Origin of the sequence: Arcobacter sp. CECT 8989 (assembly GCF_004116715.1) — a bacterium.
In the GTDB taxonomy this organism is placed as follows: Bacteria; Campylobacterota; Campylobacteria; order Campylobacterales; family Arcobacteraceae; genus Halarcobacter.
Genome location: NZ_PDKE01000001.1, coordinates 346029 through 450045, shown reverse-complemented (window position 1 = coordinate 450045; position 104017 = coordinate 346029). Strand labels below are relative to the sequence as shown.

The 104017-nt window shown below is 29.6% G+C and carries 120 protein-coding genes and 1 pseudogene (1 of these 121 running past the window's edge); 76 read left to right on the top strand and 45 right to left on the bottom strand.

Going from position 1 to position 104017, the window contains the following annotated elements; all coding sequences use genetic code 11:
- The 19 genes and pseudogenes from glyA to CRV02_RS02105 form a co-directional block, all read right to left on the bottom strand.
- Window positions 1-259, bottom strand: a pseudogene (glyA, locus tag CRV02_RS02195) (serine hydroxymethyltransferase); the annotation flags it as partial.
- A gap of 83 nt (window positions 260-342) precedes the next feature.
- The gene (locus tag CRV02_RS02190) at window positions 343-1104 is read right to left on the bottom strand and encodes a hypothetical protein (protein ID WP_129088964.1); all 762 of its coding nucleotides are present in this window, start codon (window positions 1102-1104) and stop codon (window positions 343-345) included.
- A gap of 20 nt (window positions 1105-1124) precedes the next feature.
- A complete protein-coding gene (locus tag CRV02_RS02185; RefSeq protein WP_129088963.1) occupies window positions 1125-3743 on the bottom strand; it encodes a valine--tRNA ligase in 2619 nt (872 codons plus the stop codon).
- 82 nt (window positions 3744-3825) lie between these two features.
- The gene (locus CRV02_RS02180; protein ID WP_129088962.1) at window positions 3826-4107 is read right to left on the bottom strand and encodes a hypothetical protein; all 282 of its coding nucleotides are present in this window, start codon (window positions 4105-4107) and stop codon (window positions 3826-3828) included.
- 79 nt (window positions 4108-4186) lie between these two features.
- Complete coding sequence (locus tag CRV02_RS02175; RefSeq protein WP_129088961.1) at window positions 4187-6235, bottom strand: ATP-dependent helicase; 2049 nt, start codon at window positions 6233-6235, stop codon at window positions 4187-4189.
- A gap of 260 nt (window positions 6236-6495) precedes the next feature.
- Window positions 6496-7236 carry an MBL fold metallo-hydrolase gene (locus tag CRV02_RS02170; protein ID WP_129088960.1) on the bottom strand — a complete coding sequence of 247 codons (741 nt, stop codon included), beginning with the start codon at window positions 7234-7236 and terminating at the stop codon, window positions 6496-6498.
- On the bottom strand, window positions 7233-7769 hold the full coding sequence (locus CRV02_RS02165) for a hypothetical protein (RefSeq protein WP_129088959.1): 537 nt from the start codon (window positions 7767-7769) through the stop codon (window positions 7233-7235). The genes CRV02_RS02170 and CRV02_RS02165 overlap by 4 nt, the downstream gene beginning before the upstream one ends.
- 177 nt (window positions 7770-7946) lie before the next feature.
- Window positions 7947-9086, bottom strand: a complete 1140-nt coding sequence (locus CRV02_RS02160) for an alpha-D-ribose 1-methylphosphonate 5-triphosphate diphosphatase (RefSeq protein ID WP_129088958.1) — start codon at window positions 9084-9086, stop codon at window positions 7947-7949.
- Between the two features lie 46 nt (window positions 9087-9132).
- Window positions 9133-9822 (bottom strand): phosphonate C-P lyase system protein PhnL, encoded by a 690-nt coding sequence (phnL, locus tag CRV02_RS02155; RefSeq protein ID WP_129088957.1) that lies wholly within the window; start codon window positions 9820-9822, stop codon window positions 9133-9135.
- A gap of 121 nt (window positions 9823-9943) precedes the next feature.
- The gene (locus tag CRV02_RS02150; RefSeq protein ID WP_129088956.1) at window positions 9944-10780 is read right to left on the bottom strand and encodes an ATP-binding cassette domain-containing protein; all 837 of its coding nucleotides are present in this window, start codon (window positions 10778-10780) and stop codon (window positions 9944-9946) included.
- Window positions 10780-11610 (bottom strand): alpha-D-ribose 1-methylphosphonate 5-phosphate C-P-lyase PhnJ, encoded by an 831-nt coding sequence (locus CRV02_RS02145; RefSeq protein WP_129088955.1) that lies wholly within the window; start codon window positions 11608-11610, stop codon window positions 10780-10782. The genes CRV02_RS02150 and CRV02_RS02145 overlap by 1 nt, the downstream gene beginning before the upstream one ends.
- On the bottom strand, window positions 11607-12683 hold the full coding sequence (locus tag CRV02_RS02140) for a carbon-phosphorus lyase complex subunit PhnI (RefSeq protein ID WP_129088954.1): 1077 nt from the start codon (window positions 12681-12683) through the stop codon (window positions 11607-11609). Before CRV02_RS02140 ends, CRV02_RS02145 begins: the two co-directional genes overlap by 4 nt.
- A complete protein-coding gene (phnH, locus tag CRV02_RS02135; RefSeq protein WP_129088953.1) occupies window positions 12683-13219 on the bottom strand; it encodes a phosphonate C-P lyase system protein PhnH in 537 nt (178 codons plus the stop codon). The genes CRV02_RS02140 and phnH overlap by 1 nt, the downstream gene beginning before the upstream one ends.
- Before the next feature lie 9 nt (window positions 13220-13228).
- Window positions 13229-13642, bottom strand: a complete 414-nt coding sequence (locus CRV02_RS02130) for a phosphonate C-P lyase system protein PhnG (RefSeq protein ID WP_129088952.1) — start codon at window positions 13640-13642, stop codon at window positions 13229-13231.
- Between the two features lie 86 nt (window positions 13643-13728).
- The gene (phnE, locus tag CRV02_RS02125; protein WP_129088951.1) at window positions 13729-14586 is read right to left on the bottom strand and encodes a phosphonate ABC transporter, permease protein PhnE; all 858 of its coding nucleotides are present in this window, start codon (window positions 14584-14586) and stop codon (window positions 13729-13731) included.
- Between the two features lie 61 nt (window positions 14587-14647).
- The gene (phnD, locus tag CRV02_RS02120; RefSeq protein WP_129088950.1) at window positions 14648-15520 is read right to left on the bottom strand and encodes a phosphonate ABC transporter substrate-binding protein; all 873 of its coding nucleotides are present in this window, start codon (window positions 15518-15520) and stop codon (window positions 14648-14650) included.
- Between the two features lie 141 nt (window positions 15521-15661).
- Window positions 15662-16420, bottom strand: a complete 759-nt coding sequence (gene phnC / locus CRV02_RS02115) for a phosphonate ABC transporter ATP-binding protein (protein WP_258239208.1) — start codon at window positions 16418-16420, stop codon at window positions 15662-15664.
- A 5-nt stretch (window positions 16421-16425) separates the two neighbouring features.
- Complete coding sequence (locus CRV02_RS02110) at window positions 16426-17157, bottom strand: GntR family transcriptional regulator (RefSeq protein WP_129088948.1); 732 nt, start codon at window positions 17155-17157, stop codon at window positions 16426-16428.
- Between the two features lie 275 nt (window positions 17158-17432).
- Window positions 17433-17819: a class II SORL domain-containing protein gene (locus tag CRV02_RS02105; protein WP_129088947.1), complete on the bottom strand. Its 387-nt coding sequence runs from the start codon at window positions 17817-17819 to the stop codon at window positions 17433-17435.
- An 85-nt stretch (window positions 17820-17904) separates the two neighbouring features.
- Between CRV02_RS02105 and CRV02_RS02100 the strand changes: the two genes are divergently transcribed.
- From CRV02_RS02100 to CRV02_RS02090, 3 genes are all read left to right on the top strand, one after another.
- Complete coding sequence (locus tag CRV02_RS02100) at window positions 17905-18735, top strand: thiamine-phosphate kinase (RefSeq protein ID WP_129088946.1); 831 nt, start codon at window positions 17905-17907, stop codon at window positions 18733-18735.
- Between the two features lie 18 nt (window positions 18736-18753).
- Window positions 18754-19818, top strand: coding sequence for a tRNA pseudouridine(13) synthase TruD (gene truD / locus CRV02_RS02095; protein ID WP_129083944.1), 1065 nt, complete (start codon window positions 18754-18756; stop codon window positions 19816-19818).
- Window positions 19819-19913: 95 nt separating this feature from the next.
- Window positions 19914-20279 (top strand): hypothetical protein, encoded by a 366-nt coding sequence (locus CRV02_RS02090; protein ID WP_129088945.1) that lies wholly within the window; start codon window positions 19914-19916, stop codon window positions 20277-20279.
- Window positions 20280-20302: 23 nt separating this feature from the next.
- Here the strand turns inward: CRV02_RS02090 and CRV02_RS02085 are convergent, their stop codons facing one another.
- Window positions 20303-22495: a methyl-accepting chemotaxis protein gene (locus CRV02_RS02085; RefSeq protein WP_129088944.1), complete on the bottom strand. Its 2193-nt coding sequence runs from the start codon at window positions 22493-22495 to the stop codon at window positions 20303-20305.
- Window positions 22496-22590: 95 nt separating this feature from the next.
- On the opposite strand from CRV02_RS02085, the gene ruvA reads away from it, so the two are divergent.
- The 8 genes from ruvA (at window position 22591) to def (ending at window position 28741) form a co-directional block, all read left to right on the top strand.
- Entirely contained in the window at window positions 22591-23154 is a 564-nt protein-coding gene (gene ruvA, locus CRV02_RS02080) for a Holliday junction branch migration protein RuvA (RefSeq protein WP_129088943.1), read from the top strand.
- A 132-nt stretch (window positions 23155-23286) separates the two neighbouring features.
- Entirely contained in the window at window positions 23287-24321 is a 1035-nt protein-coding gene (locus tag CRV02_RS02075) for a D-alanine--D-alanine ligase (protein WP_129088942.1), read from the top strand.
- 2 nt (window positions 24322-24323) lie between these two features.
- Window positions 24324-25043 carry an alpha/beta fold hydrolase gene (locus tag CRV02_RS02070; protein ID WP_129088941.1) on the top strand — a complete coding sequence of 240 codons (720 nt, stop codon included), beginning with the start codon at window positions 24324-24326 and terminating at the stop codon, window positions 25041-25043.
- Entirely contained in the window at window positions 25043-26491 is a 1449-nt protein-coding gene (locus tag CRV02_RS02065; RefSeq protein WP_129088940.1) for a UDP-N-acetylmuramoyl-tripeptide--D-alanyl-D-alanine ligase, read from the top strand. The genes CRV02_RS02070 and CRV02_RS02065 overlap by 1 nt, the downstream gene beginning before the upstream one ends.
- Window positions 26492-26527: 36 nt before the next feature.
- The gene (locus CRV02_RS02060) at window positions 26528-26881 is read left to right on the top strand and encodes a four helix bundle protein (RefSeq protein WP_129088939.1); all 354 of its coding nucleotides are present in this window, start codon (window positions 26528-26530) and stop codon (window positions 26879-26881) included.
- 60 nt (window positions 26882-26941) lie between these two features.
- Complete coding sequence (locus CRV02_RS02055) at window positions 26942-27430, top strand: HIT domain-containing protein (RefSeq protein WP_129088938.1); 489 nt, start codon at window positions 26942-26944, stop codon at window positions 27428-27430.
- Window positions 27427-28194, top strand: a complete 768-nt coding sequence (gene blaOXA / locus CRV02_RS02050) for a class D beta-lactamase (protein ID WP_129088937.1) — start codon at window positions 27427-27429, stop codon at window positions 28192-28194. Before CRV02_RS02055 ends, blaOXA begins: the two co-directional genes overlap by 4 nt.
- A 13-nt stretch (window positions 28195-28207) precedes the next feature.
- On the top strand, window positions 28208-28741 hold the full coding sequence (gene def, locus CRV02_RS02045) for a peptide deformylase (RefSeq protein WP_129088936.1): 534 nt from the start codon (window positions 28208-28210) through the stop codon (window positions 28739-28741).
- Window positions 28742-28763: 22 nt separating this feature from the next.
- Here def and CRV02_RS02040 read toward each other — a convergent pair whose 3' ends face one another.
- The gene (locus CRV02_RS02040) at window positions 28764-29030 is read right to left on the bottom strand and encodes a hypothetical protein (protein WP_129088935.1); all 267 of its coding nucleotides are present in this window, start codon (window positions 29028-29030) and stop codon (window positions 28764-28766) included.
- 106 nt (window positions 29031-29136) lie between these two features.
- On the opposite strand from CRV02_RS02040, the gene CRV02_RS02035 reads away from it, so the two are divergent.
- The 4 genes from CRV02_RS02035 to CRV02_RS02020 all read left to right on the top strand — a co-directional run bounded on the left by CRV02_RS02035 (window position 29137) and on the right by CRV02_RS02020 (window position 32462).
- On the top strand, window positions 29137-29484 hold the full coding sequence (locus tag CRV02_RS02035) for a RidA family protein (protein WP_129088934.1): 348 nt from the start codon (window positions 29137-29139) through the stop codon (window positions 29482-29484).
- Window positions 29485-29541: 57 nt separating this feature from the next.
- Complete coding sequence (locus CRV02_RS02030) at window positions 29542-29955, top strand: hypothetical protein (RefSeq protein ID WP_129088933.1); 414 nt, start codon at window positions 29542-29544, stop codon at window positions 29953-29955.
- Window positions 29956-30062: 107 nt separating this feature from the next.
- Window positions 30063-31313: an FAD-binding oxidoreductase gene (locus CRV02_RS02025; protein ID WP_129088932.1), complete on the top strand. Its 1251-nt coding sequence runs from the start codon at window positions 30063-30065 to the stop codon at window positions 31311-31313.
- Between the two features lie 63 nt (window positions 31314-31376).
- Complete coding sequence (locus tag CRV02_RS02020) at window positions 31377-32462, top strand: hybrid sensor histidine kinase/response regulator (protein WP_129088931.1); 1086 nt, start codon at window positions 31377-31379, stop codon at window positions 32460-32462.
- A 2-nt stretch (window positions 32463-32464) separates the two neighbouring features.
- Here the strand turns inward: CRV02_RS02020 and CRV02_RS02015 are convergent, their stop codons facing one another.
- Window positions 32465-32716 (bottom strand): hypothetical protein, encoded by a 252-nt coding sequence (locus tag CRV02_RS02015; protein WP_129083929.1) that lies wholly within the window; start codon window positions 32714-32716, stop codon window positions 32465-32467.
- A 262-nt stretch (window positions 32717-32978) separates the two neighbouring features.
- Here CRV02_RS02015 and rpsJ point away from each other — a divergent pair, with 262 nt between their 5' ends.
- From rpsJ to CRV02_RS01845, 34 genes are all read left to right on the top strand, one after another.
- On the top strand, window positions 32979-33293 hold the full coding sequence (rpsJ, locus tag CRV02_RS02010) for a 30S ribosomal protein S10 (RefSeq protein ID WP_114838549.1): 315 nt from the start codon (window positions 32979-32981) through the stop codon (window positions 33291-33293).
- Window positions 33294-33310: 17 nt separating this feature from the next.
- Window positions 33311-33886, top strand: a complete 576-nt coding sequence (gene rplC, locus CRV02_RS02005) for a 50S ribosomal protein L3 (RefSeq protein ID WP_129083928.1) — start codon at window positions 33311-33313, stop codon at window positions 33884-33886.
- On the top strand, window positions 33883-34473 hold the full coding sequence (rplD, locus tag CRV02_RS02000) for a 50S ribosomal protein L4 (RefSeq protein WP_129088930.1): 591 nt from the start codon (window positions 33883-33885) through the stop codon (window positions 34471-34473). The genes rplC and rplD overlap by 4 nt, the downstream gene beginning before the upstream one ends.
- A 1-nt stretch (window position 34474) precedes the next feature.
- Window positions 34475-34756, top strand: a complete 282-nt coding sequence (locus CRV02_RS01995) for a 50S ribosomal protein L23 (protein WP_114838552.1) — start codon at window positions 34475-34477, stop codon at window positions 34754-34756.
- Window positions 34757-34768: 12 nt separating this feature from the next.
- Entirely contained in the window at window positions 34769-35596 is an 828-nt protein-coding gene (gene rplB, locus CRV02_RS01990) for a 50S ribosomal protein L2 (RefSeq protein ID WP_129088929.1), read from the top strand.
- Between the two features lie 9 nt (window positions 35597-35605).
- A complete protein-coding gene (gene rpsS / locus CRV02_RS01985) occupies window positions 35606-35881 on the top strand; it encodes a 30S ribosomal protein S19 (RefSeq protein ID WP_129007024.1) in 276 nt (91 codons plus the stop codon).
- Between the two features lie 2 nt (window positions 35882-35883).
- Entirely contained in the window at window positions 35884-36216 is a 333-nt protein-coding gene (rplV, locus tag CRV02_RS01980; RefSeq protein WP_129083925.1) for a 50S ribosomal protein L22, read from the top strand.
- Window positions 36216-36914 (top strand): 30S ribosomal protein S3, encoded by a 699-nt coding sequence (gene rpsC / locus CRV02_RS01975; protein ID WP_129083924.1) that lies wholly within the window; start codon window positions 36216-36218, stop codon window positions 36912-36914. The genes rplV and rpsC overlap by 1 nt, the downstream gene beginning before the upstream one ends.
- A gap of 2 nt (window positions 36915-36916) precedes the next feature.
- Window positions 36917-37342 carry a 50S ribosomal protein L16 gene (gene rplP / locus CRV02_RS01970; protein WP_129083923.1) on the top strand — a complete coding sequence of 142 codons (426 nt, stop codon included), beginning with the start codon at window positions 36917-36919 and terminating at the stop codon, window positions 37340-37342.
- Window positions 37329-37520, top strand: a complete 192-nt coding sequence (rpmC, locus tag CRV02_RS01965) for a 50S ribosomal protein L29 (RefSeq protein ID WP_129083922.1) — start codon at window positions 37329-37331, stop codon at window positions 37518-37520. Before rplP ends, rpmC begins: the two co-directional genes overlap by 14 nt.
- An 11-nt stretch (window positions 37521-37531) precedes the next feature.
- Complete coding sequence (gene rpsQ / locus CRV02_RS01960) at window positions 37532-37783, top strand: 30S ribosomal protein S17 (protein WP_129083921.1); 252 nt, start codon at window positions 37532-37534, stop codon at window positions 37781-37783.
- Complete coding sequence (rplN, locus tag CRV02_RS01955; RefSeq protein WP_129007029.1) at window positions 37783-38151, top strand: 50S ribosomal protein L14; 369 nt, start codon at window positions 37783-37785, stop codon at window positions 38149-38151. Before rpsQ ends, rplN begins: the two co-directional genes overlap by 1 nt.
- 1 nt (window position 38152) lies before the next feature.
- On the top strand, window positions 38153-38392 hold the full coding sequence (rplX, locus tag CRV02_RS01950) for a 50S ribosomal protein L24 (protein ID WP_129083920.1): 240 nt from the start codon (window positions 38153-38155) through the stop codon (window positions 38390-38392).
- Window position 38393: 1 nt separating this feature from the next.
- Window positions 38394-38942, top strand: coding sequence for a 50S ribosomal protein L5 (gene rplE, locus CRV02_RS01945; RefSeq protein ID WP_129088928.1), 549 nt, complete (start codon window positions 38394-38396; stop codon window positions 38940-38942).
- On the top strand, window positions 38942-39127 hold the full coding sequence (locus tag CRV02_RS01940) for a type Z 30S ribosomal protein S14 (protein WP_114838563.1): 186 nt from the start codon (window positions 38942-38944) through the stop codon (window positions 39125-39127). Before rplE ends, CRV02_RS01940 begins: the two co-directional genes overlap by 1 nt.
- 13 nt (window positions 39128-39140) lie before the next feature.
- Window positions 39141-39539 (top strand): 30S ribosomal protein S8, encoded by a 399-nt coding sequence (gene rpsH / locus CRV02_RS01935; RefSeq protein ID WP_129083918.1) that lies wholly within the window; start codon window positions 39141-39143, stop codon window positions 39537-39539.
- Window positions 39540-39548: 9 nt separating this feature from the next.
- Window positions 39549-40082, top strand: coding sequence for a 50S ribosomal protein L6 (gene rplF, locus CRV02_RS01930; RefSeq protein ID WP_129088927.1), 534 nt, complete (start codon window positions 39549-39551; stop codon window positions 40080-40082).
- A 10-nt stretch (window positions 40083-40092) separates the two neighbouring features.
- A complete protein-coding gene (gene rplR, locus CRV02_RS01925) occupies window positions 40093-40455 on the top strand; it encodes a 50S ribosomal protein L18 (RefSeq protein WP_129083916.1) in 363 nt (120 codons plus the stop codon).
- A 9-nt stretch (window positions 40456-40464) separates the two neighbouring features.
- A complete protein-coding gene (rpsE, locus tag CRV02_RS01920) occupies window positions 40465-40908 on the top strand; it encodes a 30S ribosomal protein S5 (protein WP_114838567.1) in 444 nt (147 codons plus the stop codon).
- Between the two features lie 4 nt (window positions 40909-40912).
- Window positions 40913-41311 (top strand): 50S ribosomal protein L15, encoded by a 399-nt coding sequence (gene rplO / locus CRV02_RS01915; RefSeq protein ID WP_129088926.1) that lies wholly within the window; start codon window positions 40913-40915, stop codon window positions 41309-41311.
- Window positions 41312-41313: 2 nt separating this feature from the next.
- Window positions 41314-42576, top strand: coding sequence for a preprotein translocase subunit SecY (secY, locus tag CRV02_RS01910; protein ID WP_129088925.1), 1263 nt, complete (start codon window positions 41314-41316; stop codon window positions 42574-42576).
- Between the two features lie 4 nt (window positions 42577-42580).
- On the top strand, window positions 42581-43342 hold the full coding sequence (map, locus tag CRV02_RS01905) for a type I methionyl aminopeptidase (RefSeq protein ID WP_129083913.1): 762 nt from the start codon (window positions 42581-42583) through the stop codon (window positions 43340-43342).
- A gap of 18 nt (window positions 43343-43360) precedes the next feature.
- Window positions 43361-43579, top strand: a complete 219-nt coding sequence (gene infA, locus CRV02_RS01900) for a translation initiation factor IF-1 (protein ID WP_114838571.1) — start codon at window positions 43361-43363, stop codon at window positions 43577-43579.
- Window positions 43580-43673: 94 nt separating this feature from the next.
- Window positions 43674-44915, top strand: a complete 1242-nt coding sequence (locus tag CRV02_RS01895; protein WP_129088924.1) for a GGDEF domain-containing protein — start codon at window positions 43674-43676, stop codon at window positions 44913-44915.
- Window positions 44916-45075: 160 nt separating this feature from the next.
- On the top strand, window positions 45076-45741 hold the full coding sequence (locus CRV02_RS01890; RefSeq protein WP_129088923.1) for a uracil-DNA glycosylase: 666 nt from the start codon (window positions 45076-45078) through the stop codon (window positions 45739-45741).
- A complete protein-coding gene (locus CRV02_RS01885; RefSeq protein WP_129088922.1) occupies window positions 45738-46943 on the top strand; it encodes a hypothetical protein in 1206 nt (401 codons plus the stop codon). The genes CRV02_RS01890 and CRV02_RS01885 overlap by 4 nt, the downstream gene beginning before the upstream one ends.
- A gap of 47 nt (window positions 46944-46990) precedes the next feature.
- Entirely contained in the window at window positions 46991-48754 is a 1764-nt protein-coding gene (aspS, locus tag CRV02_RS01880; protein ID WP_129088921.1) for an aspartate--tRNA ligase, read from the top strand.
- A 17-nt stretch (window positions 48755-48771) separates the two neighbouring features.
- Window positions 48772-49578, top strand: a complete 807-nt coding sequence (locus CRV02_RS01875; RefSeq protein WP_129088920.1) for a metal ABC transporter solute-binding protein, Zn/Mn family — start codon at window positions 48772-48774, stop codon at window positions 49576-49578.
- Between the two features lie 84 nt (window positions 49579-49662).
- Window positions 49663-52236 (top strand): cache domain-containing protein, encoded by a 2574-nt coding sequence (locus CRV02_RS01870; RefSeq protein WP_129088919.1) that lies wholly within the window; start codon window positions 49663-49665, stop codon window positions 52234-52236.
- A gap of 78 nt (window positions 52237-52314) precedes the next feature.
- Window positions 52315-54075 carry a YgiQ family radical SAM protein gene (locus tag CRV02_RS01865; RefSeq protein WP_129088918.1) on the top strand — a complete coding sequence of 587 codons (1761 nt, stop codon included), beginning with the start codon at window positions 52315-52317 and terminating at the stop codon, window positions 54073-54075.
- 81 nt (window positions 54076-54156) lie between these two features.
- The gene (locus CRV02_RS01860) at window positions 54157-54741 is read left to right on the top strand and encodes an adenylate kinase (protein WP_129088917.1); all 585 of its coding nucleotides are present in this window, start codon (window positions 54157-54159) and stop codon (window positions 54739-54741) included.
- Between the two features lie 2 nt (window positions 54742-54743).
- Entirely contained in the window at window positions 54744-55508 is a 765-nt protein-coding gene (locus CRV02_RS01855) for a molybdopterin-binding protein (RefSeq protein ID WP_129088916.1), read from the top strand.
- A gap of 119 nt (window positions 55509-55627) precedes the next feature.
- Window positions 55628-56338, top strand: coding sequence for a 2OG-Fe(II) oxygenase (locus CRV02_RS01850; RefSeq protein WP_164968948.1), 711 nt, complete (start codon window positions 55628-55630; stop codon window positions 56336-56338).
- Between the two features lie 51 nt (window positions 56339-56389).
- Window positions 56390-57361, top strand: a complete 972-nt coding sequence (locus CRV02_RS01845) for a zinc transporter ZntB (RefSeq protein WP_129088914.1) — start codon at window positions 56390-56392, stop codon at window positions 57359-57361.
- A 4-nt stretch (window positions 57362-57365) separates the two neighbouring features.
- On the opposite strand, the gene CRV02_RS01840 is transcribed toward CRV02_RS01845, so the two are convergent.
- From CRV02_RS01840 to CRV02_RS01800, 9 genes are all read right to left on the bottom strand, one after another.
- Window positions 57366-58031, bottom strand: coding sequence for a tetratricopeptide repeat protein (locus CRV02_RS01840; RefSeq protein ID WP_129088913.1), 666 nt, complete (start codon window positions 58029-58031; stop codon window positions 57366-57368).
- 10 nt (window positions 58032-58041) lie between these two features.
- Window positions 58042-59064, bottom strand: a complete 1023-nt coding sequence (locus CRV02_RS01835; protein WP_129088912.1) for an alanine racemase — start codon at window positions 59062-59064, stop codon at window positions 58042-58044.
- Window positions 59065-59067: 3 nt separating this feature from the next.
- The gene (gene uvrC / locus CRV02_RS01830; RefSeq protein WP_129088911.1) at window positions 59068-60921 is read right to left on the bottom strand and encodes an excinuclease ABC subunit UvrC; all 1854 of its coding nucleotides are present in this window, start codon (window positions 60919-60921) and stop codon (window positions 59068-59070) included.
- Window positions 60922-60984: 63 nt separating this feature from the next.
- Window positions 60985-61917: a hypothetical protein gene (locus CRV02_RS01825; protein WP_129088910.1), complete on the bottom strand. Its 933-nt coding sequence runs from the start codon at window positions 61915-61917 to the stop codon at window positions 60985-60987.
- Window positions 61918-61979: 62 nt separating this feature from the next.
- On the bottom strand, window positions 61980-62669 hold the full coding sequence (locus CRV02_RS01820; RefSeq protein WP_129088909.1) for a phosphotransferase: 690 nt from the start codon (window positions 62667-62669) through the stop codon (window positions 61980-61982).
- Entirely contained in the window at window positions 62670-63146 is a 477-nt protein-coding gene (locus CRV02_RS01815; protein ID WP_129088980.1) for a glutathione peroxidase, read from the bottom strand.
- Window positions 63147-63276: 130 nt separating this feature from the next.
- Window positions 63277-63774: a SprT-like domain-containing protein gene (locus CRV02_RS01810; protein ID WP_129088908.1), complete on the bottom strand. Its 498-nt coding sequence runs from the start codon at window positions 63772-63774 to the stop codon at window positions 63277-63279.
- A gap of 14 nt (window positions 63775-63788) precedes the next feature.
- Window positions 63789-64268, bottom strand: a complete 480-nt coding sequence (locus tag CRV02_RS01805) for a J domain-containing protein (protein WP_258239003.1) — start codon at window positions 64266-64268, stop codon at window positions 63789-63791.
- Window positions 64269-64390: 122 nt separating this feature from the next.
- On the bottom strand, window positions 64391-66373 hold the full coding sequence (locus tag CRV02_RS01800) for a methyl-accepting chemotaxis protein (protein ID WP_129088907.1): 1983 nt from the start codon (window positions 66371-66373) through the stop codon (window positions 64391-64393).
- Window positions 66374-66722: 349 nt separating this feature from the next.
- Here CRV02_RS01800 and CRV02_RS01795 point away from each other — a divergent pair, with 349 nt between their 5' ends.
- Genes CRV02_RS01795 through CRV02_RS01780 form a run of 4 tightly spaced genes read left to right on the top strand, consistent with a single transcriptional unit; the run spans window position 66723 to window position 69195 of the window.
- Window positions 66723-66989 carry a DnaJ domain-containing protein gene (locus CRV02_RS01795; RefSeq protein ID WP_129088906.1) on the top strand — a complete coding sequence of 89 codons (267 nt, stop codon included), beginning with the start codon at window positions 66723-66725 and terminating at the stop codon, window positions 66987-66989.
- A gap of 12 nt (window positions 66990-67001) precedes the next feature.
- Window positions 67002-67868, top strand: coding sequence for an ADP-ribosylglycohydrolase family protein (locus CRV02_RS01790; RefSeq protein ID WP_129088905.1), 867 nt, complete (start codon window positions 67002-67004; stop codon window positions 67866-67868).
- Window positions 67869-67885: 17 nt separating this feature from the next.
- Window positions 67886-68311 carry a phosphate-starvation-inducible PsiE family protein gene (locus tag CRV02_RS01785; protein WP_129083891.1) on the top strand — a complete coding sequence of 142 codons (426 nt, stop codon included), beginning with the start codon at window positions 67886-67888 and terminating at the stop codon, window positions 68309-68311.
- A complete protein-coding gene (locus CRV02_RS01780) occupies window positions 68308-69195 on the top strand; it encodes a radical SAM protein (protein ID WP_258239205.1) in 888 nt (295 codons plus the stop codon). Before CRV02_RS01785 ends, CRV02_RS01780 begins: the two co-directional genes overlap by 4 nt.
- On the opposite strand, the gene CRV02_RS01775 is transcribed toward CRV02_RS01780, so the two are convergent.
- The 7 genes from CRV02_RS01775 to CRV02_RS01745 all read right to left on the bottom strand — a co-directional run bounded on the left by CRV02_RS01775 (window position 69192) and on the right by CRV02_RS01745 (window position 73723).
- Entirely contained in the window at window positions 69192-70223 is a 1032-nt protein-coding gene (locus CRV02_RS01775; RefSeq protein WP_129088904.1) for a cytochrome-c peroxidase, read from the bottom strand. The two genes, CRV02_RS01780 and CRV02_RS01775, sit on opposite strands and share 4 nt — an antisense overlap.
- Before the next feature lie 205 nt (window positions 70224-70428).
- Window positions 70429-71118: a bifunctional 2-polyprenyl-6-hydroxyphenol methylase/3-demethylubiquinol 3-O-methyltransferase UbiG gene (locus CRV02_RS01770; RefSeq protein WP_129088903.1), complete on the bottom strand. Its 690-nt coding sequence runs from the start codon at window positions 71116-71118 to the stop codon at window positions 70429-70431.
- A 9-nt stretch (window positions 71119-71127) separates the two neighbouring features.
- Window positions 71128-71919 carry an exodeoxyribonuclease III gene (locus CRV02_RS01765; RefSeq protein WP_129088902.1) on the bottom strand — a complete coding sequence of 264 codons (792 nt, stop codon included), beginning with the start codon at window positions 71917-71919 and terminating at the stop codon, window positions 71128-71130.
- A gap of 9 nt (window positions 71920-71928) precedes the next feature.
- Window positions 71929-72501: a TetR/AcrR family transcriptional regulator gene (locus tag CRV02_RS14795; RefSeq protein ID WP_164968947.1), complete on the bottom strand. Its 573-nt coding sequence runs from the start codon at window positions 72499-72501 to the stop codon at window positions 71929-71931.
- 8 nt (window positions 72502-72509) lie between these two features.
- Window positions 72510-73163 carry a peroxiredoxin-like family protein gene (locus CRV02_RS01755; protein WP_129088901.1) on the bottom strand — a complete coding sequence of 218 codons (654 nt, stop codon included), beginning with the start codon at window positions 73161-73163 and terminating at the stop codon, window positions 72510-72512.
- Window positions 73164-73251: 88 nt separating this feature from the next.
- Window positions 73252-73482: a hypothetical protein gene (locus CRV02_RS01750; RefSeq protein WP_128983897.1), complete on the bottom strand. Its 231-nt coding sequence runs from the start codon at window positions 73480-73482 to the stop codon at window positions 73252-73254.
- Window positions 73472-73723: a hypothetical protein gene (locus CRV02_RS01745; RefSeq protein ID WP_129088978.1), complete on the bottom strand. Its 252-nt coding sequence runs from the start codon at window positions 73721-73723 to the stop codon at window positions 73472-73474. Before CRV02_RS01745 ends, CRV02_RS01750 begins: the two co-directional genes overlap by 11 nt.
- Before the next feature lie 75 nt (window positions 73724-73798).
- On the opposite strand from CRV02_RS01745, the gene CRV02_RS01740 reads away from it, so the two are divergent.
- Genes CRV02_RS01740 through CRV02_RS01725 form a run of 4 tightly spaced genes read left to right on the top strand, consistent with a single transcriptional unit; the run spans window position 73799 to window position 76757 of the window.
- Window positions 73799-74515, top strand: a complete 717-nt coding sequence (locus tag CRV02_RS01740; protein ID WP_129088900.1) for a sulfite exporter TauE/SafE family protein — start codon at window positions 73799-73801, stop codon at window positions 74513-74515.
- Window positions 74516-74526: 11 nt separating this feature from the next.
- Entirely contained in the window at window positions 74527-74877 is a 351-nt protein-coding gene (locus tag CRV02_RS01735) for a CidA/LrgA family protein (RefSeq protein WP_129083884.1), read from the top strand.
- The gene (locus tag CRV02_RS01730) at window positions 74874-75587 is read left to right on the top strand and encodes an LrgB family protein (RefSeq protein ID WP_129088899.1); all 714 of its coding nucleotides are present in this window, start codon (window positions 74874-74876) and stop codon (window positions 75585-75587) included. Before CRV02_RS01735 ends, CRV02_RS01730 begins: the two co-directional genes overlap by 4 nt.
- 42 nt (window positions 75588-75629) lie before the next feature.
- Window positions 75630-76757: an MFS transporter gene (locus CRV02_RS01725; protein ID WP_258239204.1), complete on the top strand. Its 1128-nt coding sequence runs from the start codon at window positions 75630-75632 to the stop codon at window positions 76755-76757.
- A 7-nt stretch (window positions 76758-76764) separates the two neighbouring features.
- Here CRV02_RS01725 and CRV02_RS01720 read toward each other — a convergent pair whose 3' ends face one another.
- On the bottom strand, window positions 76765-77253 hold the full coding sequence (locus tag CRV02_RS01720; RefSeq protein WP_258239000.1) for a MarR family winged helix-turn-helix transcriptional regulator: 489 nt from the start codon (window positions 77251-77253) through the stop codon (window positions 76765-76767).
- 112 nt (window positions 77254-77365) lie between these two features.
- On the opposite strand from CRV02_RS01720, the gene CRV02_RS01715 reads away from it, so the two are divergent.
- Window positions 77366-78229 (top strand): MBL fold metallo-hydrolase, encoded by an 864-nt coding sequence (locus CRV02_RS01715; RefSeq protein WP_129088897.1) that lies wholly within the window; start codon window positions 77366-77368, stop codon window positions 78227-78229.
- Window positions 78230-78242: 13 nt separating this feature from the next.
- On the opposite strand, the gene CRV02_RS01710 is transcribed toward CRV02_RS01715, so the two are convergent.
- The gene (locus CRV02_RS01710; RefSeq protein WP_129088896.1) at window positions 78243-79070 is read right to left on the bottom strand and encodes a LysR family transcriptional regulator; all 828 of its coding nucleotides are present in this window, start codon (window positions 79068-79070) and stop codon (window positions 78243-78245) included.
- 98 nt (window positions 79071-79168) lie between these two features.
- Here CRV02_RS01710 and CRV02_RS01705 point away from each other — a divergent pair, with 98 nt between their 5' ends.
- The 3 genes from CRV02_RS01705 to CRV02_RS01695 are packed head-to-tail and all read left to right on the top strand — an operon-like array spanning window position 79169 to window position 80907.
- Window positions 79169-80359: a YbfB/YjiJ family MFS transporter gene (locus CRV02_RS01705; RefSeq protein ID WP_129088895.1), complete on the top strand. Its 1191-nt coding sequence runs from the start codon at window positions 79169-79171 to the stop codon at window positions 80357-80359.
- Between the two features lie 20 nt (window positions 80360-80379).
- A complete protein-coding gene (locus CRV02_RS01700) occupies window positions 80380-80583 on the top strand; it encodes a 4-oxalocrotonate tautomerase family protein (RefSeq protein ID WP_129088894.1) in 204 nt (67 codons plus the stop codon).
- A gap of 3 nt (window positions 80584-80586) precedes the next feature.
- Window positions 80587-80907, top strand: a complete 321-nt coding sequence (locus CRV02_RS01695; protein WP_129088893.1) for an antibiotic biosynthesis monooxygenase — start codon at window positions 80587-80589, stop codon at window positions 80905-80907.
- A 14-nt stretch (window positions 80908-80921) separates the two neighbouring features.
- On the opposite strand, the gene CRV02_RS15005 is transcribed toward CRV02_RS01695, so the two are convergent.
- On the bottom strand, window positions 80922-81044 hold the full coding sequence (locus CRV02_RS15005) for a hypothetical protein (RefSeq protein ID WP_258239203.1): 123 nt from the start codon (window positions 81042-81044) through the stop codon (window positions 80922-80924).
- 153 nt (window positions 81045-81197) lie between these two features.
- Between CRV02_RS15005 and CRV02_RS01690 the strand changes: the two genes are divergently transcribed.
- The 8 genes from CRV02_RS01690 (at window position 81198) to CRV02_RS01655 (ending at window position 89661) form a co-directional block, all read left to right on the top strand.
- Complete coding sequence (locus tag CRV02_RS01690; RefSeq protein ID WP_129088892.1) at window positions 81198-82640, top strand: sodium:alanine symporter family protein; 1443 nt, start codon at window positions 81198-81200, stop codon at window positions 82638-82640.
- Window positions 82641-82687: 47 nt separating this feature from the next.
- Window positions 82688-83812: a sensor histidine kinase gene (locus CRV02_RS01685; RefSeq protein ID WP_129083876.1), complete on the top strand. Its 1125-nt coding sequence runs from the start codon at window positions 82688-82690 to the stop codon at window positions 83810-83812.
- A gap of 3 nt (window positions 83813-83815) precedes the next feature.
- Window positions 83816-84499, top strand: coding sequence for a response regulator transcription factor (locus CRV02_RS01680; protein WP_129083875.1), 684 nt, complete (start codon window positions 83816-83818; stop codon window positions 84497-84499).
- A gap of 74 nt (window positions 84500-84573) precedes the next feature.
- Window positions 84574-85980, top strand: coding sequence for an aspartate ammonia-lyase (aspA, locus tag CRV02_RS01675; protein ID WP_129088891.1), 1407 nt, complete (start codon window positions 84574-84576; stop codon window positions 85978-85980).
- An 11-nt stretch (window positions 85981-85991) separates the two neighbouring features.
- The gene (locus CRV02_RS01670) at window positions 85992-86486 is read left to right on the top strand and encodes an asparaginase domain-containing protein (protein ID WP_129083873.1); all 495 of its coding nucleotides are present in this window, start codon (window positions 85992-85994) and stop codon (window positions 86484-86486) included.
- A gap of 60 nt (window positions 86487-86546) precedes the next feature.
- Window positions 86547-87467, top strand: coding sequence for a manganese-dependent inorganic pyrophosphatase (locus CRV02_RS01665; RefSeq protein ID WP_129088890.1), 921 nt, complete (start codon window positions 86547-86549; stop codon window positions 87465-87467).
- Window positions 87468-87504: 37 nt separating this feature from the next.
- A complete protein-coding gene (locus CRV02_RS01660) occupies window positions 87505-88281 on the top strand; it encodes a helix-turn-helix transcriptional regulator (RefSeq protein ID WP_129088889.1) in 777 nt (258 codons plus the stop codon).
- A gap of 72 nt (window positions 88282-88353) precedes the next feature.
- The gene (locus CRV02_RS01655; RefSeq protein WP_129088888.1) at window positions 88354-89661 is read left to right on the top strand and encodes a 2-isopropylmalate synthase; all 1308 of its coding nucleotides are present in this window, start codon (window positions 88354-88356) and stop codon (window positions 89659-89661) included.
- A gap of 17 nt (window positions 89662-89678) precedes the next feature.
- Here the strand turns inward: CRV02_RS01655 and CRV02_RS01650 are convergent, their stop codons facing one another.
- Entirely contained in the window at window positions 89679-90428 is a 750-nt protein-coding gene (locus CRV02_RS01650; RefSeq protein WP_129088887.1) for a TIGR00266 family protein, read from the bottom strand.
- A 92-nt stretch (window positions 90429-90520) separates the two neighbouring features.
- Between CRV02_RS01650 and CRV02_RS01645 the strand changes: the two genes are divergently transcribed.
- The 6 genes from CRV02_RS01645 (at window position 90521) to CRV02_RS01620 (ending at window position 98948) form a co-directional block, all read left to right on the top strand.
- Window positions 90521-91597, top strand: a complete 1077-nt coding sequence (locus CRV02_RS01645) for a DNA alkylation repair protein (RefSeq protein ID WP_129088886.1) — start codon at window positions 90521-90523, stop codon at window positions 91595-91597.
- A 103-nt stretch (window positions 91598-91700) separates the two neighbouring features.
- Window positions 91701-94046: a diguanylate cyclase gene (locus CRV02_RS01640; protein ID WP_129088885.1), complete on the top strand. Its 2346-nt coding sequence runs from the start codon at window positions 91701-91703 to the stop codon at window positions 94044-94046.
- Between the two features lie 19 nt (window positions 94047-94065).
- A complete protein-coding gene (ybaK, locus tag CRV02_RS01635) occupies window positions 94066-94536 on the top strand; it encodes a Cys-tRNA(Pro) deacylase (RefSeq protein WP_129088884.1) in 471 nt (156 codons plus the stop codon).
- 72 nt (window positions 94537-94608) lie between these two features.
- Window positions 94609-97809: an NAD-glutamate dehydrogenase domain-containing protein gene (locus CRV02_RS01630; protein WP_129088883.1), complete on the top strand. Its 3201-nt coding sequence runs from the start codon at window positions 94609-94611 to the stop codon at window positions 97807-97809.
- A gap of 85 nt (window positions 97810-97894) precedes the next feature.
- A complete protein-coding gene (locus tag CRV02_RS01625; protein ID WP_129088882.1) occupies window positions 97895-98104 on the top strand; it encodes a hypothetical protein in 210 nt (69 codons plus the stop codon).
- Between the two features lie 76 nt (window positions 98105-98180).
- The gene (locus tag CRV02_RS01620) at window positions 98181-98948 is read left to right on the top strand and encodes a GGDEF domain-containing protein (RefSeq protein ID WP_129088881.1); all 768 of its coding nucleotides are present in this window, start codon (window positions 98181-98183) and stop codon (window positions 98946-98948) included.
- Window positions 98949-98952: 4 nt separating this feature from the next.
- On the opposite strand, the gene CRV02_RS01615 is transcribed toward CRV02_RS01620, so the two are convergent.
- From CRV02_RS01615 to CRV02_RS01605, 3 genes are all read right to left on the bottom strand, one after another.
- The gene (locus CRV02_RS01615; protein WP_129088880.1) at window positions 98953-99390 is read right to left on the bottom strand and encodes a globin; all 438 of its coding nucleotides are present in this window, start codon (window positions 99388-99390) and stop codon (window positions 98953-98955) included.
- A gap of 91 nt (window positions 99391-99481) precedes the next feature.
- Window positions 99482-101359, bottom strand: coding sequence for an invasion protein CiaB (gene ciaB / locus CRV02_RS01610; RefSeq protein WP_129088879.1), 1878 nt, complete (start codon window positions 101357-101359; stop codon window positions 99482-99484).
- A 35-nt stretch (window positions 101360-101394) separates the two neighbouring features.
- The gene (locus CRV02_RS01605; RefSeq protein ID WP_129088878.1) at window positions 101395-101796 is read right to left on the bottom strand and encodes a DoxX family protein; all 402 of its coding nucleotides are present in this window, start codon (window positions 101794-101796) and stop codon (window positions 101395-101397) included.
- 169 nt (window positions 101797-101965) lie between these two features.
- On the opposite strand from CRV02_RS01605, the gene CRV02_RS01600 reads away from it, so the two are divergent.
- Window positions 101966-104017: the 5' portion of a filamentous hemagglutinin N-terminal domain-containing protein gene (locus tag CRV02_RS01600; protein WP_164968946.1), read on the top strand. Its footprint extends 1011 nt past the window's final position; only the first 2052 of its 3063 coding nucleotides appear in the window; it begins with the start codon at window positions 101966-101968; the stop codon falls past the right edge of the window.

The window sequence follows — 104017 nt, the reverse complement described above, 5'->3', positions numbered from 1 at the left end:
AGATTTCACAAGCTCTGTCAATAGCTAATTGCTCAGCTTTGTCAGCAAATTCACATCCACCATAATATCTTTTATATGGATAACCCTCTGCATACTTGTTAGTAAATACAGAACCCATTGCTTCCATTACAGCTGGAGATGTGAAGTTTTCACTTGCAATCATCTCTAAGTGTGTTGTTTGTCTTTCTAGTTCTGCTTCTACGATATCAAAAATCTCTTTATCTGCTTGTTCTAGTCTTGCTTCTGTTATGTAGCTCATAGTATTACCTTTTAAAAATTTTTAAAAAGTATATCAAAAAGGAAAATTTATAACAATCCAGATATTGCTAAAAATAGTTTTTGTTATATAAATAAGAAAAATACTGCATCAATTGCAAGTTTTTTAGGCTCTTCACCTAGTGCAAATAAAGTATTCTCAACATTATAAATCATTTGAGTTAATAATACTTCAAAAGTAAAGTTAGAACGGCTTAATAAAGACTCTTTTCCATCTTTTATATATGTAAGGTTCTTGATATCTTCATAAGTAATTTCTTCATTATTATTTAATCTTTTTTCTAACTCTATTTGCCAGTTATTTTGCCAAGTTAAAAATAGATAATCATTGTTTAGGTCTTTATCTACTTTAAGTTTCCATTTTAATATTTGAAGGTTTTTATGTAGTTTGTGAAGTTTCTCTTTTTCATATGCTAAGGCAATTATCTTATGCCCATCTTCAATATCATAAGCATCATATAATGAGTAGTATAAACCTAAAACTAAAAAGTCATTTCTATTTTTTATAGTGTCTTTACTAAATGCTAATTGTAGGTAGTCTTTGTAGTTTTCAAGTATTTTGTTGTTGTATTTTAATAGTAGTGTTTTTTCAGAAGACTCAATTAAGGCATAAATCTTTTTTTCTATAGATTTATCAAAGGCTTTTGGGTTTCTTAAATCAAGTTTCTTTTTAAATGAGATTAAAAGTTTTTGACTTTTTTTATAGTCTCTTTTAATTATATTTGCAGAGTCAGATTGGAATACATTTTTTACATCATCTTGTTTAGGCATACAACCCGTAAACAAAACTCCTAAAAATATAACTAATAAAAAACTTTTAAAACTCATTTATCCCCTTTAAAAGGCTATTATGAAATAGCCTTTAATTCATTTTCAATTTTTTCTAATTTTGCTTGTGCATCTGCTAAAGCTTGTTTGTTTTCAGCAACAACAGCTTCAGGAGCATTTGCAACAAATCTTTCATTTGAAAGCATTCCATTTAGTTTATTAACTTCTTTTTCTACTTTCTCTTTTTGTTTAGTTAATTTATCAATGATTGGACTCATATCAATTTCACTTGTTGGTAAGTAAACTTCTAAGTTATCAGATACATCTGTAATAGAGTTCTCTACTTTAGCTTCAACAAACTCAATATCTTCAACTTTTGCAAGTTTTTGAATAAATGGTTTTGCTAACTGCGTATCTATTTTAGTATCTAATTTGATATATGCTTTTGCAATTTTTGAGTTACCCATATCAATAATAACTTTTGCACGTCTAAGTGCTGTAATTGCTTCTTCAATGATTGCAAACATTGCTTCAGTCTCTTTATCTTGTGCAATCTCTTTAGGGAATGAAGAAACCATTAAAGATTCTGCTCCATCTTCTAAAGAAGTTCCTGATAATTTGTGATATAAATAATCAGAAATAAATGGCATAAATGGAGATACTAATTTAAGTGTCTCTTTGAAAATAGCTCCAAGCTCAGAAATAGAATCTTTACTAGCTTTAGAGTACTCAATACCCCAATCACAGAACTCTGTCCATACAAATTTATATAAAATAGATGCTGCTTCATTAAATTTAAATGTTTCAAGTGCTTCTCTTACATCTTCAACTGCATGAGAAAGTCTTGATTGCATATATTTTCCAAGTGCTGTTTTAATCTCAATATCTTTTAAATCTTCAAATGTATCTACATTTAAAGTTAAGAAATTGGCAGCATTGTAAAGTTTGTTTGTAAAGTTTCTAAATTGCTCTAAGTTTTTAGCACCAAGTTTAATATCTCTACCTTGAACTGCTAAGTATGCAAGTGTAAATCTAATAATATCAGCAGAATGTTCTTCTACCATATCAAGTGGGTCGATTACATTTCCTTTTGATTTAGACATTTTAGCACCGTGCTCATCTCTTACAAGAGCGTGCATATAAATATCTTTAAATGGTAACTCACCTTGGAAGTGATCACCCATCATCATCATTCTAGCAACCCAGAAGAACATAATATCAAAACCTGTGATTAATAAAGAGTTTGGATAGAAGTCTTTCATATCTTGCTCTAAATTATAAAGCTCAGGTAATTTCCCATTATTTCCCCAACCTAATGGTGACATAGCCCATAGTGCAGAAGAGAACCAAGTATCTAATACATCAGGGTCTTGAGTATAGTGTTTATTTCCACATTTTGGACAAGCTTCAGGTTCATCAGCTTTATCTGCCCATTGGTGATTACAAGAGTCACAAGTAAATACAGGAATTCTATGTCCCCACCATAATTGTCTTGAAATACACCAAGGTCTTAATTCATCCATCCATGCTGTATATGAGTTAATCCAGTGAGCAGGGTGGAAGTTATTATGTGCTTTTGTTTTATTAATTGAAGATTTTGCAACTTTTTCAGATAAAAACCATTGTTGAGAAATAAATGGCTCAACAATATTTTTACATCTATAACAGTGACCAACTTGGTGAGTATGCTCATCTATTTTTACAATATAACCTTCTGCTTGTAGTTTTTTAACGATAGGTTCTCTTGCTTCTAGTCTTTCAAGCCCTGCAAACTCTCCACAATAGTCATTTAAAATACCTGCTTCATCAAATACTTTGATGAATTCTAAATCGTGTCTTTTTCCAACTTCGTAGTCATTTTGGTCATGCGCTGGAGTAACTTTTACAACACCTGTTCCAAACTCCATATCAACATGAGAGTCAGTAATAACTTTGATTTTTCTATCAGTTAGAGGAAGTAATACTTCTTTTCCAACGATATCTTTATATCTTTCATCTTCAGGGTGAACCATAATAGCAGTATCCCCAAAATAAGTCTCAGGTCTAGTAGTTGCAACTTGTACTTCACCACTTCCATCAGCAAACTTATAAATCATATGATAAAACTTACCATTTACTTCTTCATGCTCAACTTCGATATCTGATAAAGCACCATCGTGAGTACACCAGTTTACCATGTAGTTGTTTTGAGTGATAAATCCATCATTATATAAAGATACAAAAGCTTCTTTAACAGCTTCTTTTAGACCTTCATCCATAGTGAATCTTTCCCTTGACCATGCAGGAGTAACACCAAGTTTTCTCATTTGGTGAACAATGCTTCCACCCGAAGTCTCTTTTTGAAGCCAAGCTCTTTCAAGAAACTTTTCTCTTCCAATCTCTTCTTTAGTAGTACCTTCTGCTAATAATTGCTTTTCAACAACATTCTGTGTTGCTATACCAGCGTGGTCAGTTCCAGGTTGCCATAAAGTTTTAAACCCATCCATTCTTTTATATCTAGTAATAATATCTTGCAGTGTAAATGTAAGAGCATGTCCAATATGTAAGCTACCAGTTACATTTGGAGGAGGCATCATAATTGAAAAGTTTTTTCCCTCTTCTTGAATATCTTTGTTTCCGTCAATTTCAAAATAACCTCTATCTTCACAGATTTTGTAATAGTTGTCTTCTACTTTTGATGGTTCGTATTTTCCGCTCATTTATGTTCCTATGTGATTATTATGATTTTGTTTAATAAAATATCCGCGATTATATCTAAAAAAGATTTTATTTAAGGTAATACTATAAATAGCTTTTTATTTTGCTATCTTGCTGTGCAAGTTTAGCAATACTCAAACTTGTGATATTTCTTTCCATGTTTAAGTTATCAAGTAAGTAGTTTAGTTTTAAGATATTTGTTTTGATTTGTTCTAGGTAGTTTTTTAAAGATTTGATATGATTTTTGTCATTTGTATTTGTGTTGCTTAGTTCATTGATAGTTAGTTGTTCTCTTACTTTTTCTTCTTTTAGAACTTTTTCTATTTTCTGAATATAGTTGTGTGAATCTTTAGGGCTTTTTAGCATAATATATACCTTCAACTTTCTTTGAAGGTATATGATAACTAAAAAATGTCACATATGTGTCACGTGTTTAAGAAAACTCTTAATCTTCAGGAGACTCTTTTTTTATTAAGCCAGCTTCTTTTAAAAATGGTGAGTGAATAAAATCTAGTTTTTTTACTTTGTCATATTTTGCAAAACTAAGGTAAAGTACATCTTTAGCTCTTGTTACAGCAACATAGAAAAGCCTTCTTTCTTCTTCTATACTTCCACCTTTGCTCATTAGTTTTCTATTTGGGAATCTTCCATCCATAAGGTCGATTACGAAAACTTCTTTAAACTCTAACCCTTTACTAGCATGAACAGAAAGAAGATTTACTCCATCTCCTTCACTCATCTCTCCACCACCAAGAATCATCGAGTTAACAAATTTTGATAGGTCATTAAAGTTTCTAGCAAGGTTTTTTAGAAGCATTACTTTTCTATTGATTTTAGCATGGGCTTTAGTTTTTTGCATCATGTTTACAGTACCATCTTTTTGTGTTGCTCTTTTTGTAGCTAAATTCTCTTTTAGCCTTGAGTACATCATAGATGAAGTAACCGATGAAACAAGTGATTCTGGAACTTTTGTTCTTCTAATCATTTTCATAAGTAAATAGAAGTCATAAAGATATTTTGCTCCATCAACAGATAGTTTAGGGTGTTTTAAAATAGCATTAGATAAAAAGGCTTCTTCAAAACCACAATCTTTGAATTTAGATACACTTCCTAATTCAATAAAATCATCAAATAAACCTAACTGTACATTTTTAACTCTATTTGATTGATAAGGGTTTTTTATACTTGAATCAGGTGTAAATAGACCTTTGAAAACATCTCCATTTCCTAGTTTTACTAAGGCATCAAAGATATCTTTAGCAATTGCTTTTCCAATACCTTTTCCGTGTTCAAGTACATGAATAAATGCCATCATATCATTGTGTGATAGTTGCATAACTAAAATATCAAGTACAAACTTTATCTCAACAGAATCAAAAAATGACATTCCACCTTTTCTTTTTGCAGGAATTCCATATTCTCTTAGATTTGCTTCAATTCCATCGGCACTTGAGTTGTTTCTAAAGATAATTGCTATATCACTATGGGGTGTTGAACTTTGTGAAATCTTTTCCGAGATATGATGATATTGTGCAAACAACTCAGTAAACTCTAAAAGCTTTGGCGGAATAGAAATATCTGTTCTCATAACTTGAAGTTGCTTTTCATAGATTCTTTCATTATGTTCAATAACTTTTGTAGCTAAGTCTAAAATAGGTCTACTTGAACGATAGTTTTTTCTTAGTGTATATACCTTTGAACCTTTATATCTTGTATCAAATGTTGAGATAATACCAATATCAGAGCCATTAAAAGCATAAATACTTTGGTCATAATCTCCTACACAAAAAAGTGATTTAGGTCTAAAAGCATCAAGAAGTCTTCCTTGTAAAGGGTTTGTGTCTTGGTACTCATCAACTAAAATCTCTTTAAAGTCAAACTCTTCTTCTTTTAGAGTATCAAGCATAATAGTTAGCAAATCATCAAAGTTAGCGTAACCATATTTTGTTTTTAGTTCATTAAACTCTAATACAACATCATCATAAATAGGTGTATAGATTTCATGGTCAGGGTTTTTATTTTTTATCCACTCTTCAAAACCTTCACCTTCGTTTGAGTTAAGGTATAGTGAATACATATCATAAAGATATCCACCATCGTATGGATTTACACCATCTTCTCTTTCATAAAAAACTCTTTTTTCATATAAAGACCTAAAAAGAGTTTTTAGCTCATTTGGTTGTTTTAATGTAATATTTTTATTTAGTTTTTTTAAAAGTTTATATGAAACTGAGTGAAATGTTCCAGCCATAATTTTTGCAGCCATATCTTTTCCAAAGAACTTAGCAACCCTTGCTACCATTTCAGCGGCAGCTTTATTTGTAAAAGTTAATAGTAAAATTTCATCAGGTTGTACACCATTGTTGATAAGATTAGCAATTCTTCCTACAATAGTTGAAGTTTTTCCTGTACCTGCACTAGCAATAATAAGGTTAAAACCTTTTTCACATGTTGCAGCTTCGAGTTGTTCTTTATTTAAATTAGATAGAGGCATTTATTTAATATTCTTTAGTAGTATTTTCATTTGGCGAATATTAGCATAATGATTCTTATTTTTCGGGCAAAAAAAAAGCTCCCAGGGAGAGGAGCTTTTTTACACACAAGGAAATAAGTTTTTGGAAAACTTTAAAAAATTCGCAATTTAAAGTTAAGAAGTTTCGCGTTTCTTCTTAATCCATATGAAAATTATAATAGATGAGCATTAACTAAAGTCAAATAAAAAGTTAACGAAGAGTTAACTAGTATATACTTTCACTAATCAAAAACAAAAATATGCTCATTTTTCAGGTATTTATATTTTAAAGAGACTTTATTTTTTTCAATATAATTTTGTGTTGTATGAGAAATATGCATTAAATATCCATTTTTAACATTTAAACTATTTAAAATTTTACTTGCTTGAAAATAATTTAAATGATTTCCTACTTCTTTTCTCTCATCATAACAAGCATCAATGAAGCAATAGTCTAGCTTCTTTGATTTTAAGAACTTTACTACTTTTTCTGAAACCTTAGAAGTATCTGTTAAATAAGCAATCGTATAATTTTTGTATTCTATTAAGTATCCATTACATTTTTTAGAGTGCACCAAAGGAATAGCTGTAAAGCTTATATTATCTATGCATACGCTTTCAAATTCATCTAATTTATTATATAAAATAGAATGTGTATGTTTAAATAGATCTGAAAAACCATCTTTATCATTAGGGTGAAAGCATTTAATAGTATCCTTAGAGTGTCTAAGTTTAAGTAGACCTAAGCAGTGATCTGCATGAAAATGAGTTAAGAAAATTGCTTTGATTTCCTTTCCATCAAATATTGTAGAAATATTTTCAACTCCTGCATCAAAGAGAATTATTTTATCTTCGATTTCTAGATAAGCACTGGTTGCTAAATTCTGTATATTGTTTTTTCTGTACTTATTGCAAACATTACAGGTACAATTATGAACAGGAATACCTGCACTATCTGCAGTTCCTAAAAATTTAAGTTTCAAGGTTTCTCATTTTTAATTTTTTCTAAAAGATTTATAAAGCTTTTTTTTGACTCTTCTAAAGATCTTGAGTTATCAAATTCTATAAGCTTTTTTGCTTCAATTTTTTCATAGCTTCTTATTAGTCTTTTTTCAATCTGCTCTAAAGTCTCTCTCCCTCTATTAAATAATCTTTGCCTAAGTAGTTCTTTTTTAATAGTTATATTTATTGTGTAAACATTATCATAGCTATTTTCAAAGTCTTTAATTCTTGCTCTTGAAATGGAAATAATGTTTACTCCATTTTTCAAAAAACTTTTTGGTATACCATAAGCATTTCCGTGAGCATTCCAGCTTGAAAGAAAATAACCATTGTTTTTTAATACTTCAAAAGCATAGTCATCTACAAAGTAGTTATTTTCATTTGTATCTGCTACTCTTGTGATATATCTTTTTACAAAATTAATATTTTCTTTATATATTTCTTTTGCATATTTTAAAAGAGTATCTTTCCCCACACCACTAGGACCTACAATTAAAACTATTTTTGTATCCATGTAACCTTCTCATTTTAAAAATTTATAATTTAATCTTTTTTACTAACTTCTGTAACTATGGTATTTAAGCCTATAATTATACCATTCCTTATTTAGCTATTTTTACTTTTTATCTTTATCATTGTATCTAACTTCTAAATGTAAAATACTTCTATAAATTGTAACCATTTTTAATCCTTATAGTTTAAAGCCTCTAATCCCATTGTAGATAGAATCACCATCTTTTAAAGTAAGAACTACTTTTGGAATATGTGTATCATCAACTACTATAATATCAGCTCTTTTACCCTCTTTTATTTCACCTCTATCCTCTAAGTTAGCATATCTTGCAGGAGTTGAAGTTACCATAGAGAAACCTTTTGCAATATCAAGGTTTGCATCTTCTTTCATTTTATATACTGCTTGAAGCATTGATGTTGGATGGTAATCTGAACAAAGGTATTTACAAACTCCTTCTTTTACTAAATCAATAGCAGCAATATTACCACTCTGAGAACCACCTCTTACAATATTTGGTGCTCCCATTCCTGTAGCTATACCTTTTGAAACTGCATATTTTGCTACTTCTAAATCAAGTGGAAACTCTGAAATTTGCACACCTAAATTAAGTAAACCATCAAGTTTTTCAATACAATCATCATCATGACTTAAGAGTGTTAAATTATGCTCTTTTGTATAAGCGATTAAATCATTGATTTTATCTTCATTTTTATTTGTTTTTTTATCAATTACTTTTTGTAATTCTTCTTCATTTAAATCATAATAACTTCCGTAATAACTTTTAAAAGATTCTAATGATTTAAATTGTCCTTGCCCTGGACTATGATCCATAAGAGAAACAAGTTTAACCATTCCTTTTGAAATCACTTCTTTGATTGGTTCAACAGCTTCATCACAACTTAACTCAAATCTTGCATGAACATAGTTATCAACACCTAGGTGTTTATCATTTGCTTTATTTATTTCTTCTATTTGTGAAATTGCTAAATCAATACTTCTTTTTTTCTTTGGGTTTTCTTCAAAACCAATAGCATGAAACATTGTAGTAACACCTGCCATTGATAGCTTTTTATCAAGTTCTGCAACTGCAAGTTTAACTGGAAAAGTAGCATTTGGTCTTGGTTCTATTTCTTTTTCAATAGCATCTGAGTGTAAATCTACAATCCCTGGAGCTATTTTTTTATCTCCTAAATCAACTGCTACTTCATTTTTCCCATATTCATCTATTCTTTCTATAAATTCCCCTTTGATTACAACATCAGCAGGAACGAACTCTTCGTTTATTAATACATTTTTACTTCTTAAAATTGTTTCCAAATTTTATCCTTTTAAAATGTCCCATTTTCAAAAGGGGACCAAATTTTTATTTAACTCTCTCTAATTTATAAATCTTATCACTAATCATTTCCATTGCTTCAAGGTCATGGAAAATACCAACCATAGCAACACCTTGAGTTTTTAGCTCTTTTAACTTCTCTACTACTTTCATAGTGTTTGTTTTATCTAGTGAAGCTGTTGGTTCATCCAGTAAAAGTAAACTCTTTGGAGCTATGATACCTTTTGCGATGTTTACTCTTTGTTGCTCACCACCTGAAAAAGTTAAAGGCGATAAATCAAAAAGTTCTTCTCTAATTGATAAGTAATCTAACATCTCTTTTGCTTTAATTCTCGCAACTTCTTCACTTTCACCTTTTAATATCAACTGTTCTGCTACAACATCAACAGCACTAATTCTAGGTAAGATTTGTAAAAACTGTGATACATAACCTATCTCTGCTTTTCTTAAGTTTAAAATCTCACTTTCAGTTGCAGTTGCTATATCTATTTTACTTCCATTGTCTCTGTGAAATATGATATTTCCACTTGTTGTAGTGTATGTTCTAAATAGTGTTTTTAAAATAGATGATTTACCTGCACCACTTGGTCCAAATAGTGATAAAAACTCACCTTTTTTTACATCAAAACCAATATTTTCAAAACCTTTAACTTCAATACTTCCTTGTGTATGTACTTTAAAAGTTTTATTTAAATCTTTTACTTCTAATCTAATCATTACATTCCTTATAAAATGTCCCATTTTCTAAGGGACCAGTTTTTTAATAACTTCTTTTTAGTGTAGGAAATGAATTCCTACGAAAAGAAGCAAAATTCTAAAGGGGCTAACGAGTTAGCCTCTACAGAATTGATGACACAAGTAATTGTGTATATGGGTGTTGAGGATCTTCAAGTATTTGATCAGTTAATCCTCTTTCAACAATTTGTCCATTTTTCATAACAACTGTAATATCTGTTAAGTGTTTGATAACCCCTAAATCATGGGATACAACTACCATAGCAAAACCTATTTCATGTTGTAACTCTTTGATTAAATCAAGAATCTTAGCTTGAACTGATAAATCAAGTCCTGTTGTTGGCTCATCAAGTAATAAAATTTTTGGATTACTTGATAAAGCTTTAGAGATTTGGATTCTTTGTTGTTGTCCACCTGAAAAGTACTCAGGATAAGCATCAATTCTACTTGTTGGAATTTCTGTTTTATCTAAAAAATATAAAGCTCTATCTCTAATCTCATCATACTTTTTATTTCCACTCATGATAACTTTTTGGGCAATATTGCCACCTGCTGAAAAGTTATAATTAAGTCCTAATCTTGGGTTTTGATAAATCATAGACATTAAAGAGTTTCTTAAATGTGATAACTCATTTAAATTAGCATCTAAAATATTTTTTTTCTTTCCATCTTTTCCAACAAAATCTTTTACAAAAATCTCTCCAAGACTTGCTTTTTGGTCTTGATAAATTAGTTGTAAAAGTGTAGATTTTCCACTACCACTCTCACCTACTATTCCTAATACTTCCCCATTAGCTAGTGTTAAATTTATATCATTTACCCCAACAACACTTTTACAAGTAGGACAAATAGAACTGTTATAATTTGCACCAGTTGTTTCTAAACATTTTGGACAAAATTTTCCAAAAACTTTAGATACATTTCTCATATCTAGTATCATTAGTTAATTCCTTGTTTTTCTTTTTGAGTATCACAATAATCTGTGTCATTACAATAGTATGTTGCTTTACCTTCATCATCATATACTTCATCTAAGAAGCTATGAGTACTTCCACATCTTGCACAAGCTTTTCCTTCAAAGTTTTCAACTTTAAACTCTCTATCTTCAAATTTTAAAGGCTCTACATGAGTATATGGAGGAATAGCATAAATCTTTTTTTCTCTTCCTGCTCCAAAAATTTGTAAAGCTTTACAATCATTTAATTTTGGCGTATCATATTTTGGAATAGGACTTGGATCCATTGCATATCTGTCATTTACCATTACAGGGTATCTATTTGAAATTCTTGAATCTCCAAACATAGATGTATCTTCATATAGTAAAACCCATAACTTAGAATAATCAGCATTTGCATGTAAAAGCTTAGCTTTTGAGATATTTGGCTCAACTGTTTCTAAAATATCAGGCATTGGAACTTGAAAAACTAATGTTTGTCCTTCTTGTAAATCAATCTCTGGAATTCTATGTCTTGTCTGAATAATAGTTGCATCAAGCGTTTTAGTTGTAGTTTCAACTTTTGTAACTGACTTGATAAAATTTCTAATATTTACAGCATTTACACTTCCATCACAACCTTGGTCAATTACTTTTAAAGTATCTTCTTCATTGATGATTGATAATGTAACTTGTAATCCACCAGTTCCCCAACCACGTGCTACTGGCAGTTCTCTTGAAGCAAAGCCTACAATATATCCAGGAATTGCGATAGCTTTTAAAATAGATCTTCTAATCTCTTTTTTTGCTTCTTCATCTAAAAATGCATATCTCATTTTTCAACTCCTTTTTCATTTTCTTTTTTTTCTTCTGTATATTTTTGTGCTGATTTAAAGATTTGATAATCAGTTTGGAATGTCACATAGTGTGGCAGTTTAAAGTGATTTGTCATACCATAAGACTCTATTCCATCTAAATGGTGCATAATCATGTCAAAATCAGCTGCAATTACGTGCTCCCCACCCACAGAATAGTGAGTATTATAAAGTGATAAATCAATCATCGACATAGAAATAGCTTTTGTTTCATTTTTTCCAAAACAAAAACCAAAACCAGTTGTAAGTTTTGTATCTCCATCTTCATCTTGATTAAAAGTACCAACACACTCAACAGCTGTAGCTTCTATAGTTCCAACTTTTACTTCATTTTTTGTAAAAGGATGTGTAAACTCAACATCTAATTCACCTATTCTTAAATCACCAATTGTAGGGTGAATATCTCCATAACCTCTCATAGTTGTATATCCAACACATAAAAGTGAACCCGTTTCAGCTCTTGCCATTACTTGTAAAACTGCACTTCTAGGATAAGGTTCAGTTGGATAACTTCTTGTAATATCCCAAGGTTCTTCTTCTTTTGGTAATGTTTTTATTAAATTATCTTCTCGTAGAGGTGTTAAAGCAGATTTTATAATATTATCTTTATTACTATACTCTTCAATCTCTACTTCTTCATTTTTTAAATCAATTAACAACTTAATTTCATAATCATTTGAAGGACCAAGTAATTGACCACCTTCAATATCTTTAAAAGCTGATGAAATTCTTCTTGTTAATCTCATATCATTTATATCAATTGTTTTACAAATGCCAATTCTTTGGCAAGATGATCTATGAGCCCTTAAGAAAAATGAAGCATTAAGTAAATCTCCAGCACTTCTTTTTATAGCTTGTGCTGCTAATTTCTTAGAGTATAAAGACCCTTCACTAATAACTCTATCAATAGAATAAGTTAAACCTTCAATGATACTTTTATCATCAATTTTTTGAGCATGAGAAGTTATATCTGAATAAAAATCCAAAGAGTTTTTTATAGCTTCTTCCCCACCTTTTATCGCATAATAAGCCATTATATAACCTCCATTTTAGTTGTTCTGGAAATAGCAATGATTTCACTATTTTCATTTAAAAAGAAAACTTCATTCCCTAATGGATAGTAAGAATTTTTCTCATTGAAAGAGTCAACAAAAGATTCATCGATAGGAAGTTCTACTTCTTTCACCCCATCAATGCCAGGACCTGTTAATTTTATTTTTAAGCCATTAAAGTCTTTACATTTAAAAATAAAAGTTGCAGAAAATTCAGGATTTTTTGAAGTTCCTATTTTGCCTTTGTTAAAAAGGTGTTCATTTAATTCATCACAAAAAATGTAGTCAGCTTTATTCGCTTTTTCATCTTTTGGGTTTGTTATTGCTTTAATTAATTCAAATTCTTCTTTTCCTTTATAGTAAAAGCTAACCTCAGAGTATAAAAGAGTATTTGCTATTGCTAAAAATGATGACTCAAAGAGTGAACTAATTTTCTCCACCTTACCTGGCATTGACAGTGCATTCATCATTGATTTAAAGTTATCTCTATTTAATTTCTCAATATCAACTGCTTCCACTTTTTCTCCTTACATTAAGTCAAAAGAAACTCTTGTTGAGTTAACTTTCTTGTTTGTTTTTTTGATACTTTCTTCTCTACCTTGTTTTGCATCTAAAAGAAGTGATTTAATATTTTCTTTATAGATATTTGCTTCAAAACAAGCATCAAGTACAGCTATATATAAAGACTTCTCTTCATTTAAATCCATTACCATCGACCAGCCTTTAGTTTTCTCAACTTGAACAATTGTTGAGGTAACTAGTACTTCCCCCGCATAAAAAGAACCACCTGAAATGGGATCTTTAACTGGAACTAAAAGTGTTTGTTCCGTTGGTTTAGTTAAGACTTTAATCTTATAGTCTTGATCAATTTTTTTATAAATCTTTTCAAGCTCAGTAAGTGGAACTAGTTGAGCTAAACTATTTACATCTTCACGTTTCATTTTTTTCCTTTTTTTTTGCAATAAGAATCCTTTTGTTCATTTGTATCTTTAAAAAAGTCTATATAAAGGGGTTTTCTTAATTGTTGTTAAATATATTTTTTTCTAATTAATGCACTTATCTTGTCAATTACCCATACTGTTGTAACAATTACTATTAAGATAGTACAAACATCAGCATTTTCAAAAGCTCTTAACTTATCAAATAAATAGAAACCAATACCACCAGCTCCTACAAAACCTAATATTGAAGCAGACCTTACATCACTTTCAAATCTATATAAAACCATTGATATAAAGTGTGGCATTGTCTGAGGAATTACAGCATAAATTAATATTTTGATAAAACCTGCACCACTAGCTGTTAGAGCTTCAACTGGTCCTGGGTCAATTGCTTCATTCCCTTCACTTAATAATTTTGATAATACACCAGCTGTATGAACTCCAAGTGCTAAAATACCTGCCATTGGTCCTAATCCTACTGCACTTACAAAAATAAGAGCCCAAACTATCTCATTGATTGATCTAAATATATTTGCAAACAGTGTTGATGTTCCATAAAGAAATGATCTTAATCCTTTATGAAACCAAGATTGTCCTGGAATTAATATAAGTAAAATATTTCTTGAGCTCATATATGAAAGAGGAACAGCAATTATTACTGAAAGTAAAAGTGCAATTACCGCCATTTGTACTGTCTCAAGCATTGACCAAAAATATACAGTTATATCTGCTGTATTTGTGTTTGGTGGAAAGTAAGCACTTCCTTCAATATTTGGGTTTCCTTTTATATAATCTACCATGTGATGCCAACCATCAAATAGTGATTTAAAACTCATCTCAGTATCAATCCAACTTTGGAAAATTACATAAATTGAAATTCCAATTATTAGGAATGTATAAAGTTTAAAAGGGGATGAACCTTTTTTTAATTCAGTTAGTTCCATTACTATTATTTCCTTTTTTTATATCTAACTATCTGCAAAATGCAGATAGTTTAAAGCTATACTATTGAGCTTTTAATTTCTTTTTTAGTTCAATTAACTCTCTAATAGAGTTATAAACTGAATCATCACCAGGAATGAAACCTTTGTTTTTAAGTCTTTTAAGACCTTCTGCATCTTTATACGAAACTAAGGCACCTTTAAGAGCCATTTTTAAAGAAATTGGTAACTCTTTTTTTATAGCTACAGGAGCACCTGGAATTAGTTCTGAAGTATAAATTACATTGAATTCATCTTTTGTCCATTGTTTTCCTAATCCTCTATTAAAATCAAGATTGTTTGTAGATGCAGCATCAACTTTTCCAGCTTTTACAGAAAGAATAGATGCTTCATGTCCACCTGAGTAGATAACTTTAGAGAAGTACTTTTTAGGGTCAATTCCTTTTTTAGAAAACATTACAGTTGGAACTAAAGTTCCTGACGTTGATTGAGAAGAAGTGAATGCCCACTTTTTACCTTTAATATCTTCTAATGTTTTTAAGCCAGAACCTTTTTTTGTAATGATTGTTCCTCTATAACCTGGTAAGCCAGATTCACCATCAACTTCAACAACTAAAGCTTCTGCATTTGCTCTTCTTGCTGCTTCAACATAAGATTTTGGTCCTAAGTATGCAAAATCAATATGATTGTGAGCCATACCGGTAATAATTCCTGTATAGTCTCCAGCAAGTTTCATTTCAACTTTAATCCCTAGTGAATCTTCTAAATATTTAGTTAGAGGACCAAAGTTTTCTTTCATAGACGTAGAACCAGCAACAGGAATTACACCAAATGTTAATTTTTCTGGCCATTTAGCTGAATCAGCAATTAATGTACTAATACCTAAGGTTAAAGTTGTAGTAGCAACTACAATCTTCTTTAAAAAATCTCTTCTCATTTTTTTCTCCGTAATTTTTAAATCTTCTACTCAAAGATAACTCTAAACTACTCTTATAGTTTAGAGTCATCTCACCCCAATCTCTATCCTTTCAGTTGATAAGTGATTATTGGCTCACTAAATCAAAGCCAAGTTTTGTATTTAATTATCATCATCAGAGTCTGATAAGTAAGATTTATCATCCTCATAAATTTGATCTAAAATTTCTTCTGTTAACTCTTCTCCTTTTCCATCAAAAATAATTTTTCCTTTGTTAATACCAAGTATTCTGTCACAATACTCTTGTGCAACATCAATATGATGAAAGTTTCCAATAATTGTTACACCGAGTTCTTGGTTTACTTTTTTTAAGATATTCATTACTTTTTTAGCACTCTTTTGATCAAGTGCAGCAATTGGTTCATCTGCTAAAATAATTTTTGGATTAGCAGCTAGAGCTCTTGCAATTGCAACCCTTTGTCTTTGTCCACCACTTAGTTCATCACATCTTTTAAATGAGTGCTTTTGAATACTCACTATCTCCATAAGCTCTTTTGCTTTTTTTAGCTCTTTTTCTCTATAGTGTTTAATAAGTGCTCTTGATAAAGGTATATCCTTAAGCATCCCACTTACAATATTGTCAAGTACACTTAATCTATCAACTAAGTAGTAGCCTTGAAAAATAATTCCAATTTGTTTTCTTAGTTTTACAAGATCTTTTTTCTTTATACCTTTCATATCATTGTTTAAAACTTCAAATTTTCCATCAAAAACTTTAATTCCACCAGTAACTGACATAAGAAGTGTAGATTTTCCAGCTCCACTTGAGCCAATGATTCCAACAAACTCACCTTTTTTAACATTTAAATTAATGTTTTTTAATATTTTTTCTTTTTTATAACCTAAAGTTAGGTCTTTCATTTTAATCACTTCTTTTTCTCCTTATTTATTAAATCTACTTTTATTTTGACTGCATCTGCTCTAGAGAATGAAGTACCATACTCTACGAAATTTCCATCTTGATCTTTTGATATTGTACTTGCTGCAATTATTGGTGTGTTTGCTTGAAGCATAAGAAGTTTGTTTAATTCTGAATTTGAGTTTAGTGCTTCGAATACAGTCGATACTTTTGTTACTTCTAATTGGGGATAACAAGTATTTAGTAAGCTATATAAAGAGAAAGGTTCTATATCTAAGTGATTTACTAACTCTCTATATCTATATGCATCAAAATATGAATGAGAAACTGTTATTGGCAAGCCATTTGCATATCTTAACAGTCTAATTTCAATAACATTTAGCTTTTTATTAATGCCCAAGTTTTGAGCAACTTCATCACTTGGTGTAATAATATCTGCACTTAAAAGTTTTGTTTTAGGTTCATATCCTAAGTCTAAAATTTTTTGAGAATATGAACTTTTATCAGAAATAGAATAGGGAACTTTAATATTAGAGATAAAGTTACCTTTTCCTTTAACAGTATATATTACTCCTTCGTCTTTTAGTATTTGAAGTGCTTGTCTTACAGTATGTCTATTTACATTAAATTCATTGGCAAAATGATTTTCAGATGGTAATCTATCACAATAATTGTATTTGTTATTTCTTATATTTTTTAATATTTCATCATGAAGTTTCATATATATTGGTTTAACCAATTTTATTCCTTTATACTTGTCTATACATCTTTGATGCTGGAAGTATAAATGACTAAAATTACATGATAGTTACAGGTATTCTATACAAGATATAGAACTTGTCTAGATAAGCGAATAGTGATGTACGTTTTTATGGAAAACCTCTTAGATTTTAGTAAGTATATATTTTTGATAAATTTATATGTATATTAAGTTGTAATAAGAAAGGAAGATAAGTTTTAGGCATAAAAAAAGGTAGAAGTAAAATACTTCTACCTTTTTTATAATAATTGGGATTAGTCTTCTACAGGCACAACTACAGGAGTTGATTCCCATATTCCGTGCTTAGTACAGTAACCATGTGCAACTAAGTTTAATTTCTTAGAAGTTGGGATAATTGTAAAAGTCGTAGTATTGTGAGCTTTAACATTACCTAGTGTTCCTGGAACATAAGTAGCTTTAGCTAATAGAGTTTCTCCATTAAATAATGAAACAGACTCAATATAGTGATCAAAATCATCTGGGTGAGTATATTCATTTCCCATTTTAACAGTTACTTCAAAAGGCTCACCTTTTTTAGCAGTTTCAGCACAGTGAATAAATGGTGAATGTCTATCAATTAAATCTTTCTTTGCTTCTCTTTCTACAGTATCAATATCAACATATTTGTTAATTTTTGGCATTTCTTCTCCTAATAATAAAATTGGCGTATTATACAAAAAAATAATTAAAATAGAAAGCAAGTACAATTATGCTATTATCTCGCCTATGAATAAAGAAGATTTTTTTATAAAACAGTTTGTTAGTAATACAAAACTTATTGGTGATGACGGTGCTGTTATTGGTAAATGGGTTTATAGCAATGATGCTTTTTTTGAAAATGTTCACTTTAAAAAAGAGTGGATGAGTTTAAAACAAATAGCTCAAAAAGCAATGCTAGTAAATATCTCAGATGCAATTGCAATGAATGCTAAGCCTAAATATGCACTTTTAACTGTAGCAATTCCAAAAGAGTACACTAATAAAGATTTAAAAGAGTTAGCAAAAGGTTTTAAAAAAGTAGCCAAAGAGTTTGGTATTGAAATTATTGGTGGAGATACAATCTCAAATATAAAGCTAGATATTTCAGTAACAATTATTTCTAAAACAAAAAAGCCAATTCTTAGAAGTGGAATAAAAAAAGATGATTTACTTTGTTACACAGGAAGTTTAGGCTCATCTAAAAGAGATTTAGAAAAACTATTCTTAGGCGAAAAAATATCAAAGAAATCTAAATTTATAAAACCAAAACTTAATGCAGAGTTTTTCTATAAAATTTCAAAATATGTAAATGCTTCTATGGACATATCTGATGGTTTATTTTTTGAGCTTGAAAGAATGTCAAAACAAAGTAAGGTTGGATTTGAGTTTTTTGAAAAAATTGATAAAGATATAGGTTGTTCAGGGGAAGAGTATGAATTGCTTTTCTCATTTGATAAAAAACATAAAGAAAAAATAGAAAAAATAGCAAGAAAGTATGATGTGCCATTAAGTATATTTGCCAAAGCAGTTAAGGGTAAATACTCTTGTGAGTGCGCAAATCATCATTTCAAAGATTAATAAAGTATAAGGAAAAATGTGGAAAAAGTTCAAAGGTATTTAAACCATTCAAAGATTGATGTTCTATTTAAACAAAACAAAGATGATTTTGTTGTAACAGAAATACCTCTATATGAGTTTAGTGGAGAAGGTGAACATTTAATTGTAAAGTTTAGAAAAAAAGATTTAACTACATGGGATGCAGTTAGAATATTTTCAGAACATTTAGGATGTAAAGGAAGAGATATAGGTTATGCAGGATTGAAAGATAAGAATGCAATGACGATTCAGCATATTTCTATTCCAAAGCAGTTTGAAGAAAAACTAAATAGCTTTAACCATGAACAGATAAAAGTTTTAGATGTAACAAGACACAATAATAAAATAAGAGTAGGGCATTTAAAAGGAAATAAATTCTTTATTAGACTAAAAAGAGTAAATCTAATTGATGCTAAAAAGATTGAACAAGCAGTTCAAAGTATTGCAACTTTTGGTATGCCAAACTATTTTGGGTTTCAAAGATTTGGAATAGAAGGTGATAACTATAAAAAAGGTGAAGCGATAGTAAAAGGTGAACTAAAAGAGAGAAATAGAAAACTAAAACAGATGTTTGTTAACTCTTATCAAAGTTACCTTTTCAATAATTGGCTTTCAAAGAGAATAGAAGTTTCAAAACTAGTTGACTCTTTTAAAGCTGAAGAGATTTATGAAAAACTTGAATTACCATTAGATGTAGTTAAAGATATGAAAAAACAAGAGCATCCTTTCAAACTTATTCCTGGTGACTTAATGAGTCACTATCCTTATGGAAAGATATTCCATGTTGAAAACTTAAATGAAGAAGCTGAAAAGTTCTTTGCAAGAGATAGAGTTGCTACTGGACTTCTTTGTGGTAAAAGAGTTAAAAAAGCAGATGGTTTAGCGCAAAATATTGAAAAAGAGTTTGATGTTGAAATCAAAGAAGATGGTGCAAGAAGATTTGCATGGATTTTCCCTGAAGAAATTGAAACAAATTTTAAAGAAGAAAAAAACTGGATGGAGTTACAATTTACTCTTCCAAAAGGTTCATATGCAACTGAGTTCGTTGCTGAGGTAATTCACTAAAATATCTTTTTTGTAGTTATAAATAACTAATTAGTCATAATATTATTAAGGTAAAATAAGATACACTTTTCTTACTTTTGATAAAGGGTTATATTATGACATACGAGGATCTTATAAAAGATTTATGTGATGTGATTAAAGAGTCAGAAAACAATGCTGTTTCTATTTATGAAAATTTAGAAAATGTTGACAGTATTATTTCTGAACTTGATCTTCCATTACATAAAGCTAAAAAAATTGAAGAACTGATTTCTAATTCTTTCGGTTTATTACAGCATCAAGACTTACATAGACAAAAAATAGAAAGAGTTGTAAATCACGTTTGTGAAACTAACAATATTGACTCAAAAGAGTATAATATTGCTTCTTCTGCTAAACATATATCGGGGGATGAAACATCAGATGTAGTTTCTGATGATGAGTTAGAAGCATTAATTAAAAGTATGCAAGCAGCTAACTAAAATAAAAAGGTTTTTAAACCTTTTTATTTATTATTCTTACAAGCCTCTTTTTTCAGACTATTTAGTGTTCCAAATATTCTTAAAGACTCTACTTCAACAGCCTTAGCTTTTTCATTTAGAACTTCATTATCTGCTTTAGCAGCATTTGCATCTACTAGTTCTTGAAGTTTACCTTTTAAACTTACATTTAGTTTTTCAAGGTCTTCAATTGCACTATAGTCACAACTTGGATTAATCTCTAAATACTCTTTAATCCAATCAGAAACAGTATAACAAGATGATGTAGTCCATTTTTCATAAGAACCAAGTTTAGAGTAAACATCATCTTTAAGACCAAGTACATTTACTTTTAACTTAGCTGTATCATAAACTAAATCTACATTACAAACTTCTTCTCTTGCTTCTTGTAAGAAGCTTGCTCTTGAAGCTGCTGTTACAAGTGAATCTGACATATTAGCAATATCACTTGACATTTTAGAGATTTGGTCAGCAACTTGTGCATTTTCTTGAGTTGCTCTATCTAATAAGTTAACTGCATCATTGATTTGAACAATTCCTGCTTCTTGTTCTTTAGAAGCATTTGCAACTTGCTCAATCTTTTCAATAGTTAAGTTAATATTTTGATTTAACTCTTCATATCCTGTAATCATATTATCAGATATTTGTTTACCAGTATTTGTTTTTTGTGTTGCTTTTTCAACTAATTCTTTAATCTCTTTTGCTGCTTCAGCTGATCTAGAAGCTAGGTTTCTAACTTCACCTGCAACAACGGCAAACCCTTTTCCAGCTTCACCAGCTGTTGCCGCTTCAACAGCTGCATTTAGTGATAAAATATTTGTTTGGAAAGCAATTTGGTCAATAACTTCAATAGCTTCGTTAATAGAGCTAACTTGTGCATTGATATCATCCATAGCAACAGCTGTTTCATTTGCAAGGCTATGACCATTTTGTGCAGATTTTGTTACATACCCTGCTAAAGAAGACATTTCATTAGAAGCTTCAGTATTACCTTTGATATTTGCAGTAATTTGTTCTAATGCAGCAGCTGTTTCTTCTAAAGATGCAGCTTGTTGATTTGATGATGTAGACAACTGATTTGATGCAGTTGATAAAGTATGAGTACTCTCTTTAAGTGAATCTCCAGTATTCATAATCATCGCTAAAATTTCAGATGTATTATTACCTACAAGTTTAATTCCAGCAGCTAGTGAACCTAAATCACCATAAATACCTTTATCATTTATCTTATAATCAAATTTAGACTCAGAGTAGTTCTTAAGAGTATCATTGATTCTATCAAGAGTCTCTTTTGTATGATTAATCATTGAGTTTAGTTTATTTTTTAAATCTTCAACATATGGGTTAGAAGCAGTTGAGTTTACTTGGTATACAAAGAAACCATTTCCAGTTTTTTCTAAAATATCATTTGCTTCTTCAATAACTTTTTCATCCTGTTTTAGACCTGCTCTTACTTTATCCATATAAGAGTTAAATAGATTTGCTACTTCTCCAATCTCATCTTTTGATTCAACATCAAGTTTAATACTTGGGTCATTTGATTTAAGAAGGTTCTCAAATCCACTTTTAAGTGTAGCAATAGGTTTTGTTGCTCTTTTTACAATTATAAAGATTAAACCAATAGTAATCCAGCCAAATACTGTAGATACCATTAAGATTTCAATTACTAAAGTACTAATTTTATCATCAGATTCTGCAAGTGAGAATGTAAGGTCCATTATACCAATTACATCACCTTCTTTTTGATTAGCATGACACATTAAACACTCTTGTGTTGCAACCATTGGTTTAATCATTCTTAGATTATGACCTTCTTCATCATCAGTTTCTAACAGTTGGTTCTCTTTTGTTTTGAATGATTTTAAAATATCTGGGTCTGTAGTAAATTTTGCACCTGGGTCGTACATATCAATAAGAGGTTGACTTTTTGCAATTACAAGTTCTTTAACACCTTCAATAGTAGCAGCTTCATCTTCTGCTTTTTTAATTTGTGCAGGATCTCCTGTATTCATGGCATTTCTTAAGCTTTGAAACATTGCAGTATTAAGCATGTCAAGATTTTTTTTAGTAGTAACAATGGAGTCTGCTCTTACTTGTTCAGTAGTCATATATGTTACTATTAAACTCGAAAGAGACATTAAAATAAAGAGTGAAACTATTATTTTATTACTTATTTTTTTTGTAATTAATTCAATCATCAAAACAACCTTGATATTAAGCTTCAATATTATATAATGAATATTATTTATTGTATATAAAACAAAAAGAAAATTTAAAATTTTGAAAGAAAAATATGATTGTAGGTATTGAAGGAAGCATTGAGAAAAAGGAGCCAACTCACTTACACCTTAATGTAAATGGTCTAATTTATGAGGTTTTTGTTTCAGTAAACTGTAGCTCAAAAGTAACAGATAAGCGTGTTAAGCTTCATACAACTCACATTATTAGAGAAGATTCTCAAACACTTTATGGCTTTTTAGACCCCAATGAAAAAAAATTATTTGACACAGTTATCAAGATAAATGGAGTGGGTCCAAAAGTAGCACTTGCTATTTGTTCTACCTTTACACCAAGCTCTTTTGCACAAATTGTTAGTGAAAATGATGTATCAATGTTAAAAAGAGTTCCAGGTATTGGTCCAAAAGGTGCTAGTAGAATTTTAGTTGAGTTATCAGGGTTTATTGTTGAAGATGATGAGGATGGAGCAGTTAGTGGTTCAAATGCAACACTTGAAGCTTCTCTTGCTTTAGAGTCTTTAGGATTTAAAAAAGATGTTGTATCAAAAGCACTTAAAGCTTGTACTGGTACAAATACAAGTGATTTAGTAAAACAAGCACTTAAGCAATTACAAAAATAAAATATAATAGTAAAAGCAACTCGTTGCTTTCTTTAGAATTTTGATACTTTTAAGGATTTTTTATAAATCCTGCTAAAAAGTAGTTATTATGAAATGGGTCCCTTTTAAATGGGACATTTAAAAGGAGATAGATTGAAGTTAGGAATAGTTTTTGGTGGTAAATCATATGAGCATGAAATATCAATTGTTTCTGCTATTGCTATGAAAGATGTTTTAAAAGAAGAGTTAGTTTATATTTTTTGTGATTCAAATAGAGAGTTTTATCATATTCCAACAGATAAAATAAAATCAAAACTATTTAGTAGTGGTGAGTATAAAAAGTGTGATGTTTTAAACTTCTCAAAAGATGGTTTTTCTAAGAAAGCTATGTTTGGAACAAAACCTTTTGAAGTTGATGCTGTTTTAAATATAACTCACGGTGGTGATGGAGAAGATGGACTATTAGCTTCATTATTTGAGTTTGCAAATATTCCTTATATAGGTCCACGAAAAGGTGCTTGTGCTGTTAGTTTTAATAAGTTTTTAACAAAAGGTTATGCCCATAGTGTTGGTGTAAAAGCTATTGATTATAAATATTATACAAAAAATGACAAAGTAGAAGTTCACTCATTCCCTGTGATTATCAAGCCAGTTACTTTAGGTAGTTCTATTGGTGTTTCAATTGTAAAAACTCAAGAAGAGTTAGATTATGCACTTGATGTAGCTTTTGAGTTTGATGAAGCAATTATTGTAGAACCATTTATTGCAGGTATTAAAGAGTATAACTTAGCAGGTACTAAAATAAATGGTGAGTTTGTTTTCTCTATCATTGAAGAACCACAAAAAGCTGAGTTCTTGGATTTTGATAAAAAATATTTAGACTTTGCTAGAACTTCTGCTGCTTTAGAAGCTGATATTTCTGAAGAGCTTAAAGATAGAATAAAAGAGTCTTTCAAAGCTATTTATAACAATACTTTTGATGGTTCACTTATTAGATGTGACTTCTTTGTTCAAGAAGAGGAAGTATATTTAAATGAGATAAATCCAATTCCTGGTTCTATGGCAAACTATTTATTTAAAGATTTTAATAATGTATTAATAACATTAGCTAAATCTTTACCAAATCAAAAAGATATTAAAATAACATACGAATATGTAAACAAAATACAAGCATCAAAAGGTAAATAGATTTGGCTTTAAAAAGCATTGAAGTACAAGAAAGAAAATTTAGTATCTCATATGAGATTGTAAATCCTAGCCAAAAGAAGGATATAGTTATTCTTCATGGTTGGGGTTCAAATAAAGAGATTATGAAACAAGCATTTGGTAACTTGCTTCAAGACTTTAGACATATATATATTGATATGCCTGGTTTTGGAAAAAGTTCAAATGACTATGTTCTTACTACAAAAGATTACTCACTTATTATAAAGAAGTTTTTAGAAACTTTAAATACAAATGTTGTAGTAATAGCTGGACACTCATTTGGTGGAAAAGTTGCAACACTTATAAATCCTGAAAATCTTATCTTACTAAGTACTGCTGGAATTTTAGAAGAGAAAAGTTTCAATGTTAAAACAAAAATCTTTTTTGCAAAGATTTTTAACAAACTAGGACTTAGAAAAGTTACAAAGTCATTTAGAAGTGATGATGTAAAACAAATGAGTCATGAAATGTATGAGACTTTTAAAAATGTAGTAGATGAAGACTTTTCTTTTATCTTTTCTTCTTTTGAAAAAAATGCTATGATTTTTTGGGGAAAAGCAGATACTGCTACAACTCTTCCTGCTGGGAAAAAAATTCACGAGCTAATTAAAAATAGTAGTTTTACAGCCTATGAAGGTGACCACTACTTCTTTTTAAAACATGCAAAAGATATTTGTGAAAAAATTGAAAATGGATTAAAATAATGGAAATACTAGAATACTTTTATATATTTACTCATGTTTTACTAATCATGTCTTTAGGTTGGTATTTAATTACAAACTTACAATGGTATAACTATAAGTTAGAAAGAGTTTTATTTAAACACCACAAATGGCAATGGCATATCACATACTTTGCTGCTCCAGTTGTACTTTTTCATCTTTTACCTGATTTATATTTTTCTATCTATTTTTATTTGATTTATATGACTAGTTTTGTTCTTTGGAATAGAAAACTTGATAGGTCTTTGGTTTTAACTTCTAGGGTTAAAAGATTTTTAGGGGTACTTTTATTTATAACTTTTGCACTTCACTTACTTTGTATTTTAAGTGAATCTTGTCATGCAACGGCTATTTTTGTACCTATCATTTTAACACTTGCCGTTACATACTTAATGGAAAAGATGTTTTTTATCTCTTTTAAACACAAAGGTAAACAAAGATTAGAAACTATTCCTCAGCTTAGAACTATTGCTATTACAGCTTCATATGGAAAAACTTCTATTAAAAACTATTTATACCATGTATTAAAAAGAAAATACAAAGTATACAAAACTCCAAGGTCAGTAAATACAATCGCTGGAATAGTTCTAGATGTAAATAGAGACTTACCACTTGATACACAAATATATATCGCAGAAGCTGGTGCTAGACAAGAAGGTGATATCGAAGAAATCACTATGTACTTAGAACCTCAATATTGTATTTTAGGAAGTGTTGGAGAGCAACATATCGAATATTTTAAAACTATAGAAAATATTATTCATACAAAAATGGAAATACTAAAATCTCCAAAGATGCTAAGAGGTTTTGTGCATGAATCAGTTCCTTTAAAACAAGATTATGATGAGATTACAAAATTCCCTGATAATCTAAATGTAACTATGTCAAATCTTGATGGTATTTGGTTTGATATTTTAATTGATGGGGAACAACAACATTTCCATGCTCCAGTTCTTGGAAGTTTCAATGCAATAAATCTTACAGCTGTTATTTTAGTAGCTTATGAGCTTGGGATGACAATTGATGAAATCAAACTTGCAATAAAAGATTTACCACAAGTAGAACATAGACTTCAAAAAATAGAAGCAGGTGGTAAGATAATCATCGATGATAGTTTCAATGGAAACTTAGAAGGTATGCTTGAAGCTATAAATATTTGTACTAATCATGAAGGAAGAAAAGTTATTATCACTCCAGGATTAGTTGAGTCAACTTCTGAAGCAAATATTTTACTTGCAAAAGAGATAAATGAGAAGTTTGATTTAGCAATAGTTACGGGTGAATTAAACTCACACTTACTTAGTTCTAATATTGATGAAGACAAAGTATTTGTATTAAAAGATAAATCAAAACTAGAAGATACTTTAGCATCAGTTACAAAAGAGGGTGACTTAATCCTTTTTGCAAATGATGCACCAAACTTTATATAAGCACTTGCTTATATAATGAATAAGGAATAGTGAACAATGAATAATGTTTTGAAAAATAAATCTTATGACTTTGCTCTTCGAATTGTAAATTTAACTAAATATTTACAAGAAGAGAAAAAAGAGTTTATTTTATTAAAACAGATACTACGAAGTGGCACTGCGATTGGTGCACTAATTGCAGAGTCAGAGTACGCTCAATCTAAATCTGATTTTATATCAAAGCTACATATTTCTATTAAAGAAGCAAATGAAACTAACTATTGGTTAAATTTATTAAAAGACTCTTCATATATAAATGATAAAATGCATAAAAGTATAAGTCCTGATTTAATCGAGTTACTAAAGATATTAACCTCAAGTATAAAAACTGCTAAGGAAAACAATGTTTGATTTAAGATATTATTCACTATTCACTGTTCACTGTTCATTTATTTCTCAAGGAGAAATATAATGGAACATCTATATGCACCTTGGCGATACTCTTATGTTAGTGAAGAAAAAATAGAAGGGTGTGTATTCTGCCATATAGCAAAAAATAAAGAGGAAGAAAAATATCAAGTTCTTTTTCACGATGAACTTTGTTATGTAGTTATGAATAAGTTTCCTTACTCTCCTGGGCATATGATGGTGATTCCATATTTTCATACAGACAAAATAGAAGAACTAGAAGAAGAGACTTGGCTAAGAGTTTCTAAAAGAGCAAGACAAGCAGTGAAACTATTAAAAGAAGTTATGCCTTGCGAAGGTGTAAATATTGGTATGAATCTTGGTAAAGCTGCTGGTGCTGGTATAGAACAACATGTACACTATCATGTACTTCCTAGATGGATAGGTGATACAAACTTTATCTCAACTGTTGGTGGAGCAAGGGTTTATCCTGCGCAATTTGATGAGATATTTAATAAATTAAAAGAAAATTCTAAAAACTATTTCCTATGAAAATTCTTATTTTTTTATTATTTCTTTGCAATTTTATATTTGCTGATAATGATTTATCTTTAGAAAAAATTTTTAAGAAAAACAAAGTAAAAGGTACAATTGTAATTCAATCACTAAGCTCAAATAAAAGTTATGTATTTAATCCAAAAAGAGCAAATACTCGATTATTACCTGCATCTACATTTAAAATACCTAATTCATTGATTGTACTAGATACTAAAGTAATTAAAGATGAAAAAGAGATTATCCTTTGGGATAGAAAAAAAAGGTTTTTAGATGTATGGAATAAAAACCAAACTTTGAAAACAGCTTTTAAATATTCATGTGTTTGGTGTTATCAATATTTTGCAAGTAAGTTATCTCTAGATATCTATAATGATTATTTAATAAAACTAAAATATGGAAATATGAAAACGGGTAATAACCTTACAGGTTTTTGGTTAAGTGGAGATATAAAAATTTCGTCTTATGAACAAATAGAATTTCTTAAAAAATTATATACTGAAAAACTTCCTTTTAAAAGTAAGCATTTAAAGTTAGTAAAAAAGATTATGATAGAAGAGAAAAACAACAAATACATATTACATGCAAAAACAGGCTGGGCTACTTCTCCTGAGAATAAACATGGATGGTATGTAGGATATATTGAAACTTCAAAAGATACATGGTTTTTTTCAACTAATCTTTTAATTAGCGATTTTAAAAGATTATATCTTAGAAAAGAATTAACTCTAGAAGTATTTAAATATTATAATATTATATAGAAAAGAGGCCTAAATGATTTTCAAGAAAAAAGAGTGCCCAATAGCAAAACTTGGTGAAAAAGCTTTAAGACAAAAAGCCAAAGAAGTAGAAAATATAAACTCAAAAGAGATATTAACTATTATAAAGAAAATGCTTGATTGTGTAAAATCAAGTAGGGGAGTTGGACTTGCTGCTCCTCAAATCTTTGAAAGCTATCAAATACTTATAATCTCATCTCACCCAAATGACAGATACCCAAACGCTCCACTTATGGAAGATGAGATACTTATAAATCCTAAAATCATAAATAAATCAGAAACTATAGAAAAAGATTGGGAAGGGTGTTTAAGTATTCCAGGTATTAGAGCTTTAGTTCCAAGACATAAAACAATTGAAGTAGAATACACTACACTAGATAATAAAAAGGTACAAGTAGTATTTGAGGATTTTGTTGCAAGAATATTTCAGCATGAATATGACCATTTATTAGGTAAGGTATATTTGGACAGAGTAGAGACTCCTAAAGATATAATATCAGAAGAAGTCTATTTTAAAACTATAAAGTAGTAAGAGCTAGACTCTTTGTACTTTAGTGTTCGCTGTGCTCAGCAATCATAGTTTGAATTTTTTCTAAAATCTCTTTTGCTTGTTCTTCATCCATTTTTTCTTCATCTAATGCTAAAAGAATATTTTGAAGTTCTACTAAAAAAGATTCCATATCTCTAACTTCTTCTAGTGTATCATCTGTTTGTTCATTTTTCTCAATAACTTTATGTAAATCCTCAACATAACTTTCAACTTCAGGTATCATAGTATCGTGAACAATTGAATATAACTCTTTTTTTATTTCTGACATTTTGTCCCTTTTTTGATTTTGGCTATTATATCTTTATATATTCAATACTTAGGTTAACTTTATCATAGGATGATATACTTTCAATTAAAAATTTTCAGGACACAAAATGATTACTAGAAAAATAATAAACGAAAAAATGAGCAGAATAGTAGAGCACAATGGTACTATATATTTTGCAGGAATTGTATCTGATGATAAAGAGTTAGATATCAAAGTTCAAGCTAAAAGAGCTTTAGAAATAGCAGAAGAGAGATTTAAAGAAGCTGGAACAGATAAACATCATCTTCTAAGAGCAGAAATTTGCCTAAAAGATATCTATAGAGATTTTAAAGCTTTCAATGAAGTTTGGAACGAGTGGGTTTCAGATGAAAAGCCAGCACGAGCTTGTGTTGAAGCAAATATGGCAAGTTATAATACTCTTGTAGAAATCATCTTCACAGCAGCAAAAAAATAAATCCTTATGTTTGAAGTTATCTACAAGTATCTTACTATCATTTTTTTGATAGTACTGATGTTTATACTTTCCTTTACTGCATATGAATTTTATATTGGTTCAATTACAGATGATAGTATATTTTTACATAAAGTAGCAGGAATAGCTCTACTTGTAGTAACTTTAATACATATATTAATAAGAAGAAAAAAACTAAAAAAATTAACTCAAGAGTTTTTTAATATCTTTTCACAAAATAAAAAAGTCACACTAGATAGTGATATGGATAGACTGCTTGATTCTTTGGAACCAAAAACTTTAAAGCAAGTATGTGATACTTTTAATCTTGATACTAAAGAGCTTGATAAAATCTTTTCACAAAACAATATTTCTTATGAAAGTTTAGAGCAAACACTAAAAGAAATATCTAAAATAAACTCATTTAAAACCTTTGCAATAATAGTAAAAATAATAGAATATAAAGCTTGTTAATCAAAAGATTATTCTATGTTTAATAAAATAAACTATATATAATTTTTTTTATAATATATACTTTTCTTTTGTATGATTTCAGTATATGGATTTGAAAGGATACTTCTATGAAAAAAGATGTAATAGTTATTGGTGGTGGTATAGTTGGACTTATGTGTGCTTACAATCTTCATAAAAGAGGACGACAAGTTACAGTAATAGACGAGGGTACTATTGAAAATGCAACATCCTTTGGAAATGCAGGGCTTTTATCTTCTTTTGATAAAACACCATTAAGTTACCCTGGAGTTGTATCAAACACTTTAAAACTTATGCTAAAGGGACAATCTCCTGCTATCTTTCATCCAAACTTAGATTTAAAACTTTATAAGTGGTTATATAGATTTGTACAAAGTGCAAATGAAGTTCGTACAAAAAAGACAATGATGTTATTTGAAAAGTATGGACAAATCTCACTTGATATTTACAAAGATTTAGTTTATAAAGAAGGTATTGATTTTGACTTTCATCATGATGGAATGTTATCAGTCTTTACTCAAAAACATACATATAAAGAAAAACTTGAGAAATACAACTATATAGATGATGAAGATAGGTTTGAGATTTTTGATGATGCAAAAATTAAAGAGTATCTGCCTTTTGCAAATGATAAAATAGAAGGAGCAATTTTATTTAAGAAAAATGCTCGAATAGATCCAAAGAAGTTAATGCTAGGACTTAAAAAGTATTTACAAGATGAAGGAGTAGAGTTTATCTTAAATGAAGAGATTACAGATATAAAATATGAAAACAAGAAAGTAAAATATATCTATTCTCAAAATAGAAACTTCTATGAGGCTGAGACTTTTATTATGTCAACAGGGTACAAAACTGATTTGGCTAAAAAAAGCAATAAAGAACTTATTCTAACTCCTGCAAAAGGTTATAGTATAACTTTCACTATGCCAAAAGAGCTAAAACCAAAAACATCAACACTATTTAATGATTTATTTATAGTCATGACTCCAAGATTCAATGACGTAAGACTTACTTCAAAACTAGAACTAGGAAGTGATGACCCAGAAGTAGTACAAAAACAAATAGATAGTATAAAGAAAAACTTTAAAGAGTATAGTATTCCTTTTGAAATGAAAGATGAAGTTACATGGAGTGGTTTTAGACCTCTTACTCCAAATGACGTTCCTCTTATAGGAAGAGACGAAAACTATTCAAACTTAGTATATGCTATGGGATTAGGTTGGCTAGGTATGACCTTTGCACCTTCTATTGGACATATAATTGGTGACTTAGTAGAGTTTGACCAATCAAATGCAAAGAATGATGACATACTTTTATTTTCAGGATTTTATCAGTATTAAACTCTAATAGTACCTTTTCGATACCATTTTTTATTATACTTTTCATTATAAAGAGGTGTAATAATGAATGGAAACAATATAAATTTAATGTATGTAGAAGATGATGTTATTGTAAATGATACTATTACGAGCTTATTGCAAAAGTTAGGTTATACAGTTTATAACTTTTTTAATGGTGCAGATGCTTACAACTATTTTAAAGACAATAAAATTGATATAGTTATCTCTGATATTGATATGCCAAAGATGAATGGTATTGAACTAGTAGAAAAGATAAAAAAAGTAAATACAAAAACACCTATAATATTTACAACTGCAATTAGCGATGAAAAATATCTTCTTGATTCTATTAAATTAGGTATTGATTTATTTATGAAAAAACCTATTGACTGTAGTGTCCTAAAAGAGAATGTTGATAAGGTTTTAAAGCCATACTTCTTAGAACTTGAAAATGAAAAAAAAGAAGAGAAAATAAGAGAACAAGCAAAAGAGATTCTTATTGCAAAAACTGTTTCTATGATTTCACACCAGTGGAGACAACCCTTATCAAAAATAGGTTCTATTACAAGTAAGATTAGAGTCTACTCACAAATGAACAAACTTACCGATGAAATTTTAATTGCCAATTTAGAGAAAATAGAAAAAGAGAATATCTACCTTTCTTCAACAATAAATAAGTTTAATAATCTTTTAGAGAAAAAAGATATTAGAGAATTCTCTTTAAAAGAATTACTAAAAAATATAATAGAGGATGAAATCTCAATTGAGATGCAAAACAATGTTTTTATAAAAAGTGACTATGATGAGTTTAAAAATATTTTTGAAAGTATTCTAAAAAACTCTTATGAGCAGTTTGATAAAAATGACATTAAAAATAGAAAGATAGATATAACAACATTTCAAGATGATGACTTTTTAAATATAAAAATATGTGACAATGCAGGTGGAATAGATAAAGACACTTTATCAAATGTATTTGATTTGTACCATTCAGATAAATCCTTAAATGGTAGAGGACTAGGACTTTATTTAGCTAAAGTTTCATTAACTCTTTTAACAAATGGTGAAATTAGTTTAGAAAATATTGAGAGTGAAAATGGCAAAGGAGTTTGCGTAAAGATTAAAATACCAACTATGTATGTAAGTTAAACTTACACACTAGCTTTGTAGAACATAATAGCTGCAACAGCCATAAAAAATATACCAAGAAGTATTAGGTTAAATGCTTTCTCTTTTCTTACTTTTTCTTCATCTACTTCAAATACAGCAACAGACTTTAAAGCTCCATTGTCTATATAATGTATAAACTTGTAACCTTTTTTTGAGTATTTAGCTCTTATCTTTTCTAACTCTTTTTCTCTTTGTTCTTTTGAAAATCCACCAACTACAATCTGTTTTTTCATATTAAACATATTCCTTAAAAGTTTTTTGAGATTATACAATATTTTATTGTAATCAAACTGTAGTCTATATCTTTGACTTTACTTAAATTATATAGTAAAACATATACACTTATCCTTTTTAAAAGGAAATAAATTAATTAAATAAAAGGGCAAAAGCCCATAATACTTGACATTTAACTAATATTAAGTTATAATCCGCGTCCATAAAAATGGTTAGAGTGCCTTTTTTGGTATATCTAACGAGTTCTTTAAAGGAAAATACATGGAAAAAATTAGATTAAAGCTTAAAGCTTATGATCATAGAGTTTTAGACAGAAGTGTTGCTTCAATTGTTGAAGCTGTTAAACGAACTGGTGCTGAGTTAAGAGGTCCTATTCCTCTTCCAACGAAGATCAGAAAATACACTGTTCTTAAAGGTCCTCACGTAAATAAGGATTCTAGAGAGCAATTCGAAATCAGAGTACACTCAAGAATGATTGATATCATTGCAGCGACTCCTGATACTGTAGATTCATTAATGAAACTTGACTTAGCTCCTGAAGTTGATGTTGAAGTTAGATCAATGGGTCAAGAATAATAAAGAAAGGGTAATAAATGGAATTTATCGTAGAAAAAATCGGTATGAGTAGAACTGTTACAGTTCCTGCAACACCAGTTACACTTTTAAAAGTTCTTGATACTAAAGTATGTGACGTTAATGAAGGTGTAGCACTTGTTTCATATAGCAAAGGGAAGAAATTCAACAAAGCTATTGAAGGTCAACAAAAAAAATATGGTTTAAGCAAAGAGTTTAATAGATTTGCAACAATTAATGTAGCAAATACTGAAGCTGGTGACTTAGATGTTTCTGGATTATCTGAAGCTGCTGTTTTAAAAACAACTTTTAAAACAAAAGGTAGAGGTTTCCAAGGTGGAGTTAAAAGATGGAACTTCGCTGGTGGTAGAGCATCTCACGGACACAGAATGGGTAGAAGAACTGGTTCTATCGGTAATGCAGAGTGGCCAGGTAGAGTTCAACCAGGTAAGAAAATGCCAGGACAATACGGAAATACAAATGTAACTGTTAAAAATGATATTGTTTCATTCGATGCAGAAACTGGTATATTAGTTGTAAAAGGTTCAGTATCTGGACCAAATGGTGGATTAGGAAAAGTAAGGATTGCTAAATGAGTAACGCAGTTGCAGTAAAGACAAACGAGTTACCAGAGTCTTTCAAAGATATTAACTCACACAATTTATATTTATATGTAAAATCTTACTTAGCAGCACAAAGAGCAAACACTGCTAGAGTAAAAAACAGATCTGAAGTAAGCGGTGGTGGTAAAAAACCAAAAGCACAAAAAGGTTCTGGTGGAGCTAGATGGGGTTCTAAAAGATCACCATTATTCGTTGGTGGGGGTCAAGTATTTGGACCTACTAAGAGAAACTACAACCAAAAAATCAATAAGAAGCAAAAAGCTTTAGCATTAAACTTTGCTATTAACGCTCATGCTGAAAATGGTTCTTTATTTGTAGCTGATTCTATCAAAGTTGAATCAGGTAAAACTAAAGATGCGGTTTCAATCATTAATGGATTAAATCAAAGAGATACAGTAGTAATCGTTGATTCAATTGATGAAAAAACATATTTAGCGTTCAGAAACGTTAAAAACTGTTACATGATTGAAAAACAAGAAATTAATGCATATTTAATTTCTGCATATCACTCAGTACTAATTGAGAAATCAGTACTTGAATCATTAACAAAAGAGGCGTAAGATGGCAGATATTACAGATATTAAAGCAATATTATATACAGAAAAAACAATCGAGCTTCAAGAAAACGGTGTAATCGTTGTACAAACTAGTCCAAGAATGACTAAAAACGGTTTAAAAGAGGTTTTTAAAGAGTATTTTGGAGTAACTCCAGCAAAAGTTAACTCTTTAAGACAAGATGGTAAAGTTAAAAGATTTAGAGGAAGACCTGGTAGAAGACCAGACTTCAAAAAATTCTATGTTACATTACCTGAGGGCGCTGAAATAGCGAACCTATCAGCTTAAGGAGTATAGAAGATGGCAATTAAAAAATTTAGACCAATAACTCCTGCAAGAAGATTCATGTCTGTAATGGATACTTCTGATATTACTTCTAAACCAACAGTTAGATCTTTACTTGTTAGAGTAAAAGCTTCAGCTGGTAGAAATAATAACGGTAGAATTACATCTAGACACAAAGAAGCAGGTGCTAAGAAATTATATAGAATTATTGATTTCAAAAGAAACAAATTCGGTGTTGAGGGAACTGTATCAACAATTGAGTACGACCCATATAGAAACTGTAGAATTTGTTTAGTAACTTATGCTGATGGTGACAAAAGATATATCTTACAACCATCTGGATTAAAAGTTGGTGACAAAGTTGCTGCTGCTGAATCTGGATTAGATATCGTTACTGGAAACGCTATGAGACTTCAAAGTATTCCTGTAGGTACAATGGTTCATAATATTGAATTAAAGCCTGGTAAAGGTGGACAACTTGCAAGATCTGCTGGTGCATATGCTCAAATCATGGGTAGAGAAGATAAATATGTTATCTTAAGATTACCATCTGGTGAAATGAGAAAGATTCTTGGTGTTTGTATTGCAACAATTGGTGTTGTAGGAAACGAAGACTTCTCAAACATGGTTGTAGGTAAAGCTGGTAGAACTAGACACCTTGGTATTAGACCTCAAACTAGAGGTTCTGCGATGAACCCAATTGATCACCCTCACGGTGGTGGTGAAGGTAAAACTAACTCGGGTAGACACCCAGTTACTCCATGGGGTATGCCAACTAAAGGTTATAAAACTAGAAAGAAAAAAGCTAGTGATAAATTAATCATTTCAAGAAGAAAGAAGTAAGGGTTTAAGATGGCAAGATCAGTAAAAAAAGGACCATTTGTAGACGCACACTTAATGAAGAAAGTTATCAAAGCTGTTGAAGCTAACGATAAAAAACCAATTAAAACTTGGTCAAGAAGATCAATGGTATTACCTGATATGATTGGTTTAACTTTTAATGTGCATAACGGTAGAAACTTTGTACCTGTAAACATTACAGAAAACCACGTTGGATATAAATTAGGCGAATTCGCTCCAACTAGAACATTCAAAGGGCACAAAGGTTCTGTGCAAAGAAAGGTATAATGATGGGTAAAGCAGTATTAAAATTTATTAGACTTTCACCTACTAAAGCAAGACTTATCGCAAGAGAAGTTCAAGGTATGAATGCAGAGTATGCAATTGCTTCATTAGAGTTCACTCCTAATAAAGCGGCAGGAATTATTTCAAAAGTAATCGCTTCAGCTGTAGCTAATGCTGGTTTAGAGCCAGAAGATGCAGTAATTACAAGTGCAAGAGTAGATAAAGGACCAGTTCTTAAAAGATTTACTCCAAGAGCTAGAGGAAGTGCATCACCAAAACATAAGCCAACTGCACACATTATGATTGAAGTTGCTGCTGCATCAGAAGGAGATAAGTAATGGGTCAAAAAGTTAATCCAATAGGTTTAAGACTAGGTATCAATAGAAACTGGGAATCAAGATGGTTTCCTAAGTTTGAAAATATGCCAGCAAATGTTGCTGAAGACGACAAAATTAGAAAATACGTTAAGAAAGAGTTATACTATGCAGGTGTTGCTCAAACTATCGTAGAAAGAACTGCTAAGAAAGTTAGAGTTACTATCGTAGCTGCAAGACCAGGAATTATCATTGGTAAAAAAGGTGCAGACGTAGAAAAACTTAAAAACAATCTTTCTAAATTAGTTGGAAAAGATATTGCAGTTAATATTAAAGAAGAGAGAAAACCACAACTTTCTGGACAATTAGCAGCTGAAAATGTTGCTCAACAATTAGAAAGAAGAGTTGCATTTAGAAGAGCTATGAAAAGAGTTATGCAAAACGCTCTTAAATCTGGTGCAAAAGGTATTAAAGTTTCTTGTTCTGGTAGACTTGGTGGAGCTGAAATGGCTAGAACTGAGTGGTACTTAGAAGGTAGAGTTCCTTTACATACTTTAAGAGCTAGAATTGATTATGGTTTTGCTGAAGCTCATACAACTTATGGTTGTATTGGTATTAAAGTTTGGATCTTCAAAGGTGAAGTACTAGCTAAAGGTATTCCAGCAGAAAAAGATACAGCTTCTAAACCAAAAAGAAGACCACAAAAGAGAAGAGGTAAATAATCATGTTAATGCCTAAAAGAACAAAATACAGAAAGCAAATGAAGGGTCGAAACAGAGGTAAATCTGCTAGAGCCAACACTTTAGCTTATGGTGAATTCGGAATCAAAGCTTTAGAGCATGGTAGAATCGACTCAAGACAAATCGAAGCTGCTAGGGTTGCAATGACAAGAGCAATCAAAAGACAAGGTAAAGTATGGATTATGGTATTCCCACACAAACCTTTAACTAAAAGACCATTAGAAGTAAGAATGGGTAAAGGTAAAGGTCCTATTGACAAGTGGGTTATGAATATTAAACCAGGTAGAGTGTGCTTTGAGATGGCTGGTGTTTCTGAAGAAATGGCCAAAGGTGCTTTAACTTTAGCTCAACACAAATTACCATTCAAAACTAAAATTGTAAGTAGAGAAAGTGAAAATGAACTATACTGATTTAAAAGATAAGAGCTTACAAGAGCTAAACGAATTGTTAAAAGAGAAAAAGGTGCTTCTTTTTGAATTAAAAGCTAAGCTAAAAACTATGCAGTTAACTAATACTTCTGAATTAAAAGCGTGCAAAAAAGATATTGCACAAGTTCAAACAGCTATTACTGCAGCAAAAGCTAACTAAGGATCTAAAGTATGACACATAAAAGAGAGATTCAAGGTGTAGTGGTAAAAACATCTGGAGATAAAACTGCATCAGTATTAGTTACTAGATACGTTTTACACCCAAAATATCACAAGACTGTAAAAAGATTTAAAAAGTACTTAGTTCATGATGAGAGAAACGAGTTAAATGAAGGTGATACTGTTATCGCTGTTGAGTGTAGACCACTTTCAAAAACTAAATCTTTCAGACTAAAGACAATAGTAGCTACAGGAGTTAAATAATGATTCAAAGTTTTACTAGATTAAACGTAGCTGATAACACTGGTGCAAAAGAAATCATGTGTATCAAAGTTCTTGGTGGATCTAAGAGAAGATATGCTTCTGTTGGTGATGTAATTGTTGCTTCAGTTAAGAAAGCTTTACCAACTGGTAAAGTTAAAAAAGGTCAAGTTGTTAAAGCAGTTGTAGTAAGAACTCACAAAGAAGTTCAAAGAGAAAATGGATCTTTAATTAGATTTGATGACAACGCTGCTGTAATTCTTGATGGTAAAAAAGAACCAATTGGAACAAGAATTTTTGGACCTGTAGCAAGAGAAGTTAGATACTCAGGTTTCATGAAAATTGTTTCACTTGCTCCGGAGGTATTATAATATGGCTGCTAAATTAAAAATCAAAAAAGGTGATACTGTAAAAATCATCGCTGGTGATGACAAAGGTAAAACTGGTGAAGTTTTAGCTGTATTACCTGCACAAAACAAAGTAATTGTAAAAGATTGCAAAGTTGCTAAAAAAACAGTTAAGCCTGACCAAGACAAAAACCCTGAAGGTGGTTTTGTAAACAAAGAGATGCCTATTGATATCTCTAATGTAGCAAAAGTAGAAGGTGAGTAAGATGGCAAACAGATTACAAGAAAAATATAATACTGAAATCAAACCAGCTTTAGAGACTGAGTTCCCAAAGAACAAAACTTTAACTGCTAAAGTAGAAAAAGTTGTTATTTCTGTAGGTGCTGGTGAAGCTATGAAAGATAGCAAATTAATGCAAAGTATGGAAGATACTATCTCTTTAATCGCTGGTCAAAAAGCTGTTAAAGTAATTGCTAAGAAATCAGTAGCTGGTTTTAAAGTAAGAGAAGGTTCACCAGTAGGAGTTAAAGTAACTCTAAGAGGTGAAAGAATGTATGCATTCTTAGATAAATTATGTTCTATTGCATTACCAAGAGTAAAAGACTTTAGAGGTCTAAACAGAAATGGTTTTGATGGTCAAGGTAACTTTAACTTTGGTCTTGATGAGCAATTAATGTTCCCAGAAGTTGTTTATGATGATATCATCAAAACTCACGGTATGAATATTTCAATTTCAACAAGCGCTACTGAAGATGCAGAAGCATTTAGACTATTAGAGTTAGTTGGAATTCCATTTACTAAAGGAAGAGCGTAATGGCAAAGAAGTCTATGATTGCTAAGCAAAAGAGAACTCCTAAGTTCTCTTCAAGAGCATATACAAGATGTTCTGTGTGTGGAAGACCACACTCTGTATACAGAGATTTCGGTCTTTGTAGAGTTTGTTTAAGAAAAATGGCTAACGAGGGATTACTTCCTGGCGTTAAAAAATCTAGTTGGTAGGAGAATAAAAGCTATGATGAATGATATTATCGCAGATGCTTTAACTAGAATTAGAAATGCTGCACTTAGAAAATTAGAAGTTGCAACATTATTACATTCTAATACAGTAGTAGGAATTTTAAATGTACTTGAAAAGAAAGAGTATATTGACGGATTCAAAGTAGTTGATGGTGAAAATAATAAAAAAACTGTTCAAGTAACATTAAAATATGATGACAATGATAACTCAGTTATCAATGAAATCACAAGAGTTTCTACTCCAGGAAGAAGAGTTTATAAAAACGCTTCTGAAATTAAATCTTTCAAAAACGGATATGGTACAATCATTGTTTCTACAAACAAAGGTGTTATCGCTAACGATGAAGCTTTCGCTGCAAACGTTGGTGGTGAAGTACTATGTACTGTATGGTAGGAGAGTGTAATGTCTAGAATTGGAAAAAAACCTATCGCAATCCCAAGTGGATTAGAAGTAACAGTTGACGGAACTGTTGTTAACGTTAAAAAAGGGAATAATGTAATTCCTGTTGAAACTCATGGAAGAGTTGAAGCTGAAGTAGCTGACAATCAAGTTGTATTAACTAAAGTTGGTGAAACAAAAGAATCAGCAGCTTTCTGGGGTACATATAGAGCTTTAATTAACAATGCTGTAGAAGGTCTTTCTAAAGGTTTCCAAAAATCTTTAGAGATCAACGGTGTTGGTTATAGAGCTGCAGTTAAAGGTAAGGTATTAGAACTTCAGTTAGGATACTCTCACCCAATTAACTATGATATTCCTGAGGGATTAGATATTTCTGTTGAGAAAAATATCATCCATGTTAAAGGTGCTGATAAACAACAAGTTGGTCAAGCGGCTGCAATTATTAGAGGCTTTAGAAAACCTGAACCATATAAAGGTAAAGGTGTTAAGTATACTGACGAGCATATCGTTAGAAAAGCTGGTAAAACTGCTAAGTAAGGTGTGAAAAATGAGTAGAATTAAAGATATAGCAAAAAAGAATTCTTCTAGAATCGTAAGAAAAAGAAGAGTTAGAGGAGATATCGGTAGAGGTACTGCTGAAACACCTAGAGTAACTGTTTTCAAATCAAACAGATATTTAAGTGCACAAGCAATTAATGATATTGCTGGTGTTACATTAGCAGCAATAAATTCTAAAGCACTAAACTTAAGTGTAAGTAGAGAAAATGCAGCAAAAGTTGCAGCAGAATTTGCTGAAAAACTTAAAGCTGCTGGAATTGAAAAAGTAGTATTTGATAGAAATGGATACCTTTATCACGGTGTAGTTGCAGCATTTGCTGATGGACTTAGAGAAAATGGTATCAAATTATAAGGGTTAATGATGGCAGCAGTAAATAGAGAAGATTTTCAAGAAGCAATCGTTAAAATCGGAAGAGTAACAAAAGTTGTAAAAGGTGGTAGAAGATTCAGATTTACAGCTTTAGTTGTTGTTGGAGATAAAAACGGTACAGTTGGATTTGGTACAGGAAAAGCTAAAGAGGTTCCTGATGCAATTAAAAAAGCTTTAGATGACGCATTTAAATCTTTAGTAAAAGTTAATATTCATGGAACAACTATTGCTCATGATATTCAACATAAATACAACTCAAGTGTTATTTTATTAAAGCCAGCTCCTGAAGGTTCGGGTCTTATCGCAGGTGGTGCGGCAAGACCAGTTCTTGAGCTTTCTGGAGTTAAAGATATTGTTGCAAAATCTTTAGGTTCAAATAATCCAAACAACCTTGTACAAGCTACAGTTGAAGCATTAGCAAGAATTAAAGGATAAGATGATGGCATTAGATAACTTACAACCAGCAACTGGTAGTACGAAAAATGTTAAAAGAGTAGGTAGAGGTCAAGGTTCTGGAACTGGTAAGACTTCTGCTAGAGGTCAAAAAGGTCAAAAGTCTAGATCTGGATACAAAATTAAGAGACACTTTGAGGGTGGACAAATGCCACTTCAAAAGAGAACTCCTAAAACTGGATTCGTTTCTAGAGTTGAGAAACCATACTCTATCAATGTTGATAAAGTAAAAAAAGTTGCAGAACTTGAAGAGATTACAGTTGAATCTATTAAAACAGTTTACAAACTTTCTAAGAGTGTTACTAAAGTTAAACTAGTTGGTTCATCTGCAAAAGATTTAGCATCTAAAATTAAAGACGAAAACGTAACAACTACTGGAAACTAATTATGAGTAAAGATCTAATAAATAAGATTCTTATTACATTAGGTTTTATTCTACTTTACAGGTTACTGGCATACGTGCCAGTTCCTGGAGTGAATATTGACGTAGTTAAAGAATTCTTCGATTCAAATGCTAACAACGCATTAGGTCTTGTAAATATGTTCAGTGGTAATGCAGTTGAAAGACTGTCAATTATCTCATTAGGTATTATGCCTTACATTACAGCTTCTATTATTATGGAGCTTCTAGCAGCAACTTTCCCCGCACTTGGTAAAATGAAAAAAGAAAGAGATGGTATGCAAAAATATATGCAAATCATCAGATATACTACAATTGTAATTACATTAATTCAATCTATTGGTGTATCAATGGGTCTAAATTCATTAACTGGTCAAAGTGGACAAGGCGCTATTTCAATTGATATGAATACGTTTATAGCCGTATCATCAATTTCTATGTTAACAGGTACAATGCTTCTTATGTGGATTGGTGAACAAATCACACAAAAAGGTATTGGTAACGGTATTTCATTAATTATCTTCGCTGGTATTGTTTCTGCAATTCCAAGTGCAATTGGTGGAACTGTTGATTTAGTTAACAATGGACAAATGAACTTCTTAACTGTTATCGCAATTTTAATAATTATTCTAGCTACTGTTGGAGCAATTATTTATGTTGAGTTAGGTGAAAGAAGAGTTCCAGTTTCTTATTCAAGAAAAGTTATGATGCAAGCTCAAAATAAAAGAGTAATGAATTATATTCCAATTAAGGTTAACTTATCTGGTGTTATTCCTGCTATTTTTGCATCTGCAATTTTAATGTTCCCTGCTACAGTTTTACAAGGTAGTCAAAATGAGTACCTTTTAGTTGTTGCAGATTATTTAAGTCCTACATCTTATACATTTAATGTATTTATGTTCTTATTTGTAGTTTTCTTTGCATTCTTCTATGCATCAATTACTTTTAATGCAAAAGATATCTCTGAAAACTTAAAGAAACAAGGTGGATTTATTCCAGGTGTTAGACCAGGAGCTTCTACAGCTGATTTCTTAAATGAGACTGCAAGTAGACTTACATTCTGGGGAGCTATTTATTTAGGTCTTATTTCTACTGTGCCTTGGTTACTAGTAAAAGCAATGGGTGTTCCTTTCTATTTTGGAGGGGTAGCAGTACTTATTGTTGTTCAAGTAGCAATTGATACAATGAGAAAGATTGAAGCTCAACAGTATACGAATAAATATGAAACATTAAGTGCAGTTGGACTTTAATATCATGGCTATTCCATTAAGAAAACAAAATGAAATAGAGAAACTTCGAACAGCTGGTCAAGCTGTTGCGAAGACTCTAAAACATTTAGAAGAAAATGTAAAGCCAGGCATGACTTTAAAAGAAGTTGATGCTATGGGTGAAAAATACTTAAATGATCTAGGCGCTAGACCATCTTTCAAAGGCCTTTATGGCTTTCCTGGTGCAATCTGCACATCTTTAAATGAAGTTATTATTCATGGTATTCCTGATGACACTGTTTTAAAAGAGGGTGACATTTTAGGAATAGATATTGGATCTGAAATCGATGGTTGGTATGGCGATGCAGCTATTACTATGCCTATTGGTAAAATTTCAAAAGAAGACGAAGAATTAATTGCTTGTTCGAAAGATGCACTGTATTATGCTATTGATATTATTGAAGAAGGTATGAGATTTAAAGAACTTTCTAAAGCAATAGAAGATTTTATTGTAAATAGAGGGTATCAACCATTAGTTAGATTTTGTGGACATGGTATTGGTAAAAAGCCTCACGGTGAACCAGAAATTCCAAACTATGTAAATGGTACAAATACTAAATCTGGACCAAAAATCAAAAATGGAATGGTGTTTTGTATTGAACCTATGATTTGTCATGAAGGAAGAGAACCAGTTATTTTAGAAAATGAGTGGGATGTTGTTTCTGAAGACGGAAAAAGAGGTAGTCATTATGAACATACAGTTGCTGTAGTAGATGGAAAAGCAGTAATTTTAAGTAAAGTAGATTGAGTAAACTTAGGAGAAAAAGTGGCAAAGAATGATGTAATAGTAATTGATGGTAAAGTAATTGAAGCTTTACCTAATGCTATGTTTAGGGTTGAATTAGATAATGGTCATGTAGTTTTATGTCATATCTCAGGAAAAATGAGAATGCACTACATTAAAATTTTACCAGGTGATAAAGTTAAGGTGGAAATTACACCTTACTCACTAGATAAGGGTAGAATTACTCACAGATACAAGTAATTTTTAAGAGATAATAAGTTTCTTATTTATTATCTCTTTTTCTTAAAGTAGTTATGTTATACTAAAAGAAATTCTTGAAAGTATATATAGTATAATGAACGATATAATCAATATTATTAGCTTAACTTTAGATAGTTTAGACAAGCAAAATAAACTTGCAAATCCTACAAATTTTGAAACTGAATTTTACAAACAACTTCAAAAAACTGATTTAATACTAGAAGAAACAGAAGAGATTAAAGATTTAATTACACAACTAACAACTTATGAAAAATCTCAACTTAATAATGAAATTCCTACTTTTAGAGAACTATCTCAAATACTCTCACAAAGAGTTTCTAATCAAACAATAAGAGAGTTTTTAAAAGACTTTTCATATTTTATTTCCCCTTCTATTGATAAAGAGATAAAAGTTGAAATAGACAAAATATGTATTGAGATAGCAGAAGATCCAAAGAAACTTTTAGATGATAGAGTTTTAAGGGAAATTAGAACTTTAACTGACAAAAGAATTAATAACGATAAAAATCTTTTTAAAGATAAATCAAATGATGTAAAAAAACTTATTAAATTTTTAGGTGAATATATAAATAAGTTTATAATAAATCATACTATTACATACGATGAAATTACAAAATTAAAAGAGGAAATTAATGCACTTAGTCTTTCAAAATCTTCTTTAAATGATTTAGAAAATATTAAATCAGATTTAATTAATACAATAGATAAGTTTGAAACTTCGGTAAAAAAGAGTTTAGATAATCAACTAGAGTGTAATAACTTATATGAACAAATTGAAGCTTTACAGCAAAACTTAGATAAAGCAGAGGAAGAGAAATCAATTGATTTCTTAACAGGAGTTTTAACAAGAAGAGCTTATGTTGTAGAAATTGAAAGATTAGAAAACGAGTATAAAGTTTATGACTCTAACTATGCTTTAGTATTTTTTGATATTGACTATTTTAAAGATATAAATGATACTCACGGACATGATTGTGGGGACTCAGTATTATCTACATTTGCACAAATATTAAAAAACCTAACAAGAACTGGGGATATAATTGCAAGATATGGTGGGGAAGAGTTTATCACAATTGTCAATTATAAAAACAAAATGGATATTAAAAACTACCTAAGAAGGGTTAAGAATATTATCTCAAATAATAAGTTTGTTTATAATGACATAAAATTAAGTGTAAAGTTTTCAGCAGGTGTTGCATTTAGAAATAATTATAGCACATATGAAGAGACTATTAAAAAAGCTGACGAATTACTTTATACTGCAAAAGCTCAAGGTAGAAATAAAATTATCGTAGATAATGGAGATATAGTATAAAATGAAGTAGAAAAGTTTACAGTTCGCGATATAAACTAACTACTTCTGTATACTATAAATGTAATAATAGCACTTTTTTATTTAAAAGTCACATATTTATAAATAATTTGTATATTTTTTAGCAAATTTATTCAAAAGAACTTTTTTTGTACAATTGCGTATGACAAAAGTAATTAAAAATAAAATCCTATCTCAGTTGCATTTTTTAAAATCGATTGGATACGAGTATCATGAACCAATAAAAGCTTTTAATAAAGAGGTTGAAGAGGATACTTTACCAAATGATATAAATAGTTTAGGGCAAATAGTAAATAACTGTTATTTGTGTGAACTTTCAAAAAATAGAAAAAATGTTTTATTTGGATATGGAAATATAAATGCAAGTATAATGTTCTTGATTGATGAACCAACAACTACTGAAGATGAACTTGATTCTTTTTATGTTGGAAAATCAGGTGAACAGTTAGCAAAAATGATTGAAAATGTATTACCTGTTAAAAAAGAAGATGTTTATATTACAAGTTTGGTAAAATGTAAAAGTCAAAATGGTTTTGAATCAACACATTTTAATAGTTGTAGTTCTTATTTATATAAACAAATTGATTTAATTCAACCTAAGTTAATTGTTACTTTAGGAGATAAAACTTACCAGTATCTATGTAAAGATAAAACACCTTTTTATCAAATTAGAGGTAAACTAACAAATTTTAAAAACTATGATGTGTTACCAACGTATAGTCCAGGATTTCTTTTAAGAAACCCATCTTTTAAGAAAGAAGCATTTCAAGATATGTTAAAAATAAAGTCGATTTTGGAGTCAAATTGAAAAATATAATTTTATTAGTATTAGTAGGTTTTTTTATAGTAGGTTGTGCACCTAAAGGAAAAGTTACTACTTCACAAAAGCAAGAAGTTAAAGAGACTGTTTACACTCAACCCCAAGAAGTTTATGAAGATGCCATTGAAAAAGAGCCCGTTGTTGCAGATGAAAAAGGTGCAAATAAAATTGCAGTACTTTATCCATCAAAAATAGTTGGTAAATATGCTAAATCAACTGTAAATGCTGTTATGGCTTATTTAATTTACAATAACAAAGAGTTTGAGATAGAGGCATTTGATAGTTATGATGAAAGCAATATTAATATCCTAACTCAAATTAAAAAAATTGAAGAGCAAGGATTCAAAAAAGTAATCACACTATTTACTCAAAATGGATATGAAATATTAAATAGAACTCATGCTTTACATTTTGCTAAAGTATATTTTCCCTTAATCAATAAAAGTGAAGTATCTTTTGCTAAAGATAACTTTGTATTTGGTGGAATCTCTTATGAAAAACAAGTAAAACTTTTAAAAACTTTATCAAGTGAAAAAAGTACTATGTTTTATGTACCATCTTATTTAGGAAACAAGTTAAAAGATTTATATAACAATGAGTTTATGGATACTGAGCCAATAACTAAAGAGATACAAAGAACAAACAATAAATATCAATATATCATGAATGATGAGAGAATCGCATATAATACTGTTTTATTAAATACACCAATTATTAAAACATCAATTATTTTATCTCAATTAACAGCATATGAGATTGATCCAATTAGAGTTTTGTCTACTCAATTAAACTATAATCCTTTGCTTGTAAAGTTAACACAACCAAGAGATAGAACAAACCTTTTTGTAGTAAACTCTATTGGAAAAGTTGATAGTTTTATTGAAGAGTATGCAGATTTATTAGGTGCAGATATTATTTACAACTGGGTTGATTATTCATCTTTAGTTGGAGCAGAATATTTAATGAATTTAGATACAGATGAAAACAAAAAAATCATTCAAACAGAGATTGAAGACAATCAAGTTAAGTATGAACCAATACTTTATAGAGGAACTTCTTATGGCTTTAAAGAAGTGACTGATATTGATGCAGCTTTAGAAGAAACATATAACACTCTTATTCAAAAACAAGAAGAGAAAAAAGCCAAAGCAGAGCAAGAGCTTTTAAAAAAACAGCAATTAGAAAATTAAGAAATCTTTCGATATAATCGCGAATATTTATAGAAACGGAGTAAGAATTGAGAACTCATTATTGTACTGATGTAACGGAAAAGAATATAGATGAAACTGTAACTGTTGCTGGTTGGGTAAACAGTAGAAGAGATCACGGTGGAATTATTTTTATTGACTTAAGAGATAGAGGTGGTTTAGTTCAACTTGTGTGTGACCCTGCTGATAACAAAGGAGCATGGGAAGTTGCTGATAGTGTTAGAGATGAATTTGTTTTAATAGCAACTGGTAAAGTTAGAGCTAGAGGTGAAGGTTTAGAAAACCCTAACTTAGTTACTGGAAAAATTGAAATTGTTGTAGAAGACTTAGTTATTGAAAACAGATCAAAACCTATGCCATTTGATTTAGGTGATGAAAAAGTAAATGAAGAGATTAGATTAAGAAATAGATTCTTAGAATTAAGAACTGAAAAATCTTTTGAAATCTTCAAATTAAGAAGTACTGCAAATATCGCAGTTAGAAACTGTCTAAATGAATTAGGATTCTTAGACGTAGAAACTCCAATTTTAACAAAATCAACACCAGAAGGTGCAAGAGATTATTTAGTTCCAAGTAGAGTTCACCCAGGTGAATTTTATGCACTTCCTCAATCACCACAATTATTTAAACAATTACTAATGGTTTCTGGATTTGATAAATACTTCCAAATTGCTAAATGTTTCAGAGATGAAGATTTAAGAGCTGATAGACAACCAGAATTTACTCAAATTGATGTTGAGATGTCTTTTTGTAATCAAGAAGATGTAATTAAAGTAGCTGAAAAATTAATTCACGATACATTTAAAGCTTGTGGTAAAGATGTTCCAACTACTTTCCCAAGAATTACTTACAAAGATGCTATGGAAAAATATGGTTCAGATAAACCAGATATGAGATTTGACATGGCTATGGTAGATGTTATTGATATTTTTGCTAACTCTACAAACGAAATCTTTGCAGAGATTGCAAAAGATACTAAAAACAATAGAATCAAAGCTCTAAGATGTCCAAATGGAGATAACTTATTCTCTAAAAGACAAATGAAAGGTTTTGAAGATTACGTTAGAAAGTTTGGAGCTAAAGGTCTTGGTTACTTCCAAATGAAAGAAGATGGATTAAAAGGTCCTTTAACTAAATTCTTCTCTGAAGCTGATTTAGAAGCAATCGTAAAAACAACTGAATTAGAAGTTGGTGATGTTGTATTCTTTGGAGCTGGAGATAAGAAAACTGTATGTGATTATATGGGAAGATTTAGACTTTATCTTGCAGAGCAAATGGAAATTATTCCAGCAGACGTTTATGAGTTTGTATGGGTTGTTGATTTCCCTATGTTTGAAGTTGAAGATGGAAAAACTAAAGCATTACACCATCCATTTACTATGCCTAACTTAGAAAAATGTGATTTAAACAATGTAGAAGATTTAGAAGATATTGAATCAATCGCTTATGATATCGTATTAAATGGTACTGAGCTTGGTGGTGGTTCAATCAGAATTCATAAAGAAGAAATTCAAGAAAAAGTATTTGAACTTATGGGAATCTCTCAAGAAGAGGCAAATGATAAATTTGGATTCTTACTTGAAGCATTAAGATATGGTGCACCAAGTCACGGTGGATTTGCAATGGGATTTGATAGACTTATCATGTTATTAGCTGGTACTGATTCTATTAGAGATGTAATTGCATTCCCTAAAACTCAAAGAGCTCAATGTTTATTAACTTCTGCACCTTCAGCTGTTGATAATGAACAATTAAAAGAATTAAGTCTTAGAATTAGAAAGACTGAAGTATAATTTAAAAGGGCAACAATATGATTAAATATATTATTGTATTGTTGTCACTACTCTCATTTTTACATGCAAAAACAAGCATCGTAGTTACTTTCCCCGTACATAAAGAGTTTATTCAAAAGATTGCAAAAGATGATTTTTTTATTAAAGTTATCGAAGATGGATATCAAAGTTTTGATAAAAGAGGAAATCTTTTTAAAAATGAAATCTATTATAGTGATGTATATTTGACTCTTGGTTTAGAAGAGGAAAAAAAGTACATAGAGCTTTTCAAAAAGAAAAATAGATATATGAAAATAATTGATGTATCTAAAGGAATTGAAAAAGATATAGTTAATGGAAAAGTTAATCACTATATCTGGACTGACCCTTTGTTAGTACGTGAATTAGTAAAGAATCTATACAATACATTAAGCACTCTAAAATCTTATAAGAAAGAGTTTTATGAAGCAAATCATAAAGTCCTATTAAAAGAGTTAGATGAGTTCTTTTTAGCTCTAAAAAAGAAGTTTGATAGAAATGAGTTTTACAATATTTATGTGTATGAACCTTATTGGCACTATATAGCTAAAAGATATAGAATTAATCTTTATTATAAAGAAAACAAATTTACTGATTTAGAAGAAGTACCTGCTTTAATAGAACATGCACAACTTCATAATATTGAAAAAGTATTAATAAAAAAAGGAAGTTCCTACGAACAAGCTCAATCATTAGCTTCCCATATAAACGCTGATATTGTAGAGCATGATATCACAGAATATAATTGGAAAATTAATATTCAATCTCTAGCTAGAAAAATCGCAAGATATAAAAAAAATCTATAATTGCATACTAAATATACAGTCTGTATAAAAAAACTGCTTACTTTTTAGAGTAAGATATTCCTATAAATATTTAGGAGATCTAAAATGTCAAAGAGTTTAGTAGACTATAAAGGTATTAAAGTAAAAAAAGAGCTTTATCCTATAATTAAACATATTGAAGATGTTGATAAGTATAGGGAAGAGTTAGGAAGATTAAGTTCTTCTTGGGATATTTTTGCACTTTTAGGTCAATTAGGTGATATTCACATCGACATTGGTAAGACTAAAGAAAACTTCTTAAACTTAACAACTACACTACTTAATCACTTAAGTGATGAAACAGTTAAAAAAGCAACTGCAGAGATGAAATTTAAAGCTCAGGTTGCTATTGATATTGTAAATAGAAACCTTTTTGAAAGAACTGCTGATATTGGATTTTTAGCAACTGATGATGATATTAGAGATTTTCTACAAAATTTTGTTTCAAGATACAACAGTGATAGTGTAGAACTAAAAGAAGAGATACAAAAAAGATTTTTAGAATACGTACAAAAATATTCTGTGTACTATGATATCGTTTTAGCTGATACAAAAGGAAAAGTTGTAGCAAGACTTGACGATGATGTAAAAGTGGATTGGTTAGATAAAGAGTTTACTCAAAAAGTAATCAACTCAAGTGATGAGTATGTGGAAACTTTCCAATACCATGATTTTATTCCACATAAAAAGCAGTCTTTAGTTTACTCATATAAAGTAACTCAAACAAATGATTCAGACTCAGAAGTTTTAGGGGTACTTTGTCTTTGTTTTAGATTTCGAGATGAAATGGAAGGAATCTTCAACAATCTAATAGAAACAAGAAATAAAGAGGCTTTAACTATTTTAGATGAAGATGGAATTGTAATTGCTTCAAGTGATAAAGACTATATTCCTTTAGAATCAAAGCTAGAAATAGTTTTAGATGAAGAGTATAAAATAGTATCTTTTTGTGGTAGAGATTATATAGCAAAAACTTGTGTAACTAATGGTTATCAAGGCTTTAAAGGACTTAAGTGGTATGGGCATATCATGGTTCCTTTAGAGTATGCATTTTTAAGTAATCAAAGTAATGAAGCAAAAGCTGATGATGCGATTATTGAATCTATGATGGAAAATGAACAACACTTTTCAAAAGATTTAAAAGATGTATTTAATAAAAGTAAAACTATTCAAGAAAATCTTGGACGTGTTATTTGGAATGGTAATGTTGCACAAAGTAAGTTAAACTCTTCAAATAGAGAGTTTTCAAAATCTCTTTTAAGTGAGATTGGAGTTACAGGTGTTAAAGCAAACTCTTCATTAAGCAACCTTAATCAAACTATCATAAACTCAATTTTAAAAGATAGTGAGTTCTTATCATCTTTAGCAATTGATATTATGGATAGAAACCTTTATGAAAGAGCAAATGACTGTAGATGGTGGGCATTAACTTCATACTTTAGAAAAGCATTTGATGACTATAACTCTTTAAGTTATAAAGAAAAAGAGATCTCTTCTATTTTAAAGTATATTAATGATTTATATACAGTATATACAAATCTACTTGTTTTTGATAAAAGTGGAAAAATAATTGCAGTTTCAAATGAGAAAGAGAACTATTTAGTAGGAAAAGTTTTACCACAAAAATGGGTAGGGGAAACTTTAAACCTAAAAGATACATCAAAGTATTGTGTATCAGATTTTGAAGAGACAAATCTTTATGCAAATGAGTCAACATATGTATATTGTGCAGCTATTAGGTCTTTTGAAAATCAAAATGAAATAAATGGTGGAATTGCTATTGTATTTGATTCTACACCTGAGTTTCATGCTATGTTAGAGGATAGCTTACCAAAAGGAAAAGATGGAGTATTTGCTTTATTTGCATCAAGGGATAAAAGAGTTATTTCTTCAACAAATAAAGATATAGAGGTAAACTCAATTATTGATATTGAAGATAAGTTTTTTGAACTAAAAAATGGTGAACAAAAAAGTGAAATTATTGAAATAGATAATAAATATTATGCTTTAGGTGTTAGATGTTCACAAGGGTATAGAGAGTATAAAAGTGCTAAAGATGACTATGTAAATGATGTTTTCTGTTTAGTATTTAATTATATTGGTGAAAAACACTTTGATAGTTTAAAGTATGAACAAAAATCAAAGTTCCTAAACTCAAATGCAAAAAAAGTATTTACGGACTCTTGTGTTGAGTTGGCAACTTTCCATTTAGGAAATAAATTCCTTGCAGTGGAAGCAAAAAATGTCATTGAATCTATCTCTATAGATAAACTTGAAGAATCAATTGATATGGATAAAAACAATCCTTTTAAAGGTATGGTTTTACATAAAGACAATCTAATCTCAGTACTTGATATTAGAAGTTTTATTAAAGAAGATATAACAGATACTGAGTTAAATACTATTATTCTTTTAGAGTATGATAAAGATAATAAAGAACATTGTGTAGGAATACTTGTTTCTTCTTTAGAGAGTGTTTCAGTTGTAGAGAAAAACTCTATCCAGCAAATACAAAGTCACTTCTTAGGAACTGGAACTTTAGTTGAAAGTCTTGCTGATATTAGTGATTATGAAGAGTCTCAAGTTGCAATGGTCCTTGATATTAAGAAGATTGATGACAATTTAACAAAGAAGGTTTAATTAGTTATAAATTTATATGAGAGGTTAAAATATCTTTTGGCACAATACGAAAAAATTAAAATGAAAGTATAAACTTATATGAGTGCCAATAACAAACAAAAAGAACAAAAATTTCTACCTACTACAAGAAAAGAGATGGATGCTTTAGGATGGGACCAATGTGATGTAATACTAGTAAGTGGGGATGCATATATTGACTCTCCATTTATTGGTGTTGCCGTTGTTGGAAGAATCCTTGAAGCTTTAGGTTTTAAAGTAGGAATTATAGGTCAACCTGATATTAAAAATGAAGATGTAAAAAGATTAGGTGAACCAAAATTATACTGGGGAGTTAGTGGTGGAAGTATTGACTCTATGGTATCAAACTACACTGCAACTAAAAAGTTTAGAAACAATGATGACTACACTCCTGGTGGAAAAAATGACAAAAGACCAGATAGAGCTACTTTAGTTTATACAAATTTAATTAGAAGACATTTTAAAAATACAGTTCCAATTGTTTTAGGTGGTATTGAAGCTAGTTTAAGAAGAGTTACTCACTATGACTTTTGGACAAATAAATTAAGAAAACCTATTCTTTTTGATGCGAAAGCTGATTATCTTATTTATGGAATGGGTGAAGTTGCTATTAGAGAGTTTTCAACTGCTTTAAGAGATGGAAAAGACCCAAGAGAGGTTAGGGGAGTTTGTTATATCTCTAAAGAACCAGTTGAAGACTTCTTGCAACTACCTTCCCACCAAGAGTGTTTAGAAGATAAAGAGAAATATATAGACCTTTTTGATGATTTTTATAAAAACAATGACCCAATATCTGCAAAGGGACTTTGTCAAAAAGTAGATACAAGATATGCTATTCAAAATCCTCCATGTGATTATCTAGATGAAAAAGAGATGGATGAGGTAGCTTCATATGATTATATTAGAGATTTACATCCATATCATAAACCACAAGGTAAGGTTAAATGTTTAGAGACTATTAAATTCTCTATTCAGACTCACCATGGATGTTGGGGTGAGTGTAACTTCTGTGCTATTGGAGTTCACCAAGGTAGAACTATTAGAACAAGAAGTGAAAAAAATATTCTAAGTGAAGCAAAAGAGTTTACACAAGATAAAGATTTTAAAGGTGTTATCTCTGATGTTGGTGGACCAACTGCAAATATGTATGGATATGAGTGTAATAAAAAACTTAAAAAAGGAACTTGTGCTGAGATTAGATGTGTTGATTATGATAGACTTTGTAGAGTTATGAAAGTTGACCATAGTAGACACTTAAATCTTTTAAGAGATATTAGAAAAGTTCCCGGTGTAAAAAAAGCCTTTGTTGCATCAGGTTTAAGATACGACTTTATTCCAGCAGATAAAAAATATGGATATGAGTATTTAAAAGAGCTTGTAAATCATCATATCTCTGGACAAATGAAAGTAGCCCCTGAACATACTTCAGATAGAGTTTTAAAGCTTATGGGGAAACCAGGGAAACAACCACTTATTGAGTTTAAAAAGATGTATGATAGATTAAATAAAGAAGCTGGTAAAAAACAGTTCTTAACTTACTACTTAATTGCAGCACATCCAGGTTGTGAAGAGAAAGATATGCATGAGTTAAAACAATTTACAACCCATGAATTAAAAATGAACCCAGAACAAGCACAGGTTTTCACACCAACACCAGGGACTTACTCTTCTGTTATGTATTACACAGAGATGGACCCAGAAACAAGAAAGAAAATCTATGTTGAAAAAGATAAAAATAGAAAAGAAAAACAAAAAAGTATAGTGATAGATAAAAAGTATCACCAAAGAAGAAAAAGTAATGGAGCAAGCTTACAAAGCTAGACTTCATCTCTTCTAAAAATAAGAAAGATGTAGATATAATAGCTGCTTTTAATTCATAACAATATTTAAAAGGAACTATATTTGAAGAAACTATTTTTAATAATTGGAGCTCCTGGTTCTGGTAAAACTACAGATGCTGAACTAATTGCAAGTAAACACGAAAATATCACTCACTATTCAACTGGAGATATGCTAAGAGCAGAGATTGCAAGTGGTAGCCAAAGAGGAAAAGAGATAGACTCTTTTGTATCAAAGGGTTTAATTGTACCTATTGAAATTGTAATTGAAACTATTGTAACTGCTATTAAAAATGCTTCAACTGATATTGTTGTAATTGATGGATATCCAAGATCAATTGAGCAAATGACTGAGTTAGATAAATATCTAAAAAATGAAAGTGAAGTTGAGCTAACAAATGTAATAGAAGTTGAGGTTTCACAAGATACTGCCTTTAAAAGAGTTTTAGGAAGAGCAGCGGATGCTGAGGTTGTTAGAGCTGATGATAATGAAGAAGTATTTTTAAATAGAATGAAACTATATATTGAACCACTTGCAGAGATTAAATCATTTTATACAAAACAAGATGTTTTAAAAGTAATCTCAGGTGAAGGAACAATTGAAGAAATTGTTGATGAAATGGATAACTTTATTCAATCAAGAGTATAACAATGATTAAAAAACCTAATTTTTACTCAGTAATTATTGGTACAGAACTTTTAAATGGGCGTCGAAAGGATGCCCATTTTGCTTTCTTAAATGAACAACTTCTAAATCGAGGTTGGACTCACAAAGCCTCATTTGTAATTGAAGATGACACCAAACTAATGGAAAACATCTATAATCTTATAAAAGCTGATGAAAACTCTGTTATGTTCTCTTATGGAGGTATTGGTGCTACTCCAGATGATTATACTAGGCAAATAGCTGCAAAGGTATTTCGTGATGGAGAGATGGAATACCATGAAAAAGCACAAGAGCTTATTATAAATCAATTTGGTGATGAAGCTTATCCTCATAGAATAGAAATGGGAAATCTTCCTGTAAATGCAAAGTTACTTAAAAATGTAGTAAACAATGTTGCAGGCTTTTATTTAGATGATAGGTTCTTTTTTACACCAGGTTTTCCTTCAATGAGCCAAGCAATGGTAATTGAAGCTTTAGACAAACACTACTCTAAAAATGATTTAGTAAAATATAGAAAAACATTAACTGCTTTTTGTGGAGAAAATGATTTGATTTCACTTATGAAAGAACTTCCAAGTGAAATCGAACTTTCATCACTACCAAAAATAATTGATGATAAAAGACAAGTTGTCTTATCACTAAGCTCTTTAGAGCAAACTCTTTTAGATAATAGTTTTCAAGAATTTATAGATTTTTGTGAAGAAAAAAATATAAAATATATTCTTGAAGATACAAATAAAATAAAATAAACTTACCTAAAAAGCCTAGAAATAAGAGTTTCTAGGCTCCTAAAACTTTTTAAGATTAAATTTAGTAAAAAACTTTTTTTTTAGATTATAATTCCATACTTTAAATCTTAGGAAAAAGCTTGAATTTAGATCAAATTAGTAACTTTGTCTTTTGTGATAGAAGACTAAATGATTTTGATTTAGAAGTTAAATTACTTCCAAACCCTTATTATGATTATCCTTTTTTAATTATCAAAGATTTTTTATCACCTACAATTTGTGATGGGCTTATTAGAAGCGTTAAAAAAGAAGATGATTATATTGATGCAAAAATCAAAAAAGAAAACTATTTAAACTATACAGATAAAAGTATTAGAAAAACAAAAATTTATAAACTGGGTGATGAATACAAATCAATTTATAAAAAAAGATTTTTAGAAGTACAAAAGCAAATTGAAGAGTATTTTTCACTAGCTTTAACAACTAGTACAAAAGTGCAAGTTTTAGAGTATTTAAAAGGTTCATTTTATAAAGCTCATAGTGATGATTCAAATATGATTTATAAAAATGATGAATTAGTTGGTTTTAAAAATGTAGCCATAAATAGAAAACTTACAACTGTATTTTTTGCTACATCATGTGAAGACAATGAAGATTTTAATACTTTTAGTGGAGGAGAGTTAGTTTTTAACTTTCTTTATAATGAAAAAGGTGAAGTTATTAAATACAAGCCTAAAGCAGGGGAAATGATAGTCTTTTTAAGTAACCCATTTTTCACCCATGAAGTACTAGAAGTGAAGTCTGGATATAGATTAAGTTTAGTTCAATGGCATGACGCAATTACTTCATAATAGGAACTATTATATAATATTTAGATAGAAAAATTCACATAAAGGTTTACTATGGATATAAATGGATTATCTCATGCTGTACTTTTAGATAAAAATGGTGGTGCAAAGAGTTTATCTTATGATGAAATACAAAACTACACTAAAAGTATGGGCTTACTTTGGGTTCACTTTGATTATTCTAGTAAAGAAGCAGTTGATTGGATAACAAATAGAAGTGGTATTGATGAAGTAGCTGTTGATGCTTTATTAACTTCTGAAACAAGACCAAGAACTACTATTTTAGATAATTCTATTTTATTGGCTTTAAGGGGAGTTAACCTAAACGCAAACTCTGACCCAGAAGATATGATTTCTATTAGATTATATATTTCAAAAGACTTAATAGTAAGTACTAAAAAAAGAGACCTTCTTTCAGTAAAAGATATTTTAAATAGTTTTGAAAAAAATAGAGGACCACAAAATAGTTCAGAGTTTTTAATTGAACTAACGGATAGATTAACATCTAGAATGGAAGGAACTATTGATAGTTTACACGATAGGGCAAGTGAAATAGAAGAGATGATTATAGAATCAAGTAACCTTTTCGTAAGAACAGAAATATCAAAGATAAGAAGAGAGGCTATTAGTCTAAGAAGATATCTATCGCCTCAAAAAGAAGCAATGCACAGGCTTTATAGTGATAAAGTATCGTGGTTAAGTGAACATGATAAAGTACAGTTAAGAGAGATTACTGACCAGCTAATAAGATATGTAGAAGAGCTTGATTCAATAAACGATAAAGTGACACTAATACAAGAAGAGATATTAAGTAAAATCAGTGAACAAATGAACCAAAGAATGTATGTGCTATCTATTATTTCAGCTATTTTTTTACCTCTAGGTTTTTTAACAGGACTTTTTGGTATAAATGTAGGTGGATTACCTGGAACTGAAAATAAAGATGCTTTTATGTTTTTTACTGTAGCTTTAAGTGCAATGGGAGTAGGGTTATTTTATCTGCTTAAAAGAAGCAAGTGGATTTAAATATTTAACTTGAAGGTTTAGTATAAAAATTAAACTTCCAGCCTTTGTCTTGGTCATACTTTTCAAGGTTGTAAGTTTCCCATACTTTTATACACTTTTTATTACCTTTTTTAACTCCCTCTTTAGCAAACTGATGAGCTCGTCCAAAGTTAGGAAAGGCACCTTTCCCATTTGCATACATAAAAGCTAGATTACAATGGGCATCTTCATGTCCTTGTTTTGAGGCATATTCAAAATATTTTATTGCTAGTTTATAGTCTTTTTCTACAGCAATTCCAGCAGCTAAAAACTGACCTATCATATTTTGTGCAGGAGCATAACCATCATTTGCAGCTTTTAAAAAAGTATTGAAGGCAAGTTTTTCATTGAAGTAAGGTGACTTTTTTGTAATATATAGTTTTCCTAAAAGGTAAGTTGATTTATGATGATTTAATAAACTCCCTTGTTCTAAAAAGGTTTTAGCTGTAGAGATACTTTTTTGTACACCTTTACCTTTTAGATATAAAGTTGCCAATCTATAGATTGATTGAGTGTCATCTCTTTTTGCTAAAACTCTATATGAGCTAAGAGCTTTTATAACACCTTGTTCTTCTTCTATTTTTTTTACTTCTTCAAAACTAAGACTAAAGGCAAAGCTTGTAATTAAAATAGTTAGAATTAGGTATTTCATAGTTACTCTTTTATTTAATCTCTTTTTCTATATTAGGATTAAGTGTTGTAGTTATTTCATAAGATATTGTATCATGTATTGTTGCTAATTGTCTAACATCATCAAAAATACAAACTTTATCATCTGTAGAATTAATAGAACAGTTATCCATAGAGACTCTACCTAGAATTTCATATCCTTTTGGAGTAGTATATGTTTTTTTGCCATTTAGTCTTAAGAACCCATCTCCATATCCAATATCATATGTTGATACATTCATTTCACTTTTTGCAGTAAAAATACCACCATATCCAACTCTTTGACCTTTTGTTATTTTTCTTGTAGAAATTCTATCTGCCCAAAGAGACATTACAGGTTTTAAATTTGGATTATCAAAGATAGAATCTGTATCTAAATAACCATATTGAGCTATCCCAACTCGAGCAAAATCTTCGTTGAAATTCTTAAATCTAAATAAACCTGAAGAGTTAGCAGAATGAAACTTAGGAATAGGCAAAAAAAGTTTTTCACATGTGTTCACAGCCAAAGTTTTTACTTGCCCAAAAATCTGTTGTTGCCAAAAGAATTCACATGATAAAGTATCAGCACTTCTGTAGTGAGTCATAATTCCAGTCAAGTTTAAATTTTTCCTTAAAGTACCATGAATAGCCTCTTTTAGAGTTTCAAGTGAAATACCATTTCTATGCATTCCGGTATCCACTTTTAGGTGAACATTCGTTTTTTCGGGTACTTTTTCAAGTTGTTCAAGGCTATTCACCACGATGTGAAAAGCATGTGAATAGTTGTGAAAAGTAGTGTCAGCCAAGATTAAGATTTGTTCAAAAAACGTCTCAATTTTCTCAGCTTCTTCACATGTTCTCACAACCGCTTTTGTTATTCCAAACTCTTTGGCCATTGATGCAATTTCAACAAGTCCATGACCATAGGCATTATCCTTTAAAACAACAGCAATTTTATCTTTAGAACCAGCGTGTTCAGAAATTATTTTTAGGTTGTGAAAGTAGTTTTCTTTATTTAAAATAATCTTAGGCAAGTTTTAATCTTCCTTTTCATCATGGAAATAATTATTAAGTAAAATAGCATCTTTTTCATTTAGAACTTCTTTTAGTTCTACTACTGATGCTTCTTTTATTTTTTCAAAACTTCCAAAATATAAAAGTAGTTTTTTAACCTTTGCTTCACCAATACCTTTTATTTGTAATAGTGAAACTTGTTTATCTTCTTTTCTTTTTTGTTTCTTATGAAAGTTTATAACAAATCTGTGGGCTTCATCCCTTTGTCTTTGTATAAATTGTAACCTTTGGTCACTAGGTTTTAGTTTTAAGCTTCTAATTTCACCACTTTTATCTTTATAGTGAACAATATCTTTTGCAGCACCTTTAGCTCTATGAGCTTTTGCATCTACTTTCTCTTTAGCAATTGCTACAATATCAAGGTTTACAGCAGCAGACTGTATAATGTCATAGGCAAGTTTTAGTAAAGTCTCTCCACCATCAATAACCCATAGGTCAGGAGGACTTACTTTTTCAAAGCTTTCAACTCTTCTTAAAAGCATTTCTCTCATTTGAGAGTATTCATCTTTTGATTCTAAGTTATAGTGTCTAAACTGTTTCTTATCAAAGGTATTAAGTTCTTCATTCCAAACAACCATAGCTCCAACTGTAGCTTGTCCCATCATATGTGAGTTATCAAAACTCTCTATTATATATGGAAGAGTTTGTAAGTTAAATAGCTCTTTTATCTCTTCATAGATAGTTATTTGGTTTTTAGAAGATTCTATTCTAAGTAGTTCATCGCAGTTATTTAGTGCAATATTCAATAAAGATTTTTTCTTATCTTTTTTAGGATTTACAACTTTTATATTTCTATCAAATCTCTCTTTTAAAAACTCTTCTATCTCTTCTTTTTCTTCTAACTCTTGTGCAACTAAAATCTCTTTTGGAAGTAGAGGAATTTCATTATTATAGTAATTGATAATTGCTCTTTGGTAAGCCTCGTTTAAATCAATATCTTTATTGTCCTCTAAGAAGTCAAGTTTGATAAAGTCATGGGAAGAAGAGGCAAGTTTTCCATCTCTAATAAACATTCTTACAACAACAGCTTTTTTTCTACCTGCTTTTATTGCAAAAAGGTCTAAGTCTTCATTTGAAGCTAAATCAATACCCGATTTGATTTGAGATTTTTCGATTGATTTTATTCTGTCTCTTAATTTCATCGCTTCTTCAAATCTAAACTCTTCTGAGTATTGCATCATTCTTTCACTAAGTTTATTGATTAGTTTATTTTTATTATAGATATATTCACAAGCTTCATCAACTAGCTTTGCATAATCAGCTGTTGTAATTTTACCTTCACAAGGAGCATGACATTTCTTGATTTGATGGAAAAGACAAGCTTCTTTACCTTTTATACAAGATTTCTTTTGAACTAAAGGAACTATTTCATAGATTGAATCAAGCATATCTCTAGCACCTGTCGAGTAGGGACCAAAGTATTTTATATTATTGTTTTTATGAACTCTTCTTGTTATTTCAAGTCTAGGAAAAAGTTCACTATTATCTAACATAATATATGGGTAAGTTTTATCATCTCGTAAAAGAATATTATATTTAGGTTTTAGTTGTTTAATAAGTGAATTCTCTAAAATTAGAGCTTCATGTTCATTTGGTACAACTATCCACTCTAAAGATACTACTTCTGTAATCATCTTGTAAATACGAGGACCTAGCTTCTCTGCTGGTTGTAAATTAGGCGTAAATTTAAAGTAAGATTTTACTCTGTTCTTAAGAACTTTTGCTTTACCGATATAAAGTAGGTGTCCATCTTTATCAAAGTATTGATAAACTCCTGCTTCGTTAGGGAGTTGTTTTAGTTTTTCTTCTAAATTCATTTAGGAATTTTATCTAAAAGTAGCTTTATGAAGTAGCCAAAAAGCCACTTCATAGATTATGTTTTAATGGTAGTTTATATAATAAGGTTGTCTTTTGATATTTCTTGTACCAACAGACTCTAATCCTAAGATTTGTCTTGGAGTCATTAAAGGTTTTTTATCATTTTTATAAAAGATTTTGAATCCACTATCTGCGATATTAGATTCATTTTGCGAATAAAGGTTGTTATATATTTGAACTTTGATTCCACCTCTACCATGACCATCAATATTGTAGATTAATTCAATATTATCATAGTTTTTAACTAACTCTTTTTTTCTTAACATTCTTTTGTGGAACATATGAACAATCAGTTTTTTCTTCTCTTTGATTCCATTTTCTATTAAGTAATTACTAATTAGCTCTTGTGCATCATTTACATCATTTCCAAAAATATGTCCAATAAACTTACCTGGAGGATACTTTCTATGTTTTGGAATTTTAAACTCTGGGTCTAATGCTAAATGTACATTTTCATATTGTAAGTATTTTAAAACAGGTTTTAATGCTTCAACTGGAGTATAAATTCCTAATTGTAAGTCAATAATTACTGCAAAACCTTCTTCTTGTGCTCTTTTGATATATTTCATCACAGTTCTATCTGGAAGGTTGATAATATAGTCATTATCTCTACCTGGATCGATAGTTGCTAATCCGTAGATTAAGTGAAATGCTAATTTTACATCAAAGTTTTCACCTAACTCTTTATCGTAGTACTCTTTTTTCTCTCTAAGTTTCTTTACAACATTGTCAATATGACTTTCACCTAAAATTCCTAAAGAAGGAGTATAAGGTCTTCCATAGAAACCTACCATAACTTCACTTTTTACTGCATCTCTTTGAACTACTATTTCTTCTGCTTTTTCAACTTCTGGTGTTATTGTAGTTGTGTTTGCTAGAAGAGGGTGAGTTACAAAAGTAAATAGTGTAATTATAAAAATTAAACTTTTTTTCATTTGCCTGCTTTTTCTAAATAGTTTTTATAGCGAAAGTATATTCAAATATATTAAAAAAAAATTTAAAAATTTGCTTTAAACCAAAGTTTCCAAAAATTTTTACAAATAACTTTATAATTTTTTAGTCTTTTGTAATACTTTTCTTTCACAATTGGAAAATAGGAGCTTAGAAGAATTTTTTCTTCTTGTTTAGAAAAATTATATTTTATACAAAGGGTTGCTAAATCAAAAAATCTGTTATTTTTTGAAGCAAATTCCCAGTCAATAAAATAGACCTTATTATTAAAAATTATGTTCTCTTTATTTAGGTCATTATGAGATAAAACTAAATCCTTTTTTTTATTATTTTTTTTTAGTTTTTCAAGGGAGTTTTTTATAATTTTTTTTGACTTTTTGTCATCTAATATTCTTTTGTAGTTTTTAAACTCTTTTTCTAAACAATAGACTTTTTTCTTGTGTTTGATTTTATGTAGTTTTTTTAAAGATTTAGCAAGGGCTTTGATTTGTTTTTTTGAAAGTTTATTTTTATGAAAGCCTTTTATAAAGTGACAAGTCATAAACTTATCACTTAAATAAACAGGCTTTGAAGCGATACCTTTTTTGTATGCTTTATTTTGTATTTTAAACTCTTGTTTTCTATCTATTTTTACAGTATGAGTTTTTTTGAAAACTCTTAATATAAAATCTTTTTTATCTTTTTTTATTTTATAAACTTCATTACAAAGTCCTTGATTCTTTAACTTTTTTACCATCTATAGAAGTTTTAAAATATCCTCTTCTATATCTTTTGGAGTTGTTGCTGAACCAAATCTATCTATTACTTTTCCATTTTTATCAACTAAAAACTTAGTAAAGTTCCATTTGATACTTTTTGTTCCTAGTATTCCTGAGGCTTCTTTTTTTAAGTATGTGTAAAGTGGATCTTCATTTTCTCCATTTACATCAATCTTTGCAAACATATCAAAATCAACTCCATAAGTTAGCCTACAAAACTGGGCAATCTCTTTATTTGTTCCTGGTTCTTGTCCTCCAAATTGATTTGAAGGAAAACCTAAAATCATAAAATCTTTATCTTTATGTTTTTGGTACAGATTTTCTAAACCTTCATATTGAGAAGTAAACCCACATTTACTTGCTACATTTACAATAAGTAGTACTTTACCTTTGTATTTAGATAAAGATACTTCTTCACCTTTTATGTTTTTTACTTTTAAATCATAAATACTCATAGTATTGTCCTTTGCATATAGAGATACTGATAAAAAAATCATTAAAGATATTATAACTTTAAAAAACATCTTAAATCCTTTTTTATTTATTTTAACCTAAATAAATATCTCTTTGTACTTATTTTTTGTTTTAAAATATATTTGTTTTACCAAAAATCACATCATTGTGATTAACAAACCTATTACATCGTTTCCCTTCTAAAGCCTTACAGATATTTTGCCATTTTAAAGAATGTCCACCATTTTCCCTGCTTAAGTCACCAAATACAAACATCAAAGCATGAGCATATTCGTGGGGTAATACATCATTAATCATATAATCAACACTCTCTTTAAATCTCTTCTTATTTAGAAAGACTACTATTTCTCCTGATTGACTTAAAGTTGCTGCACCAAAAAGATTAGAGGGCATTTTATTAGAAACTCTTACTGGAATCTCTCTTTTTACTCCAAACTTTTGATAAGCTAACTTTTGCAAATATTGAGTTTTTTGAGTGATTCTATTTTGTGTTTTTTCATTTAAATCAGAAGTTTTAAATTTATAAGTATTGTAGATTGAGTAGATTAAAAAGATTGTTCCTAAAACTGTAACAGTTATAAAAAATAGTTTTAATCTTTGAAGAAACATCTAAAACCTTTCTTTTATGGAAAGGCTTTTAGAAGAACATCTTTATAGTGATTTAGTTGTTGCATAAGTTCATCACCATGGTCATTTATATCTGGATGATATTTTCTTGCAAGCTCTTTATATCTTTTTTTTATCTCTTCTTTTGTTGGGTCACTTGTAAATCCAAAGAACTCTTTTGCTTTTGGTACTTCTCCAAAAGATGTACCTGCACCTTGGAAATTTCCTCTTCTAAACTGTTCTTGAAAATCATTAAAATCAAAGTTGTTTGCACCATTTGCTTGTGAAAAGTCTTGACCATTAAATGTAAATTTAAAGTGTTGACCGTTTCCAGATGAAGCTTCTCTTATCTTCTTTTTAAATTGATAAACTATGTAATAACCAATAGAAACTAGTATAAATAAAATAATTAAAAATGTTCCAAAGTTAGTAAATATTAAATATAAAATTCCAAAGAATATTGCCCATTTAATAAGACTACTTATAAGTTGTGCCAAAATATTAATCCTGTTTTTTGTAAATTTTGTGGGTATTATAGTATTTTATTGTGAAGTATTTGCTTATCAAAAATGTAGATTATAAAAAGGTATGAAAGTCATACCTTCTTATTTAAAGTTTTTTAGAATGATTCCCATTCATCATCACTACTTTTTTCTGCTTTAAAAGTATGATTTGATGTAGGTTTTTCTGTAGCTTTGCCTGTAGGTTTAGATTTTATTTCACTAGTATGAGTACTTAGAGTAGCTTTAGAAGAAGGCTTCTCTTTTTTAATACTTACGTTCTCTTTTCCAATAAACTCTTTACTTTGTGCATCAGCAACAATCTCTTTTGCAACTCTATCTGTATCTATTGCAATATCATGAGTTTTATTTGCAATAGAAGCATTCTCTTGAGTCTGTTTGTCTAACTGGTTAATTGCATCATTAATTTGAGTAATACCAGTCTCTTGCTCTTTACTTGCACTTGCAATTTCATTGATTTTTTCAGTTGAGTTACTGATGTTTTCAAGAAGTGAGTTATATCCTACAATCATATCTGCACTAATTGTTTTACCTTCATTTGCTTTTGCAGTTGCATTTTCAACTAAGTCTTTAATCTCTTTTGCTGCTTCAGCTGATCTAGATGCTAAGTTTCTTACTTCAGCTGCAACAACTGCGAAACCTTTACCTGCCTCACCAGCAGTTGCTGCTTCAACAGCTGCATTTAGTGAAAGGATATTTGTTTGGAATGCAATTTGGTCGATAATAGAAATAGATTCATTGATTAATGTAACTTGTTCTGTAATATCTTCCATTGCAGAAGTAGTTTTTTGTGCTAGGTTTTGACCTTGTTTTGCAGATGAGTTTAAGTCATCAGTGTATTGGTTCATTTGTTGAATATTTTGACCATTACTTACAATTGTACTTGTAATCTCTTCTAAAGCAGCAGCAGTCTCTTCTAAAGAAGCAGCAGCCGAGTTTGCTGAGTCATTTAGTGTATCAACATTTTCAATTAAAATATCAGAAGAACTATCAAGAGAAAGACCAATCTCTAAAGACTGCTTTAATAGTTCAGAAATACTATCACCTAAATCATTTACTCCTGTTGCAAGTTGTTCTAAGTGTGCTTTGATTCCATCTGTTGGAACTTTGTTTCTGTAGTTTGAGTTTGAGTATTCACCAAGTACTTTTAAAATAGAGTCAACATTTTTCTCTAGGTTTGCACTCATGTGGTTAATCATTTTTGTTAAATCATTTAATGCTTCATTTGAAGAACTAAGATTGATTTTAGAGCTAAAGTCACCTTGTTCATACTCAGTTAGAATTCTAACTGATTCATCAATAATTTTTCTATCTTGGTCAATATTCTCTTTTGTTCTTTCAATATTTTGATTAACAATTTTTGCCATTTGACCAAACTCATCTTGGTTTTTGTCATTTAATAACTCTACATGGTCTGCTTCATTATTTAAATATTTGAAGAATGAAACTAAACCTTTTTGGAAGTTTTCAAGATTTGATAAGATACTTTTAATAAGTGTTAAAGCCATAACGATAAATATAATTGAAGCAATCACACCAACAATAAGAAGTTGCATAGTTTGAGTACTCTCAGCTTCAGCTCTTTGTTCATTTGCATGAATATTGATTTCATCTAACTCTTTTTCAAGTTGTGTACCAACAGCAACCATCTTTTTCATGTTTTCTAAAATCTCTTCACTCTCTTGTTTTATCCCATTAGCATAGTCACTAACTCTTTTATTTGCAAATGCATCAAAAAATGAGATATATTCATTAGATAAAGATTGAATATCTTTTGTTAGGTCAATGTCTTTTTTAATTTCTAATCTTTGAAGAAGCTCTGCTGATTGTTTATCTAAAGTAGAAAATGATTCTCTTACTTTTTGAGCATTATCATTTGTAGGAACTCTTAGAAATTGATATACTGTGATTCTAGCAGTTAATACTTGCTGAATCATTTCATCAGTTATTTTTGCATTTGTACCTTTTGTTTTAAGTACACCATTGTAATAAGTATAAATACTACCCGCAATCACTGTTATAACAAGAAATAAAATTGGTAAAACCAATAATTTAACTTTTGTTGAAACATTTGAAAACATTAACGTCCTTTTTAAGTTTAGTCACATTTGTAACAATTATCATAATAATATAATATTATAATAAATATCTTTCTTAAATACCATCAGAAGAACCTTTAAATAGTTTCTTTGACTTTTAAATAAATTATGCTGTCACTATCTTTATTTTAAAATATATTTTAGATTTTTTTAGATTTGTAATAATTTGATAACCTAAATATAGACTATTTTTTTCTATATTTGTAGTATTTGTTGTATAAATACTAGATATCTTTAAAGCTTCAAAGTTAGATATATGATTTTAATAAAATATTAATAATTATAAAGTATGATTATATTATAATAGATTAATGTAATATAGGGAATTTATATGGATTATGAAGAGTTTGAAAAAGCTGTTGATCTTTTTGGAATTTTAACAGGAACTTCAAAAAAAGAGTTAAAACAAAAATATTTAAAGTTGTCAAAAAAGTTACATCCTGATATGCCAGAAGGAAGTGATGAAAAGTTTCAACAACTGCAAGAGTCATACGAACTTTTAAATGCATATATTGATTCCTTCAGGTATTCATTTGATGAAGAGGAGTTTAAAGCTCAATTTCCTCCATTTACCAACTATAAAAACTGGAACAAATAATAAGGAACTTGTATGAATGATATTAGAAATGCAAAAGAGTTGATATTAAGTACTTTAGTTGCTGACGCATACTCTTTAGGGTCGCATTGGGTTTATGATGAAAAACAGTTATTAAATCTTGATGTAGATTGGAATGAGTTAAATGATGCAAAAGCTTTATGGCACAAAGATAGAAAAGCAGGTGAGTTTACCCACTATGGTGATCAAATACTTTGGTTATATAATTTTTTACAAAATAAAGAAACATTTGATGTAAATGAGTATACAAAATACTGGTTTGACAGAATGCAATGCTATAATGGATATATTGATGGTGCATCAAGAGATACTTTGGCAAATATCAATGAGGGGTTATTTCCTACAGGTTCTTCTTCAACTGATTTATCAGTGGTTGGAAGAGTTGCTCCATTGTTACTTGTATCAAAAGATAAAAAAGAGTTCTTAGAAAATGTAGAGAACTTTGTACAAGTAACTCACAACTCAAATGAAGCTTTGATTGTCTCAAGGTTCTTTGCAAAACTTCTAATTGAGGTCTTAGAAGGAAAAGAGATTTTAAAAGCTATTGAAGAGTTAAAAGAAGAGTTTGACTCAAAAATTCAAGGTTATATAAATAGTGGACTTGCTTCAAAGACAGAAGATACTTCAGTAGCAATCAGAAACTTTGGACCTGCTTGTGATATAAATGGTGGTTTTCAAGGTGTGATACATCTTTTAAGCAAGTATGACAATCTAAAAGACATGCTTGTTTGCAATGCAAAAGCAGGTGGAGAAACAAGTGCAAGAGCAATGCTTGCAACACTTATCTTTATGGCACAAGAAGATAAAAAACTAACTCAAATACCACCTTCATGGTTAAGTATTAGAGCAACAATTATATAAAAAACAAAAGGACACGGATGAGAAGATTTATGCGATTTTTTCAAGATAAATTTTATATTGAGATTCTTTTTGCATCAGTACTATTTTTAGCAGCAATGGCTTTAGATATGATGTTAGAGTTTATAATCTATATGCTGTATTTTATTATCTATCTTGAAATCGTAAGGGCAGTGGTAAACTATATCAGAGAACAAAGGGTTGTTATCTCTTTTTTAGTTGATGCATTTATTATCTTAGCTTTAAGGGAGCTAATAGTAAATCTAGTGAAAATCAACAATGAAAAGATAGATTCTATTGAAGCACTTTGGGCAAGTAGTTTAAACTATAATATTATGATTATCTCTGGGGTAATTATCTTCTTATTTGTAGTAAGGTATTTATCTATTAAAACTGCACCAAAATATCTTATTGACAAGATGAAAAAACAAAACAGTAGTAAATGATAAACTATCACGAACCTGTATATAGACCTCCTGCAGAGGCAAACTCAATAATCATACAAGTTACACTTGGTTGTTCTTACAACAAGTGTAGCTTTTGTTCTATGTATGAAACAAAAACTTTCCAAACTAGAAGTTTAGACGAGATATTTAAAGACATAGATAGTATGTCTATTTACTCTGATGAAAGAAGAGTATTCTTAGCAGATGGTGATGCCTTAGCTTGTGATACTTCTTTTTTAGTTGAGGTTTTAACTTATCTAAAAAAGAGTTTTCCAAAACTTCAAAGAGTTTCTTCTTATGCAAGTCCTTATAATCTTTTACAAAAATCACAAGAAGAGTTAAATCTTCTAAGAGAGCATGGTCTATCTTTGGTTTATTATGGAATTGAAAGTGGAAATCATGAGTTACTAAAATATGTAAATAAACCTATGAATCCTGACAAAATGGCAGAAGGTTTAAATAAAGCAACAAAAGCAAATATGAAAATATCCGCAACTCTTATCTTAGGGCTTGGTGGTAAAAATCTATCAAAACAACATATTGAAGATAGTGCAAAACTTATCAATAAATGTGAACATATAAACTATCTATCTACTTTACAACTTGGACTTACAAGTACAAAAGAGGATAACTTTTTCAAAAGATTTGAGAAGAAAAATAGTGAGTTTATTTTTTGTGATGATAAAGATATGTTAGAAGAGCAAAGAAGATTGATATCTTTAATCAATCCTAAAAAGCCTATAGTTTTTAGGTCAAACCATGCTTCAAATGCCTTGCCTTTAAAAGGAACACTTCCTAGAAATAAAGAGGATTTAATAGGGACATTGAGCCTAGCAATAGAAGACTCTTCTATGCTAAGACCAATGTTTTTAAGAGGCTTTTAGTTCATATCAGGTTTTGGAGTTTTTGAACTACTCACTGGTAACTGAGGATATGAAATATCTGGTTTATCACCTGTAAGAGCTTTTAAGAAAGTAGTAATCTTAGCAGACTCTTTATCAGAGATATTGATACCAAGTTGTACAGAACCCATCTCTTTTACTGCATCTGCAAGTGACCAAATAGCTCCATTATGGAAATATGGTGCTGTCTCTTCGATATTTCTAAGTGTTGGTGTTTTTACCATACCGTTTTTATCACCTTGGAATCCACCTAAAGAAGCAAATTTATATTTTTTTGCTACTTGGAATGGTTGCATTGTTCCACCTAAACCTATGTCATTGTGGCACGATACACAGCCTTTGTCCACAAATAGATTTAAACCTTCTTTTTCAGCAGGAGTTAGAGCATCTAAATCTCCATGCATAAACTCATCAAATCTTGATGGAGTAACTAATGTTCTTTCAAATACTGCAATTGTATCTGCAATAAGTTTGAAGTCGATTTTTACATCATCACCATAAGCATCTTTGAACTCTTCAACATATGCTGGCATAGAAGTAACTCTAGCTTCAACTAGACTTTTCGGTGCTGCCATTTCTGGTCCAGCTTGAATAGGCCCTTGTGCTTGGTCTTCTAAGTGAGGACTTCTTCCATCCCAAAACTGCACTTTGTTTAAAACTGAGTTATAAACAGTTGGCGAGTTTAAGTGAGCTGGATTTGGAGTCCACTTATGTCCTACAGCTGCTGCTACACCATCAGCTCCACCCATACCTAGGTTGTGACATGTATTACATGAAATAAGACCACTTTTTGATAGTCTTGGTTCGAAGTATAACTTCTTTCCTAACTCAACTTTCTTCTCAGTAATTGGGTTGTTTGGGTCATCTACAAGTTTTAAAACTTCTAATTGACTTTGAGGTATTGCTTTAACACCTGCTTTTTTAACTTTGTTTATAAGTTGCATATCACTTGAAGCGAATGCACTTACACCTACTAACGCTAAACTTAAAACTACACTTTTAGTTTTCATTATTCTCTCCTTTTAGTAGATAAATAAAATCATAGGATAATTTTTATTAATTGAAAATTAAAATAAATAAAATATCTTTATTATTGAATAAAATTAATCTTTTATTAAGTTAGGTAATTTAGATTGATATTTTTATAATGAATTTATTTATATTTTAAAAAAGAAATAATTGTTTAAAGATAAGAGATAAATCTATTTTGAGATATTATTTTTTATATATCCCAAAAAAATGAGGCACAGGAGGTTCCTGTGTGTCATCATAGGCTAAAAAGCTTACTTCTGTAAGCTTATCAAGAGTGACAAATTCATCCATTTCTGATTTTGATAAGGGAAGTGGAATTATATCTAACATAGTCCCTTCTTCTCTACTTCTACAAGATACTAAGATATATCCGTCTTTTGCTAAAAGAGAACTCATAGCTTTTCTTGCTTTTTTTCTATATTGGTCAGGTAATACTTGAATAGTATTACACTCATAAACTACATCAAAACTTTCAAACCAATCTTTTGGATAATCAAAAAGGTCAGCAACTATATAGGTTACTTTAGAATTAGGAAATCTTTTTTTACATAAGTTTATTGCAGTAGGGGAGATATCAAAAGCAGTAACTTCAAAACCAAAAGAGCTTAAAGCTTCTGCATCATCTCCAACTCCACAACCAATTACAATAGCTGTTTTATTTTCTTTTGTGACTTTTTCTTCTTTTAGCCAAGAGGTTAAATAAGGACTTGGTTCTAAATCAGCCCAAAAAACTTCTTTATAGTCGCCATTTGCACTTTGATAGATTTTATCAAACCAGCCAGTAGGGTTGTCATTTTCTTGGAAGACTTTTACCATCTTTTTATATTCTTCAGGCGAAAAAGTTTCTTTTTTTAGAAAGTCTAAGTCTTCCATTTTATATCCTTAGAGTTCTATCTCTAAAGCAACAGGGCAATGGTCACTTCCCATTACTTCTGCCATAATATAGGCATTTTTGATACTATCTTTTAAGTCTTCACTTACATAGAAGTAATCAATTCTCCAGCCAACATTATTTGCTCTTGCATTTGCTCTATAACTCCACCAGCTATATGAGTCTTTCATATCACCATTTATATGTCTAAAAGTATCAACATACCCATGAGCTAAAAACTTATCAATCCATTCTCTCTCCATAGGTAAGAATCCAGAAGTTTTTTCATTTGCTTTTGGTCTTGCTAGGTCGATTTCTCTATGAGCTGTATTTACATCACCACATACAATGATAGATTTTCCTTCTTTTTTTAGATTTTCACAATGCTCTAAAAATCTATCGTAAAACTCCATTTTATATGTAAGTCTTTCTTCTTTTGATTGTCCATTTGGGAAGTACACATTAAAGTAAGCAATCTCTTTATCCCCAAGTTTAAAGTGAGCTTCGTTGATTCTTCCTTCATCAAGTATATCAACAGTAGGGCAGTTACAAGTAAAGTGTGGCTCTAAATCAGTAAAAAGTGCAACACCACTTCTTCCTTTTATAGCTGAACTTGATACATGAAGATTTTTATAGTTTTTATCAAAAATAGTTTCTGGGATTTGCTCTGCTTGTGCTTTTGTTTCTTGTAATCCAAGAATATCAATACTTGCATCATCTACCCATTTAAGTGCTTCCTTTTTATCAACTGCTCTAATACCGTTTACATTCCATGAAATAAATTTATAATTTTGTTTCGACATATAGTTCCTTTATTTTTTAAGAGAGTTTAAAAAGATAGTTAGTTGAGACATGCAGTCTTCATAGTTTTGTGAATCTTTTGATTTTTTGCTAAGAAGAATAGCTCCTTCTAAAGTAGCTATTATAAAAGTAGCGCACTGTTGTATATTTGTATTCTCTTTTAATTGATTGTTTTTAAGTGCTTTATTAAGTGCATCTATAAATAGATTTTTCCAGTTTTGAAGTATCTCTTCTAAAACTAAAGCGAAGTCTTCATCTTGGTCAAAAGACTCTTGCATCAAGTTTCCAAAGGCACAACCATTTGTTAAATCCCAACTTTTAGTATCTAACAAAATAGATGTTAAGACAGAGATAGTATCCTCTTTTTCATCTATTAGTGGTTTCCATTTTCTTTCTATTCTTGTTTGTTGTTGCTCTTTTATCATAGCTAGTACCATCTCTTTTTTAGAAGAGAAGTAGTGGTACATAGCTCCTTTTTTTACCTCTGCACGATTTAAAATATTTGCTAGTGAAGCTCCGATGTAGCCTTTTGTAAAGACTTCTTCAAAGGTAGCTTCTATCAATTTCTCTCTTACCGTACTCATTAAACCTCTTATGAATTTTTCTGTATTATATCCAATATTGTTTGAGGTTCGCTTCGTTTAGTATAATCTTCATCTATGAAACTGTAGATTATTTCTTGGTTTTTATTTATTATATATGTTGCAGGCATTGGTAGTTCGTATGAATCTTCTTTATTTGAACTTTCAATATCTATTCCAAAACTTTTATAGATAGGTCTTAGTTCCTCAGCAAGAGAAAATACTAGTCCATACTCTTTTGCAACTTTGTTTTCATTATCACTTAAAACCTCAAATGCTAACTCATTTTTCTCTTTTGTTGAAAGAGATGAGTCAGGAGTTTGTGGAGAAATAGCTATGATTTTTGCATTTAATTTTGCAAGTTCATCATTGATAGTTTGTAAAGCTTTTAGTTCTAAATTACAATAAGGACACCATTGACCTCTGTAGAAGTTTATTACTACAAACTCATTGTTCTCTAAAGCTTCTTTTAGTGAAACAGGTTTATTAACTGCATTTGGTAATTCAAAGTTGATTGCTTTGTCACTTACTTTTAGTGCATCTTTTGAAAGACTTAATCTTTTTAACTCTTCCGTTGCATCTAACATAACTTTTTGAATATCTTCTGGAACTTTCTCTTTAAAAGCTTCTTGGTATTTTTTGATTTCATCTAATAATCTAAACATGATTTTTTCCTTTTAAAATAAAACCGACCAGTTGGTCTGTTGAAATATTAACAAGATTTTTCAATCTTGTCAAGAACTTTTAAAAAAATTATTTTTCTATTTTGATAGTTGGTTGTTTTGGTTTAGAAGGTTCTTTAGGTTTTTTTATTGTTAAGTCTTGTAAAGAGTTAAGACTTTTTTGATTTGAAAAGTGTGATGAGTTTCCAAGTAGTTTATCACCTTTTCCGCCATGCATATCGATTTTACCTTTTTCTTGGTTGTAGTAATTGTTTGCAAATAGTGATGTACAAAGAAGTGCTACAAAAATACTAAGCTTCACTTTTTTTCCTTTTTAAGTTTTTAGCCATACCATAAAGCGTGATTAGTATCCAAAATACTTCAATAATAAATGAACCTAAGTTAAAATGCACACATAATGATATGAATAACAATATTGCACCAACTAGGTTTAAAACCTGATAAGGTAGAGAACTTATAGTATATTTATTAGTTTGTAGTAAAAAATATGCCACGACAACAAAGAGCATTCCTACAAAACCTATAAACTGATATATATCCATTTCCAAATTATTTTACCTTTTATTTTAAGTTTGAGTGTGGTATTTTACTAAAAATTATTTATAAAGATATTAGAGATGTCACAAGAGATTTTGCTGGGAATTATTACCTTTTTTACATCTACTATTGCAGGAGTTGTTGGTCTTGGTGGAGGAATGATTTTAATCGCTATTCTTCCTTCTTTTTTACCCATCAATGCTTTAGTTCCTGTTCATGGTTTGACACAATTAAGTAGTAACTTAAGTCGTGCAGTTTTTGGATATAAAGATGTAAAAGTAGAAGTTATACCTAAGTTTTTGATTGGCTCACTTGCTGGTGTATCTTTTTTTGCTGTTATTTTGTATTTTGTTTCATTAACATATATTCCTCTTTTTATAGGAATTTATATTTTGCTTTCTCTATGGAGTCAAAAGTTTAATGACAAAATCAAAAAATTTGAAAGTTATTATTTAATTGGTTTTATTCAAAGTGGTTTTTCTATTGTTGTTGGTGCTACTGGACCACTTGCAACAACACTTTTAGTTAAAGATTACAATGATAAACACACAGTTGTAGCTACTGCTGCTGCCTTGATGAGTATTACTCACTTGCTTAAAGTTTTTGCTTTTATGATTTTCGGGTTTATATTTTTTGATTATATTGGTATCTTGGTTGCCATGATTATAGGAGCAGTTGCTGGAAGTTATGCAGGAACAAAACTAAGAGATAAAATTGATGGTAAAAAATTTATGCTAGCATTAAAAATTATCTTATCACTTATGGCTATCAAGCTTGTTATTTTTGTATTTATGTAAAAAGAGGACACATGTTAAAAGGAATTATTACACTATTATTTTTTCAATTTATAGGTGAATGTATTGCTAAACTTTTTGATTTATTAGTACCTGGACCAGTTATTGGTATGGTTTTATTACTTATTTTCTTAATCATTAGAAAGGCTAGTTTTCCAAGCCTTGACAATGCAGTTTCAATTCATTTAAGATATTTACCTATGTTATTTATCCCCGCTGCGATGGGAATTATTACGCAAGTTGATATTATCTCAAAAGAGTTTTGGGCTATTACAGTTTCACTATTTGTAGGAACAATTATTGCCTTAGGTTTTTGTGCTAAATTAATGGATTACTTAACAATCAGACAGGAGAATAAAAAATGAATATAGATGCACTTATACAGTACGTTACAAACACTCCTCTTGTATGGTTGTTATTAACTTTAGGTTCATTCAAAATTGGAATTATTGTTTATGAGAAGTTTGATAAACACACGCTTTTACAGCCAATCATTATTGCATATTTGATTATTATGACAGCACTTATTACTACTGGAGTTTCTTATGAAGAGTATTTTAAAGGAGTTGAGATTATTCACTTCTTTTTAGGCCCTGCAACGGTTGCATTAGCACTTCCTTTATATAAGAACTTAAAGCATATTAAGTCGCTATTTTTCCCGATATTTATTACACTTGTTGTAGCAGGGACATTTACTATTGCAATTGCAATTGCTTTATTGTGGGCTTTAGATGCACAACTTCCAACGATGTTATCAATGACTACAAAATCAATCACCGCTCCAATTGCGATTATTACATCTGAGCAAATTGGTGCAATACCTTCTTTAGCAGTTGGTTTTGTGATTATTACTGGAATTATTGGGGCACTTTTAGGAACAGCTATTTTTAAACTTTTAAAAATCAAACATGATACTTCAAAAGGTTTTGCCCTTGGAGTAGTTTCTCATGGTATAGGAACTGCAAGAGCTATTGAAATCTCTGAAAAAGCAGCAGCTTTTGGAGCTTTAGCTATGGGACTAACAGGAATACTAACAGCAGTTTTTCTTCCTTTAGTTGTACAACTTTTTAAATAGATGGAAAAGATATTTAAGTCACGTGTAGCTTTGCTATACATTATGTCTATATCTATGGTTTTCTCTTTTTCTGCATGGATGAGTCTGCTTAATAACTTTGTTATTGAAGCAGCTTCATTTGATGGAAGCCAGATAGGGATTTTACAAAGTTTAAGAGAGATACCTGGATTTTTAGCTTTTACAGTTGTATTAGTGATAATATTTGTAGCTCAACAAAGACTTGCATATATCTCTATGCTGATGCTTGGTGTTGGGGTTTTATTAACAGGATTTTATCCTTCTGCACTAGGGCTTTATATTACAACAGTAATTATGTCTATAGGTTTTCATTATCTTGAAACATTAAATCAGTCATTAGCCTTGCAATGGCTAAGTAAAGAGAAAGCACCTATTATTTTAGGAAAGATAACTGCGGCTAAATCTTTTACTTCACTTGTAGTTTTTGTACTTATTTATGTGATGATGAAGTTTTATTCTGTAGAGTATAAATATGTTTATGCCTTTTTTGGAGGGGTGACTTTAGTTGTTGGGATAATCTCTTGGATGGCATTTGAACATTTTAAAGATGATGTTGTTCAAGAAAAGAAAATCACACTTAAAAAAGAGTATTGGCTTTTTTATGTTCTAACTTTCTTTGCGGGAGCTAGAAGACAAATCTTTATTGTATTTGCAGGATTTTTACTTGTAGAAAAGTTTGGGGTAGATGTTCATAATATGGTTGCACTTCTATTTATAAACTCTGTTTTAAATATGTATTTTGCTCCAAAGATAGGAAAATTTATTGTTAAATTTGGTGAGAGAAATACTCTAAGGTTTGAGTATATTGGACTTATGCTAGTATTTGTTTCTTATGCTTTTGTTGAAAATCTTTATGTGGCATATTTTCTTTTTGTAATTGATCATATTCTGTTTTCTATGGCAATTGCCCTTAAAACATATTTTCAAAAAATTGCTGACCCAAAAGATATCGCAAGTGCAAGTGCTGTGTCATTTACTATAAATCATATTGCAGCAGTATTTTTACCTGCTCTTTTAGGATTAGTTTGGCTTTATTCTACTTCTTTAGTATTTATTATTGGTGCAAGTATTGCTTTATTGTCTTTTTCTTTATCGTTTTTGATACCAAGGCATCCCGACCAAGGTTTGGAAACTACTTTAAAACAAAGATAAAGAGAGCTTATTTTTTTAGAAGCTTTAAAAGTAAGCTTCTAAAAAGCTCTAACTCTTCTTTGTTTAGTTCAGAAAAACACTCTTCTTCAAAGTTTAGAACATCTTTCATAACCTTGTCGTGAGTCTCTTTTCCTAAAGAGGTTAGTTGTACTAATTTACTTCTTTTATCAAACTCATTTTCAAGTCTAATAATATAGTTTTTCTTTTCTAACTTTTTTAGAACCTTTGTTATTGCTCCACCAGTAAAAAGAAGTCTTTCATATAGTTTTGTAGGTGAAAGAATATGTTCATCATTTTCACTCATTCTTAAACATGATAATACATCTAGTTCACTATGAGTTATTTGATATTTATCTTCTTCTAGTTTTGTTACACCACCAAACATTTTGTTGTAAAACATATAAAAAGGAATAGTTACATTTGATATTTCATTATATGTTTCTGGTGACTTTTCTTTATTTCTTTGAATGTCTTTTTCTAAATCTTTTATTTTCATAGGGTGATTATATACAAACTCTAGTTAAATACAAGTATTTTAAAAGTATTTTACTAGTAAAATAAATTAAGTTTTAAAATGATATTATTCAAAAAAAAGAAAAAGGAAACAAATGAAAAGAGGACTACTTGTAGTTTTTTCTATGCTTTTATTTATATCAAATAGTTTAATAGCAAAGGAAAATGAACTAACATATAAAGTTCATAGAGCAGGGGAAGATGGATTTAATCTTGCTTCTGTTTTAGTTTTAGGGAAAAAAGAGGCTGTATTAATAGATGCTCATTTTACAAAAGCAGATGCACATAAAGTTGTAGCACAAGTTTTGAAAAGTAAAAGAGAACTAAAAAAAATCTATGTAAGTCATGGTGACCCTGATTATTACTTTGGTTTAGAAGTTATCACAAAAGCATTTCCAAAAGCTAAGATATATGCTACTAAACAAACTGTTGCACATATAAAAAAGACTTATCAAGATAAGTTAAACTATTGGGGTCCAAAGCTAGAAAACAATGCTCCTTCATATGTGTTGATACCTTCTATTTTAGAAAAAGATTTTATAGAGTTAGAAGATAAAAAATTAAAAATTATGAATTTTAACTCAACAAGATCTTATGTTTATGTACCAAGTATAAAAGCTATCTTTGGAGGTATTAATATTACTGATAAAGAGCATTTATGGATGGCAGATACTTCTACTAAAAAAGAAAGAGAACAGTGGTTAAAAGTTTTAAAAGATATGAAGAAACTTGAGATAAAAACTGTTATTCCTGCCCACTCAAAAGAAGGAAGTAAAAATGATATAAGTACTATTGAGTTTTCTATAAAGTATCTTGAGACTTACGAAAAAGCTGTATCAAAAGCAAAAAACTCAAAAGAGCTAATCTCTATAATGCAAACTATTTATCCAAAGTTAGATAAAGATAGTTTTTCTTTAAAGCTAGGGGCGCAAGTAGTAAAAGGAGAAGTAAAGTGGTAAAACCACTTTCTTCTTAATACTCAAGAGTTTTTAAGTACTCAGCAATTTTAGGGACATTGTCTTTTCTACAAATAAGACAAGTAGGAATATAAGCTGTCTTTTTATCTAATTTTGTGATTTTTAAATCTTTGCTAAAGCCTAGTTTATCAACTAAGTTTGTTGGAAGTAAAGTTTTTCCCATACCTGATTTTACACAAGCTAAGATTGTCTCTAAACTACCAAATGCAAGTGATTTTTCTATATCTTCACCTTTTTGAATATAGTAGTTTTTTAAAAACTCATCATAAGCACAACCTTCTTTAAAGGATAAAATCACATTTGGACAAGCTTCATCTTGTGGTTCTAAGATGGCTATTTCTTCTTCAAGTTTTTGTAAAACCATAAGCTCTTCGTGGTTTGGTTCCCCACTTATAAAAGCGATATCAACTTTATAGTTTAATATCATTTGTATCACATCTCTTGTTGTTCCAGTTAGAAGTTCAAGTTGAATTTTTGGATAGTCTTTATGAAGTTTCATTAAAAAAGAAGAGATTCTAACTGCTGCATTACAGTCTGTTGAACCAACTACAAGCTTTTTTTGATACTGCATGTTTTGCATATCTAAAACTGCATTCTCTACTTTTTTTACTATTTCAACTGCGTGTTTATAAAGCTTTTCTCCCTCATAAGTTAGAACTACACCTTTTGGAACACGATGAAATAGTGAGTAGCCAACTGATTTTTCAAGTTGTTTTATTCTTGATGTAATATTTGATTGAGCAAAGCCTAGTTTTTTTGCAGCTAAAGTAATACTTTGTTCTTGGGCAACTGCTACAAATACCTTTAATAAATTTGAGTCCATCACTTTTCCTTATATCATTAATCACGATTTGATATTTGACACATCATCATTTTTAGTGATATTATACACAAAAGTTTTTAAAAAGGGAAAAGAAACTTATGAATATTAATTTACTGGATAGAAATAGTAATCCAGCAATTATCTTAGCAGGAATACTTGCTTTAATAGTAGGAGTTGGAGTTGCAAGATTTGTATTTACTTCACTTCTTCCTCCTATGTTAGATGATTTTCTAACGATTACTTTTGCAGGAGTATTAGCTTCAATTAACTTTGTTGGTTATTTGGGTGGTTCTATTTTTGCAATCTTTATTAAAGATATCAATACAAAAGTAAAGTTTTTTAGATTTGGAATATTTTTATGTCTAGCTACTACTTTAGTATTAGGTATAAGTTCAAATGAAACCTTATGGGCTATTTCAAGGATAGTTGCTGGTTTTGGTGCAGCTATGGCACTTGTTGTTGGTTCGGCAATTGTTATGACAAAACTAAAAATGGATAATAAAACAAAAGCTATGGGAATCCACTTTAGTGGTATTGGTTTTTCTGTTTTTGTAACGGATTTAATTGTAAGAGCTGTGTTTGCTTATGAAGGAAGTTGGAGAGATGCTTGGATAGTTTTAACTATCTTTGGTTTTATAGCTTCGATGTATTCTATGTATATTTTATCTTTTGATAAAGAGTTAAAACAAAACGTAGTGAAACACAAGTTTGATAAGTCTTTATTTTCACCTTTTGTGATTTTACTTATTATTGCATACTTTACAGAAGGTGTAGGTTTTGTTGTTCAAGGAACATTTTTACCTGATATTATTAATTCACTTGAAGGCTTAGATGGTTATGGAAGTTTTACTTGGACTTTAGTTGGTCTTGCTGGTATTCCATCTTGTATTATTTGGATGACATTAGCGAATAAGTTTGGAAGTGTGAATATTATTATAATAGCTATGCTTTTACAAGTGGTTGGAATACTTATTTCAGCTCTTACAACAAATGTTTATTTAAACCTTTTTTCTGGGGTTTTATATGGTGGAACATTTGTAGGACTTGTAGCACTTTTTATGAACTTAGGTGGAAAACTAGCTGGAAGTAATCCTGTTATTTTGATGGGAGCTTTAACAACAGCTTATGGAATAGGGCAAGTTGGTGCCCCACTTTATAGTGTAAAGTTAATTGAGATTTATGGAAACTATTCAAATGCACTTTATGTAACAGCGGCAATTGTGTTAGCAGGAGTTGTGCTTTTATTTGTAGCAAAGAAGTTTGCAACGCAAGAACAAAGTAGAATATAAAAAAGTAAAGGAAAAAATTTATGCCAATAATAAACGTAAAAATGACACATGAAGATGGTGGAGCAACAAAAGAACAAAAAGAACAATTAGCTCAAAAACTTACTCAAGCTTTTGTTGATGTTTTTGGTAGAGGTGAGAAAACTTGTGTTGTAACTATTGAAGAAGTATCTACTGATAATTATGCAATTGGTGGAAAAACAATTACAAATATTAGAAAAGGATAATTAATGTATTCAGTAATATTTGAAGTTGAAATAGCTGATGGAAAAAAAGAACAATATTTAAATATAGCAACTCATTTAAAAGAGCAGTTAGTTAAGATGCCAGGTTTTATTTCAATTGAGAGATTCCAGTCTTTAGTAAATGAAGGAAAGCTTTTATCTTTATCTTTTTGGGAAGATGAAAAGTCATTATTAAACTGGAAAAAAAATATAGATCACATGTCTGCACAAAAACAAGGTAGAGAATCAATATTTAAAGATTATAAAACTTCTATTGCAAAAATACAGAGAAGTTATACTATGGAAAGTAGTGATTTTAATATGTAAACTTATCTAGGATTTTAAAAATATCCTAGGTATTTATGGTTTTTGTATACAAACTGTATAACTCTTTCTGAAATCTCATCTAAAAAAGTATATAACTCATCAAGAAATGTTTTTTGAGCATATGCGCTATTAGTCATTGCCATACCTTATCCTTTTTTACTTATGTTTAGAGTATTTTAAAATAGTAATTATTAAAAAAACATATAAGTTACAATTTACTTTAATAACATAAATCACACTTTTACCCCTCTTTAGCATGTTACAATTTTCACACATTTAAAGGAGAAAAAATGTTAGCTGAAATAAATGACTTTTTAAATAACCTAATTTGGGGTAATATTCTAATCTATTTACTTCCTGCTTTAGGTATATTTTTTACGATAACATCAAGATTTGTTCAATTTAGATATTTCTTTAAGATGTTTAATGTATTAAGAGATACAGTTCACGATAAAGAAGGACATATTAGTTCTTTTCAAGCTTTAATGTTAAGTGTTGCTGGACGTGTTGGTGGTGGTAATATTGCTGGTGTTGCTGTTGCTATTACACTTGGTGGACCAGGTGCAGTATTCTGGATGTGGATTATTGGTCTTATTGGAATGAGTACAAGTTTCTTTGAGTGTTCATTAGCTCAACTATATAAAGAAAAAGATGGGGAAGACTCTTGTGTATACAGAGGTGGACCAGCTTATTATGTAACAAAAGCCTTAGGTCAAAGATGGCTTGGTGTTATTATCTCAGTTTTACTAATGATTACTTTCGGGTTTGCATTTAATGCAACTCAATCTTTTATTATCTCAACTTCTTTTGAAGCATCATTTGATATTCCTACTTGGATTACAGGTGGAATTGTTACTTTAGTTTTTGCAATTGCTATTTTTGGTGGTGTAAAAAGAATTACTAGATTCTCAGAAGTTATTGTTCCTGTAATGGCAATGGGATATTTACTTATTGCAATAGTTGTTATTGCTCTTAATGTAGAAAAAATCCCTGCACTTATTACAATGATTATAGAACAAGCATTTAATCCTTCTTCTGCTATTGGTGGTGGTATTGGTGCTGTTATTTTACAAGGTGCAAAAAGAGGTATGTTCTCAAATGAAGCTGGACTTGGTTCTGCTCCAAATGTTGCAGCAGTAGCTTATGTAGCTCACCCAGTTCAACAAGGTATCGTTCAGTCATTCTCAGTATTTATTGATACTATTATTTTATGTTCTTGTACAGCATTTATTATTCTTTTATCAGGTGTTTATTCTCCTGGACAAGAAGGTGTACAAGGTGTTCTTCTTACTCAAAATGCACTTATTGAACATATTGGACCATTTGGTGGATATTTTGTAACTGTTGCATTATTTTTATTTGGACTTTCATCTATGTTATACAACTACTATCTTGCAGAAAATAGTTTAAACTTCTTCTCAAAAGGGAACACTATGCTATTTAATGGATTTAGAATTTTATGTGTAGCACTTATTATTTGGGGTTCATTCCAAGATTTAAGTTCAATCTTCTCATTTGCTGATTTATCAATGGGATTATTAGCAGTTATCAACTTAGTTGTTATTGCAATTTTATATAAACCAGTTCTTAGACTAATCAAAGGTTATGATAGACAATTAAAAGAGGGAAGAAAACCTGTTTTAAGATATAATGATTATCATGAGTTTAAAATTGATAAAGATACATGGAAAGAGATTGTAGATAATATCAATGATAAAAAACAAAAAGCATAAATAAAGAAGTAAGATTTTCTTACTTCTTTATGTTTTATGGAGTTAAGATGTTTAATAAAGAAGGGATTCCTTTTTTTACTGTTACCATTCCTTTTTTAAGTATTTTATTTATCGCTTTTTTTGCTACTTCATACCACTTAAAAGTGACAAATGAAACCTTTGAGCTAAATATTCAACAATATAAAAAACTTTACGCTTCTTCAAAAATAGAAAAAGAAACTATAGATATATTAATAAAAGAAAAAACTAAAGAGCATGAAATCTATCAAAAAAAGTTTACTGATTTTATGATGGTTTTAACTATTGCAATTATTATATTTATGGCTTTATTTTCACTTCTTATGATTTCAATTATAAATGATGTTGTAAAGAAGTATAAACAGCAAGTTGAAACAGAAGAGAAGAAACTTCAAAACCTAAATAAAAACCTTGCAAGTAAAGTAGCAATTGGAATTGAAGAGGGTAAACGAAAAGATAAAGCTATTTTACAACAATCAAAATTAGCAAGAATGGGTTCTATGATAAGTATGATTGCCCATCAATGGAGACAGCCTTTAACAGAACTTTCTGGTGTGTTAATGGAGCTTGAAACTGCAACTAGATTTAAAAAAGTCACAGATAAACATATTCTAAACTCAATTGAAAGAAGTGATAAGATGATTGAGTTTATGTCAAATACTATTGATGACTTTAGAAACTTCTTTAAACCAGATAAGAAAAAAGAGCAGTTTTCTATTTTAGATTCTTGCCAAAAAGCAATAAATCTAATAAACGCATCTTTAGATGATAGTAATATAAAATTGGTTGTGGATGTTAAGAATGATAAAGAGATAAATGGTTATCCAACAGAGTATTCACAAGTGATTTTAAATCTTTTAATGAATGCAAGGGATATCTTAGTAGAAAAGAGAGTTGAAAATCCACAAATAACAATAACAATTGATACAAAAGGTATCTTAAGTATAGTAGAATTAAAAGATAATGCAGGTGGAATAAAATATGAGCATTTTGATTTGATTTTCGACCCATATTTTAGTACAAAAGATTCTTCAAAAGGTACTGGATTAGGATTATATATTTCAAAACTTATTATTGAAAGAAATATGGGTGGAGAATTAAGTGTCTCAAATGATAAAGAAGGCGCAGTGTTTAAAATAGTATTAGCAGGATAAAGCATGGATGAAAAGTTATTAGAAGAGTTAAAAAGTGTTCCAATTTTATGTGTTGAAGATGAAGATGGAATTAGACAGATTATAGTAGAGACTTTAAAGTATTATTTTGATGAGGTTTATGAAGCAAGAGATGGGGAAGAAGCCTATGAAATATACCAAGAGTATAAGCCAAAAATCATTCTTTCAGATATACAAATGAAAAACTGCAATGGAATAGAGTTTGTAAGAAGAGTTAGGAAAGAGGATACTTCAACTGTAATATTTATGTTGACAGCTTACTCTAATGAAGAGTATTTATTTGATTTAATAAATCTAAATATTAATCACTTTATTTTAAAGCCTTTAAATCTAAAAAAGCTAAATGAAGCTTTAATGAAGTATGTAAGTAAATCACAAGAGCCAATTGAACTTTGTGAAGATATGTATTTAGATTTACAAAAGCGTGAGATTAGTTATAATGGTGAGACTATAATATTAAGAAAAAGAGAGAAAGAGTTTTTACAACTTTTATATGAGAAAAAAGATTCGATATTAACTTATATTCAAATTGAAGATGAGCTATGGGCTGAAAGAGAGATGACAAGCCATGCTTTAAAGTCATTTATCAAGGATTTAAGACATAAGTTACCAGTGAATGTAATCAAAAATGTTCCCCAAGAAGGGTATACTTTAGCAAAATTTGATTAATTTTTAAAAAGCACACTTTTTTCTTACTTCGTTTTTATATGATTGTGCTTTAAAACAGAAAAAGGCAAAAAATAATGGAAGAGAATTTCAGAATTGAAACAGATTTTTTAGGTGAAAAAAAGATTCCTAAGGATGCTTACTACGGTATTCAAACATTAAGAGCTAGTGAAAACTTTGACATCACACACACAAGTTTATCACTATTTCCTACTTTTATTAAATCCCTTGCAAAAGTTAAAAAAGCTTGTGCTTTAACTAACTATGAATTAGGTGATTTAAATGATATGCAAAGGGATGCAATCATTCAAGCTTGTAATGAGATAATTGATGGTAAGTTCCATGACCAATTTATTGTAGACCCAATTCAAGGTGGAGCAGGAACTTCTACAAATATGAATGCAAATGAAGTAATTGCAAATAGAGCTTTAGAGATATTAAAAAAATCAAGAAGTACATATGATATTGTTCATCCAAACAATCATGTGAATATGTCTCAATCGACAAATGATGTTTATCCAACAGCTATTAAAATCACTCTTTATGAGTTAATCTATAAGTTAAAAGATTCTCTTAGATATTTAAGAGATTCATTCAATGAAAAAGCAGTAGAGTTTAAAGACGTACTAAAGATGGGAAGAACTCAACTTCAAGATGCTGTTCCTATGACTTTAGGTCAAGAGTTTAAAACTTATGCTGTAATGATTGATGATGATATTTTTAGATTAAGAGATTGTCAAACTCTATTAAAAGAGGTAAACCTTGGTGCAACTGCTATTGGTACAGGAATTAATACTAAAAAAGCATATAGAAAAAAAGTAATCAATAATCTTAGAGATGTAACAGGTATTGATTATGAAAGTGCTAGTAACTTAATTGAAGCAACACAAGATACTGGTGACTTTGTTCATATCTCTGGTATTTTAAAAAGAGTTGCTATTAAAATCTCTAAAATATGTAATGACTTAAGACTTTTAAGTTCAGGACCAAGAGCTGGGCTAAATGAAATAAACTTACCTAAAATGCAACCAGGAAGTTCTATTATGCCAGGAAAAGTAAATCCTGTAATTCCAGAAGTTGTAAATCAAGTTGCTTATGAAGTAATTGGAGCAGATACAACTATCGCTTTAGCTTGTGAAGGTGGACAGTTACAGTTAAATGTATTTGAACCTTTAGTTGCATATAAACTATTTACTTCTATTAATATGATGAGAAGATCTTTTTATACTTTAGCTGAAAAATGTGTGAAAGGTATTACTGCAAATGAAGAAGTTTGTATGAATAATATCTTAAACTCAGTTACTCTTGTAACTTGCCTAAACCCAATTTTAGGATATGAAAAAAGTTCAGCTTTAGCAAAAGAAGCACTTGCAACAAACAAAAGAGTATATGATATTATCTTAGAGCAAGAGCTATTTACAAAAGAAGAATTAGATGAGCTTCTGCATCCAAAAAACATGGTAAATAACTACGACGATATTTAAAGGAAAAATAAATGAAAGTAACTGTAATAAATACAGGTGGAACATTTAACAAAAGATATAATCCAATAAAGGGACAACTTGAAGTCCCTTCGGATAATATTGCTTTAGATAAGATAATCGCTTCTTGTCATAATGTAGAGTTTGAGATTAAAAATATAGTTTCAAAAGATAGCCTTGATATGATAGATTCAGATAGAGAAAAAATTTGTGAAGCTATTAAATCAAGTGAAAATGACAAAGTGATTATTGTTCATGGAACAGATACTGTTCACTTAACTTCTGAATTAATAAAACAAAGAAAAATCAATAAAAAAATAGTATTTACTGGTGCTATGGTTCCTATGAGTATTGATGAGGTTGAAGCTACAATGAACTTCTCTCAAGCACTTGGTTTTTTAAGTGCAGATGTTGAAAATGGAACATATATTGCAATGCATGGAGTTGTAGTAGATTGTTCAAAATTAGTAAAAAATAGAGAATTAGGACAATTTTTAATTCAAGAATAATAATAGTTTTTTTACTAAACTTTAGATAAAATCAGCCAAAAATTAAAATAGGATATTTTTATGGCAATTTATACATGTGGACATACGACTCCTGATTCAGATTCTATTTGTTCAGCGATTTCGTTAGCTTATTTATTAAATAAAATTGGAAGAGACGCAACTCCTGCTAGACAAGGACCAGTTTCTCCTGAGACTCAATTTATTTTAGACAGATTCGGTTTTGAAGCACCTGAGCTTAAAACTGAATTTGCTGGTGAAGAGATTTTCATCACTGATTATTCTGATAGAGGACAAGCTCCTGCTGATATTGATGAGGCAACTATTGTTGGTATTGTTGACCACCACAAATTAGGTGACTTAACAACTTCAACTCCACTTGAATGTTGGATTAGACCTGTTGGTTGTACAAATACAATTGTAAAAGAGATGTATGATTATCACAAAGTTGAAATTCCTGCAAATATCGCTGGTGTAATGCTTTGTGCAATTCTTTCTGATACCGTTATTTTCAAATCACCAACTTGTACTCCAATTGATATTGAAGTTGTAAGAGAACTTGCCCAAATTGCTGGAGTTGAAGATTTTGGTGCTTTAGGTATGGAAATGTTCAAAGTAAAATCAGCAGTTGAAGGTGTTCCTGTTAGAGATTTAATTTTAAGAGACTATAAACCATTTGATATGCATGGAAATGCAGTTGGTATTGGTCAATTAGAAGTTATTGATTTAGCAATTTTTGATTCAATCAAAGATGAATTACAAGCTGATTTAGACAAATTAAGAGAAGAAAATAACTTGCATACTGCATGTTTAATCTTAACTGATATCATGAAAGAGGGTTCAGAAGTACTTGTTTCTTCAACTGATACAGCAGTATTTGAAAAAGCATTTGATGTAAAATTAGAAAATGGAAAAGTTTGGTTAGACGGTTGTCTTTCAAGAAAAAAACAAATTATTCCTTTCTTAGAACCTGCATTCGCATAATTATAAAAGAAGAACTTTTTAGTTCTTCTTGTCTTCAATGAAAACACAAATTTTCAAATCCTCAAAACTAAACTTTTTAGAACTAAGATATATAGAAAAAATCACCCAATGTCAAAAAATGCACTTGCATGAAGAACTAACGATCACAGCAATAAAAAAAGGCTCTTTAAATATCATTTTTAATGAAGACAAAAAACTTTTAAACCCTAAGGAACTGATAGTTATAAATGACCATATTTCCCATAGTGCTACTTTAAATGAAAGCTCTGAGCATGGTTATGTTTTATATATAAATAAAGAGTATTTAAAAGCTTTAGATATTTTTTATGACAAAGATTTTGAGCATATTTTTAGTGAAGAAGTATATAAAAAGTTTATCTCTTTATGTGAAATACTTCTTGATGAAAAAGCTTCTTTAATCTTTAAAGAAGAGCATTTTTTAGAGTTTTGTATTGATACTTTTTATAAAAATGAAGTTCAAAAATGTGAAAAAAATGATAAGCTAGCTTTTAAAATCAAAGAGTATTTAGATAAAAATTATTTAGAAGAACTTACCTTAGAAGAGATGGCTGAAACCTTTAATCTATCAACTATTCATTTAATAAGAGTCTTTAAAAAAGAGTTTGGACTTCCTATTCATTCTTATATTCTTAATAAAAAAGTTCACTATGCAAAAGAGTTATTGTCTTCAAATAAAAGTATTGTAGAAGTGGCTTTACAAAGTGGTTTTTTTGATCAAAGCCATCTAAATAGAAGTTTTAAAAGAGTTTTTCAACTAAGCCCAAAAGAGTTTCAAAAAAGCATCTTCTCTTAGGATGTTAATTTTGTACAAGACTTAAATTTTTTTATTTTATATACTTTGCAAAATGAATTTTGTGGAGTGAAGATGTTATATAAAAAATATAAACAATATCCAAGTGTAGAGAACTTAGAAAGACAATGGCCTAATAAAAAAATTGATAAAGCCCCAATATATTGTAGTGTAGATTTAAGAGATGGAAATCAAGCTTTAGTAAATCCTTTAAATGAAGAACAAAAATTAGAATACTTTCAAACTTTAGTAAAGATGGGATTTAAAAACATAGAAGTTGCATATCCAAGTGCTTCTGATACTGATTTTAATTTTGTTCGAAAACTTATTGAAGAGGATTTAGTTCCTTTAGATGTAGCTATTCAGATTTTAATTCCAGCAAAAAAAGAGTGGATTAAAAGAAGTGTAGAAGCAATGGTTGGAGTTAAAAATGCAGTTTTTCATTTATATAACCCAACAAATGAGTTTCAAAGAGAAGTAGTTTTTAAAAAGAGTAAAGAAGAGATTATTTTAATGGCAGTTGAGTCAATGAAATATTTAATCGAACTTACAAGTGAGTTTGAAGGAAAGATTACTTATCAATATTCTCCTGAGAGTTTCTCTCAAACTGAATTAGAGTTTGCACTTGAAATTTGTAATGAAGTAATAAAAGTAGTAAAGCCAACAGTTGAAAATAAAATGATTATAAATCTTCCAAATACTTTAGAAGCGTGTACGGCAAATGTTTATGCAGATAGAATAGAGTGGATGTGCAATAATTTAATAAACAAAGAAGCAGTAATCGTAAGTGTTCATCCTCACAATGATAGAGGAACTTCTGTCGCTTCTACTGAGTTAGCAGTTTTAGCAGGAGCTCAAAAAGTAGAAGGAACTCTGTTTGGAAATGGTGAGAGAGCAGGGAACTTAGATTTAGTAAATTTTGCTTTTAATATCTATTCACAAGGTATAAACCCAGAGCTTGATTTAACTTTTATAGATGAAGTTAAAAAGATGTATGAAAAAATGACACAGTTAAAAGTGCATGAAAGGCACCCTTTTGTAGGAGAGATGATTTTTACAGCTTTTAGTGGTGGACATCAAGATGCCGTGAAAAAAGGAATAGATTTTTATCGTGCAAATAAAAGTGAGTTTTGGACAGTTCCATATTTACCAATTGATCCAAGGGATATAAATAGAACTTTTGAAAATATTATTAGAGTAAATTCTCAATCAGGAAAAGGAGGAGTTGCTTTTATTATAGAAGAGTTTTTAAATGAAAAACTAAGTAAAGAAACTTCAATCAAGTTTGGAAAAATAGTTAAAAAACAAAGTGATACTTTACAAAGAGAACTAAATAAAGAAGAGATAATTAGCCTTTATAAAGAGAGTAAAAATACTTTTTAAATAATCCCTTTGGGGGATTATTTATCTGCTATATCAAAATGCCCTTCACCTTGTGGTATTTGTGCAATTATTCTATCAGCAAGTCTAGAGAATGGAAGTGATTGTAAATATACAGTTCCTTTTCCTTCTAAAGTAGTTAAGAAAATTCCTTCTCCACCAAATAACATTGATTTGATACCTGAGCTAACTTCAACTCTATAATCTAAACCTTCTGTAAAAGCAACTAAACTTCCAGTATCAACTATTAGTTTTTCACCATTTAGCTCTTTTTTTACAACTGTTCCACCTGCATGAATAAAAGCTTTACCATCTCCACTAAGTGATTGTAAAATAAAACCTTCTCCACCAAAGAACCCAGTAGTAAGTCTTTTATTAAACTCTAAATCTAGTTTTGTTCCTCTAGCAGCACATAAAAAAGAGTCTTTTTGACAAATTAGTTTTCCAGTTTGTTTTAAATCAACTGCCATGATTTTTCCAGGGAAAGGAGAAGCAAAAGCAACTTTTTGTTTTTTATCAACAGTATTTGTAAAGTGAGTCATAAATAAAGACTCTCTTGTAAGAAGTCTTTTCCCCATTCCCCATACTTTTCCAAAGAAGCCTTCATTTAGGCTACTTCCATCACCTGCTTTAGTTTCAAACTTTATATTTGCATCCATCCAAGACATTATTCCTGCTTCTGCAATTACAGTTTCATCTTTATCAAGTTCTATCTCTACAACTTGCATAGAATCACCTAATATTTCATAATCAATTTCATGTGAAGTCATCTTTTTCCTTTTTATTAAAGCTAAATTACATTTTGCAATATATATTATGGTCAATATAATATTTATATATAATAAAATAAAAAAGTGAAAAGATGGCAGAACAACTAAAAAATGTCTATACAAAAGAGTATATAGGAAACTTAACAAATAAAATAGAAGAGTATTATTTTTCTTTTGATAAAGAAAAATTCTGCAAAGAAATCTTTGATTCCTCATGGCAAAGTTTAGAATTAAAACAAAGAATGAGACATATAGCAATAGTTTTAAACAACAATATAAAACTAGAGTATAAAAAGCAATTAGAGGTTTTAAAGCTTGTGTCTAAATATTTTTACTCTTTTGAAGCGATGTTTTTTCAAGATTTTGTAGAGGTTTATGGTTTAGATGATTATGAGAACTCTATAAAAGCCTTAGAAGTTTTTACCATTGAATCTTCTTCTGAGTTTGCAATTAGGCAATTTATTTTAAAAGAAGAAGATAAAACAATGGCTCAATTAAAACTTTGGACGAAATCTGAAAATGAACATTTAAGAAGACTTGCAAGTGAAGGGTGTAGACCAAGGCTTCCTTGGGCAGTTGCTTTACCAAAGTTTAAAAAGGACCCTAAAAAAGTATTAGAGATAATTGAACTTCTAAAAAATGATAAATCAAAGTATGTACAAAAAAGTGTTGCAAACAATCTAAATGATATCTCAAAGGATAATCCAAAACTTGTAATAGAGTTTATAAAATCAAATCTTGGAAAAACAAAAGAGTTAGATTGGATTTGTAAACATGCAGCTAGAACCTTACTTAAAAAAGCAAATAAAGAGATACTTGTTTTATTTGGTTATGAAAAAAGTAAACATGTAAAAATCAATAATTTTATTTGTAAAGATAGTCTTCTTTTAGGAGAAGAGTTGCTTTTTTCTTTTGACTTAATAAGTGAAAATGAGCCTTTAGGTAAACTAAGAGTAGAGTACTGTATCTCTTATTTGAAAGCAAATGGTTTGTATTCTAATAAGGTATTTATAATAAACCAAAATGAAATAAAAACATTGAAAAAGAGCTTTTTTAAAAAACAGAGTTTTAAAAACATGACTACAAGGAAACACTATAAAGGAAAACATAAAATTTCTATTTTAGTTAATTCTTTGATATTATTAGAACATAATTTTGTCTTAAAGTAAGCATTTAAGTAAAATAATGTAATTTAAATGTAACTACTTTCATTTTCTAATAATAGTTTTATTTACTATAAGTTAGTATAAGTTGTAATAGAAAGGTAATATAATGAAAAATTTATTCAAAACCTTTTTTTTCTTTCTTATTCTTTTATTCCCACATACTTATTTACTGGCTAAAAAAACACAAATTACCCTTCAACTTTCATGGTTGCATCAGTTTGAATATGCAGGGTATTATGCTGCAAAAGAGAAAGGCTATTATGATAATATAGGTCTTGATGTAATTATAAAAGAGATGAATTACCTTAGAAAAGATTCTGTTATTGATGATGTATTAGCTGGAAAAATTAATTTTGCTATCTCTTACTCTAGTATTATTGAGAGGTATTTAAATGGTGATGATTTAGTATTTATTGCAAACTTTTTAAAGCATTCACCTTTAGTTTTAGTTAGTCAAGAAGGAATTAGGCTTCCAAGTGATATTCGTGGAAAAAGGTTCATGGGTGGAAGTGATGCTTTAAAAAATACAGCCTTTCATCTAATGTTAAAGCAGTTTGGTATTTCAAAAGATGATTTTATAGATGTTCCTCAAACTTTTAGTATAAATGATTTTATAGATAAAAAAGTTGATGTAACTTCAATTTTTCTTACTAACCAAGTATATAAACTAAATAAAGCAGGTGCCAAATATAATATTATAAATCCAGAAAATTATGGTGCAGAGTTTTATACAAACAATTTATTTACTTCAAAAGCTCAATATTTAAAATATCCAAATATAGTAAAAGCTTTTAAACAAGCTACTATAAAAGGTTGGAAATATGCTTTAGAAAATAAAGAAGAGCTTGTTGATATTATTTTAAAAAAATATAATTCTCAAAATAAGACAAAAGAAGAACTTCTTTTTGAAGCAAACCAAATAGAAAATCTTGTATTAGAATCTGTGTATCCTCTTGGCAGTATAAATTTAAATAGAGTAATAAGAATTGCGGATACTTATATTCAAATGGGGATTGTAAAAAAACACTCAAGAAAAAATAAGTTAAAAGAGTTTGTTTTAGAACCAGTAACAAATAATCCAATACTTACAAAGGCTCAAAAAAAATATCTAGAAAAGAAAAAAGAGTTAACTTTATGTATCGACCCAAATTGGATGCCTTTTGAAGAGATTGATAAAAAAGGAAGGCATATAGGTTTAAGTAGCGAGTACTTTGATATATTTAGAAAAGAGCTTGGTTTTCCTATTACTTTAGTTAAAACAGAAAGCTGGACTCAAACTTTGGATTATCTAATAACAAGAAGATGTGATATCTTATCTTTAGGAATGAAAACCAAAGATAGAGAAGAGTATTTAAACTTTTCTGCTCCTGTTATTTCAACACCTTTAGTATTGGCAACAAAACCTGATATTCCTTTTATTGATAATATTAGTAATCTAGAAGGAAGAAAAATAGGGATTGTAAAAGATTATAGTTTTGAGAAGACTTTAAAAAGAAAATATCCTTTTTTAGATTTTGTTAGTGTAAAAAGTGTTGATGATGGTTTATTAAAGGTTATAAATGAAGAGTTGTTTGGTTTTGTTGGGGCTTTACCAATAGCGGCATATAAGTTTCAAGAGTCTTATTTAGGACAATTAAAAATAGCTGCAAAATTTGATGAAAAATTAGTCTTAAGTATGGGATTTAGAAATGATGAACCTGAGTTAAGTAAGATTTTTTCAAGTTTATTATCTCAAATAACACCAAAAACTAAAGACTATATTTATAATAAATATGTAGCTATTTCATATGAAAGTAGAAAAGATTATAGCTTAGTTTGGTATAGTGTATTCTTTTTCATAACTATTATTGCTATTTTTATTTATTGGAATAGAAAGTTAAGACTACAAAAAGAGCAGACAGAAAAACTATTGTATGAGTTAAAATTTACTGAAAAACTTTTAGAAGAAAAAAATGAAAAGCTAGAAAAACTTTATATCACTGATAAGCTAACAAATATCTATAATAGACAAAAATTAGATACTGAGTTAGAAAAAGAGATTTACAGAAGTACTAGAACAGGATACAAGTTTTCTCTTATTTTAGTTGATATTGACCATTTTAAAGAAGTAAATGATGAATATGGTCATCAAATTGGAGATAGTGTACTAATAGGGTTTGCTAAAATTTTAGGAAGAGGTTTAAGAAGAATGGATATTTTAGGAAGGTGGGGAGGAGAAGAGTTTTTAATTATTTGTCCTCATACTGATGAAAAAGGTATTCAAGTTAAAGCGGAATATATAAGAAAGACAATAGAAAAAGAAATTTTCCCTTATATTGGTAAAAAAACTGCAAGTCTAGGAGTCACTACCTTTAAGCATGCAGATACAGAAGAGACTATTTTAAACAGAGCAGATAAGGCTTTATATGAAGCCAAAAATCAGGGTAGAAATAAAAGCGTATTTTTGATATAGTTCATCAAAAAGAGACTATATGACTCCTGCAATTAATTTTCTTAAAAAAAATAAATGTGAATTTACTATACATAAATATGACCATGATCCTTTATGCGAAAACTATGGTTTAGAAGTTGTAGAAAAACTAAGCTTAGACGCAAATCAAGTATTTAAAACTCTTGTTGTGGAGCTAAATCCAAAAGAGTTAGCTATTGGTATTATTCCAGTTAGTTCTAAAATGTCTTTAAAAAGTATAGCTAAAGCATTGGGATCAAAAAATGCAATTATGGCAAATAAAGATGAAGCTCAAAAAGTAACTGGATATTTACTTGGTGGTATTTCTCCTTTTGGACAAAAAAAGAGATTAAGAACAGTATTAGATGAAAGTGCATTAAACTTCGAAAAAATATATGTAAGTGGAGGAAAAAGAGGTATTGATATAGAAGTAAAAGTAAAAGATATTGAAAAGTTACTAAAACTTAAAATTATGGATATCTGTATTAAATAGTTATACTTTTTTAACAAAATCTTAATTTTTAAAGAGTAGTATTATAGATAATAACAAAAAAAAGGATATTTTATGGCTACTACTTCCTCAGATATGAATGCAATATGCTCTCAACTTTTAACACCAAATGATTTAGAAATTTCAAATGAACTTTTTGAAAAAGTTATGAAAACTGCCGTTGTAACCCAAATAGAAGATGTAAAGGGTTCAAGTAGTATTAAGATATATTCTAAAAAGCAAATATTCTTATCAGAGATAACACCTATTTTACATGATATAGGTTTTGTTATTATTGATGAGGTTACTTATAATATTCAAAATAGTAAAGATATGGTTTTTGTTTCTCGTTTTAATTTAAAAATAAAAGATAAAACTGAAGAGAAAAAAATAAAAAATGCTAAGGATAATTTAGAAACTATAATAACTACTTGCTTAAAAGATAGTTCAATGGTCCATTCAAAGGTTTTTTCACTGGTTTACAATGAAAACTTTAACCTACGAAATATAATGTTAGTACGAGCATTTATCGAATATGTAGATCAAGCAGTTTTAACTATAAACTCAGCAACAGTATTACATACGTTAATTACTCATCATAAAATCACAGATCACTTTGTAAGCTATTTTTGTACAAAGTTTGACCCAAAGGTTACAAAAAGAGAAGATAAACTAGTTAAGCTAGAAGAGATTATAACAGAGGATATTAAGCAAATTCCTCAAATTACTGATGACAGAATTCTAAAGCTTACATTCTCTTTTTTACAATCACTTTTAAGAACAAACTTCTATTTAAATAAAGAGACAATCTCTTTTAAAATAGATGGAAAGAAGTTTGGTGAAAACTTAAAAGGTTTACAACCAAACTTTGAAAACTTTGTTTATCATCCTGACTTCTATGGAGTTCATTTAAGAATGAGTAAGATTTCAAGGGGTGGTTTAAGGTGGTCTGATAGACATGAAGACTATAGACAAGAGGTAAAATCTTTAATGATTACTCAAGAGGGTAAAAACTCTATTATTATTCCTGATGGTTCTAAAGGTGGATTTGTAATAAACAAAGATGCAAGTGAAGTTACAAAAGAGTATTTTAAAGAAATATATTCAATGTATATTAACTCAAATCTTGATTTAGTAGATAATATGGTTGATGGGAAAGTTGTTACTAATCCTGAAATTATAAATTACGATGGGGAAGACCCATACTTTGTAGTTGCTGCAGATAAAGGAACAGCAGCAATGAGTGATGTAGCAAATGAAATAGCTATAAAAAGAGGATATTGGTTAGGCGATGCTTTTGCTAGTGGTGGGAGTAATGGATATGGACATAAAGATTTAGGTATTACAGCTCGTGGGGCTATTATGTCAACAAAAAGATTTTTCATTGAAAAAGGAATTGATATTTACAAAGATGAGGTATCTGTTGTAGGTATTGGTTCTATGAGTGGAGATGTTTTTGGAAATGGTTTAATAGAATCCGATAAATTCAAACTTCTAGCAGCAATTTCTCATAAAGATATATTTATTGACCCTAATCCTGATATGGCAGTTGCATATAAAGAGAGAAAAAGACTATTTGAGTCTAAAAGTGGAGGTTGGAAAAACTATAACACTAAACTAATCTCTTCAGGTGGTGGAATCTTTAATCGACATGATAAAGAAATAGAGTTAAGTCCTGAGATTAAAAAGCTAGTGGGAACTAATAAAAAAATAGTAAGTGGCGAGGAACTTTGTAGAATGCTACTTACAATGGAAGTAGATTTACTATTTAATGGTGGAGTTGGAACATATGTTAAAGCAAGTGATGAAAACTCTATTGATATTGGTGATAAACAAAATGAAGCGGTAAGGGTTGATGCATCTGAAATTAGAGCTAAAGTTGTCTCAGAAGGTGGAAATTTAGGGTTTACTCAAAAAGCTAGAATAGAGTATGCCTTAGCTGGAGGAAAAATAAATATTGATGGTATTGATAACGCAGGAGGAGTTGATACTTCAGACCATGAAGTAAACTTAAAAATTCTTCTAAATACAATTAGTGTAACAGACAATATCTGTAAAGAAGAGACACAAAGTACATTAAATTCTATGACTGAGCAAGTTGTAAACTTAGTATTACAAAGTACATATAATCAAGCTTTAGCAATCTCTATTGATGAGAGATTCTCAAGAAGATATCAAAATGACTTTTTAAAAGTTATTGAAGTATTAGAGCAAAATGTAGAAGCCTTTGATAGAAGGTCTTTTTTTATTCCAAAGAGTGAAAATATACATGAAGTAGTAGATATTGATGGTTCTATTGTAAGACCTGTTATTTGTTCATTATTTTCATATTCAAAAATCTTTGTTAAGAAAATATTACTAGAATCATCTCTTGTAGATGAGCAGTTTGCTTTAAAATATCTATATAGATACTTCCCTAAATCTTTTGTGAGTGCATATGAATATGAAGTGTTAGCTCACCCTTTAAAAAGAGAAATAATTGCTACTAAAATGGCAGATGTGATTTTAAATTCACAAGGATGTACTTTTGTTAGTGATTATTTAAAATTAGGGCATGAAAGATTTTTATTAAAAATTAAGTCATACTTAATAGCAAAACAGCTATTTGGAGCAAGGGATATTAGAGAAAAAATATACTCTCAAGACTATATTATGGATGTAGAGTGTCAATATAAATTAATAGGTAAATTAGAATATACTCTATACGCAAGTACAAAGTGGATGGTTAAATATCTTAAAAAAAATCAACTTGATGCAACTTATATTTTAGATCATAAAGAAGAGTTATTCTCTTTACTAGAACAAGTTCATCAACAAAAACCAGAAAACTTTATTGAAGGTGATATTGTATTTAATCAGTTCTTTACTGTGATTGATTATTTAAGATTTGCAATTCCTGCAATTACTATTAAATCTTCAACTAGTCATTCATTTAAAGATGTTGTTACACTATTTTATCTATTAGTACATGAGTTCAATATTTTACATATTATTATTGCATTAAATAAAGTTAAGATAACAACTAGAAACGATATGGTTCTTAGAAATCAAGTTTTACAGTTTATTGATTTTATTGTAGTTGATTATACAAAGAAAATATTAGAGTTCCAAAGAGTAAATGAAGAGCCAGAAGTTGCCTTCTCAAACTATATAAATAATGAAAAAGATATCTTTTATAAAGTAAGAGATAATCTTGACACATTTATGACAAAAGAGAACAAAGATATTAAAGAAATAGCAGTGACTGTTAACCAAATGATGGTATCATTATTATAAATATAACTTAATTTATATTATAAGTTTAACTTATGACTATAGTTTTAAGTTAACTTGATATATATTAAGAAAAAAAGGAGTTGTCATGAAAAGTAATATGGATGATGAATTATCTTTAGATAAAATTGATGATTATAATAATAAAGAATCAAAACAAAAAAGAAATACAGTAAGACTAGTAGTTGTATTTTGTCTATTAGTAGGTGCTTTCTTTGCTTACTTAAAATATAATAGTGTACCTGATGATTATGTTGGGACTAAGGAAGCCCCTGGAATAGATGTAAGTAAAAAATAAAATTTTTGTGAAACCCTAGAATAGATTGTTAAAATAAATTAGAGTATAATATTTTAATAAATCTTTTAGGGTATTCATGAATATTAAGAAGTTTAACTTTTGTAAGTTTTCTACTTTACTATCAATAGTATTATTATCATATATTTCTATTACTACTTATATTGAGTTTTTTAGCTCAGATGGCTTTGCTTCAAAAGAGATGTTTAAAATAAAGATTGTCTCTTTAGCTATTATTTTTATCACATTAGCACTTATCTTTACTTTCTTTAAAATATACAAAAATAAATATATTGAAAAAGAGATTATCGAACGAACAAATGAAATTATAAATGAAAATGAGAAATTAAAAATTCACTCTCATATTGACCCTTTAACACAATGTTTAAACAAAAAATATTTTATGGAAAGATTTAATGAAGAGGTTAAAAGAGCAATAAGAGACAAACAATGTCTATCTTTGATAGTTATAAATATTGATGAGTTCAAAGCTTTCAATGATATTTATGGACGAAATGAAGGTGATGAGTGTTTAAAACTTATTGCAAATATTTTAGTAAATCATAGTAATAGACCAAGTGATTTAGTTGCAAGATTTAAAAATGATGAGTTTTATATTTTACTTCCAAATACAAAAGAGCCAAAACTAATCGCAAATAAGTGTTTAGAGTCAGTTAGAAGTTTAAATATTCCCCATGATAACTCTATTGCTTCAAATGTTTTAACTATTAGTGCAGGGGTTAATACTTTAATGCCTCTTCATCCAGACCAAAAAGATGAGTTGTTATTAAAAGCAAGACATGCTCTATCTCAAGCTAAAAAGTCGGGAAGAAACAGAGTAGTATAAGTTACTACTCTTCGTCGTGTGTGTTCATCATCCAAATTGAGAAGATGTCAATATAGTTCCAAAAAGATTGTTTAAGTTCTTCATCTAAATCAAGCCCATTTAAAACCATAATATAAGATTCTAACCAGATTCTTCTAGCTTCTTGAGTAATAGCAAATGGCATATGTCTTGCAACCATTCTTGGAGCACCTCTACTCATATCAAAATATCTAGGACCTCCACAAATTTGAATGAAGAAATCAGCAGAGTGCTTTTTAGCCATCTCAAAACCTTCATCTGTAGGAGGGAATAATCCTCTAATATTACTTTGTCTTAATAAATCATAGTGGTCAGAAACCATTTTTCTCATGCCTTCTTCACCTAAAGCTTCTAAGATTTTTGGATTTGGTAAGGCTACTTGAGGTCTTGTTCCTATTTGTGCAGGAGTTACATTATATTGCATTATTATATTCCTATTTAAAAATTTGGAAAAATATACAACATTTTATTTATAAGTTTTAGAAAGTTTTTAAATTAAATAAGGTCTTTCAACCCTATTTAATATAATTAGATTTTTTATCTTCTTTATCTAGTTCTTGTCCTATTTCTTTGTATCTATTGAAATAAAACTCTACAAAGGCTTTGATTTTTGAATCATTTGGCATAAAGTATTTAGACTCTTTTTTTGCAAAGTTTTCTAAGAATAGTGTTGCATCTTTTTTATCTAAATAATGTTTTGCTAAGTCTGTGTATGTTTTTGCATACCATTGTTTTAACTCTTCAATTTTTGACTCATTTAAATCAATACTTAGTTTGTTCTCTTCAAAGTCTAAGATACCAACTGTAAATAAGCCATCTAAATGAATTAGACCTTCACAATAGTATGGTTGTACTTCATCTACTTCCATCCAACCTATAAGTCCTACTGCTCTTTTTACAAGGTCAATTAAAACTTGCTCTTCTAACTCTTTTTCATCATCTTCACTATCTAAAAAGAATGAAATAAGTCCACCAGTTGTAGCTTTAAACTCTTCTATGTTTTTAAAGTTTCCCGTTTCATTCATAAGAGTTTCTGTTTCATCATCACACCATAAAATATGTCCATATTCATGTCCAATAGTACTTATGTCATATACTTGATGCCATTTATCAGTTTCATTGAATAAGAACTCTCTATCAAGTGTAAGTAACTCTTGTCCAAAAATCTCTTGGCTTAATTTTAAAAATGGTTTCGCACGGCTTATTTGTAAAATCTCATCAGAGAATGCAAATATCTTTTTACCTTCTTCACGTGATACTATTTCATCATTTGGTACAACTTGTGCAGAAAATAATCCATTGAATTCAGCTCCAAAAAATAGTGCAGGTCGTCCAACATATAATTGAACTTTATCAAGAGATTTTAATGAGAAATCATAAATAGCTTTGTACTCTTTAGTTTGTTCTACATTATCAAAGATTTTTGCAAAGGCTGATTTGATTTTATTTACTCTGTGGTCATTTTGGGCAAAGTGTGGATTTGTAAGTCTAATATCCCACTCTAAAGCAACTGCTTTTCTAAAGTGGTCTTCATAATACTCTAGCGGATGTCCTATTTGAACAGGAGATTTTATCTTCATCCAAGCTCTATCTACATCTGCCCATCTTTCAACCAGTAAGTGAGTTTTATTTTCAGAGAAAGCTTTGATAAGTGCTTGAATATATAAAATATAATCCCATTTTTGATTATAGATTTCATCTTCTAGTTCAATAAGTGCTTCTTCAAAATCTTCTAAGGCATCAACTACAGCTGTTGTTTGTTCTTTGAAGCTTTCAATATATGCTTTTGATTTGTATTCATCTTTTTGTTTTACTAAGGCTGAATATGATCTATCTGCTTCAATATTGTTATGTCCTAAATCAAATAGTTTGTGTTTTTTAAGGTATTCAAAAACTTTTGTTTCATCACCATCAAACATATTTAAAAGCTCTTTGTTTACACCATTTATAATATGTGCTGTCCAAGAACTTTGCCATGAAGACATTTTAAGACCAACTTTATAAACACCCTCAAAAATAGCTTGATAAAAAGGAGTTAATAAGTTATTGTGTTTGATATATTCAACTGTATTTTTATGTTTCTCATGCCAGAAATCTCTTACAAAGCAGTATGCTTTTTCTTGTAAGTTTATAACTTCCTCTTCATTTTTTCCAAGTTTTTTAAGAACTTGAACTAAAGAATCATCTCTTAAATTAACAAGTCTTGTAACAAGTGCAAGTCTAAGATTTGAATCAAGTTCTAAATCTAAAGTTTTTGCAAACTCATCAATAATAGTTAGCTTTTCATACTCTTCATTTTCTAGGTAAGTTATTAGTTTGTTTGTATTGTTTTTTTGTAAATCTAAATATTCGTAAACTTCTACTAAATCATTTAAAAATTTGTCATTATTCAAAAATTTTCCTTCATTTTATAGTAAATCATAGTCTATCAATTTTGTGCTTGTTGTTGAATAAGCTTTTGCTTTTTAATTACTTCTTTTAAGATATATGAAATAATAAGTATTACTAAAAATATTAGAGGAAGTATGATTTTTGAAGTAGGGTCTTGAACTACATAGTGTGAATATGAAGCAAAGATAAAATCAAACATAAAACCTGCATAGGCTAAATCTTTTATTTTCTCAAAAGGGAAAAATAAAGCTATAGCTCCTAGGATTTTAAAAATTCCTAATAAGTAAAAAAACTCTAAACTATAACCTAAGTGTGTAGCTGTATGAACTAAGCTTTCTGGTTGTATTATATCTATAACTCCTCCAACTAAGCCTACAAATATAGCAATTATCCCTGTAGTAAAATAATAGAAGTTTTTTAGTCTGAATAGTTTTTTCATTTGAAATCCTTTTTTATTTCTACTATTATAAATAAAGAATATTTAGAGTTTGTAAATTTTATATGAAAAGTTTATTAATAGTACTTATAAATAGACGATTAAAGTTTTTGAAGATATAATCCAATTTATATAAAAAGTAGGCATTATTTGAAAGGGTTATATGGTTTTTATGGGTTCACGTTTTAGGATTCTAAAAGGTGGTAAAATTAGTTTAATCATTACTTCACTTCTTAGCTCAACTACTTTGACTTTTGCTGCACCAAGTGGAGGAGTTGTTACTTCTGGTTCTGCAACTATTAATCAAAACGGTACTGTAACAAATATAAATCAAACATCTAACAAAGCAACAATCAATTGGCAAGATTTTTCAATTGGAAAAAATGAAACAGTTAATTTTAATCAACCAAACTCTAGTTCTATTACTCTAAATAGAGTTGTAGGAAATGAAAAGTCCATTATAAATGGTGCATTAAATGCAAATGGACAAGTTTGGATATTAAATTCAAATGGTGTTTTATTTGGTAAAAATGCAAGTATTAATACAAGTGGATTATTAGCTACAACCGCAGAGCTTTCTGATAAAGATTTTAATGCAGGAAATTATAATTTTAAAAATGCAACAGCAAATTCAATTATCAATCAAGGAACAATACAAATAGCAAACAATGGTTCTGTTATATTAGCTTCAAATGAGGTTTCAAATGAAGGAACAATTAAAGCTATTAAAGGAAGTGTTCATTTAGTTGGGGCTGATTCTTATTCAATTAATCTAAATGGAAACTCATTAGTAAATCTTAGAGTAGATAAAGGTGCACTTGATTCAATGGTTTCAAACTCTGGAACAATTATTGCTAATGGTGGAGAAATTTTCCTAACAACAAATGCAGTTGATGAGTTATTAAAAGGAGTTGTAAACAATACTGGTATTATTGAGGCAAATAGTATTGATGATATAACAGGGCATATAGAGATTTTTGCACATGGTGGAGAAGCTTTAGTTGATGGAATTATAAATGCAGAAGGTGGTTTTATTGAAACTTCTGGTAAAAAAATTAATTTTTCAGATACTCTTGCCCTTAATGCAGGTATTGGTGGTACTTGGCTTATTGATCCAAATAATATAAAAATTGTATCTGATGCAAGTGCTGAAGCAAATGTTGATTCATCAGGTGCGCCAATATATTCATCGTTAGATGACACAACAGTATTACGTGCCTCAACTATTGAAACTCAATTAAATAATGGAACTAGTGTTATTGTTGAAACAGCTGAATCTGGTACAAATTCTGAAGCTGGTGATATTTTTTTGACAACAAGCATTAATAAATCTTCAGGTGCTGATGCAAACTTAACACTAAAAGCACATAGAAATATAGTATTTGCAGATGATTATAGTACCCCAACATCATTTGGTAGTATTACAAGTACAAGTGGTAAGTTAAATGTAGTTTTATGGTCTGATAGTGATGGGAATAGTAATGGAAGTATTTGGTTGCCTGAAGGTTCAAGTATTACCTCAAATGGTGGACATATTTGGATGGGTGGTGGAGCAGGCTCTACTACTTGGAATGGATTAACTGTTGGAGATTCTTATGCTGTTGGTAGTAGTTTCTCTTCTGCGGAAGGAAATTCTATAGCAAGGGGTGTTGCTATAAATGGAAATATTTTTGCAGATGGAAATAGCTCTGGAGGAGATATTTTTATAAAAGGCTTGGCTAGTCAATCAGGTTATTATGCTCATGCTAGAGGAGTTTCTATCTCAGGTTCTGTTACAACAAACTATAATGGAAATATAAGTATAGAAGGTATAGCAAAAGGTGCTTCTGATGCTGTAGCTATTGGGGATACTTCAGGTGCTTTAACTGATGGGTCAGCTATTTTAAGAGTTAATAATGGAACTATCTTCCTAAATGGATATTCAAATCAAGGAAATACTTCAAGTGATTCTTTTTATTTAAATAATAGTTCTTATATAGAAAGTACGGGAACAGGAACATTAATAATAGATGGAAATAATGATGAAATCTCTGCTGATTCTTCTTCATATATTAAAATTGCTAACTTGTTATTACAAAATGGTTTTAGTACAACTTTAACTAATGCTAATAACGATATAGAAACATTAGCAGCTACAGGTATGACTAATTTAACTTATAGTGATTTAAATGAGCTTACAATAGGTAGCGTTGGTGCAGTTAGTGGGATAACAGCCACTGGTGAT

Bases quoted from the DNA above. Each gene is read 5' to 3' on its own strand.
- rplP (WP_129083923.1), top strand. From the start codon at position 36,917: ATGTTAATGCCTAAAAGAACAAAATACAGAAAGCAAATGAAGGGTCGA.
- rplB (WP_129088929.1), top strand. From the start codon at position 34,769: ATGGCAATTAAAAAATTTAGACCAATAACTCCTGCAAGAAGATTCATG.
- CRV02_RS01625 (WP_129088882.1), top strand. From the start codon at position 97,895: ATGAAAAGTAATATGGATGATGAATTATCTTTAGATAAAATTGATGAT.
- CRV02_RS01810 (WP_129088908.1), bottom strand. From the start codon at position 63,774: ATGTTTCTTCAAAGATTAAAACTATTTTTTATAACTGTTACAGTTTTA.
- CRV02_RS02020 (WP_129088931.1), top strand. From the start codon at position 31,377: ATGAATGGAAACAATATAAATTTAATGTATGTAGAAGATGATGTTATT.
- secY (WP_129088925.1), top strand. From the start codon at position 41,314: ATGAGTAAAGATCTAATAAATAAGATTCTTATTACATTAGGTTTTATT.
- CRV02_RS02150 (WP_129088956.1), bottom strand. From the start codon at position 10,780: ATGATACTAGATATGAGAAATGTATCTAAAGTTTTTGGAAAATTTTGT.
- CRV02_RS01785 (WP_129083891.1), top strand. From the start codon at position 67,886: ATGAGAAGATTTATGCGATTTTTTCAAGATAAATTTTATATTGAGATT.
- CRV02_RS01695 (WP_129088893.1), top strand. From the start codon at position 80,587: ATGTATTCAGTAATATTTGAAGTTGAAATAGCTGATGGAAAAAAAGAA.
- blaOXA (WP_129088937.1), top strand. From the start codon at position 27,427: ATGAAAATTCTTATTTTTTTATTATTTCTTTGCAATTTTATATTTGCT.
- CRV02_RS02085 (WP_129088944.1), bottom strand. From the start codon at position 22,495: ATGATTGAATTAATTACAAAAAAAATAAGTAATAAAATAATAGTTTCA.
- CRV02_RS01840 (WP_129088913.1), bottom strand. From the start codon at position 58,031: ATGAAATACCTAATTCTAACTATTTTAATTACAAGCTTTGCCTTTAGT.
- CRV02_RS01605 (WP_129088878.1), bottom strand. From the start codon at position 101,796: ATGAAAAAACTATTCAGACTAAAAAACTTCTATTATTTTACTACAGGG.
- CRV02_RS02025 (WP_129088932.1), top strand. From the start codon at position 30,063: ATGAAAAAAGATGTAATAGTTATTGGTGGTGGTATAGTTGGACTTATG.
- rpsC (WP_129083924.1), top strand. From the start codon at position 36,216: ATGGGTCAAAAAGTTAATCCAATAGGTTTAAGACTAGGTATCAATAGA.
- CRV02_RS02030 (WP_129088933.1), top strand. From the start codon at position 29,542: ATGTTTATACTTTCCTTTACTGCATATGAATTTTATATTGGTTCAATT.
- rpsS (WP_129007024.1), top strand. From the start codon at position 35,606: ATGGCAAGATCAGTAAAAAAAGGACCATTTGTAGACGCACACTTAATG.
- CRV02_RS01870 (WP_129088919.1), top strand. From the start codon at position 49,663: ATGTCAAAGAGTTTAGTAGACTATAAAGGTATTAAAGTAAAAAAAGAG.
- rplV (WP_129083925.1), top strand. From the start codon at position 35,884: ATGGGTAAAGCAGTATTAAAATTTATTAGACTTTCACCTACTAAAGCA.
- CRV02_RS01730 (WP_129088899.1), top strand. From the start codon at position 74,874: ATGAATATAGATGCACTTATACAGTACGTTACAAACACTCCTCTTGTA.
- CRV02_RS02180 (WP_129088962.1), bottom strand. From the start codon at position 4,107: ATGCTAAAAAGCCCTAAAGATTCACACAACTATATTCAGAAAATAGAA.
- CRV02_RS01895 (WP_129088924.1), top strand. From the start codon at position 43,674: ATGAACGATATAATCAATATTATTAGCTTAACTTTAGATAGTTTAGAC.
- CRV02_RS02055 (WP_129088938.1), top strand. From the start codon at position 26,942: ATGGAACATCTATATGCACCTTGGCGATACTCTTATGTTAGTGAAGAA.
- CRV02_RS01770 (WP_129088903.1), bottom strand. From the start codon at position 71,118: ATGGAAGACTTAGACTTTCTAAAAAAAGAAACTTTTTCGCCTGAAGAA.
- CRV02_RS01745 (WP_129088978.1), bottom strand. From the start codon at position 73,723: ATGGATATATATCAGTTTATAGGTTTTGTAGGAATGCTCTTTGTTGTC.
- CRV02_RS14795 (WP_164968947.1), bottom strand. From the start codon at position 72,501: ATGAGTACGGTAAGAGAGAAATTGATAGAAGCTACCTTTGAAGAAGTC.
- CRV02_RS01740 (WP_129088900.1), top strand. From the start codon at position 73,799: ATGTCACAAGAGATTTTGCTGGGAATTATTACCTTTTTTACATCTACT.
- CRV02_RS02060 (WP_129088939.1), top strand. From the start codon at position 26,528: ATGAATAATGTTTTGAAAAATAAATCTTATGACTTTGCTCTTCGAATT.
- CRV02_RS02035 (WP_129088934.1), top strand. From the start codon at position 29,137: ATGATTACTAGAAAAATAATAAACGAAAAAATGAGCAGAATAGTAGAG.
- rplE (WP_129088928.1), top strand. From the start codon at position 38,394: ATGGCAAACAGATTACAAGAAAAATATAATACTGAAATCAAACCAGCT.
- CRV02_RS02190 (WP_129088964.1), bottom strand. From the start codon at position 1,104: ATGAGTTTTAAAAGTTTTTTATTAGTTATATTTTTAGGAGTTTTGTTT.
- rpsJ (WP_114838549.1), top strand. From the start codon at position 32,979: ATGGAAAAAATTAGATTAAAGCTTAAAGCTTATGATCATAGAGTTTTA.
- CRV02_RS01825 (WP_129088910.1), bottom strand. From the start codon at position 61,917: ATGAAAAAAAGTTTAATTTTTATAATTACACTATTTACTTTTGTAACT.
- uvrC (WP_129088911.1), bottom strand. From the start codon at position 60,921: ATGAATTTAGAAGAAAAACTAAAACAACTCCCTAACGAAGCAGGAGTT.
- CRV02_RS02140 (WP_129088954.1), bottom strand. From the start codon at position 12,683: ATGGCTTATTATGCGATAAAAGGTGGGGAAGAAGCTATAAAAAACTCT.
- CRV02_RS01700 (WP_129088894.1), top strand. From the start codon at position 80,380: ATGCCAATAATAAACGTAAAAATGACACATGAAGATGGTGGAGCAACA.
- rplN (WP_129007029.1), top strand. From the start codon at position 37,783: ATGATTCAAAGTTTTACTAGATTAAACGTAGCTGATAACACTGGTGCA.
- CRV02_RS01705 (WP_129088895.1), top strand. From the start codon at position 79,169: ATGAATATTAATTTACTGGATAGAAATAGTAATCCAGCAATTATCTTA.
- CRV02_RS02175 (WP_129088961.1), bottom strand. From the start codon at position 6,235: ATGCCTCTATCTAATTTAAATAAAGAACAACTCGAAGCTGCAACATGT.
- CRV02_RS01780 (WP_258239205.1), top strand. From the start codon at position 68,308: ATGATAAACTATCACGAACCTGTATATAGACCTCCTGCAGAGGCAAAC.
- CRV02_RS02145 (WP_129088955.1), bottom strand. From the start codon at position 11,610: ATGAGATATGCATTTTTAGATGAAGAAGCAAAAAAAGAGATTAGAAGA.
- CRV02_RS01795 (WP_129088906.1), top strand. From the start codon at position 66,723: ATGGATTATGAAGAGTTTGAAAAAGCTGTTGATCTTTTTGGAATTTTA.
- rplR (WP_129083916.1), top strand. From the start codon at position 40,093: ATGAGTAGAATTAAAGATATAGCAAAAAAGAATTCTTCTAGAATCGTA.
- rplD (WP_129088930.1), top strand. From the start codon at position 33,883: ATGAGTAACGCAGTTGCAGTAAAGACAAACGAGTTACCAGAGTCTTTC.
- CRV02_RS01650 (WP_129088887.1), bottom strand. From the start codon at position 90,428: ATGACTTCACATGAAATTGATTATGAAATATTAGGTGATTCTATGCAA.
- phnE (WP_129088951.1), bottom strand. From the start codon at position 14,586: ATGGAACTAACTGAATTAAAAAAAGGTTCATCCCCTTTTAAACTTTAT.
- CRV02_RS15005 (WP_258239203.1), bottom strand. From the start codon at position 81,044: ATGACTAATAGCGCATATGCTCAAAAAACATTTCTTGATGAGTTATAT.
- CRV02_RS01680 (WP_129083875.1), top strand. From the start codon at position 83,816: ATGGATGAAAAGTTATTAGAAGAGTTAAAAAGTGTTCCAATTTTATGT.
- CRV02_RS02185 (WP_129088963.1), bottom strand. From the start codon at position 3,743: ATGAGCGGAAAATACGAACCATCAAAAGTAGAAGACAACTATTACAAA.
- map (WP_129083913.1), top strand. From the start codon at position 42,581: ATGGCTATTCCATTAAGAAAACAAAATGAAATAGAGAAACTTCGAACA.
- def (WP_129088936.1), top strand. From the start codon at position 28,208: ATGATTTTCAAGAAAAAAGAGTGCCCAATAGCAAAACTTGGTGAAAAA.
- CRV02_RS01890 (WP_129088923.1), top strand. From the start codon at position 45,076: ATGACAAAAGTAATTAAAAATAAAATCCTATCTCAGTTGCATTTTTTA.
- CRV02_RS01615 (WP_129088880.1), bottom strand. From the start codon at position 99,390: ATGCAATATAATGTAACTCCTGCACAAATAGGAACAAGACCTCAAGTA.
- ruvA (WP_129088943.1), top strand. From the start codon at position 22,591: ATGATTGTAGGTATTGAAGGAAGCATTGAGAAAAAGGAGCCAACTCAC.
- CRV02_RS02100 (WP_129088946.1), top strand. From the start codon at position 17,905: ATGAATAAAGAAGATTTTTTTATAAAACAGTTTGTTAGTAATACAAAA.
- CRV02_RS01735 (WP_129083884.1), top strand. From the start codon at position 74,527: ATGTTAAAAGGAATTATTACACTATTATTTTTTCAATTTATAGGTGAA.
- phnL (WP_129088957.1), bottom strand. From the start codon at position 9,822: ATGATTAGATTAGAAGTAAAAGATTTAAATAAAACTTTTAAAGTACAT.
- CRV02_RS01710 (WP_129088896.1), bottom strand. From the start codon at position 79,070: ATGGACTCAAATTTATTAAAGGTATTTGTAGCAGTTGCCCAAGAACAA.
- CRV02_RS01865 (WP_129088918.1), top strand. From the start codon at position 52,315: ATGAGTGCCAATAACAAACAAAAAGAACAAAAATTTCTACCTACTACA.
- aspA (WP_129088891.1), top strand. From the start codon at position 84,574: ATGGAAGAGAATTTCAGAATTGAAACAGATTTTTTAGGTGAAAAAAAG.
- CRV02_RS01815 (WP_129088980.1), bottom strand. From the start codon at position 63,146: ATGAGTATTTATGATTTAAAAGTAAAAAACATAAAAGGTGAAGAAGTA.
- CRV02_RS02090 (WP_129088945.1), top strand. From the start codon at position 19,914: ATGACATACGAGGATCTTATAAAAGATTTATGTGATGTGATTAAAGAG.
- CRV02_RS01660 (WP_129088889.1), top strand. From the start codon at position 87,505: ATGAAAACACAAATTTTCAAATCCTCAAAACTAAACTTTTTAGAACTA.
- CRV02_RS01995 (WP_114838552.1), top strand. From the start codon at position 34,475: ATGGCAGATATTACAGATATTAAAGCAATATTATATACAGAAAAAACA.
- CRV02_RS01670 (WP_129083873.1), top strand. From the start codon at position 85,992: ATGAAAGTAACTGTAATAAATACAGGTGGAACATTTAACAAAAGATAT.
- CRV02_RS01875 (WP_129088920.1), top strand. From the start codon at position 48,772: ATGATTAAATATATTATTGTATTGTTGTCACTACTCTCATTTTTACAT.
- CRV02_RS01800 (WP_129088907.1), bottom strand. From the start codon at position 66,373: ATGTTTTCAAATGTTTCAACAAAAGTTAAATTATTGGTTTTACCAATT.
- rplC (WP_129083928.1), top strand. From the start codon at position 33,311: ATGGAATTTATCGTAGAAAAAATCGGTATGAGTAGAACTGTTACAGTT.
- rplX (WP_129083920.1), top strand. From the start codon at position 38,153: ATGGCTGCTAAATTAAAAATCAAAAAAGGTGATACTGTAAAAATCATC.
- CRV02_RS01720 (WP_258239000.1), bottom strand. From the start codon at position 77,253: ATGAAAATAAAAGATTTAGAAAAAGACATTCAAAGAAATAAAGAAAAG.
- CRV02_RS01685 (WP_129083876.1), top strand. From the start codon at position 82,688: ATGTTTAATAAAGAAGGGATTCCTTTTTTTACTGTTACCATTCCTTTT.
- CRV02_RS02165 (WP_129088959.1), bottom strand. From the start codon at position 7,769: ATGGATACAAAAATAGTTTTAATTGTAGGTCCTAGTGGTGTGGGGAAA.
- ybaK (WP_129088884.1), top strand. From the start codon at position 94,066: ATGACTCCTGCAATTAATTTTCTTAAAAAAAATAAATGTGAATTTACT.
- CRV02_RS01655 (WP_129088888.1), top strand. From the start codon at position 88,354: ATGTTATATAAAAAATATAAACAATATCCAAGTGTAGAGAACTTAGAA.
- CRV02_RS02105 (WP_129088947.1), bottom strand. From the start codon at position 17,819: ATGCCAAAAATTAACAAATATGTTGATATTGATACTGTAGAAAGAGAA.
- CRV02_RS01665 (WP_129088890.1), top strand. From the start codon at position 86,547: ATGGCAATTTATACATGTGGACATACGACTCCTGATTCAGATTCTATT.
- rpmC (WP_129083922.1), top strand. From the start codon at position 37,329: ATGAACTATACTGATTTAAAAGATAAGAGCTTACAAGAGCTAAACGAA.
- CRV02_RS01630 (WP_129088883.1), top strand. From the start codon at position 94,609: ATGGCTACTACTTCCTCAGATATGAATGCAATATGCTCTCAACTTTTA.
- CRV02_RS02065 (WP_129088940.1), top strand. From the start codon at position 25,043: ATGGAAATACTAGAATACTTTTATATATTTACTCATGTTTTACTAATC.
- rplO (WP_129088926.1), top strand. From the start codon at position 40,913: ATGGCATTAGATAACTTACAACCAGCAACTGGTAGTACGAAAAATGTT.
- CRV02_RS01715 (WP_129088897.1), top strand. From the start codon at position 77,366: ATGAAAAGAGGACTACTTGTAGTTTTTTCTATGCTTTTATTTATATCA.
- CRV02_RS01645 (WP_129088886.1), top strand. From the start codon at position 90,521: ATGGCAGAACAACTAAAAAATGTCTATACAAAAGAGTATATAGGAAAC.
- phnD (WP_129088950.1), bottom strand. From the start codon at position 15,520: ATGAGAAGAGATTTTTTAAAGAAGATTGTAGTTGCTACTACAACTTTA.
- CRV02_RS02040 (WP_129088935.1), bottom strand. From the start codon at position 29,030: ATGTCAGAAATAAAAAAAGAGTTATATTCAATTGTTCACGATACTATG.
- CRV02_RS02130 (WP_129088952.1), bottom strand. From the start codon at position 13,642: ATGAAACGTGAAGATGTAAATAGTTTAGCTCAACTAGTTCCACTTACT.
- CRV02_RS01640 (WP_129088885.1), top strand. From the start codon at position 91,701: ATGAAAAATTTATTCAAAACCTTTTTTTTCTTTCTTATTCTTTTATTC.
- CRV02_RS01940 (WP_114838563.1), top strand. From the start codon at position 38,942: ATGGCAAAGAAGTCTATGATTGCTAAGCAAAAGAGAACTCCTAAGTTC.
- CRV02_RS01765 (WP_129088902.1), bottom strand. From the start codon at position 71,919: ATGTCGAAACAAAATTATAAATTTATTTCATGGAATGTAAACGGTATT.
- CRV02_RS01725 (WP_258239204.1), top strand. From the start codon at position 75,630: ATGTCTATATCTATGGTTTTCTCTTTTTCTGCATGGATGAGTCTGCTT.
- phnC (WP_258239208.1), bottom strand. From the start codon at position 16,420: ATGAAAGACCTAACTTTAGGTTATAAAAAAGAAAAAATATTAAAAAAC.
- CRV02_RS01820 (WP_129088909.1), bottom strand. From the start codon at position 62,669: ATGGTAAAAAAGTTAAAGAATCAAGGACTTTGTAATGAAGTTTATAAA.
- rpsE (WP_114838567.1), top strand. From the start codon at position 40,465: ATGGCAGCAGTAAATAGAGAAGATTTTCAAGAAGCAATCGTTAAAATC.
- rpsQ (WP_129083921.1), top strand. From the start codon at position 37,532: ATGACACATAAAAGAGAGATTCAAGGTGTAGTGGTAAAAACATCTGGA.
- CRV02_RS01845 (WP_129088914.1), top strand. From the start codon at position 56,390: ATGGATATAAATGGATTATCTCATGCTGTACTTTTAGATAAAAATGGT.
- CRV02_RS01790 (WP_129088905.1), top strand. From the start codon at position 67,002: ATGAATGATATTAGAAATGCAAAAGAGTTGATATTAAGTACTTTAGTT.
- CRV02_RS01855 (WP_129088916.1), top strand. From the start codon at position 54,744: ATGATTAAAAAACCTAATTTTTACTCAGTAATTATTGGTACAGAACTT.
- CRV02_RS02015 (WP_129083929.1), bottom strand. From the start codon at position 32,716: ATGAAAAAACAGATTGTAGTTGGTGGATTTTCAAAAGAACAAAGAGAA.
- CRV02_RS01755 (WP_129088901.1), bottom strand. From the start codon at position 73,163: ATGTTTAGATTATTAGATGAAATCAAAAAATACCAAGAAGCTTTTAAA.
- rplF (WP_129088927.1), top strand. From the start codon at position 39,549: ATGTCTAGAATTGGAAAAAAACCTATCGCAATCCCAAGTGGATTAGAA.
- CRV02_RS01690 (WP_129088892.1), top strand. From the start codon at position 81,198: ATGTTAGCTGAAATAAATGACTTTTTAAATAACCTAATTTGGGGTAAT.
- CRV02_RS01620 (WP_129088881.1), top strand. From the start codon at position 98,181: ATGAATATTAAGAAGTTTAACTTTTGTAAGTTTTCTACTTTACTATCA.
- rpsH (WP_129083918.1), top strand. From the start codon at position 39,141: ATGATGAATGATATTATCGCAGATGCTTTAACTAGAATTAGAAATGCT.
- CRV02_RS01775 (WP_129088904.1), bottom strand. From the start codon at position 70,223: ATGAAAACTAAAAGTGTAGTTTTAAGTTTAGCGTTAGTAGGTGTAAGT.